A 98,873-nucleotide genomic window follows, 5' to 3' on the forward strand; every position below is an offset into this window, starting at 1 on the left:
GGTTTGCAATAATGCCTCTACTTGTTTTTCTGGAGATTGCTTTTGCGCCATGTGATATATTCTACGGCGCTATGTGCATCTATCTACTTTTTATTTTTTGCACTACCCCGATTTATTGAGCGGATACGTTAGTTTGTCGAACAAAGACTAGGGAAAAGCGGTTGATTGCTTTTTCTTGTTCAGTAATTCCGAAAAAAAGAAAAGGATTAGAAGATATTGTCTACATTGGCCGCGATATTACTGCAAGGCAGCGCCGGGAACAGCTTACAAGTGCTCAGTATGCTATCACTCGTATATTATCAGAATCCCAAAATGTAAAACAGGTAATTCCGCAAATTTTGCAGTCGATTTGCCAAAACTTGGGATGGGATTTAGGTGAGCTTTGGACACCAAGTCAATACATTGGTACTTCCGTACAGGTAAATAGCCTCAATGCAGTACTAAGGTGTGTAGAAATTTGGTCAAGTCGAATAATTTCAGCTCGGAAGTTTAAAGCAATTACCTGGCAAACTACCTATACACCCGGTGTTGGCTTACCTGGTCAAATTTGGATCAGACGTTTGCCCTTGTGGATTCAAGATATCACAGAAGATGGAGACACTCGGCGATCGCAACCTGCTGCTGAAGCGGGATTGCACGCAGCTTTTGGCTTCCCCATCTTAGACGATAGTGAAATTTTAGGATTGATGGTTTTCTTTAGCCGGGATGTACAACCAAAGGATAAAGAACTATTGCAAATGATGGGTTCTATTGGTAGTCAAATCGCCCAGTTTATCAAACGCAAACAAGCAGAAGATGCTCTTGTGGAAAGTGAAGAACGATATCGAGATTTATTTGAAAATGCTAATGACCTGATTCAATGTGTCAATTCCTATGGTCGTTTTTTGTATGTCAATCGTGCATGGCAAGAAGCTTTGGGATATAGCGAAGCTGAAATTGTAAATATGAATGTTTTTGATATTATCCATCCAGACTTTAAACAAGAGTGTTTACAAAGATTTTACCGTGTGCTGTCAGGAGAAAAGATCGGACAAGTAAAAGCCGCATTTGTTACTAAAGATGGTCAAACAATCTTTTTAGAAGGTAATATTAACTGTAAATTTGTCGAAGGTCATCCAGTTGCAACTCGCGGCATTTTTCGCAATCTCACCCAGCAAATAGCAGCAGCAGAAGCGCTGCGCCATCAGCAGGAAGAAACCGAACGTTTATTGCTGAATATTTTGCCAGCAGTAATCTCCAAACCTTTGAAAGAAGCAGCAACTAACATTGCCGAAGAGGTTACTCATGTCACAGTTTTATTTGCAGATATTGTCGGCTTTAGCGAAATTGCTGCTTCTATAAGTGCAATTCAACTGTTAAACTTACTCAAATCGATTTTCTCAACTTTTGATCGCCTCACCGAACAATATGGTTTAGAGAGAATCAAAAGCATTGACGATGTTTATATGGTAATTGGTGGTTTGCCCACACACCGTCCAGATCATGCTCAAGCGATCGCTCAAATGGCACTCCAGATGCAAACTGCGATCGCTCTATTTAATACTGAGAATAACCAAAACTTTAGCATCCGTATCGGCATCCATACTGGTTCCGTAGCTACAAGAGTAATTGAATCCAAAGAAATTACGTATAATCTCTGGGGAGACACCGTAAACATTGCTCACTGCATAGAATATCAAGGTATTGCTGGTAAAATCCAAGTTACAGAAGATACTTATAAGTTTTTGTGTAATGAATTTGTATTTGAAAAGCGGGGCGAAATTGAAGTTCAAGGCAAAGGGAAAATGACCACCTATTTGCTGATTAGACACAAGGAATGAAGGGCAGGAGGCATTGGGTTCAAGAATCAATAGTTTTTCTTCCCCTTCTCCCCCTGCTCCCCCTGCCTCCCCTACTCCCTACTCCCTACGTATTCGGAATCAACCGCCCACAGGGATAAGTCGCTGTTTGCTTTTGGGCACTGTCAGCCACTGCTGCTCGAACCTGATCAGATGGTTGGGTTTTGGCTGCTAAATAGTCTTTTTGCAGTTTATCCAAAATAGCTTCTCGCTTGTCATATACACGCTTCAGGGGACGAGACTGGCACTTGTTCAAAACGTATGCTGTCACCAATGGTAGAGCGATCGTACTATCGGTATAACAAACAATAGTGTTAGGTAACTCTTCCGGGTCAATCTTACCCCAGCTAACGGCTTCCGATGGGGTTGCTCCAGACAAACCGCCTGTATCTGGACGCGCATCGGTAAACTGTATAAAGTAATCGTGTCCTCGTTCTTCTAATCCCAATACTTCGTGAAGTTGCGGTTGAGTCTGTAGCAAAAAGTTCTTAGGACTACCGCCACCGAGAATTACAGCCGCACTTTTACCTCCTGATTCACGGGCATTATATGCGATCGCAGCCGTTTCATTTACGTCAATTGATGGATCTATCACCAGCTGCGAACCTTCCAGAGCCAAAGCCGCCACGTTCATCCCAATTGAGCTGTCTCCTGGAGAAGACGTATATATAGGCACGCCATACTCATAAGCTGTAGCAAGCAAGCAGGAATTCTGCACACCCAACTGCTTTTCTACTTCCCGAACATACTTACCCAGTAAATGGTGAAACTCAGCAGTTCCCATTCGCTTTTGAAACGCCTCTCCTTGCAGAATCTTGCGGATGAACGCATCAGTTTCTAGCAGCACATCGTAACCAAAGATAATGTCATAAATGCGAATAGTGCCTTCTTGGCGCAGTTTCACATCATCCAAAAACGGATTACCAGCAAAGAGTTCAAAACCTAAACCGTAGTGCATATCGTGGTAAAGATTTGCACCAGTGCTAATCATCCAGTCAATAAAACCGTTGCGAATTAAAGGTGCAAGCGCTGAAACCCCGAATCCTGCTGGTGTCATCGCACCGGAAAGGCTAACTCCCACCGTGACACCTTCCGTTAGCACATCACGACTCAGTAATTGGCAGATTTCTCGCAACCGCGCTGAGTTGTAAGCGGTGAAGTATTGATCAATCAAATCCACCACACTAATATCATTTGATATGGGTGTAGGTGCGATTTTTTGACCCAGCTGTTTAGACATTTTGGCACTCCCGAACAGTAAACACGCCGAATCTAATGGTATCTAGCTTTCAACCAAAGTGACAGCAATTTTACCAACTCATTTCATCAAAAAACGGTATGATGGCTGAGATTAAATCGTGTCACCTACCTCAACGCCTACAATTGAGGCAATCTGACCTTTCGAGTTTCCGAAAATATTAAATTTAATGGAAGATTTAATAGATTGATAGAGGTGTACGCTACCTAGATGGAAACGCGTCAACAGAGGACTCAACCAATGGGATATATAATTGCTACTGCAAATATGAAAGGTGGCGTTGGTAAAACCACCCTCACCGTCAATTTAGCTACCTGTTTAGCTAAAAATCATGGCAAGCGGGTGCTTGTCCTTGATTTAGACAGCCAAATTAGCGCTACACTCAGTTTGATGTCGCCTTTAGATTTTGCCAAGCGTCGGAAACAAAGTAAGACATTTAGGTATCTAATAGACGAAGTTATTAATCCAGAGCCACAAGCAAAACTCACAATTCAGGACATCATTCAATCCCAGGTTTGTAATCTTCCTGGTCTGGATTTATTACCAGGGGATATTGATTTATATGATGAATTTGTTGTTTCAGAAATGCTGCATCAGCAAGCAACTGCTTTAGGTGAACAGGACTTCGAAACAATTTGGAATCGCTTTGAAAGAGTCCTGATCAACAATATTTTAAAACCTGTACGTCAAGAATATGATTTTATCCTTTTAGATTGTGCGCCTGGATATAATCTATTGACTCGTAGCGCTTTAGCTGCCAGTGATTTTTACATACTTCCTGCTAAACCAGAACCCTTATCTGTAGTAGGTATTCAACTGCTAGAAAGACGGATTGCTCAATTAAAAGACAGCCACGGGCATGAAACCAAAATAGATATAAAAATGCTGGGAATTGTATTCAGTATGTCTAGCGCTAACCTTCTGACTGGCAGATACTATAAACAGGTGATGCACCGCGTTGTTGAAGATTTCGGTGTAGAGAAAATTTGTAAGGTACAAATACCAGTTGATGTCAATGTTGCTAAAGCTGTTGATAGTTTTATGCCAGCTGTCTTAAATGCTCCCCAATCAGCTGGTTCAAAAGCGTTCTTTCAGTTAACTCAGGAGTTGTTGCAAAAGCTATAGGTCTTCTGTGTTGAGTTAAATAAATACCTAATCCCCTTCCTAATACTAATTCACAAAAATCCTGATACATATAGATTTCTCGTAGGGGCATGGCATTGCCATGCCCTTACCAGCGTATTTGTATCATTATTAAAGTGAAATGGTATAACAAGGGAAGGAGATTAGGTAATAAGCATTAAAGTTACGTGAGTTCGATAAACCTCTCCCTCCCAGTTTCCCTTTCCGTTTCGGAAAGGGAGGAGCAACGAAAAATTCAGCTTTTTGCTCCCCTCTCCGACACAAAGAGGAGTTGGGGGAGATATCAAATAAGACTTGTCGAACTCACGTTAAATTGTATAAACACTCTTTACGGCCGTTAACCGTCAACAGTTAACGGTTATCAGTCATCAGTCATCAGCCTTCATGTAAATGTTCAAGTTAAATGCGTAACAGCTTAAACCGTTCGTAAATAACAAGATTTCCGATTTCTTGAAGTCAAAAATTTTAACATTTTAATTTTCCCCAATCAATTAGGGTTGCTATTTATTGTGTGCAAAAATAAAAATTAGTAAAAATTAAGTAAATTTTCTGACAAGTCCAGTATTTACACTGAAGCTATGTAAGGCGATATTCAGCTATTGAGTGAAAAAGTAAGTAAATTTCGCTAAGAAACAATGATTACTAACAATTCTGTACAGACAGAGACAAATCAGCACTTGGTAATACGCCTACCACGAACTCTGAGTTATCTTGAAACCTGGGGCTTCGGCTTAACGGGTCATGTTGGATGGATTGGTACTGCCCCTATTATTCATGCAGCCTTAGGCCCTAAAGCTATCTTAGTTTGGTTGTTTGGCACGATCGCTTCCTTTTTACTTAACTTGCAGATACAAAGTCTAGGTAGACATTGGCCAGATGTCGCCGGAGGAACACCAAACTATACCACAAGGCTACTAAAAAACTTTCCTGGCTTGGGCCGTTACGTAGCCTTAGGATACTTTTTTAGCTGGGCAGCAGCACCGGCACTCTATGCGATTATTCTTACAAACCTAATTAAAGTCAATCTTGAAACATTAAATATTTCTTGTCCAGAAGCTTTTTTGAAAGTTATTTTTACAGCAATTCCTTTTATTTTGGCTTTCAGTGGCACCCGTGCTTTAGCACTCCTGCATTTATTTTTTGTCTTCCCAGCTATTTTATTACTACTTCTGTTTTGTGTTCAAGGCGTAATATGGTTAGCCTTCTCAGCCACTAGTTTTCAATTTATCCCAACTAGCACACATAGCCTGAGCTTTGAAGAATGGGCAAAGTGGTTTTTTTTGGCTAGCTATTCAATTTATGCTTGTGAAACCACTTCTTCTTTTGTTGCTGATAGCCGCCACCCATATAAAACTTTGAGCTTCTTAACCGTAGCTGCTTGGCTAATTCCTGCGGTGTTTTTAGGTGGTTCTTGGGTATTAATGTGTTCGGCTCCAAATCCAACAATAGACGATGCGTTCTTAAATTTGGTAGAGGCTTCTAAACCTTTTTGGGGTGAATCTGCCTCTTTTATAGTAACACTTATTATTACTATATCCTGCCTTTTAAGTGCTGCTACGGCAGTTTCCAACTCTCCTCGGATATTATACCAACTTGCTTTAGACGGTCAACTTTCTCCTGCATTTGCATTAGTTTCTCGCCACGGTGTCCTTGGGCCAGCTATCTTAGTTACCTTTCTACTAAGTTTGCTTTGTCTCAATTTTGGAAATATACCTCAACTTGTCACGGTAGCAGGCACCTGTTATCTTCTGTCCATTATGGGACTACATCTGGGGCTATGGCTGTGTCGAGGGAAACCGCAAGTACTATGGCCTTGGTGGTCACTTGGTTTTTTCTGTGTAGAAGCAGTAGTTCTAATAGTAGGAGGTTTAGCTTGGAATTGGAGGGATTTTTTAGTAGGTTTATTATTACCCATTGTTTTGATGCTAGGAGATGTAGCGCTACGTCGCTTTAAATTAGCGTCATTAGACCCAAAATGGTGGACACAGCATTACTTGGCTAAGTTTAGTAGAAACAACCAAGATTTTGTGGTACTACAGGTAATTGTCTTAGTATCATTAATTTGTGTTATTGCCACAAGCACTTGGATTATCCGTAATTTATTAGACATAAATTCTAATAATACTCATAATTCTTTGCTAGCTATTTTATTAGTAACGCTCTCTTTTACAGGAGTTGCGATCGCTTGCTGGACAACTCTACCACAAATTGTTGCTATTGATGATGCACGTAAACAAGCAAAAAGCCTATTTATTACTACTCTCGATACCGTTCCAGATACTGTTTTAGTTTTAGATGAAAACGGTAATATATGTCAGACAAATGCCGCTGCTGAAGAGTTATTTCAAACGAATATTCAGCAATTGGTTGGGCAAAAATTGAATCAAATATTAATATGCTATCGCGGCAAACCGGAACAGTGGTCTATTAGAAGTGAGCAAACATTAAAAATAAATCAAGGTTTACGAATTGTTGAATCGACTATCTCACAGCCATTCAATTCTCAGCTACGAGAGTATGTTGTTATTGTTCGTGACATCACTAAGCGGAAGTTAGTAGAAAAAGAGTTAGTTCAGTATCGCCATCATCTTGAGCAGATGGTTTTAGAACGCACCATTGAACTTATTAGAGTGAATCAACAACTTGAAAAAGATATTATCAAGCGTCAACAAGCACAAGAGCAACTATTACACAATAGTCTTCATGACGGGCTAACCGGATTACCTAATCAACGATTCTTTCTGGAGCGAGTGCAGCAAGCAATAGAACGTACTAAACAGCAAAATAAATATTTATTTGCCGTACTCTTCTTAGACTTAGACCGCTTTAAAGTTGTTAATGATAGCCTTGGACATCTACTAGGAAACCAACTTTTAATTGAAATTTCTCATCGACTCAAATCAGTTCTGCGAGTCGGAGACATAGTTGCCCGTTTTGGCGGGGACGAGTTCACAATCTTAATTGAGGAAATTGAGGATATTAGCACCGCCATACAGCTAGCCGAGCGAATTAGAAAAATGCTAGCTTTACCATTTCAACTAAATGAGCATAGAGTATTTACTAATGCTAGTATTGGCATTGCTTTAAGTAAAACAGATTATGAACAAGCAGCGCAGATTCTACGCGATGCCGATGTGGCAATGTACTGTGCCAAATCACTTGGGAAAGCCCGCTATGAGGTTTTTGACCAAAAAATGCATGAGAGTGCATCTTTGCTCTTGGAGTTAGAAACTTCTCTGCGAAATGCGCTGCTTAAGCAAGAAGAATTTCGTCTTTATTACCAGCCAATTATTTCACTGATAACTGGCAAAATTATTGGATTTGAGGCTCTGATACGTTGGTATCATCCAAACCAAGGGCTTATTGCCCCTCAGGATTTTATTCCCCTGGCCGAAGAAACTGGAATGATTCTTAGTATTGGGCAATGGGTGCTTCATGAAGCCTGCCACCAAATGCACAAATGGCATAAACAATTTCCTAGCTCACTACCCCTGACAATTAGCGTTAATTTTTCTGGAAAACAAATCACTGAACCTGATGTGTTTAAACAAGTTAAATATATTTTGCAAGAAACTGGACTGAAGCCACGCAGTTTGAAATTGGAGATTACTGAAACCTTTTTGATGGATAATTTTGAATTAGCTACCACCGTGCTTTCCCAGTTAACAGCGCTAAATGTGGAGTTGCACATGGATGATTTTGGTACTGGCTATTCATCTTTGAGTTATCTACATCGCCTACCAATAAAAACCCTTAAGATTGACCGTTCTTTTGTCAGCAATATAGGTAGTCGAGGGGAAAATTTAGAAATTATTCGAGCTATTGTGACATTAGCTCATAATTTAAATATGTCTGTAACAGCAGAAGGCATAGAAACTGTAGAGCAATTAGCACAACTAAAGGCGTTACAATGTGATTATGGACAAGGGTATTTTTTCTTACCACCTATGGATAGTGAACAAGTAGAAATACTACTTGCTGCTAACTTGTGTTACAAAAACTTTTTAAAACAATAAAATCTTGGAATCAAATTTTTTTTAGAGAAACACGTTGTAAAATCGGGCGATTAAAATCACTTGATAGTCTACATTAGTGTAGTACTGGCTGTAGCTGAGAATTCTCTGCGTTATTCACTACCCCTTCTTCTTGCAAAAGTTCATTGATAAAAATATCAATTTTCTTCCGATTAATATTCTGCATGACTATAATATGTGCCCAATCTTCATAAACTGCTAACTGCCACTTTTTAATTAACCTTTGAGAAGGTTTCTGAAACACGACGGTATTGGAAAAACTATTTAACATACATGGATATTCTCTGATTTGAAGTTGTTGGAAAAGATATTGGGCATTATTAATACAAGTCTTTGCCTCTCTAGCTAATCCATCATAACCTCTTGTTTGTACTGCATACCAGAGAATTAAGGGGGCGTGACCGTTTCTAGACCCGAGAATTGTTGTATCTTTTGAACCAATATATTCAATTTCTGTTTCAACTTTTTCTACCCATTTCTTTTTAGTTAAAACCACACCACAAGGTAATGGAGAACCAATAAATTTACCAGAAATAGCTATACTATCTATAGATTTTTCAAAGCTAACTTGCGGAGCACCATCTAAAAATGGTAATATTAATCCTGACAGGGCAGCATCACAATGGATGTAATAATCTTTAATTTGATTACGCTCTAAAATTGCTATAACTTTGTCTAAGTTATCAATTGCACCTTTAACAGTAGTCCCAATATTTAAATTTATAATTGCTGGATAACTTCGATTTTCGCTAATTAATTGTTCAAAATGCTCATAATTAATCTCTCCATTAATTTGCGAATTAACAGCATTATGCTGGATGCGGAATAATTTGGCTGCTTTGGGTATGGAGTAATGAGAGTCTTGTGATGAGTAAAGAATCCCATTAGGGTAAATTTCTCTTGCTAAAAACATTCCATATAAATTACCTTCAGTTCCGCCAGCAGTAACATAACCCCAAAACTGATCTTCTGGAATTTTATAAAGGTGAGCAAAAAAAGATAAGACTTCTTGCTCAAACTTACGAGAATGAAGACCAAAATCTGGCTCCATATATGGATCTCCAGCATTATTTAATAAATGATTGAAAAATTTGGCTATCAAGCTGTAATCACAATTTAAATTATATGGATAGCCTGCATGAAACTGCGATCGCTGTTCTATTTGCACCAAAAAATCTGCCAACTCTTTCACAACTTTACTTGACATATCTCTGTATTTCTTAAATTTTGATTGAGTTAATGGATGTTTTAGTCTGGATTTTACGTATTAATCCATACCTTAATGTTTTATTAATAATTTTATAATCCGTCTCTACACTTAAAAAGAATACAGTGAGAATACTTATGAATCTTCAGTAAAAACACTTATTTTTTCGCTCAAAAGTATATTATCCATAGAAATTACGCACTGTACAAAATAACCATAATGTGTAGTACGCAAAATATATATTTCAGGCGGTGACGGCAAGCTGATTTTTAGCTGAATGAAAAGATCACCAAGAAGTTTTACTATGCAAAACTATCCCTCTCCGAGTCGGAGAGGGATAGGCTTGAACTTTAATTCAAGGCAGGTAGAGGTTCGTTAAACTCACGTATATTTACTAAAACTCTCCGGCTAAAGCTGCAACACACCGTTCGCAAATTAAGGGATGTTCTGCTGATTCTCCCACACGAGTAGAATAATTCCAACAGCGATCGCATTTTTCCCCGTCTGCTTTGACTACCCCAATTCCCCAGTCTTCCGTCTGCGCTGTATATTCTAATCCTTGCAACCCTTGAGCAGAATCTAATAATTCCACTTGGGAAGTCAGCAATAGATATCGCAGTTCGTCAATACCGTTACCCTTAACAGGGTTAAAGGCTTTGATAGCATCGCCTAACTGTTTGTGAGGTATATGAATCAAAGCTTTGGCTTCCAAGGAAGAACCAATCATTTTTTCAATCCTGGCTTGTTCTAACACCTTATTAACGTCGGTGCGGAGTTGTCGCAGCGCTTCCCAAAATTCTGCTAATTCAGGATTACGCCATTTTTCCTCAACCTGCACCCAACCAGCCTCAAACACCGATTTGTAAGGTGTTTTGTAGGGGAGATATTGCCAGATATCTTCGGCGGTGTGGCATAACACTGGTGCGATCGCTCGTGCTAAATTATCTAAAGCTATCTTCAGCACTGTTTGACAACTGCGACGACGGAAAGCATCCTTTGCACTGATGTATAACCTATCTTTGGCCACATCTAAATAAAAGTTGGATAAATCCACCACGCAGAAATTCTGCACAGTTTGGAAAAAGCGGAAGAATTGGAAACTCTCAAAAGCTTCGGTTACTTCCTCAAACACTTCGCTGATGCGGTGTAGCATATAACGGTCAAGTTCTGGCAATTCCTCGAAGGGAACTGTATCTTTTTCCGGGTCAAAATCATCCAAGCTACCGAGCAAGAACCGCGCCGTATTGCGAATTTTGCCTCTAACATCATTCATTTGCTTGATGATGTTTTTACCAATGCGGACATCGCCGGAGTAATCTACCGATGATACCCACAATCTCAAGACATCTGCGCCATAAGCCGGTTCTACTTTTTGATTTTTACCACCTTCAATGATTGTATTCGGGTCAATCACATTTCCTTCTGACTTACTCATCTTTCGGCCTTGTTCGTCTAAAGCGAAGCCGTGAGTTAGCACAGTTTTGTAAGGTGGAATATCATTCACAGCTACACTGGTGAGCAAGCTTGATTGAAACCAACCGCGATGTTGGTCGGAACCTTCCAAATATATATCAGCAGGGTAGTGTAACTCTGGACGCTGTTGGACTACAGATGCCCAAGATGAGCCAGAATCAAACCATACATCCATTGTGTCTGTACCTCTGCGGTAAGACCGTCCATTATTACGATAGGATTCTGGTAATAATTCTTCAACGGGTAATTCCCACCAAGCATCAGAACCTTTTTCAGCGATAATTGCTTGAGCGTGGTTGATAACTTCCTCGTTTAGCAGTGGTTCTCCCGTAGCTTCGTCGTAGAAAACGGGAATGGGTACACCCCAACTGCGCTGACGAGAGATGCACCAATCGGAACGTTCCGCCACCATTGGCGTGATGCGATTTTCACCTTGGGCTGGAATCCATTTTACCGTGGCGATCGCCTTTAGTGCTTCTTCTCTAAATCCTTCCACAGAAGCAAACCATTGTTCAGTGGCGCGGAAAATCGTTGGTTTCTTCGTCCGCCAATCATAAGGATATTTATGGGGATATGGTTCTTCTTTCAACAAAGAACCAGCCGCAGCCAGTGCATCAATTACCGCTTGATTCCCATCACCCAGCACATTCAACCCCGCAAATTCTCCCGCCTCTTGGGTAAAATTGCCATTGTCATCCACTGGTGCAAGGATAGGTAAACCGTAACGCTGACCAACAATGTAGTCTTCTTGACCATGACCGGGTGCAGTATGTACTAATCCAGTACCCGACTCAGTTGTGATGTAATCACCGCCCACAACAATCGGGCTTTCGCGGTCAAATAAAGGATGACGGTAAGTAGTATGTTCTAAGTCATTCCCCTTAAAGGTGGCTTTGACAGTTAACTCAACTCCCAAGGTTGAAGATAAACGTTCGACTAAATCAGCAGCAACAATGAGATATTTGAAATTACTTTGCGCCTCTGAGTGGGGAACTTCCACTACTGCATAGTTCAAATCTGCATTTACCGCCACCGCCAAATTCCCCGGAATTGTCCAAGGTGTAGTTGTCCAGATAGCCACACCCAAATCAGGCTGATATTCAGCCAACAGTGGTTTTACAGCTTCCGCCAAACTTGTGATTGCAAAAGCTGCATAGATACTGCGGGAAACGTGACCTTCAGGATATTCCAACTCAGCTTCAGCCAAAGCAGTTTTAGAACTTGGACTCCAGTGAACCGGCTTCAAACCGCGATAGATGTAGCCTTTTAAGAACATCTGACCAAACACGCCAATTTGAGCCGCTTCATAAGTCGGCTTTAGAGTTAGATAAGGGTTATCCCAATCACCCCAAATACCGTAACGTTTAAAATTTTGGCGCTGATTATCTACCGTAGCTAGGGCAAATTCTTCCGCTTTCTGCCGCAGTTGTAAAGATGTTAAGTTTTGCCGTTCTGCTGACTTCATGTTCTGCAAAACTTTCAACTCAATTGGCAAACCGTGACAATCCCAGCCAGGAACGTAGCGAACTTTACGCCCTTTTAAGATTTGGTAGCGATTAATAATATCTTTGAGAATTTTATTTAAGGCATGACCAATATGGAGTGAGCCATTAGCGTAGGGAGGCCCATCGTGCAGTATAAATAATTCGCCGGGGTTATTTTCAAATAGGCGATCGTAAATTTTATTTTCTTCCCAAAATTTTTGGATTTCAGGCTCACGCTTGATAGCGTTTGCCCGCATATCAAAGTTAGTCTTGGGTAGGTTTACAGTATCTTTGTAACTTCCTGATTCGGTCACAGTCTCATGCCTAAAATTAGGTGTACAGGTTTTATCAATTATAGAAGATGACCTGATAACCAAAATTCCCTATTTGAACGTGAGTTTGATAAACCTCTCCTACTTTGAATTTTAGTTCAAGTCTCTCCCTTTTTGACCGGGCTACGGTGTACACACAAGTCGAATTACCCCCTTAATCCCCCTTAAAAAGAGGGGGAAAAAAGAAATCTAGTTCCCTCCCCTTATAAAGGGGAGGGTTAGGGTGGGGTAATTCAAGGACTGGTAGTAATTCGACTTGTGCGTACACCCCTAGCTTTAACAGGCGAGAGGGACTTCTTAGAAGTTTCTAGGCAATTAGGAGACTAATCAGAAATTTTGCGGAGATTGAGAGTTAATCAACAGAAAGTAGTATACTTTTGTGGGTTCGCGTAAAGCTATCTAAAAGTTTCGTCTAAAAACCAAGAATTTTGGGGTTGCTCTAATGCTAAGTCCTGTAGTAACAGTCAGTATCTTTCAAAAACAACCCGATCCTAAAGAATTTTCAGCAGGCGAAGTCATCTTTGAAGAAGGACAGCCTGGTGAACACATGTACGGGATTCTGGAAGGAACAGTGGATATATTAGTCAATGGCAAGATTGTAGAAACCATTGATACGGGCGAAGTTTTTGGTGTTGGAGTACTTGTAGGAGTAAAAAATAGAACTTACACAGCTATCGCCAAGGTGGATACCAAACTGGGTTTCCTTGATGAAAAAAAGTTTCTCTTTGCCGTTCAGGAAACTCCCATGTTTGCCTTGAAGGTGATGAAAAGTTACTCAGAGCGTTTGAGTCGCGTGCAGCGTATGGTGTGAAGGAGGCAGGGGATGTATGGCTAGTATTGCAAGTGAGCCTCCTGCCTTCAGCATAGCTGCTTTTGTGGTGAAAGATGCAATATTATACCGGAGCTAGCAATGGTACGTAAACGATTGATTATTGAGATGGGGATGGGAATAGACCAGCATGGACAAGAACCTACAGTAGCAGCAGCTAGGGCAGTAAGGAATGCGATCGCTCACAATGCTTTACCTGGTGTTTGGGAAGTCGCAGGTTTAAGTCACCCCAATGAAATGATTATAGAGGTTCAGGTAGCAGTTCCATACCCAGAGCAAGTTAGAGAAGCAGAAGTACTAGCTGTATTACCATTTGGTAGAAAAACCCTCACCGTAGAATCTGGAGGAATGATAGTTCAAGGGCGGGCAATTCCCGAACTCAATGATAAAAATGATGAAATGTTGATTGCGATCGCTGCTGTTACAGTTCTGATCGAAGATGAGTAGCTGAGGTAATTCCTGTATAAACAAATCACTAAATTGAAAGTTATAGAGTAAATCGCGCGATCATTGAAAATTAACTGACATACAGCAATTTTCCAGTAGGACTCCATTTGTGCAGGCGCGATTTTTAATCGTTAAGTATATTTGCCGATTACTTTATCAAAAAGCCTCATTGCTTTATAAAAATACCTGTTTAATTTATCAAAATACTTAAATTGCTTTCTCAAAATGTGGTTTTACTTACTCAAACCCCAGTTTGCTTTCTCATTTTGGTGTTTTCCGCAAGCAAAAGCAGCTTTTACTTATTCAAACCCCAGTTTGCTTTCTCATTTTGGTGTTTTCCGCAAGCAAAATGAACTTTGACTTACTCAAAAGCTGTGTTTGCTTTCTCAAACCCCAGTTTGCTTTCTCATTTCAGTATTTTCCGCAAGCAAAAGCAGCTTTTACTTATTCAAACCCCAGTTTGCTTTCTCATTTTGGTTTTTTTCGTAAGCAAAATGAACTTTGACTTACTCAAACCCCAGTTTGCTTTCTTATTGTTAAATTTTTGAAGTTTCACCCTAGAAATGTTCTATCTCTAAGACTAAAAATTTGCTAATCCAAAGGTCTAAAATTATAGAAACCTGGAAAAAACTATGTCATTAGAAACAGAGACACTACAGGCAACACCACCAACTTCTACCTTTGAGACACTTGAGGAGAAGCAAAAATTTAACTGGAGACAATCTTGGTATGCTGTCTGTTTTCTCCAAGACCTGCCTACAAATCGTCCTCATAGCTTTTCGTTATACGATGAACCCTTCGTTTTGTTTAAAGACCAAAATGGACAGCTTATCTGTTTAACAGATCGTTGTCCCCACCGTGCAGCTAGGCTTTCTGATGGACAAATTATTGACGGTAAAATAGAATGCTCATACCACGGTTGGCAGTTTGGCAATAATGGTCAATGTCTGCACATTCCCCAGTTACCAACCAATGCTAAAATTCCGGTAAATGCTTGTGTATCATCCTTTAAGGTCTTGGAACTTAAAGGTATCATTTGGATGTGGCCAGGAGAAGCCGAAACGGCTATTGATGAGCTAATTCCATCTCTACCAGATTGGGACAAGCCGGAATGCTTCAACTTAGATTATATACGTGACCTACCTTACGACCAAAGCTATTTTATTGAAAACATTATTGACCCAGCTCATGTTCCAATCAGCCATGATGGCATCATGGGAAGTCGAAAAGATGCCCAAGCGCTGGAACTAGAAGTCATTGAGAGCAATATTCAGGGAATTAAGGGAAGGTGGAGGCGAACACGCACACCCAATACGCCTTGGATTTCATTAGACTTCATTGCTCCTAATTTGATTCTCTACAAATTTGGTAATGAACAGCAAGGTAAGTTTGGAGGCACAGCCTTATATTCAATTCCGCTAGGTAAGAATAGATGTCGGATTCTCATCAGAAATTATAGTAACTCGTTTCCCAAAAAAATCAAGCTGATGCCTCCTTGGTTAGATCACATCTTGATACGAAACAAAATCTTAGAAGGTGATTTGCAATTAGTAGTTGAACAAAAGGCACAAATTGAGCGTTTGGGACAAAATCTCAAAGAAGTGTATTTACCACTCAAAACATCTGATACTTTGGTCGTTGAGTATCGTAAGTGGCTAGATAAATTTGGGTCATCCTTGCCGTTTTATCAAGGTTATTCCACCTCAAAAAACGTCGGTAGTAGCGAGTCTGATCAAAAGTTGATCACGTTAGACCGATTCTCGCAACATACGCTTATTTGTAGTTCCTGCAATCGAGCTTATCAAGTTACAAATACGGTCAAACAAAGCTGTATAGGGGTAGCGATCACTCTAGCTGCTGTAGCGATACTTGCAGATGATTTTAAAATTAAAATTGCAGCAATATCGCTTTCTGTAACAGCAATTGTCATGTCCGCTATGGCTCAAACAGTCAAAACTCACTTTGAGCGTTCCTACACTCGTCACTAAAATCGAGACTTTCATAGTAAGAACTTTAGTCCTTCCTTATTTTCTAAGCACTAAAGTGCTTACTACAAACCATCTTGCACTAGTTTGAAAAAGTACTGGTACACTGTACCAGAAGTTTGTTTACCTTAAACAATTTGCTCAAACTCTTTGTGTGGTTAAGTTATGCTCAAGTTAGTCGCTCTGCGCTAAAGTAAAAATATTGGGATAAAAATCTCTGGCAGTAAGTTCAAACACCACTAATCTTTACCACTGCGGCGATAATGTCTCAAGAGCATAACGAATCACTCCAAATTCAGGAGATCACCAAACTAAAACCGAAACACTTTGCTGATTTAGTCAGATCAGCACAATTGATTTTCGACCCCACAGCAGGAGTTTCGGGAAGACACATAACAGTTGACTGGGAACAATTCGGAATTCCCCGTGATGTGGCTGACAATCTCAAATCACTTGGTCAGCAGTACCAATATGCATCTCCTCACATCCCTGTTGAAGCCATTTGGAGTAAATTAACTCCAGAAACTCGTATCTGGTTTGTTGAAAATAAAGATAGGTTGTGGCAGCTTGAAGAAGCTTTCCCAGCCCTTGACGAAGATTAAACGGCTGAATCATTCAAAGGAAATAAATTATTTGTAGGGGCACAATGATCATTGTGCCCCTATCCTCGTACCGCAAGGCAGAAGTCAAAAGTCAAAAGTCAAAAGTATTATAGGATAAGCTCTTTAAAGATTTTCAATGGTTGCTCTATTTACGCCGCAGTGTACTAGCTTGAGTACATAAGTTAAATTAATAAAAAAGCTTGTATAGATGAATCAAAGCCTAAGTGTTGCTTCCAGCCTGGAAGAACACACTCATGAAAATCCTGTTGTTACCAAACAACAGCTATTTGCGAAGCAATTAATTGTCCTTCTTTTGGAAATGCTTCTAGCATTACCTCTGGGTTTACTTCTGGCAAAGTTCCAAATTGGTAGGATTGCCTGGATATTTGGCGGGATTGCTGCTGGTACAGTGGTTCTTCAAGGGTGTCGAATTTTTTATCAATATTCCCCCCAACCTAACCGCACTGCTAGAAAAGTGGGAATGGCACTTGTAGGCTTAACTGTAGGCGCTTCAAATACTCACGGTAATCTAGGTAATATTGCTTCTGGTATTCCCATATTTATTTTTCTTACCTTGTTTCTGCTGCTAAGTGGAAGCTGTATTGGTTATATTTACTCACGCCTTAGCAAAATAAACCTATTAACAGCAATGCTAGCTACAGTTCCTGGTGGTGTAGGAATTATGGCAGCGATCGCCGCCGATTACAATAAAAATGTGAGTTTGGTTGCCCTAGTTCAGGCGATTCGCGTCACCTCTGTAGTTGTTCTAATTCCCTTCATCGCTAGGACATCAGCTGGTAATTACTATCCGCAAACACTTCCAATCAACGCTGCTTGGCTCAATTTCGATCCATCTCAACTAGAATTACTCTTGTTAGTACTGCTAATCACTGGATTAGTAGTTTATCCAGCTATATTACTTAAAATTCCGGCTGGCGATTTCTTTGGTGCATTGTTGATTGGTATCGGGTTCAATCCTTTGCTACATTGGCTACCTTTTGTAGGTGATATTAGCTTTAGTCCGCCGCCAATAATTAACTTATTGGGTCAAATGCTTCTGGGAATTACTATTGGTGAGTATTGGGGAGACAAACCCAACTTTAGAAAGCGGACTATCGTCTATGCCTTAATGTCTGTGGGCATGACCCTAATAGCGGGAGCGATCGCTGCTATACTTGCCATGCAATTAACTTCTTGGGACTGGTTAACCTGTCTGCTAGTTACAGCACCAGGAGGATCAGCAGAAATGATCTTGGTTTCTCTAACATTGAATCATAACGTTGAAATTGTCACAACTGGTCATTTAGTGCGACTAATTGCAATTAATAGTTCTCTACCTCTTTGGGTGTTTTTGTTTCGCCGTCTGGATGAGCAATTTTCCAAACCAGTTTAATTATTTAAAGGGATTGGCGATTGGGAAGGCAGGGGAGGCAGGGGAAGCAGGGGAGGCAGGGGAAGCAGGGGAGGCAGGGGAAGAAGAACTATTTATCGATCAATGACCAATGACCAATGACTAATGACCAATGACAAAGATGCAACTTGAATGCTGATTAGCTTATTCTTTTGTTATCCAAATACTAAGGATGCTTTAGATGGTTGCCCAAATCCAAGAACTTGAAGCGCAGCACTGGGTTAAAACTCGTTCTTCCCTCGACCCTAGCGAATCCACTTTCCTGATTTGGAAAGGTAAAATTTACGCTTTTATCCCCGGTGAGAAAAAACAACTCCTGTTTAAAATGCTGGGATTGAGTGTTAGCAGATGTATTCCCACAGCAGAGGATAGCTGGGATTTTACTTCTAGAGAATTAACTTACTACCTGAATCCACAAACAGATGAGGTTTTGTCCAAATGGGAAAATCCTTGGACAGGCGAGACAGTTCCGGTAATCCACGTTGCCAATAATCCAGTGCAGGGGAAATTTAAGGGAAATTTCCCCGCACAAGTAGATGGTGATAGCACAACCTTCGTTTTTGATATATTTCCTTGTTACCCCAATCCCTTAGCAGACGATCCAAAATTTGCCGAATACAGCCCAAATCCAATTTATCAGGCAGTGGAATTGTTTAAATTAACTGTGCCAACCGCAGATTTATTCAACACAGCCCTCTCCTCAGTTTCTCAACTCAAACTGAGTTGGGATAGGATTGGTCAATGGCTTCCCTGGATGAAAATGGGCGATCGCCCCGGTCAACTGATCTACAGTGCTGTTGGCAGCAAAGTTAATGGTTTAACAGAATTGCCTTCACTGCTGCAAGACGAAATTAATAACCGTATTCCTCTATATAAAAAAGCCCCAAAAGAATTGATAGATGGGGAAGACATGACTTCTTGGCTGTATTTCCAAAAACACTTTCAAGCTTACTTGGCTGGTGAAATCTTTCCGCTTTCCCAAGCAGAAGAATTTTAAACTAGCCTCTAAGCAATATCGAATTGCCGGGAGAATAATTAGCTGTACGCAATTAATTACACAATATCTGGTCTGAAATCCTTGCTTAGTAAATAATCAGTTATGTAATTAATTTTGTTGGGTTACTTACAGCAGTTTGCTTTTTAATTGAGGTACAAAACGCAGGACTCAAAATTAGATATGGAGAATTTCTGCATCCTGCGTTCTACCTCCTGCCTCCACCAAGTCTCAAGTTAGAGCTAAGGAAATTTTCGTTAATGAGTCCTCGTGCCTCGTGTTGTCATTGTCCAGGAGGGGGAGGAATAATCTCAATGCCGTACTTAGGTGAAGTGGTGAGAATTTTATCTAAGTCTTCAGGACTCAATGGTGGGGCAGATGTAATTTGACCATTCACCGCTTTTCCAACTTCGGCAATAAATTTCTCAAATCCGGCAGGTGTCACCCAAACTAACAGTTTGGCAGGTAAAGAGGTCATATTAGTAAATCGATGAAGCTGACCTTTGGGCGAATGGAGGAAGGTTCCAGCTGTTGCAACAAGGGTGCGATCGTCAAGCTGAAATTCAATCTCTCCATCTTGAATATAAAATGATTCATTTTCTCTACTGTGTCGATGAGGAGGCGTACCGCCACTAGGTGCAACGATTACCTCACAAAGCGCATAGGCTTCTCCTGTCTCTTCACCAATTGCTTTGAAGGTATACAAGTCTTGGCCAAAGTAATAAGAACGACCTTGATCTGGTTGAACAAAAAGTCCATTTTGATGAATCGTCACTGCAACTACTCTCCTTTTTTAGTTGGGTTTCGTGCTTAAACTCAGTCTACCAAGCCCTAGATTTAATTCCATCTACCTATCTCTGAAAATAGTCGCGCCAACTTTTGGGTAAAGCTTCAAGTTGAGCAGCACGATAAAGTAACTCTGGATTGTTTTCCGCACGCAGATAAAGTTGAGTGATATTTGAGAAACTTCAAATTTGCGCCATGCCGCCATCGACAAATAGCTCAATACCGTTGACAAAGCTGCTGTCATCGGAGGCAAGGAAAACAACCGCCTTAGCGATTTCGTCCGGTGTACCCACCCGCCCAAGGGGGATAGTGTCAGCCTGACTTGCGACAAATTGCTGCACCTGCTCATCACTCAGTCCCAAGTGATTGTAGGCAGGAGTAGGAACCACACCAGGACTAACGGCGTTAACCCGGATTTTGCGCTCTTTGAGGTCGAGTGTCCAATTGCGAGCAAACGAGCGCACGGCGGCTTTGGTAGCGCTGTAAACACTAAAGGCTGGGGTGCCCACGGTAGAAGCAGTCGAGGCATTCAGAATGATGGAAGCGCCCTCTGGCAACAAGGGCAGTGCCTTCTGCACAGTGAACAGCAGACCTTTGACATTAGTGTTGAACGTTTTGTCAAAGTGTTCTTCGGTGATAGCTCCAAGTGGGGCGAGTTCTCCCCCGCCAGCATTGGCGAAGATTACATCGAGGTGTCCTTGCTCTTGCTTGATTGTAGCGAACAGGCGATCGAGGTCTGCCAAATTGGAGGCATCGCTCTGAATACCCCTGACGTTTTCACCAATTTCTTCCACAGCGGCATCCAGTTCAGTTTGGCGACGACCCGTGATGAAGACGTAGGCACCTTCGGCGACAAAGCGCTTGGCAGTAGCAAGACCAATGCCGCTAGTGCCACCAGTAACAAGACTGACTTTTCCTTCTAGTTTTTTCATGATGAGTCCTATGGTTGTTGAGGGCTGAAAGAGTTAGTGTAAAGAATTGTGAGGTATCTGCGCTTGCTACCTGCTTACACGTTTGAAAACAGCATATTTAACCCTTCAGTCATCGTGGGATGAGTCAAAATTCCATCGCGCAGAACGGTATAGGGCATCTGAGCTTGCATCACCATTTGCACTGTCGAAATTACTTCACCTGCTTCATGGCACAAGAGTGAACAACCGAGAATCCGACCTGTCTCGGTATCCACGATCGCTTTCATGAGTCCATCGGTTTGACTTTGTGTTACCGCTCGCATAATATCTCTTGCATCCAGCTTCGCCACTCGAATGGCATACCCTTGTTGCTGCGCTTCGGTTTCAGTCAGACCTATATGAGCCAGTTCTGGGTCGATAAAAAGACAGGATGGAACCAAGCGACCTTGTATGCTGCGGTTGCCGCCATCAATCAGATTCGCTTTGACAATACGATAATCGTCCAGTGCCACATGGGTATATTGCGGTCCCCCATTGATATCGCCTAACGCCCAGATATTCGGTACGTTCGTCTCCAGGCGCTCGTTGACTGGAATAAATCCGCGTGCATCGGTTGCCACACCAGCAGCAGCTAGATTTAAGGTATCGGTATTTGGCACACGACCGACGGCTATTAGTAAATGCGAACCTTGAAGTTCCATTTCCTGATCGCCAACTTGAATCAGAAGTTTAGTTGCATTGTCAGAGCGATTCTCCAAAGGAGACGCTTCTGTGCGAGAGGCTCCGCCAACGCGAACGACCCTTAATACCTTAGCCTTTAGCAAGAATTCAATGCCATCTCGTTCTAAGAGTGTTTGAACGGCGATCGCAATATCTGGGTCTTGCTGTGATAGAATTTGCTCACTCTGCCCAATGACAGTGACGCGAGAGCCAAAGCGCCGGAACATTTGAGCAAACTCCAACCCAATGTAGCCACTCCCAAGCACGATCAAATGCTCCGGCAACTGTTCTAGCTCCATGATCGATTCGCTGGTCAAAAACCCAGCTTCTTTGAGTCCCTGCATCGATGGAATCAATGGTCGCGTGCCTGTATTGATAAACAATCGTTCTGCGGTGAGTAAGCGAGTCGTTTCTTCATTTGTTGCCACTTCAATTGTTTTAGGTGCCACAAAGCGAGCAGTGCCAATGATCAGATTGTCCCCCAATGCGGTGTGCAAGTTGTTAAGATTTATTGGTCGCAGGGACTGCACGACCGATCGTTTCCGCCCAATCACTGCCGCTAAATCAACCGTGGGCGCTGCCGTGTTGATGCCATAGGCAGCACTGTTTCGCACAGTATTTGCCACCTCTGCACTCGCCACCATCGTTTTGCTGGGAATGCAGGCAATATTAGGGCACGAGCCACCAATCATGTTTAAGCTGCGTTCCACCAGAGCGGTTTTGCGTCCGTCCGCGACTAGTGCAGGTGCAAGGGTTTTACCCGCTTTACCGCCACCGATAATAATGTCGTCATAATATTGGGTGTCCATTTCCATCTCCTTTGCGTTTGACGTTACTTCATTCGGCAATTGGGATTATTCCACAGCAGGAAGCTCTGCTGCTTCAATCAGGTTGGCAACCTCATTGCCGTAATCTGTTGCGTAAACAATTAAGACCTTGGTCACCTTTTACCTCACATTTTTTGAAGTTGACAGATGTTTGTGCGTCAAATCGCATTTAAGTCCCGCTACCCTAAATGCTGTTTTAAAAACGCCAACGTGCGATCGCCCCTAATTCTGCGGCTTCTTGGCGATAAGCGGAACTACCCACGCGACTTACTCCTTCATTCAATTTTTCTCAAGCCAGTGGCTAAACCTTACACTAATTAGGCAGAGATGGATTGCAGCCGTGACGTAAGAAATTGACGCATATAGTTTGCGATCGCATCCCCGTCTTCTTCCAGAGCAAAGTGCCCAGTATCGAGTAGATGAAACTCAAGGTTCTGCAAGTCGCGTTTGTAGGCATAGGCTCCTTGTTCTATAAAGCCCTGGTCGTTTTTGCCCCACACCACCAGCGTGGGTGGCTGATACTGACGAAAGTAGGCTTGCCATTGCGGATACAACAGCAAATTGGACTGGTAGTTGTAAAACAATGCCAGTTGGATATCTTGATTACCAGGGCGATCAAGGAAGAGTTGATCCATGTTCCAGGTATCTGGACTGATCGCCTCAAGATTGCGGACACCGTTGGTATATTGCCATTTCGTTGCTTCTAAGGCGACAAGGTATTTGAGCTTGTCAGTATTCTCAGCAGAAGGGTCTTGCCAGTATGCCTTGAACACGCCCCAAAAATCGCCGAGGCCTTCCTCGTAGGCATTCCCGTTTTGCACAATCAGCGCTTCCACTCGCTCTGGATATTTAGCTGCAATCCGATAGCCAATCGGAGCGCCATAATCCATCAAGTAAAGAGTGTACTTCTTGAGATCGATCGCAGTAATAAATTTCTCCACGATCTCTGCCAGGTGATCAAACGTGTAGTCAAACTCATCCACGGTTGGCATCGAACTGTTGCCGTAACCTGGATAATCCGGTGCAACAAGATGAAAGCGATCGGCAAGCGCAGACATCAGATTACGAAACATATGAGATGAGGTCGGGAAGCCGTGTAACAGCAAAATTGTTGGATTTTCGCGAGAGCCAGCTTCTCGATAAAAGATATCTAAACCATCGATTGCGATCGTGCGAAATGTAGTCATAATATTACTCCTTGTCGGTTTATAAAACCCATTTGATATCTGATTCACTGCTAGTCTTTTGAGTAATTCTGAATGCCCAAAAGCTGTACAAGCATGGCCATGCTTATCGGCTATAATCTCTGCGAATAAATCTTTTGTGAATCGATTTGTTGTCTTATGCGGAAAGTAAAGCTCTATGTGAACTCAGAATTTCGTCATCATGTTGTGCATCTGAAAATAGATTTGCAATCTGTTGGGCTTTCTAACTTGCTTTCCCTGAGCCGACATAGCCTATCCATGCTGTCAGAAGCCTTTCTCTTGTCTACGCGCGATCGAGTTAGTTTGCGTCCTGCCAAAGGCAGCAGCGCTCCGCTATCATGCGATCGCTCCGCACCATCGCCTGCTTTGTAGGTCGAGTTCTGTCATCTCTGTTTCAAATACTTCTCGAACCAGTTCAACGCAGTTGTACTGGCAATCTCAAAGCCCTCTCCCTGGAAACCGTCAAAGTGTCCGCCCTTCAAGATTGTGAGAGACTTAGGCTCCATCGCACGCGCATGGACATCGGCGGTTAAATCGGCAGGTGAAAGAAAGTCCTTTTCACCCGTAATTAGGCATAGCGGCGTGGGAAAAATCGCCTCGATGTGAGGAGCCGGTTCGTAATAAAGGCAGTGTTCAATCGATTCAAAGGAGATTCGATTCTCCCATCTTCCTTCACTTGCGCTTTTGTTCGATTCAACCCAATTGAATGCGTCAGGTGTTGCAAGGAAACTGGGTTCACCAGGCAAAGCAACCAAAGGGAGGTAACTTACTTCTTTTGTTTGATACCGTTTTATCCGGTCTTGTAAAACCATCTTCGTGAGTTCTTCCAGTTGAAGTGGGGAGGCCACTCGGCGGGAGATGAGAAACGCATTCACCACAGGCATCTGTGCTACGATCACTTTCACGCGTGGATCAAATGCAGCCAGATGCAGCGCATGACCGCCACTATAAGAAAAACCCCACACACCTATGCGCTCAGGGTCAACTTCGCTTTGTAGTTGAGTCCAGGTGATAGCATTACGAAAGTCTTCATGCTGCTCTGTAGGAAGCATTTGCCCACGCGGTTCTCCCTCACTAGCACCAAGGTAGCGATAATCGAACAGCGAAACGACAAACCCAGCTTGAGCGAATTTCTCGGCAAACTGCGGCAATCCCATTTCTTTGGTCAAGCCAATTCCATGAGCCATGACAATGGCCGGACAGCGCTCGCCAGATGTGACTTGATCCGGAGTGTAAAACGTGACGGAACACTTTAGACCTTTACTTTCAAAACTGGTTCTTCTTTGCATAACTGTTACCCTCTCTTTTTTAAAGACCAGAAACATTAATGCCTTGCAGTGACAATAGCTGCCATCAACTGCTCAATGTTCCAGCGACTGGTATATCGAATTCCATTAATAAATAAAGCTGGGGCAGCCGTTACTCCACTGTGTAATCCACTTTCTATATCTTGATTAATGCGAGCTATATGTATTTGACTGGATATATTTTGCAGAAATTGGGGAATATCAAGTCCTATATTATTGGCATACTCTACAAGATCGCCGTTTCCTAACGCTTGTTGATGGGTGAACAAAATGTCGTGCATCTGCCAAAACTGATCTTGGGTGGCTGCTGCTTGGGCTGCTTCAGCTGCACGTTGAGCATAAAAATGTATTTGCGGCTGTGGAAAGTGGCGAAATACAAAACACAAGTCATTGACCTGTTGCTGGATTGCCTTGATTAATTGGTGAGTTTCGCCACAAGTGGGACACTGGTAGTCGCCATACTGGACGAGTACCACTGAAGAACTTACCAATCCCTGAATATGATCTTGTTCTAAAATCGGCACAAGCAACCGATTATAATCACCGAGACTCATGAAAGCACCTTTAAGGAAAGGAGTGCAGCAGGTAGAGACAGATGATTGCTATGAAACCTCTTTCACGATTGGGTAGACCAATGCCGCTCTGTTATCTGTTGCATACTCTCAATTTAGAGAGTTAAATTGATTTTGTCGCTGAGAAAAACTTCAGTTGATAAGCTGACAATTTAGACAGCTAATAAGCTGATAAATTTGACAGGTATGACCTTTTTTTAATTAAAAGTTAAAAATTAAGAAGAATAATAATTTTTAATTAATCCTTCGCCTCAAAGCCCCCACCCTGACGCTCGCGGACTTGCTCTAAGCGTAGCTATGCCGCAGGCTTTACGCTACGCTATCGGGAATTAAAAATGCAAAATTAAGATTTGTTTATTCAATTTTTAATTAATAATTTTTAATTTTTAATTGGAGCAAAGCGACTTGACGCTACAAGCTAACAATACCCCGCCTTAATGCAACGATCACAGCCTGAGTGCGATCCTCCACACCCAGCTTATTCAAAATATGATTGATATGAAAATTGACAGTGCGTTCAGTAATATATAGAGCTTTGCTAATGGCTTGAGTACTCTTGCCCGTTGTAATGAGTTGAAGCACCTCTAACTCGCGATCGCTTAATTTTGGACTTGCCATGCGCTCTAAAAGTTTGGCACCGACGCGGGGTGGAATGTGTTTCTGTCCTTTGTGAACGGCGCGAATCGCAAAGAGCAATTCTTCTGGCTTGGCATCCTTGAGTAAATACCCTTTAGCTCCTGCCCGCAATCCCTGATAAATATCTTCATCACCCTCGTAAGTTGTCAATACGATAATCCGAGCAGCAGGAAATTCAGTACAGATAGCAGCAATCGCAGCGACTCCATCCATCTGGGGCATTCGCAAGTCCATCAAAGTTGCATCTGGCTGTTTTTGACGAAAGATAGCGAGTGCCTCCTGACCATTCCCAGCTTGTCCAATAACAAGGATATCTGGCGCTTCTTCCAGCATTGCAACCAAACCCTGACGTACAACGGGGTGATCGTCTACAACCAGAACACGAATAGTATTGGTTTGGCTCATGATGGTTTTTCCTGGTGATTCACGGACACCGCAATTTCTGTTCCTTGTCCAAGGGCACTGTGGATCTGAATCTGTGCCCCAATGAGATCGGCACGTTCTGCCATGCCTAATAAACCAAAGCCATTGTGACTAGAATCTCGATCAATTGCAAATCCCTGTCCATCGTCCTTGATTCGTAATATGCACTGCGTGGACTGATAGATCAGTTCAACACGAATTTCAGTTGCATTTGCATACTTAAGTGCATTTGTCAATGCTTCTTGTCCAATCCTCAGCAGATTATTCTCCACCTCAGAGGGTAGCGGATAGAGGATGCCGATGGCTTCACACATAATGGTTGTACCAGTGGATGATTCTAGCTGACTTGTCAGATGTTTGAAAGCGCTGAGTAAATCACTATTTTCTAACAAGTAGGGACGGCGTAGTGCCTCTACAGAGCGGCGTGCTTCTGAGAGTCCGGTTTGGGCTAAGTTCTGGACTTGAGCTAGGTGAACCTGAGCTTTTTCGGGGTCTACTATTACCTTGTTCGCAGCAGTTCTAGCGTGAATAATAACACCCGTGAATGACTGCGCTAGTGTATCGTGAATTTCTCGCGCCATGCGATTGCGTTCTTCCAGAATCGAGGCTTCTTCGGCACGTTTTTGATCGCTAATATCAAGAATCACACCCAACATTCGCACAGGCTGTCCGGCTGCGTTATAAATGCCTCGACCTCTGCCAACTAACCAGTGAATATTACCATTCGGGTAGATGACTCGATATTCTGCTTCAAAATCGGTATGAGTTGCAAGAGCTGCTGTAACAGCTTGCTCGACCCGATGAATATCTTCTGGGTGAACGCGATCGCGCCATGCCTGATAGCTGCTCTCTTGTTCACCGGGTACTAACCCCAGCAATCGAGCGTGGTTAGCGTTCCAATGTGTTGTATTCTCAACGATATTCCAGTTCCAACTGCCAATATGGGTGAGATCCATCGTCAGCCTGCGTTGCTCTTCACTTTGGCGCAGGGCGTTTTCAACTCGTTGACGCTCTTCAATCTCATGAGAAAGGAGCAAAGTTCGTTCAGTTACTTGTTGCTCCAACGTTTGGTGGTAATCGGCTAACAGCTTCTGGGCTTGTTTACGCTCGGTGATATCTTGAAAAGCTGCGATCGCATAAGCGACATTACCCTGTTCGTCAAAGATAGGAGTTCCCCATACCTCAACTGGAACTATTACACTGTTTTGGTGAATTTCCAGATCGTCAACTGTGGTGCATTCGCCGCTCAATGCCCGAATAGCTGGTAGTTTCTCAGTTGGATATTTTTGATCTGTTCCCGCTAGATAAAATTGATAAACTTCTGGGATTTGATCCGGTGTCACAGAAGGATCAATCCCTTTAGCCATTAGTTGAATTCCCCGTTGATTGACGTAGTAAATGCGACCAGCCGCATCCAATACTCCAATTCCTACCGGGACAGCTTCTAGAAACTGTTTCATTCTACTTTCGCTAGCGCGTAGTTTGGAGTAGAGCCTGGCATTTTCAATCGCGATCGCTGCCTGGGATGATAACAGATGTAAAATCTGCCATCGTTCTGGTGTAAAAGTTCCAGCCGCCAACTTGTTTTCTAGATACAACACGCCCACTAGCTTACCTTGATTCAGCAGAGGCAAACATAAGATTGATTGAATTTGGTTATGTTGAATATATGGCTCATGAATAAAATTACCTTCACGAGTAGCATCATTTAAAATGACACATTCATGAGTACGAATAACATAATTAATAATTGATTCAGGTAGATGATTTGCAGTTGGGATAGATTGTAGTAATTGTGCAGCATAAATATTTTCACCTTCCTTGAGTTCACCAGACGCTTCAATCATCCATTTTCCTGAGTTTTCTAGAATCAGAAAACCTGTTTTTGCGCCAGCATTTTCGATTAATATCTTCATCAAGGAACTGAGTAACCTATCCAGTTCAATTTCACTCGAAATCGCAAGGGAAGCTTTCATCACCGCCGCTAAGTCGAAAGCAATAGGCGAGTGATTAGAGGTGGTGACAGAAGTTTTATGGGTTGGCGAAGCCGCATCCGACGATTGAGGAAATAGCTGTGGATAGCGAGTTTCTAAATCTCTTACTTTCGCAGTTGCTCCCCACCGTTCATAGCAGTAGTGAGCTTCTTTCATGTAGGTTTGGGCAAACTTTTCTCTACCACGAAATAGGTAAAATTTGGCAGCTAATTCATAAGCTAATGCTTCTTCTTGAAGATAGTCATTGTTTCTAGCACCAAGAATTGCTTGTTCGTAGAACTCTTCTGCTTCAAACCACTGACCTAAAACTCGTGCTTTCTCTGCCTCGACTAAATGATATTTATGCAAATAATTCATTGGCGCATAATACGCCCATTGTTTCATTTTCTCCTGGTTAACAGCGACTTTATTGAGGATTTCTGATTGCGTTTGAGCGCTGCTTTCGAGGTATATGGCGAGTCTTGCCAGAGCATCATATAGGTAGTAAAAAGGGCCAAGAGGTGAGCCTGTTACTCGGATCACATAACGTTCTGCTATGGTTGAGTTTTCAACTGCCTGAACATACTTGGAAAATAGGTAGCACAGGAAAAGTTTATTGAAATAGACATTAAAGATTGCAGTTCCATCATTTGCTATTTTATGTTGTGGCAATCCCTTCTCTTCATTGTAGAATTTACCAACTAGACGGGTTGGATTGGTCGAGCATCCCATCAAATTTGCGATTGCCTGCTGAAATATTTGATTCCAGATTAGTGCTGTTTCCTGTTTGATTTGACGAATTGCTTCATTGTATTTCGTCATCTCGCGTTCAACCTCCACGAGTTCGCTTCCGACAGCATAGGAATTAAAGCAATAAGAATGAGCGCCATAGGCGGCAAACTCTAAATCTCCGGTTTCTAGCCCACTTTGATAGGCTTCTAGTAATGGCTGTGATGTGTCTCTCAGATGATCTTTCCAATGAATGATGAAGGTATTAACGATGATCAATGTTCTAGCTCTGAGAGAATGGGGCTTAGGTTGTGACAACTGCCTTAAAGCTAACTGTCCAAACTCGTAGCCAGTCTCGATGTCTCCAACCTGCCTACACAGAATTAATCCAAAGTTGGCATAAACAAAGGGAGACGCAAACGCATTACCATATTCGATTGACAAGCTGACTTGTTTAGATATCAGTAGCGGCATCAAAATAGGAGCAGCACTATAAGCAGCAGTCGTGATGCTAGATAGGATTCGCATTGCTGCTAACTTATCCGGCTCGTGCATTTGGGGCAAATGAATTAAGTCTTTGTAGACGCGCAGAGGTGAGTCAGCGCTGCGGGAGGCTTTCCCTCCGCAGGCGACTGCAAACCCATTACCCAAAGCCGTTCCCGCAGGGTAGGGCTTGTCGTTAGACATCGATTTCTCACTAAGAAGGCATAAGATTGCATCTAGTTCAAGCTGAATATCTGACTGGCCTGGCTGTTCGGGAAAACTAATTTCGATCTGTTGCAACACTTGCAATCCAATATTGATTGCTTCTAATAGTTGATTTTGTGCGATGTAACTTTGAATTTTGACTTCGCACGCTTTCACGCTATCAAGGATCGTTTTAGCCTGTTGCAGAATGATCGCTGCCCAGTACTCCACCTGCTCAAAATTGCCACACAAGTACGCTACTTCTGTTGTTTCTGCGTATAACTCTAAGGTCAAGTCATAATCTGTTTGCCAGCTAGATGCTGCCAGCCATTCTCTTGCTGTAGTTAAATATTTTTTTGACACGCCATAAGCGATCGCCCCTTTCGCTTTCTGACCTGCCATTAAATTTAGTTTGGCAATTTCATTGCGTTCAGATTGATTGGTGAGAAGTTCAATCCCATGATTTAAGTGATCAACAATTTCAAATACTCTGTCCGTTAATCGCTCTGGCAAAGTTTTTTCGAGGAGATTACGACCGATTTGCAGATGAATGATTTGCCTCTGTGACACATCAATCAAAGTATAGGCGGCTTGCTGCACACGATCGTGCAAGAACTTATATTCTTGAAGTAACAAGTTTTCATCTAATTCAGATATAGGTTGAATTAATCCAGCTTGGATAGCTGCCAACAAATCTAGAGAAACCGCTTTAAGGGATTGCTCACAAACGATTATTAACGTATCTAAATTAAATTCAGCACCGATACAAGCCGCTAACCGGAGAATTTGCTGTGTGTTCTCTGGTAGTTTCTTCAAATTGTGAAGCATTAACTCTACAACATTATCAGTGATGTTTTGAGCTTGAATCTGAGCAATGTTCCACTGCCAGCGGTAGTGTTGTACATCAAAAGTCAACAGATTTTCGCTATACAGCATTCTCAAAAATTCGTTGACAAAGAAAGGATTTCCCTCGGTTTTACGCAACACTAACTCTGCTAAGGAACAAACGCTGTCTACATTTTGATGTAGCGTCTGGGCAATCAACTGACTCAACGGCAAGAGCGTTAAGGGTGCCAAGATAATCTCCTGAAAGACTGCTCCTTGTTTTCGCAGTCTTTCCAAAGTCAATACCAGTGGATGCGTTGGATTTACCTCATTATCTCGATAGGCTCCAATCAAAAATAAGGATTGGATTTGCTCATCAAGCAGCATCAACTCAATTAACTTCAGCGTTGCTGAGTCTATCCACTGCAAATCATCTAAAAAAATCACAAGCGGATGGGACTTTGAACATAACACCCGCACAAACTGCCCAAAGATGCGATTAAAGCGGTTTTGAGCTTCAGTTGCTCCAACGTCTGGTACAGGCGGCTGCTTACCAATAATTAACTCAACTTCTGGGATCACATCAATGATGATTTGCCCGTTGCTTCCCAATGCTGTCAACAGGCGCGATCGCCACTGTTTCAACTGCTCATCGGGTTCACCCAACAGTTGCTTCACCAATTTTTGTAGGGCAGTTGCGATCGCGCTGTAAGGAATATTGCGCTGGAATTGATCAAATTTCCCAGAGATAAAATAGCCACGCTTTTGGGTAATTGGTTTATAGATTTCCTGCACTAACGCAGATTTACCAATTCCAGCATAGCCAGATACCAACATCATTTCAACTTGGAATTTTGGATTGCCAGTTTGTTCGCTTTGTGAAGTCGTTTCTGAATTGTTTGGTAAAGAAGCGATGCGATTGTTTTCTGGACACGCTACACGGTCAAAAGCTGCCAGTAATATTGCAACTTCCTTGTTCCGTCCATACAGTTTTTGGGAAATTTCAAACTGATCGCAAACATCTTTAAGCCCAAGTTGAATGCTAGAGATTTGACCTATTTCTTCTAATTGTTGAACACAGATTTCTAAATCCGCTTTGATTCCCCAGGCACTCTGATAGCGATCTTCTGCATTTTTCGCCATCAATTTCAGAATTATATCTGAAACTGCTTTGGGAATTTTTGTGTTTATTTCATGGGGTGAAGATGGCTGTTTGGCAATATGACAATGGACTAGTTCCAGAATATCCGTTGTTTCAAACGGCAGATGTCCGGTTAACAGTTCATAGAACGTCACACCAAGGGAGTAAAAATCGGTGCGGTAATCGAGCAAACGGTTCATCCGCCCTGTTTGCTCTGGAGATAAGTATGCAAGTGTCCCTTCTAATACATGAAGACTTTTAAAAGTTGGATTCGTGCGGTTAAGTTGAGTAGCAATCCCAAAATCAATAATTTTGACAACGCCAGTATCCAGATTAAGGACTATATTTCCAGGATTGATATCTTTATGAATGATATTGGCTGCATGGATTGTGCCTAGAATGTCGGTGAGGGCGATCGCAAGACCTAGAAAAGTGGATAAAGGCATGGGGCAGAAGATATCTGGACGCTGGTGCATCCATTTCTCTAGAGACTCTCCGCCAAAATCTTCTAAGATAATCACCAGAGTCCGTTGATAGTCTTGCTGGTTGTATGCCTTGACAACTCCTTGCACTGTCAGAGAACGGGTAATTTTATATTCCTGTCTGTAGCGAGTTAGTTCTTGAGGTGAGGGATAATCAAGCTTTAGCATTTTTACGATGATCCCTACTCCATCGTCTCTGATGCCCCGGTACACTAGAGAATTGGAACTTTCGTATATTTTGTTTTGGATAGCAATACCAGGTAGAGCGATCATAGAGCAACTCTTGAGAGGATAATCTGGCATAACCCAAACTATACAGCAATTCTTATGAAAAAATTGGGTCTAAAACCCTGTCGTTCTACGACGGCTTTTGGTAATGTGCTATAAAAACCTGTTTTCAGATGTTAGGAATTTTGAAGCTTTCAAATATCTGCATATAGGATGAAAGAAAATTGGTTCGCGAATCTAGCCTGAAGTAGAGAGTCAGGAGGCATCTTTGATTCTGGCTCCTGACTCCTCAAAACTTTAAAAGTGAAACTTAAATGGCTATTGGCTTAATAACTAGTTATTGAACAAATCTAAATCTGTGACAGCACCAAGACTGCTAGAAGATACCAATTTCGCATATTTCGCCAATACGCCTTTGGTGTAACGTGGTGCAGGAGGTTGCCAATTAGCACGACGACGAGCTAATTCTGATTCAGATATGTTCAACTGCAAGAGGCGAGCAGGTGCATCAATGGTAATACTATCGCCTTCTTCTACAAGAGCGATCGCACCACCAACTGCCGCTTCTGGAGCCACATGACCAACCACCATACCATAAGTACCACCAGAAAAGCGGCCATCGGTAATTAATCCCACCGCATCACCCAAACCAGCCCCAATAATTGCCGAAGTAGGAGCCAACATTTCTCGCATTCCAGGGCCACCCTTAGGCCCTTCGTAGCGGATGACCAAAATATCACCAGCTTGAATCTTCCCAGCCAAAATTGCATCTAAAGAGGCTTCTTCCGACTCAAACACCCGTGCAGGCCCGGTAATGACTGGTTTTTTCACGCCAGTAATTTTAGCGACTGCCCCTTCCGTTGCCAAATTACCTCTGAGGATGGCTAAATGTCCTTGGGGATACATCGGGTTATTCCAAGTCCGAATTACATCTTGATTGGCAGATGGTTCTTCGGGGATGTCTGCTAATATCTCTGCAATGGTTTGACCGCTAATGGTCAGGCTATCTCCATGTAATAAATCATGTACAAGCAGCATCTTCATGACTTGCGGAATGCCACCAGCTTTATGCAAATCTGTAGCGACATATTTACCACTTGGTTTTAAATCACACAAAACTGGAACACGGGCGCGGATAGTTTCAAAGTCATCTATGGTTAACTCTACATTAGCGGCACGGGCGATCGCTAAAAAATGCAACACTGCATTGGTTGAACCACCGACTGCCATAATCACAGAGATAGCATTCTCTATTGATTTGCGGGTGATAATTTGCCGGGGTAAGATTTGTTTCCGAATGGCTTCGACTAACGCATAAGCCGATTTTTCGGTACTGTCGGCTTTTTCGGCATCTTCGGCTGCCATTGTCGAGGAATAGGGCAAACTCATCCCCATCGCTTCAAATGCTGAGGACATGGTGTTGGCGGTGAACATTCCCCCGCAGGAACCAGCGCCAGGACAAGCGCGACTTTCGACTTCTAATAATTCCTTGTCGTCAATTTTTCCAGCACTGTATTGACCAACTGCTTCAAAAGAACTGACAACGGTTAAGTCTTTACCGTTATAGTGTCCGGGTTTAATTGTGCCACCGTAAACAAATATTGCCGGGATATTCATCCGTGCGATCGCTAGCATTGCCCCTGGCATATTTTTATCACAGCCACCAATGGCCAGCACACCATCCATACTTTGTCCAGTACAGGCGGTTTCAATGGAGTCGGCAATCACTTCCCGCGATACGAGGGAATATTTCATCCCTTCAGTTCCCATCGAAATCCCGTCGCTGATGGTAATTGTGCCAAACATTTGTGGCATTGCTCCGGCGGTTTTTATCCCAGCCTCGGCTATGAGCGCTAGTTGATTGATTCCCATGTTACAGGGAGTGATTGTACTGTAGCCATTGGCAATACCCACAATGGCTTTATTGAAATCTTCATCTTTAAAACCAACTGCACGCAGCATTGCTCGATTTGGCGATCGCTGCACCCCTTGCGTCACTACTTGGCTTCTCAAATTCTCTGACATCGTTACATCATCCTCTGGTTTCCATGTATGAGTATCATAGATAGCAACTTTTGAAATGTCCAATATATATTTATGAATAATTGAGACTTATAAAATATCAAAACTATGGAACTGCGACACCTGCGCTACTTCATTGCTGTAGCTGAGGAACTGCACTTTAGTAAAGCCGCAGAACGACTTCACATTGCTCAACCTCCCTTAAGCCAGCAAATTCAGCAGCTAGAAGCAGAATTAGGAGTAGAACTTTTTCAACGCAAAACTAAACGACAGGTGCAGCTAACGGAAGCCGGACAAGTATTTTTGCAAGAAGCTTATCAATTGTTCGCTCAACTGTCCAAGGCAATTGATCTGACTCAACGAACAGGTAGAGGTGAGAAAGGAAAACTACGAGTAGGTTTCACCAGCTTGGTAACTTACGATTTGCTGCCTGTGATTTTGCGGCGGTTTCGAGAACAGTTTCTAGAGGTGGAGTTAGTGTTGCAGGAATTAACGACAACTCAGCAAGAACAAGCGCTATTCAATCGCCGCATCCATGTAGGTTTTGCCCATCCACCTTTAGAAGATAATACTCTCAATCAAGAATGCATTCAACAAGAAGGATTAATTGTAGCTTTGCTAGAAACTCACTTCTTAGCTAAACAAAAAAATATTTCAGTGCGATCGCTCTTGAACGAAAATTTTATTATGTTCCCCCGCCATTTGGGTCCAGGACTTTATGATCAAATCTTGAGTCTTTGCCAGCAAGGAAATTTCAGCCCAAAAGTGACTCAAGAAGCAATCCAAATGCAGACAATTATCGGGCTAGTGTCAGCAGGAATGGGGATTGCGATCGTACCGTCTTGTTTGCAAAATCTTCAAAGGGCTGGTGTAGTTTATCGCGCTTTAGAAGAAAATACACCATTAGTAGAAACGGCTGTAGTGTGGCGACAAGAGGAGATGACACCTGTTTTACGGGAGTTTCTACAAATCGTGAGAAGTATCTGTGGTTAATTAATCAGTTAAAAGGCGATCGCTTTTCCTAAGAAGATTAGATGTCTTGCACGAATAGTCTAAGCATGAAAAAATACAGAGCGAGAATACCGCTTTTATAACTGCCCAGAAAGGAATTAATGTCAGTTTAAGACAGCTTCTAGCTGTGTTACTAACTTAATGTAAGGAGGTTTACAGATGACTCAGAGAACATGGCTGATTACTGGTGCTTCACGAGGTTTTGGTGCTGAGATTGCGAAAGCAGTTCTGGCAGCAGGTGACAGATTAATTGCCACCGCCCGCAATCACAACGATTTGGAACAATTCGCAACCAGTAAAGATGCATTAGTACTGAGCATGGATGTCACCGATGAGGCTCAGGTAAAAGCAGCGATCGCCACAAGTTTAGAAAAATTTGGACAAATCGATGTGTTGGTCAACAATGCTGGATTCGGCTTGCTAGGAGCTATCGAAGAGTGCAGTGCCGAAGAGGTTGAGAGCGTTTATCGCACCAATGTCTTCGGGCTACTAAATGTCACCCGTGCTGTGCTACCCAGTATGCGTCAGCACCGCTCTGGACACATCATTAATATCTCGTCGATCGGTGGCTATCGCTCCTCCCCAGGATGGGGCATCTATGGCTCAACCAAGTTTGCCGTCGAAGGCATTACCGAAGCCCTACATGGCGAGTTAGCCCCGTTGGGGATTCACGCGACGGTGGTTGAGCCGGGATACTTCCGCACAGGTTTTCTCGATAACAGTTCGCTACGTCCGAGTGCAGTGCAAATCCCTGATTATGCCCAGACGGTCGGGAAAATCCGTGACGTAGCGGCTGGACTTAACTACCAACAGCCAGGAGATCCCACTAAGCTCGCCCCAGCCATTTTTGAGATTGTTAACACAGACGAACCACCTCTGCGGTTACCTCTAGGCACAGATACACTTCAGACAATAGCCGAGAAGAACGCTTACGTCGAGCAAGAGACGGCAAAATGGCGAACTCTAGCTGAGTCTACCGATTTCAGATAAGGAGTGAAAGACTCAGCCATGAAAAGGCAGCCTAATCTTTGGTGTTTTTGATTGCATGGGAAATACTGATAGATCAGGCAGCCTGACGTTTCAATTCGATAACAAAGACAAAATAGCGTTTTCTACACAGAGTTAACCTGCAAAGAGGATCTATGAAAAAACAGACCACCGCCACCCATCGTAAATTATTAATTGGCTTTGGATTAATTGGCTTTGGCTTTATGATAGCCGCCGCGCCCGTGGCCAGTCTTGCAGCCGAGCCAAAGCAAGCAGAGATTCGCAAGATTGTGCGAGCCAATGAGAGCCAGAATAAAGAGATAGTACGCGAAGGCTTTACTAAATGGGCAAATGGCACTGGTAGTTTCTTCGATCTGCTGGCTGATGATGTGGAATGGACGATTACAGGCAGAAGTCCAATTTCCAAAACCTACACCAGCCGCAAGCAATTTTTGGAGGAAGCGATCGCGCCAATTAACGAGCGATTGAGCGTAAGAATAGTACCTAGTGTCCGGAGTATTTATGCCGAGGGCGACACAGTAATTGCCTTATGGGATGGAACAGGAAAAGCCAAAGACGGCAAACCATATACCAACACCTATTCCTGGTATATGACTATGAAAAATGGGCGTATTGTCAAGGTAGTGGCGTTTTTCGATACCATTGAACTTACCGACCTGTGGAAACGTATTCCTGTGAATGGAAACAATAACAAGTAATTTTCAACAGTTTTTGGTCGTCCCAAAAGTTGCGCTAGTCTTTCCTAAACGAATAACTGTTTGTAGCCTTTTGACTTCTTCTAATGTCAAATAGACAGTAGACCTCTTGCACAAATAGTGTAAGCATGAAAAAATACAGGTCAAAACCAAGGAACTCATGCGGTAAAGCTAATTAGGAATTTTCAGCCTTTATCTGGAGATGAAGCACAAGAGTATGCCAAAGAATTAGCTTTTGGCTAAACAAAAAATAGAAATTTAAGATTTAAAAAACGGTAGATTAATTAACAATCTATCGTTTTTTATCTAGGTTGAATGCTTTACTCAAAAGTCAAGTAAGATTTTTCATTGCTTTCATGTCAAGGTTAATTTTGAGTTTAGACTTTATAAGTTGCAAATCTAATGTACAGTCTTTCGTAAATGGTATTGAGGGAAAAACGTGAAATTTCAGAAGTTATTGTATATTTTTACTTTAGTAAAGATTGCTACTTTCGCTCTAAGTATACCTGTGTTTGCTCAAATCACACAGATTCCCTCCAATTCTTCCCAGTCGAGTTGTCGTGCAACTAAAGTAGCCACTCCAATTTTCAAAGAACCTTCAACATCATCTAATGCTGTCAGAATATTGCCAGCACAAACAAAGATTTCTTTAGCATTTATACCAACTAGTGGAGATAGATTTGTCAGAATTAAATCTCCGAATTCTGGGTTTATTCAAACTGCTGTGCTGAAATATTGTCAGACGAATAAAAACACTCAAACCCTACGGAATAAACCCACTATTGGCAGTGAATGTCGGCAAATTGTACAAACTGAAACTATACGTCGCCAACCAAGCACAAAAGGAGAATTTATTACGACACTTTATCCAAACACAATCGTGTTTGTGAACTTGGTTACAGGTAATAGAGGTAATGTAGTTAAGTCATTCAAATCTGAAAATTACATTTGGGTAGAAATCGATCTTTCTAGAAGTTTCCCTGGAGAGTTATCCGGTAATGGCTGGATAGCCAATACTGACTTAGTAAATACTCCTCGATTAAGCAGTCTGGCTTATTGTAGTTAGTAATTTATTTCGCTCGATATCTCCACTTAATACAGCATGGCGTAAATAAACAGACCATTGAAAATTTGCAAAAGATACGGAATAGTCCTGTTAATTTATGTATAATAAAGAACAATTTGCTGTACGGTAAGAAGGTAGCCTATTTTTGGATTTTAAAAAGCATGGGTGGCAAATTAATTGTATTTGAAGGGGTGGAAGGCTGTGGCAAAACCAGCCAAATGCAGCTTTGTTGTGAGTGGTTGGAAAGTCTGGGTGTTTCTGTGCTAGTAACTCGTGAACCAGGGGGAACAGAGTTAGGCTTACATCTTCGCCGCTTGTTACTAGAGAAGGCAGAGGATAAACCAGTTGCACAAGTGACAGAACTTTTATTGTATGCTGCTGACCGATCGCAACACGTTGAACAAGAACTTAAACCGCAACTGCAAGCAGGGAAATATATTTTATGCGATCGCTACACTGACTCTACCATTGCCTACCAAGGATATGGTCGGGGTTTGAACATGAGTTTAATCAATCAGCTTAATTATATTGCCACTGGTGGTTTAGAGAGTTACTTAACTATTTGGCTAGATGTCGATGTCGAAGTAGGGCTAGCCCGCAAACGGGGAGATGGGGTAGGATTAGACCGCATTGAACAAGAAACAATCGCTTTTCATCGGCGCGTTCAGCAAGGATACGCAGAGTTAGCAGCATCTTATCCCTCAAGAATTGTGCGGGTAGATGGTAACTTGAGCAAAGAAGCTGTACAACAAGTAATTCAAGGAATTTTGCGTGTACACCTGAAGGAGTTGCCATAGGCATAACCTTCAAATTTGAGGCGATATAAAATGATACTTGCCTACAAAAATATCTGGCAGTTTGACGTGTTTCAATAAGATCAAAACTGCTGCAAGTTCATGCGAAAAAACTTGAAATAATATATGTCTCACATTATTGTCGAAGACCTGAGAAAGACTTTTTTTGTGTCTGAACGCTCCTCTGGGCTTTTCGGTTCAATCCAAGGACTTGTGCAGCGAAAAACAAGAGTTGTTCATGCGTTGAAAGGAGTTTCATTCTCCCTTGATCAAGGAGAACTTGTAGGGTATATTGGCCCAAATGGAGCCGGGAAATCGACTACCATTAAAATTTTAAGTGGTATCTTAGTCCCTGAGGGTGGGAAATGCATAATTGGCGGACGAACTCCCTGGAAAGATAGAATCCGGCATGTTGGTCGTATTGGAGTAGTGTTTGGTCAGCGATCGCAACTATGGTGGGATCTACCAGTGATTGAGTCTTTCGATCTGCTGCGGGATATTTATCGCGTTCCCGATTCAGAGTATCGCCAGACGCGCCAAGAAATGATTGATTTGCTTGATCTATCAAACTTTCTCTCTACCCCTGTGAGGCAATTAAGCCTTGGTCAAAGGATGCGATGTGACTTTGCAGCCGCAATGCTTCACAGACCTGAGATCCTTTTTCTGGATGAACCTACTATTGGTCTGGATGCAGTTTCAAAGCTTGCTATCAGAAAATTTATTAAAGCGCTGAATAAAACTCATAAAGTAACCACTATTCTGACTACCCATGATATGGATGATATCGAGGCATTGTGCGATCGCATAATTATTATTGGTGGGGGTGAAATTCTTTGTGATGGAACTCTTGCAACGCTACGTTCTCAAGTTTCTTCACATCGCTACTTAAAAATAGACCTGATAAACGATGATTTCTCTTTTGAAGAAGAAGGGGTCAATCTCATCTCCAAGGAAGGTCGCACTGTAACTCTTGCCTTCGATCCCACAAAGCTTTCTGCTGCGTCCCTGATTAGCCAGATTACCTCAAAACACGAAGTAGAGGATCTTTTTGTGGAAAATCCACCTATCGAAGAGATAGTTGCTGAACTTTATGCGAATTCAGGAGGGATTTTCGGATGAAAGCTTATTGGTCAGTTTTTGTTGCGAGATTTTCACTGCTACTCCAATATCGAACTGCTGCTTTAGCTGGGATTGCAACTCAGCTATTTTGGGGTTTCGTGAAAGTTATGGTTTTAGAGGCATTCTTCACTCATGCAACCTCTACTCAACCTATGACTTTTCGTGAAGCTGTAGGATATGTATGGCTTGGACAAGCCTTTTTGATGGCGATTGTTCCTTGGTCAGGTGATAGAGAGATTCAAGACTTGATACGTTCCGGTGCGGTAGGATACGATCTTCTCCGACCCACTGACCTTTATAATTTTTGGTTTACTCGCGCTTTGGCACTTCGCACAGCGCCCCTGATACTTCGTGCGCTACCTCTTCTTTGTGTGACCAGTTTCCTTTTTCCCATTGTCGGGCTTTGGGAGCGATCGCTTTCTTTTCCACCCTCCCTTGCTGCTTTAGTTGCCTTTTTTATCTCCTTTATTGGTGCAATTTTGCTTTCGTCTGCATTGACTATGCTTTTGACTGTATCAATGATGTGGACACTTTCTGGTGAGGGAATTAATAGCATTCTCCCAACTCTAATTATTATCTTCTCTGGGATGATTGTTCCTCTGCCACTTTTTCCTGAGTGGAGCAAGCCTTTTTTGAATGCACTTCCTTTTTCTGGGCTTGTTGACCAGCCTTTTCGTCTTTTTACTGGAAATCTTTTACCAAATGCACTGTTTTATGTATTGCTTCATCAAACTTTCTGGATAGTTGTCATTGTTATCCTTGGGCGTTTTCTTGTGAACCGTGGTGTAAGAAAGCTTGTAATTCAGGGAGGATGAGTGTGAACGCTTTTTTTATCTACCTCCGATATATTTCTGTATCTTTAAAATCACAAATGCAGTACAAAGTATCCTTCTTGCTTCAAGTACTAGGGCATTTTCTCGGAACTGTTGTGGAATTTTTTGGAATATGGGCACTTTTTACTCGTTTTAATAATATTGGTACATGGACTTTGAATGAAGTTGCTCTCTTTTATGGAGTGGTTAATATTTCTTTCGCCTGTGCTGATGCCCTTGGAAGAGGATTTGATTCATTTGGACAAATAATCAAGAGTGGAGACTTCGACCGTTTACTTCTTCGTCCACGTACCACAGTACTTCAACTTCTGGGCACAGAGTTTACTTTGAAACGAATAGGACGGTTTTCACAAGGACTTATTGTTACAGGGTGGTCGCTTTCAAGTCTCCACATTCCTTTTACTTTGAAAGCATGGTGGCTTTTGGGCACATCATTTATTGGTAGCGTCGCTCTCTTTCTTGGTATCGTCATTGTGCAAGCAACGCTAACATTCTGGACTATTGAATCTCTAGAAATTATGAATATCCTCACTTATGGAGGAGTCGAAACGGCTCAATACCCTCTTTCGATTTATGGTAAATGGTTTCAGCGATTCTTCACTTTCTTTATACCACTTGCCTGCGTGAGCTATTTTCCTTTACTTGCAGTGCTTGAAAAAGAAGATACTTTTTTAGTGCCTTTGTGGTTTTGTTACGTCTCTCCAATGGCAGGCATTGTATTTCTGATAGTTGCACTTAAGCTTTGGAAATTAGGAGAGCGATATTACTGTTCTACTGGCAGTTAAGTAGGCTAGCGTAAAAAATTGATTATATCTGAAGCGAGCGCCAAAAATCGGTTCTCAATACTTTAAATATTAACCTTTCTTCTTGAAAGCTTATATTCATCACTCAAAACGTCAAATAAAAGCGATCGCTCTTATTTTAAAGGAGCGATCGCTAATTTTTAGATTACAAAATACAGCTTAAGCAGCAACAGGTTCCAACAATTCAATATCAGAAAAGATAAATTCTTGAATAGAAACTTGTCCTGCTATCTCGGTGCGAATCTCCCGACGATTTAGGATGAAATAGTCACCTACTTTTTCATACTCATCAACAAATTCGCTTCTACCGCCCTTTTGTTCCCCAGTCTTGGGATCATGGTAAACAGAGTCATAGGTATGGGACAGGTAGCCTTCCCCGGTGTCGTGACTGCTGAAGGTGTCAATTGTCACGTATGTACCGTGAATTAAACGGTGAACATGACATACTTCATTATTGCGGACTTTGTATTTATCGCCTTCAGCCTTACCACCCATTAAAAGCTCAACTGCACCAGTCTCGTCAGTTTTACCATAGGTAAACGTATTGGCGCTGTGGGTGTCTTCAAAGCTGCGGCGGACGCGGTGGATTGCTATCTCCCAGGCTTGACCATGAATTGCTTTCTGGGCTGGCTCGTCATCTACATCCAAAACTTCGGCTTTCAGATTGGCAGTGATTATAACTTTACCTGTAAACACTTTGTCATCTTGCTTAAAGGTAATATTTGCGGTATAACCAGGGAAATTCTTGTCCCAAGTGTAGCGGTTCTCATAAGCAGCCCGGAAAAGTTCCTGAGCAGAGAGTTGTGTAACTGTCATGTGCTTCTCCTAGTCGCTACTGTAATTAGCGTTTTAGTTTCCTTGGTATTAGCATAGAAGTAATTGTTGAGGCTTGGATAGTCCCCAACTGGGTACACTTATGGTTAATTCTCTCCACGCTGTGTTTCATGCGATCGCTAATGTCCAAAATGAGCAAGAATTAAGGCTAGCTCTCACGGATAAAATTGGTGAGCATTTTGGCGTGCAAAATTGGGGCATTTATCTCCTAGATGAGCAACCAACGGCTGAAATTGATGTTCAGTCCATTCCAGCAGTATGCTTAGAAAGCAATCCAGTCGGGCGCTACGTGGTTGAGCGTCACGCTCCCGCCCATGAACAGTTATTATTATCACCAAAAGACTGGAAGCATTTTTGCTCACGTTCTGATCACGAACACGTAATGACTGGGCCAATTGTTTGCGATGGTCGTCTTGTCGGAACCCTTAACTTGGCTCGTGACAAGGGAAATCCTGCTTTTAATGGCAACGATTTAGCTGATTTGAGTGCCTTATGCATCCATTTATCAGCAAAAATGGCAACTCTACGGACAAAACCAAAAATATCCAATTCCCTTTTAGTAAGTCCCCTAACAGCGCGTGAGTTACAAATTGCCGAGTTAGTGGCGCAGGGATTAACAAACGCGGAAATTGGGGAAAAACTTTGGATTACGCAAAATTCAGTTAAACAAGCTTTGAAGAGGATGTTTCGTAAGCTGAAAGTTTCAGCGCGTGCAGAAATGGTAGCAAAGCTACAAGATATACAAGTTTCTTGACACTCTGCTCAATAAACACACAGTAGGGGCGTACAGCTAGCTGTGCGCCCCTACTAAAGGACTATATTTTATCCAACTGAGAAACGCTACAATCTAATATCTGCAAGGGTAAGCGCGTTACCCAAGTATTACAATTCGGTGATTAAACACCAGCGTTTCTATTATTACTTTTTACATTGGCGAAAAGTTATTAGTACTTGCTGCCAATAAAACATTTTTACGCACTTAGCGTCCAACTTGGTTTGAGATATTTTTACCTGCCTGTGCCGCACTGTCGCCTACATCACTAGCAGTTTCTTTAGCGCCCTCTACGTATCCACCTCCAAACTCTTTAAAGGCTTCTCCTGACTGTTGCCCAATCTTCTGAAGTCTTTCACCAGGAGAATCTTCGGTTTCACGAGCATCCTTAAACCACTGCCCTACTGTTTTCGGTCTTTGAGAATCATTTTGCTCTACCTGTTCTTTGACTCTCTCTTTTAAACCTTGGTCATCGTGCCCATAAGCAACATTCGTCGTCAGCACTAGAAAACCAACTAGGACAACAGCCAAAAAACTTTTTACCTGAAGTCCTTTAAGTAGGGAATTGATTTGACCAATCGTCTTAGAAATGAGATTTATCATGCCAGTTAGCTTATTTTTTGAGTACAAATAAACATTAACTATAAAAAGTTAATTATCCTTCTAGCAAAAGACATATTTTAGTTATACAAAAGAAAGAGTTTTTAAATCTTGGGGAAGAGGTGATTTGTTAGATAGATGGCAATACGCCTTCGTAGACTTGCTTTCTCTATTCTCTAATTTTCTCAATCCACTAAAAAAAATCATTATGTTAAAAAAACTACAACAACTCCAGGCAATTATCGCTTCCAGAAACTCAGAGAATTTGGGTGATATTGCCATTCTTAAATCTGATTTCTTCGGTGCTAAAGTTTCTCCAACAGTTGCCTCCAAACTGCAACCAGTAGTGGGATATTATCCCGTAATTGATTTGAACCAATTAAGTCAATATCCTCAAGGCTCTTTTGGGCGAGAATATGCCAATCACATGCGAGCAAATCAGCTAGAACCATTAAACATCAGTCCTGAACTAGAAGACATTGCCAAACGTAATCTATTTGCTCTGCGATATTTAGTCACCCACGATATTTTTCATGTATTGCTTGATTTTGACACCACCTATGCAGGAGAAATTGGTGTACTTGCTTTCGCTGCTACACAAAACTACAGTAAATCACTCCAAATCGGTTTGTGCTTGGCTAGATTGCTCTATCCCATCTTGGCTCCCCAACAAATACAAGAAATTTTCGCTAACCTAGCAAAAGGGCGAGAATTAGGCAAGAAAGCTGATTTTCTCTTGGGCTACCGTTTTGAAGAGCATTGGGAAGAACCAATTGACGATGTGAGAAAACGGTTGGGATTACCATAAATTTCCGCAATTCATCCGAAAAAAGCATTTTTATGCTCAATAACAGCTTTTTTAGGTGTATCGCTTTCTATTGGTAAATGATCCTTGAGAATGCTTAGATTGACAAATGTAGCACTAAATACATTTTTAATGCTACATTTGGTTTTTAATACAGATAGAATCTAAAAAAACATATATCGCTGGTTAGAGGAATTGTCTATCTTAAGATATATATTTTAACGGCTAATTCCTAAACAGCTACTAATAACAATCAATAGTTACACAACTTTTAGGCTAGAGACATTATTTGTCTGGCTTAGTGGATTTATCCCATAATCCCTAGATACAGCAGTTTGCTTTTTAAGTAAGGTACAAAATGCAGGACTCAAAATCAGATATAAAGAGTTTCTACCTTCTGCCTCAAAACCCATATCTTTGTACTTGATACAAAGTAAAACTACTGTATTTTAAGGGCTTGCAAATGACAAGTTAATCCACATTTTTTCCTCAATATAATAACTGGTTAAGTGGAAAGCCAAAGGATGAAATACTGGATAAGGAAATTAGCAATCTGTATAGTATTATTGTATAATTTGTTATTATCAAGTGATTACGCAGGAGCAAACCAACTTTCAAACATTGATGTACAACAATTAAATGCACTCCCATTTATTGAAATTTTAGCGAGTGCTGACAATAATCTTGTTCAGAGTAAAAAAGAAGATTTTCGCCGATTTAGTGAAATAGTCAAAAATACAGAAAAACTAGAGGGACTATTTACACTTTATTGCAGTGAGGATTCAGGAAAAACTTACTTAGAAATTAAACCAGAGCAGCTAAATAAAGATTATTTAGCTATAGTAACATTGGAATCGGGCGTGGGGGAAAGTGGAATTTATAGTGGATTACCTCTTTCTGATTTTCTATTTTACTTCCGACGAATAAATAATAGATTACATTTTGTTGCTCGTAATGTAAAATTCCGCGCAACAAATAGACCAGAACAGCGATCGCTCGCCCGTTCATTTAGCGATTCAGTTCTTTATTCACTCGAAATAGATACTATTGATCCACGCAGTAAAAATATTCTGATCAACCTGGATGAACTGCTAATGCAGGATTTTCCCGGATTAGCTCCTTTATTAAAATACTCTTTACAGGCTGATTACCACTTGGATGCAAGCAAGTCATATTTTGGTGATGTTAACAGCTTCCCAGAAAACGTAGAAATTGATTCAATTTACGGTTTTTCATCATCAGAAGGAGCCAATTTAGTTACTTTACCTGATAGCAGGGCATTGACTCTGAAGGTACATTACAGTTTTTCTCAGCTTAGAGAAAACACTGGTTATATTCCCAGACTTGCAGATGACAGAGTGGGATATTTTATTACTGCTTTCCAAGATTTCTCTAAAAATAATGCTCACGAATCATTTGTCCGTTACATCAATCGTTGGCATCTAGAACCATCTGATCCTAACGCCCCCTTATCTCCACCCAAAAAGCCAATTGTGTTTTGGATTGAAAATGCTGTACCACTAGAGTACCGCGATGCGATTCGTGAAGGTGTTTTGATGTGGAACAAAGCATTTGAAAAAGCCGGATTTCAAAATGCTATTGAAGTGCAGCAAATGCCAGATGATGCTGATTGGCAACCGGCAGATGTGCATTACAACACTATTCGCTGGTTCAATTCTTTAGATGCAGGTTTTGCCAGAGGGCCAATGCGCGTCAACCCATTCACCGGGGAAATATTAGATGCAGACATTATTGTGGATGCCAATATGGTGCGTTCAATTCAGCAAGAATATCACGCACTGATGGGAGCAAATTCATCTTTTACAGATGGGCATTTTTCCCAAGTGGGCAAAAACCCATGCTCAGGTAATTTATCTGCAATGTTTTCAAAAGGTTTTAAAGCTTTTCCTGAACAACATTTAGCAGACAACGATCTCTGCTATAGCATGGAGTCTTCAGATCAAGCCGCGATGGGAGCGTTGGTGTTGTCAATTTTGCCAAACACTACACCCAATAGTGAAACGATAAAGGAGTATGTGCATCAATATTTGCGTTCTCTTATTGCTCACGAAGTCGGGCATACTCTCGGTTTGCGCCACAACTTTCACGGCAGCACTATGTTAACACCCGAAGAATTAAATAATACAGAAATCACTCACACCAAAGGTTTAGCGGGTTCGGTGATGGACTATCTACCCGTGAATATTGCACCACAAGGAATACAACAAGGTGACTATTTCCCAGGAGTTGTTGGGCCCTACGACGAATGGGCAATTGAGTATGGTTATAAAAGAAGCCCATCAGTAGCACTTGAGGGAATCATCCCAGAATCAGAAAAAAGTTTTTTGGAGCAGATTGCCCTGGTGTCGCCTCAACCAGAATTATCTTATGCAACTGATGAAGATATTTGGGACATCAATCCTTTGGCAAATGTTTGGGATATGAGTAGTGATGTACTACTTTATTCGCAGTGGCAAATGGATAATGCCCGTTTTATGTGGCAGCACCTTGACAAGGGTGATCTATCGAAAGGAGAAAGTTATAGTAACTTACGTATTAGATTCAATAGAGTACTCAAATATTATTTTCGGAACGCCAGCTTGCTTTCTAAATACATTGGTGGGCAATCATTTCGACGTTTCCATGCTAGTGATGATGCTTCTTGGACATTTGTACCAGTTTCAGTTTTAAAACAACGTCAAGCATTGATAAAGCTGCAAGAGTATGTATTTGCTGAGGATGCTTTCAGTTTTTCACCACAATTGTTGAATCAACTAGCACCATCGCGGTGGGAACACTGGGGTAGTTCTGTACCTAACAACCGCCTTGATTATCCAATTCACGATCGCATTCTGAGTTTCCAAAGTGCGGTACTGCGATCGCTACTAGACAGCGATCGCCTGAATCGTTTACAAGATATAGAATTAAAAACCCAGGCTGGGCAAGCACTTTCCATCCCGGAACTGTTCGATACCCTGCAAACAGGCATCTGGACAGAAGTTTTAACCCCAGGAGAACCAAAGCCAATTTCTAGCATCCGCCGTTCATTACAACGGGAATATCTAAATATTTTGCTAGAGATGATGTTGGGTACTACTGATACACCGGAAGATGGTCGAACATTGGCTTGGTATAAATTGCGCCAACTGCAAAAAGCTATTGATGTCAGGCTCAAACAACTTAGTGAAAGCCTTGATATTTACACCATAGCCCACTTAGAAGCTTCTGGCGATCGCATCACCAAAGCATTAAATGCACAGTTAATTTCTAAGTAGTCATTAGTCATTAGTCATTAGTTATTCTCTCCCTGCCTCCCCTGCCTCCCCTGCTCCCCCTGCTCCCTCATCCCCCACTCCCCAAGATATTTTTGCAATAAACCAATGACAACTTCAGGTGTTTCCAAATGAGGTAATACTCCTGCATCTGCGATCGCATAAAAATCTCGAATTGCATTTGGATTTAAATTTGCCAGTCGTCGTCCTAATTTGATGCTGGTAAATTGTGCCTTTTCTCCCCAAAAGATGACGGTGGGAATTGTTAGTTGTTTAATATATAAACTCAGATCAAAGTAAAGATCGCCCCGCAAAAATGACAAAGCGGCAAACTTGGCATTAGGCTGCTGTGCAGAAGTTAAATAAGCCTCCACCATTTCTTGAGAAACTCGTTGTGACTTGGCAAACAGAAAACTTTGTAAAAAATTTCGGACTGCAATTTCATTTTCAGCACCAAGCATGTAAATAAAATTGTCCAACAGAGGCGCATTGATCACCGAAAGCGGAAGTCTGCGTCCAGCACCCTGTCCAAAATCATCAAATCCAGACGGAGAAACCAAAAACAGTGCTTTGAATAAATTGGGTTGAACAATAGCTAGGCGAATAGCAAAAGCGGCTGTTAGAGACGAGGCTACCACCGTCACTGGTTGACGACAAGTTTCAATGATAAACTCTGCGATCGTGCTGAGATAATCCCTAATTTTATAATCTCGGACTGGATGAGCCGATTCTCCCCAGCCGATTAGATCGGGAGCTAAAATATGGTAATTAGAGGCAAAAGCTGGGTAAACTTTAGACCATTCATACGCAGATGCACCACCACCAAAGTTATGGAGAAACAGTAGTGGAGGTAAATCTTTAGTATCAGCAAATGCCCAAGGTGCATTCGTTTGAGTATAGTAAACTATCGCCCCCAAGGATGTATGGATAAGTTTATGTCCAAAGCCAGGAGGTTGAAACTGAAGCATAAAATTAAAAAGTATAGTTTAATGGCACTTTACCCGAAGGCAAAATTACGACGTATAAAGTAAAGCTTACCGATAAATCTTAAAGTAAGTAAACTTTTTGTCTCTTAAGCAGTTTTATATTTAATATGCATACAGTCAAACTAATTCATAATTCATCCTTGCTTTTTGTCAGCATCTCCTGTGATTTGAACAAGTTGATGAAGGTTATCACCACTAATATGATAAGCTGCCCCAAAACCAACTACAAAACGACCTTCGCTCGGAGTTAGCTGAAAAACCCGAAAGTCAGACAAGCCGCGCAGAACCTCGATAATTTGACCAAACCTCCCTTGAAATTGCTCAACAATTTGATTCCACTTGTCAGTTTCACGCTCTATCAAAGTTGCCGTACAATCAAAGCTCAAACGACGACGGGCAAAAATTAGATTACTCTTGGCTTCATCCTCGATAAATAAGACACTAACATGAGGATTAGCATATAAATTTTTGGTATGAGTTGAAAGACCACTGACGTAAATGTAGATATTTTTGGAATCATCCATTACAAAGGGAGCATAACTAGCATTGGGTATTGCCTGGGCGCTCACGGTGCTAATGATTACACTCTCAAATTCTTCAGTAAACTTTTCGTACTCAGCTTGAATGTTTTCAAGTTGGCTCATAAGTAAATTACCATTTGATTAGGAATGCCTAATTAAGTATCCTAGCGTGATTGAGCGAATAGGTTACAGGTGATAGGTTACAGGTATATTATCCAAGCTCTGAGTACCGGAGGATTTGGAGAAACAGACATTGGGCTAGACTTAAGAAAGTTATGAGGACGCAAATATGACTGACAAAAATCGTTCTCAATGGGACTTAGGCAGGTTTATCGAAACCCTGACTTACTTTGAGGTAATTCCTTTCCTTAACTGGGTACAGCAGTTAATCCAAGGCCGTCCTAAGGATAGTCAAAATAGACCCAATGGAGGAAGAAACGTGGGTGTAATATTAGTGGCAGGTGCAACAGGTGGTGTAGGTAAACGAGTGGTGCAGCGATCGCTCCAACAAGGTTATAAAGTTCGCGCTCTAGTTCGAGATATTGACAAAGCGCGGTCGATTCTTGGTAATGATATAGACTTAGTAGTTGCGGATATCACCCAACCAGCAACTTTAACTTCTTTAGTTATGGCTGATATCCAAGCTGTAGTTTGTTGCACAGCAGTGCGCGTGCAACCAGTTGAAGGAGACACAGCAGATAGAGCAAAATATAATCAAGGTGTTAAGTTTTACCTACCAGAAATTGTTGGCGACACCCCAGAAAATGTAGAATATCAAGGTGTTAAAAACTTAGTCCAAGCGGCTGCAAAATATTTACCCCAAGCAAACGAAAAACCAATATTTGATTTCACCAAGCCATCAGCCGAATTAAAAGATTATTGGGGGGCGCTGGATGATGTAGTCATGGGTGGTGTGAGTTCTAGTAATATCCAATTACTGGAAAATACAGCTTTGTTTGCTGGTAATGTCTCCACGGCCAACTCTGGCGGATTTGCTTCTATCAGAACTAAGAATTTTGATCCTCCCTTCAACTTATCTGATTGCGAAGGTGTGAAATTACGCGTCAAAGGTGACGGTCAGCGTTATAAAATCTTCCTGCGGACAGATACAAAATGGGATGGTATTGGCTATAGCTATTCTTTCGACACCGTAGCTAATACCTGGATAGATGTTCATATTCCCTTTGCAGATTTGATCCCTGTCTTTCGGGCAAAAATTGTCAAAGATGCGCCGCCACTTGAACAAAGTAGAATTTCTTCATTCCAACTGATGTTGAGCAAATTTGAACATGATGGTGCTTTGAATCCCAAATTTTCCCCCGGTGGTTTTGCTTTGCAGTTGGAATCAATTAAAGCTTACGGTGGGGCAACTTTACCACAATTTATCCTAGTTAGTTCAGCAGGCGTGACTCGTCCCGGACGACCTGGCATTAATTTGGATGAAGAACCGCCAGCAGTGAAATTAAATGACCAATTGGGAGGAATTTTAACTTGGAAGTTAAAGGGAGAAGATAGTTTAAGAGAAAGCGGAATTCCTTATACGATTATTAGACCTTGTGCATTAACTGAGGAAGCAGGAGGCAAAGAATTAATATTTGAGCAAGGCGATAATATTAGGGGTAAAATCAGCCGTGAGGATGTGGCAGAACTTTGCGTGCGATCGCTAAAACTAGCGATCGCTTGTAATGTCACATTTGAAGTAAAACAGGCAGATAATATTGTCAACTCTATCGATTGGCAGAAGTTATTTTCTAATTTAGTAAAGGATAAATAAGTGAAGTGACTACAGATTTATACTCTGTAGCCATCCCAACACATCTTGTCTAAATAGACTGTTATGAAAAAAATCCAAGTGCTAATATTTGCCGGGATTTTAGCAACAATTCTCTGGGGTGGGTTATTTGGAAACACTGCTTCATCCCAGCAAGTAGAGTCCCGCATCTACAACCTGGAAGCGGACTTTAATCGTGTCGAGTCACGATTAAACCAGATAGAGTCTCAACTGGGACAAAGCCGCCGACCTCCATCCCCAAGAACAACACTTACCCCACGACAGTCAAGAGGTTCCAGAGGTAATTTATCACAGCAAGATCCGATGTTTGATCGACTGGCAACTTTGGTGGTTGAATTGAAGCAACAAGTCAACAAATTAGAGGAACGAGTTTCTAAATTAGAAACTCGCTGAGTATTTTAATTGCTCTATGGAGTTTTCAAAACTTAACCTCTGCCTTAAGAAACTCATGTTTGGGTAAGAGGTTGAGGAAGAAGCTGATAGCTCCTTTTGACGATGTACTAGCCATTCAGAAAACAAGTTTGAGAGAATTTTTAAGCGCAATATCTCGTCCAATTGTGGCTCAATGAGTTCCTCAACCAAAATCAGATGCGCCCCCATCGATGTCAATATTGGTTTGACAACTTGCGGTGGAGTTGCTGCAAAGACAGCAGCAGAAATTTCTGGTTTCAAGTTTGCACGGTTTAATATCCCTCGATATCCTCCTTTTCTACGTAGTTCTGTATCTTGAATATATTGATGAGCAATTTCATGAAAACTCATTTCACCTTCACCCAATGCGTAAAATAGTTCCATAGCCAAATCAAAATCATCTAAAACTACTTCATACATAACTACTTGAGCATAATCAATCTGGTGTTCCACGAAAAAAGGTTCAACTTTATCTACAAATAGATGTTGAGCTAATTTCGAAGAAATTACTGTGAAATAAACTAATTCTTCAAACTCATCTAGAGATAAACTATGTTTTTGTAGCCATGACCAAGTAACATCAGCGCTAGTCAAATTATTCATTAAACGCAAACTATCTGCCGCTTGCTGTAGTTCTTCTGGCTCTACTTTAATCCCAATCTCTTCTGCCGTCTGTAAAATAATCTTGCGAGTAATAATACCTTCTACTACAGAAGGTATTTGGCATGAAAGCTTGATTTGCTTGATAATTTCGTCTTGAGTAACAGTTAGCATATCTGACATAGTAGAACTCCTTAGTGTTAAAAATGAAGTTGAAAATTGGCAATTTAAGAAACTAAATAGGAAGAAGTAGGTTGTTAAAATTTCCTTGTTTTTATAGTTTTAAGCCACCTTTTTGTAACTTTTTAAACGGATCTAACACAAAATCAATAATACGGCGTTGCCGAACAATTACCTCAGCAGTTGCTGTTTGACCAGGTGTTAAAGCAATACGTTTGTTTCCACTTTGAATATAAGTCTGTGGTACTGCAATTTCTAATTCAAAGTTTTCTATTTTACCTTGAGCAGTCTCTACAACTTTAGAGTCTGGCGAAATCCAGCGAAGCTTGCCTTCAGTTACTCCATAATCTTGGAAAGGATAAGCATCAAATTTCAGTTTTACAGGCATTCCTACACGGAGAAAACCACTTTCTTGACTGGGCATTTCGGCTCTAAATATCAAAGGCGCTCCTTGAGGTGCAATTTGAGTAACCATTTGCCCTGGTTGCACAACTGCTCCAGCATTATTTATAGATAACTGAAAAATTGTGCCATCAATAGGCGTGCGAAGAGTTTGCTGTTGTAGTTGAAATTGCAAAGACTGAATTTGTTTTTTGGTTTGGTCAATTTCTGATAGCACATCGACAACTTGAGATTGAAGTTCTTTAATTTGTTTCTGACTATCTAAAAGTGCAAGTTCACCCGTACGACTGATCCGTTGATTGGTGCTTTGTTGTTTAGTAATTTCGGTAGTAGCTTGCTGGATATCTGATTGAGCTTGTTCTAGAAGTCTCTGGCGTTCAAACATAGCGCCTTCTACTTCTTCTAATTTACTTTTAGAAATAGCGCCTTTTTGCCAAAGATATCGATAACGTTGTATTTCATTATTAGCTAATTTCAGGCGACCTTTTTCTAGAATATGTACTTGTTTACTAGAATTAAGCCGTTGCTGAATTTGGTCAAGTTGAGCAAGTTGTTCAGACTCTTGAGCTTGATTTTGTAATTGCTGAGTGCGTAAAGACATTGCCAGTTGATTTTTTAATAGCTGAAGCTGATTAACTCGATTTTGTTGCCCCTCAAGCTTGGCCTGGGTTTGTTGTAGTTCAGTGCGATTTATATCTGATTCCAACTCCAGTAAAATTTGTCCAGCTTTAACAGTTTCGCCTTCTTTAACCTTGATAGATATAACTTTTCCGGTAACAGGTGCATCTAATCTCAAAGTTCTACCTTGAGGTTCAAGCCGTCCTCTAGCATTACCTGTTTCGTCTACTTTAGATAGCATTGCCCAAGGTAAAACGATCGCCGCAAATATTACTAGCCAATATAGCAATCCGCGTGTCCAAACTCGTGGTAATGTATCAATTAATTCTTTAGTTAAAGAAGACCAGTCTTCACTAAGAGATGTAGAAGATTTTGGCTGAGGTTTTAAGTCCGCTTGACTACTAGGATAGTGGCCGTTCTGACTGAACTTTTCTTGTGTCGTAAATTCGCTTGTCATTGTTAATTCTCTGATTAATGAACAAAAATAATTGATTTAAATTGCTACAGTCAGTTGTTGTTGATTGAGGTAGAAGTATTTACCACGTTTAGCCATTAATTGATCGTGAGTGCCACTTTCTACCAATAAGCCTTTATCTAGCACCAAAATTCTGTCAGCATTACGTACTGTTGAAAGGCGATGTGCAATCACCACTGTTGTTCTATCTTGGAGAATTGTGTTCAGATTAGTCTGGATAATGCGTTCAGATTCAGCATCAAGACTACTGGTAGCTTCATCTAAAATCAGTAGTCGGGGATTTCCTACAAGGGCGCGAGCGATCGCTAACCGTTGTCTTTGTCCACCAGAAAGGGTTCCTCCCCCCTCACCAATCTGGGTTTCGTAGCCCATCGGTAATTCCTTAATAAATTGATGCGCTCCTGCTTGTGTAGCGGCTTCTATGATTTCTTCTAAAGAGGCTTCGGGATGACCTAAACTAATGTTTTCCCGAATCGTACTGCCAAACAGAAAGGTATCTTGGTCAACTACACCAATTTGTTGGCGGAGCGATCGCAATGACAAGGCGGTGATATCATACCCATCAATCAATATCTTCCCTTCTGTGGGCGGATACAGCCCCAATATCAGCTTAGAAATCGTTGTCTTTCCCGAACCACTGCGTCCGACAAGAGCGATCGTCTGTCCTGGTTGGACTTCAAAACTGATGTTTTCTAAGGTGTTTTTATCACTTTCTGGATGATAACGAAAAGTAACTTTGTCAAAGCGAATATAACCACGAATTGGCGGTAAAGATTGATGAGACTGGTGTTGTAAATCTTCTTCTGGTTCAGCATCAATCACATCATTAATTCGCTCAACAGCAATTAGTACTTCTTGCAAATCATTCCATAGTAAAATCAACCTTTGGAAGGGATTAATCACATTACCTAGCAACATATTGAAAGCAATCAGTTGCCCAATTGTAAGTTCATTTTGAATCACTTGCCACGCCCCAAACCACAGTAACACCGCGGTGATTACAGCTTCAATTCCAGAGCTAAATATTTGCAGTGTGTTGCCAATTACCTGCCCGGAAAAAGTCTTTTTAACTGATTTACCAAAAAGTTCTTCCCAATGCCAGCGTACTGTCTGCTCAACAGCCATAGACTTAATCGTGCGGATACCAGTCAGAGACTGAATCAAATACCCAGTTTCTTCGTTATGTGCCCCAAAAATCTCACGGGAAACACGCTGTAAGAAAGGTGTAGCAATCAACGCTAACAATACGAATGGTGGCACAATCACTAGGGTCAATAATGCCATCTTCCAACTATACCAAAACATCAACCCTACATAGACAAATACTGTTAGTAAATCGAGAAAGATAGATAGTGCTTCACCAGTTAAGAAACGTTGAATTTTGCGGTTTTCTTGTACGCGGGAAATAATATCGCCAACGTAGCGGGACTCGAAATAATTCAGAGGTAAACGGAAAGTATGGCTAATAAAACCTACAATCAAGGCTAGATCCACTCGGTTAGCTGTGTGGTCTAGAAGGTATTGCCGCAGCCCAGTTATGGCAACTCTAAAAAGGCTAAAAATTACTAAGCCTATGCCTACAGCCGTTAATGTTAGATCGCTGCGCTGTACAACTACTCGGTCTAACAATAATTGTGTAAATAGGGGTGTGATCAGACCAAAAATCTGAATGAGGATGGAAGCAATGAATACTTCCAACAATACCAGCCAGTGAGGCTTCGTTAATTCAAAAAACTGCCAGAAAGGAGTGTTAGTTTCTTTTGTCTCTCTAAGTAAGGCAGTGGGTTGGAGTAATAAAGTATAGCCAGTCCAACCTGCTTTAAATTCTGTATGAGAGAGGGTACGCTGACCAATAGCAGGATCTCCAACGATAACGCGATCGCCTTTAACTTCATAGACAACGATGTAATGTTTGCCTTCCCAATGCACAATAGCCGGGAGGCTTTGCTGGGCAAGTTTATCAAGGCTGGCTTTTACGGGTCGAGTCGAAAACCCGATGCTTTCTGCTGCTGCTGCTAAACCTCGCAGCGATGACCCATCCCGATCAACGTTGGCAATGTCTCGCAGCCGATTGACGCTAAAACGCTTACCCCAGTAAAGACCAACCATCACTAAGCAAGCGGCACCGCAATCAGATGCACTTTGTTGTTCAAAGAAGGGATAGCGCCGAGTGATACGTTGCCATAAATGACCAATTTTTACGGTTGGGCTAGGGAAGTAGGCTTTATTAATTTTTTTCTTGAACTGGTTTTTTGGCTCAACAGTAAATTGGGGAAATATAACAGGCTCAGACGCTGCTATTGGGTGGTTGTTAGCTGATGGAGCAGCATCGAGTTCAGCCAGTTGTGGTACATATTGCAGCGCAGTTTCCCAATGCGAACGGCTGAGGCTGTATAGTTGCGTTGGTTGAGTTACCTGCCAACCACGTTCTTTGGGTAACTGAGATAAGGTGTAAATATTGCCAGCAGTGAGTTTGAGTCCTGATGTGTGCAGTAGTTCGCCGCGACGCAGTATCCAAAGTTGCTGGTCTTTAAGTAAAGAAGATGGAAGTTTATTAATTTGGAGATTGTGCTGCTCTAGGAGTGGTTGTATTTGCATTACACCTTCGTAAGCAGCATTATTCAGCGCCGCATTTTGGCGACATAAAAGTAGTAAATCCCAAAGTACAGCTTGATGGTGAAGATGCTGCCCAATAGAAGGATACTTGCGGATGAGCGATCGCAAACAATTGCCCGGAATATAACCAAGTTTGAGATTTACTGAAGCCCTAGCAACGTAAGGTTGAAATTGCTCCTCTGGAAATAGCGTTAGTTGAGCAAATGATGTTCCCGCGCCTACAGAGGCGATTAAATTATCGGTGCGATCGAGCAATCTGACTTTACCTGCCAAGATTATATAAATGCCAACACTTGCGTCTGCTGTCTGCCAGAACAATTTGCCTGCACTATGCTGGAGAATTTCAATTTGTTTAATGCAGTCTGAAAGTTCTTGTTCTGAAAGAGTCTGCCCCAGAGTTTGGGCAAGCTGTTGAGTGGAAAATTCTGTTTTATTCTGAACCATGATTTGTTGAGAGTTTAACGCCAGAATTAATTACTTGTCTTAGCGAAATTCAGTGACCACCGAAAATCAGGCTCTACATTCGGTAGCAGGTTGCCTATAGTAATCCGAGAATTTCTTGTGTTATCAATTTCTTGCCCCGCAGTTTTACGTATCTGTCGAGTTGAAAGTCCCATCTCTTTGAGCAAGCGGTTAATGTGGCAAGCACTAACTTGAATTCCTATCTCTTTTGCCAGATGCTTGCTTAACCATTGTCCTGTCCAGCGCTCAAATGAATAGCCATACTCACGCGGACTATGACTTGCTAGTTCTTGCAAACGAGCCAAATATTGTTCATTCACAGCTTTGGGACGACCCATTAGGCGATCGCTCCAATGATGAGCTTGACCAGTCTGTGCCATAGTAATCCAGTGCCGTGCTGTCTCCTGAGAGCATCCTAAAGCTTCGCAGATTTGAGTCTGAGATTGACCTGCATCTGCCAACAACATAATTTCAATTCGACGGCGGTATTCTGGGCGTAAATCTGTTTCTAGACTCTTGAGCAAAAGCTTACGCTGAAACGCTGTTAAGTATATACCTTGCTTGTCCACAGCAATTCCTCCTGCTATAACTTGCAATGCCCAGATAGAAATGAATCTGGACGTTCCTTGACAACCTCTGTTACTTCTCTGAATCAAAACTCCGGGAATTCCACAACTCGTTACAAAGCTTTACAATAATCGGGTGAACTGTCAGAAGTATTGTTTTTCAGGCGATAGTGCTGTGACAGGGTAAAAACAGTACCATCTACAACAAAAACATAGCTTCAGTTTCAAATTAGATGATTCGGAGTAGTGACGCACTACTGCACTGTAGTTTTTCAGGAAAAAGTACTTTTATTTTTGAATATTAAATATTTTAATAATTAAAACATAACTCATTGAATTATGCATAAAGAATAACTTTTTAAGTATTGAAATTCTAGATTGAATCTCCGAAGATTGAAATGTGATTAAGCGATACACAGCTAATCCAATTTAAAACAACTTCTTCTAACAAGGAAAAATCAATGGCTACTATCAACATTTCTGACTTGCGTCCTACTGGTTCCGAACTTTTTTCTGACTTTTCTGACTCTGAAGGCTATATGGATGATTTAGTTGATAGTGAGATTGGCGCTATCCAGGGTGGCTCTCTAGCGCGTGTGGCTGTTAGTGTAAGCATTAGTGTAAGCGTCTTTATTACAACCTTCTTTGTTGGTGAAGGAGAAGCTAACTAAGCTGTAACAAAGCAGTTTACAGCTAATTTCATTTCAAGCAATTTCATTCAAGAGGAAAAATAATGGCTACTATCAATATTTACGATTTGCGTCCCACTGGTTCTGATCTGTTTTCTGATTCTGAGACATTTATGAATGATTTAGTTAATAGTGAACTCGGTGAAGTCTCTGGCGGTGGCATAACTCAACAAATAACGTCACGGGTACTCAGTGCCGCAGCTGCTACGGGTACGCCTGCGATTAGCTTTGTAGCTAGTGTGGTGGTTACTGGAGTTGTTGCATACACGATTCTACGCGATGATTAAGGATTTAGGTATTAAACAGCCACACTATTAGTGATTTCATTTTTTCCAAACTTACTTAATTCAATTGGAGAATTTCTCATGTCATCTATTACTATTGCTGAACTCAATGTAGCTGGACTTGACCTGTTTATGCACACAGAGAACTACCTAGATGCAGTAACTGATCGAGAGCTTGATTCTGTTAACGGTGGAATATTACCAGCAGTTCCTGCATTTTTTGCAGCTTCATCGGCACCGTGTGCAGCCATCGCACTGGAAGCCGCCAAAGGAGCTGTTGCAGGTATTGGTATAGGTATAGCTTCCGCCGTTTACACCAACAGAAAATAGTTTTTCAATAACTGTAGAAGCCTCGTTAACTAAGTCGAGATAACCTAGTTAACGAGGACTTCGGTAGGGTGGAGATCCAATTCTCTATGAAGATGCACTTAATACAGTACAGCTGCTCTAATCACACTAGGGTCGAACAATAATCATTAAGTGCCTTGTTATAGAGAACAAGAGACTGTTATTTGTGTAAGCAAGCAGAAACTCAACATCAGACATAGGGATACTTATGACACTTTTGTTAAACTCTCAAAACGTTTTTAAGTATTTAGTTGGGCAGAGTATTTGTAATCAAGAAGAACCAGATTTGAGCAAAATTGAACTAAAACTTGCCAAAAACTTTAATTTGTTATTAAGTTTCCAGAACGGTCGTAAACTCCTCGTCAAACAGGAGCGTCACAATCAAGAAGGGAAAATGGCTGGTGAGTTCCTCAATGAATGGCGGATTCAAGAGTTATTACAACGATTTCCAAAGATTAATCACATTTGTTCAATGATTTCGCAAATACTTCATTTTGATGCTGAAAATTCAATCATTGTTTTTAACTACCTCAATGACTATTGCGATTTATTTGAATTCTACACTAAAGAAAACGTTTTCCCAACAGCGATCGCAACTTCAATCGGAGCTACTCTAGCTACAATCCATCGCGCTACTTTTAACAATCAAAAATATCAGGAATTCTTCTCTCACAATTCTAAAGATATACCCGTTGCCCAGACTCCTAAATTTGCTCGTGGGCTAGAACGAATTAGCCCGGAAGTTTTTGGCCAGATGCCAGCAGATGGTCTGAAATTCTTTGCTCTCTATCAACGTTACGATAGTCTGGGAAAAGCGATCGCAGAACTCGCCACTGCTTTCGAGGCTTGTTGTCTAACACACAATGACCTAAAGCTGAACAACATCCTTTTGCACAACGATTGGGAGCAAACTATTTCTCAAGCAGAGCAATCGAGTCATAGTATTATTCGATTGATAGATTGGGAACGCGGCGCTTGGGGAGATCCTGCATCTGATTTAGGAATGCTAATTGGCAGCTACCTGCAAATCTGGTTAAGCAGCTTAGTTGTTAGTAAGTCTATTGATATTGAAGAGTCTTTACGTCTAGCTATGACTCCTCTTGAGGTAATTCAACCTTCGATTGCAGCCCTTACTAAAGCTTATCTTGGTAATTTTCCAGAAATCATAGAGCGCCGTCCTGATTTTTTAAGAAGAGTTGTGCAGTTTTCTGGCCTTGCCTTACTTCAACAAATTCAGGCAATGCTCCAATACCAAAAATCTTTTGGCAATACAGGAATCTGTATGCTTCAGGTTGCCAAAACTTTGTTGTGTCGCCCTGAACAATCAATCCTAACTGTTTTTGGAGTGGCAGAATCTGAACTCACTCACCTAAGCCGTTCTCTCGTTTAAGTATTTTTAGTTGCACCTAAACCATTATGCAATTATTAGATTCTCTTCAAAGTCAACCGCTAACTTCTACGCCAGATCAAATACTGGATTCTCTTCAAGATATTGCCAATCATGTTCAAATCCAGTCGAATTTTTGTATTAGCCATCCAGCTTACAAAACTTTTGAAATTCCTACTGAGGTAGTAGCCCGCTTTCAACGAATACCTTCGGATCTCCAGAATAAGTATCTGAGTCTACAACTGCAAAGTTTTCTCTACGGCATTTATTACAACGGCTCTATGCAAGCTTCCCTAGCAGCAGATGCAAGTTCAGATAACCTAGCACTGCATCAGAATCTAGAGAATAATACTTTTCTAGGAGTAGACGTAGAGTTTTACGATCGCCTACATAAAAGCAATACCGGAGAAGGCTACTTTGACCCAGGTTGGCAGGTGTTGCGGCAAGAATCTGATAATAGCCTCGCCGTGAGAAAGGGTGGTTTGACTTTGCATATTGAGCGCGATCGCCATTTACAACCTACCGAACAATCCGCATCTGTAGGCAACTTAGTAGCTATCCGTATGCCTCGTAATTTAGTTCAAAATGGATTTTACATGGCTGTTAGCAATGCCGGTCCAGACACTCATCCTCAGACAGTTAGAGTGTACTTTAACTTGACACCTGAAGGTGCGATCGCACTCATGGAAAGCCTGACACGGCAGCTGAATCAAATCAAAATCCCCTTCACCTTTAAAGTTCTATACAACCCTTCTGATTACGGACGCTATGACAGTGGGGTTCTCTACTTTGAGAAAAGTAATTATGAACCGATCCGGCAAGTGCTAAAAAATGTTTATGCAGAAAACCAATCGCATTTTCGCACCGAAGTACCCTTGTTCACAAAGTTACTTGCCCCTGGACTTGCTCTAGCAGAAGAACCAGATTGCAAATTTGCTGCTGTAGAGAGTTTTGGGATGAACCGTTGCCAAATTGTTGCCAATGGCTTGCTAGAAGCACGGGCTACAGGTGATGAATCGCCCCAGAGCCGGATGGCAGCTATCCATCAGCACTTTTCTCTTCTAGGGATTGATTGGCAGCATTCTTACCTAAATGCCAACTCTCTTGACATCTACACCCCTTTAGACCAATGAAACTAACCGATCTTGCATTGCCTAAAGTAGCCTCAGTCAGCGAAGTTAGTCATGTAACAAATAATTTTCCAGAGTCCGATTTACCGTTTTACCGCAAACTAGGGCGGACTGATTTAACAGTCAGTTGTCTCGGCTTAGGTGGCGGCGGTAGCATCTCTAGTGAAGATACCCTTTACGCTTTCGAGCGTGGAATTAACTACTTTTTCTACTCTAGCGATTTGCACCACTATATCTACAGTCCGATGTCTGGAGCATTGCGCCAGCTTTGTGGACGTGGCTCCTCAGTGCGAGAGAAAGTGGTGCTGGCAACCGTGACTTATATCAAAAGTCCAGAAATGGCGCTAGCTGCTCTATTAGATCAATTCGTAGAGCTAAATATTGATTATATCGATGTGTTGTTCTGGGGCTGGATTGGTTCTAACGATCAGTCAGTTTTACAGAATTGCTTGCAGCTTTCTCCTGATTTAAGAGGCAGCAATAGCGTCTATCAGCGCACCATTGAAAGAATGTTTGGCGCTTCCGAAAGACTCAAGAAGATGGGAGCCGTCCGCTATATTGGTGCTTCTTTTCATGATATTAATTTGGCGCAACAGTGCTTGCATAGCGACCTATTAGATGTGGTGATGGTCAGACATAATGTCGCGCATCGGTCTGCTCAGAGTCAGATATTTAATCAATTGAACGCGCAAGACCCATCTCGACCAGGTATTGTCACCTTCAAATCTACAGGTTCTCACTCAGGCGCACTTTGGGATGCTCCGGTTGGTTTACCTGAAAAATGCTGGCGGCCTACTGTTCCTGACTTATACCGATATTCGTTAACACAGAACTGTGTTGATGTTTGCTTAACAGGTTTGACTCGACGTGAAGAAATTGATGCAGCGATCGCTGGAGTCCAGCAGAGTAAACTCACTCCTATTGAACTTGACTACCTCAACCTTTACGGTGATTTACATCGTCAAAAGCTGAAAATTCAGGAAATTTCATCTGAGCGATTACTTTACCGAGTTTAGACAACAATGCCAACTAACACAGTGCGATCGCAAGTTAAATAACTTTAACTTAGGAGATATTTCTAATGGCAAGTATTAAGATTTCCAACTTATACCCTGCTGGTTCTGAATTGTTCAAAGATTCCGAAAGCTTTATGACCGAGTTATTTGATAACGATTTAATCAGTAGTAATGGTGGTATAGGGATAGTAAACTACAGTCCTTGGTGCTATCCCACAATCACAATATATAGCCCCAAGTGTAAACCTTCAGTTCGGTGTACCATCCATACTACTCTACCCATCCCTACTATACCCACAGTGGGCTAGACCCAACTCAGGCAGGTAAATAACAATTTTTGCACCACAATCTACTTTGAAAGGAAAAGAAAATGATCGCAGAAAGTTTAGAAAAAAACGCCAGTCTTCTTAACGGGAAAAATTCCCATACAGAACTGACTCCTGAGTTGGAGTCCACAGATAAATTTGTACTGCCAGAAATTGCCCTAGCAACAAACGAAGATATTATTGCTTACCTGCGCCGTTCTCACAAAATTGCTGAAATTGCAGTTTTAGCTGAATATGATGCATTAGTTTTGGGTATTTGTGAGCAGTTCGGCATTACTATTACTGATGAAGAACTGCAAGCAGCAGGAGATACCTTTCGTTTGGAACACAAGTTGTTAGGTGCTTCTGAAACTTTAGCATGGCTTCAAAAGCAGCGAATTTCCGTAGAAGATTGGTCTAAGGGTATCAAATTAGAACTACTTACAAAAAAGTTAAAACAATATCTGCTTGGAGATGCTGTTGATAGTCATTATTTGAGTAATCGTAACGACTATCAACGTGTTGCCCTATCTCAGATTTTAGTCAGCGATTTAACAGAGGCTAAAAAAGTAACTTATGCAATTCAAGAATTAAATGAGTCCTTTTGTGCTGTAGCAATAGAGTACTCCAAAGGTAAACAGTCTAAACAAAATGGTGGTTTTGTTGGTGTTCGCTTTTTATCAGAATTAATGCCAGAGATTGTACAAGCGATCGCTCAAGCAAAAGAAGGCGAGGTAATTGGGCCAATACATACAAAACTGGGTTATCACATTCTCAGAATTGAGAAGCGCTTCCCTGCCGAATTCAATGAAAGTCGGGAGCAAGTATTAGAATCTCTGTTTCAAGATTGGCTACAGGCAAATACTATCTCTCATTTACATGAAGGGTGATGACCGATAATCGTTAACCCTCAACAGTTAACACTTAACACTGGTTTCAACTTCCGCAAGAAGTTAAGCATGGCTGAAACCACAGCATCCGGTGACTCAATTAAGAAGCCATGACCCCCACCGTCAAGGACTACAAGTTCACTGTTGGGAATGCTTTGAGCAAGTTCCTGGGAAAACTTTAGCGGGGTGAGAATGTCTTGTTTACCAACTAGAACTAGTGTAGGACAATGAATTTTTTGAAGGCGGTCTGTTGTATCAAAGTCAAGCATGGCTCGGCTGTGATGAAGAAGTGAATGAGTCGCTGGCGGGAAAGGATATCTAATTGCAAATTCGATCAGACTTTCGATCATCCCAGGAATCGAGTAGAACGTATCTGTAAATATCCAGGGTAATACGACTTTTTCATAAAGTTTCAAGTCTACATTAGTGCAGAGTTCCCCCCAAGTCTCGATGATGCTGTTAAATAATCCATCACCCTTTGCCAACGATGAAAGTAATATCAGACTTTGTACCTTTTCAGGATGTGCTAACGCTAGTTCTTGGGCTATCTGACCACCCATTGAATGACCTACTAGATGCACCTTATTGATCGCAATGTGATCGAGCAATGCTGCAACGTCACTAGCCATCTGTTTCAGACTATAAGGGTTTTCGGGAGCAGAACTTCGCCCCATACCTCGGTTGTCTAAGCGAATAACTTGATACTGCGAAATCAACGATGGCATAATCAGCGACCAATAAGCATGATCGCAAAGGAAGCCAGCTATTAATAGCAAAGGCTCACCCGTTCCCTTAATGTCGTAGAACAAATCAATCCCGTTAATCTGAATTTTTGGCATAGTCAATAATTTTGCTAAACCTGATCTTTAACAGGGATGGACAAGGCTACACTCTTATACCAATTTTTTATAAAGCTGCATAGAATTCGATCCCCCCTAGCCCCCCTTGATAAGGGGGGAACTGGAAAAACATCTATCAAAGTCCCCCTTTTTAAGGAGGATTTAGGGGGATCAAGATATGTGCAACTTCACATTAAATTGGTATTACGTCTTAAATCTCTCATCCACCGGAATTTGATAGCCGTTGGCGAGGCGATTGGTCATGTTGGCAGTGGCTGCGATCGCCATGAGTTCCGCGAACATGGTATCATTCATGCCCTTGGCACGCGCCCCTGCTGTGTGCGAAGCAATGCAATAATCACAGCCATTGGTTGCACTCACAGCGATATAAATTAGTTCGCGCATCAGTGGATCTATCTCACCAGGACTAGTCATCACTTCCTTCACCGCTTGCCAAGTTCGTTGTAAGGTAGGGGGATGATTGGCTATAGCTTTCCAAAAGTTATTGATATAGTCATTCTGCCGCGTGGTGCGGATGTCGTCATATACTGCGCGGACTTCGTCGCTGGCTTCTTCGTATTCAATCAGCTTAGTCATGAGTTGACAATCACTCCGCTAAGTAGTAATGCTATGGGATTTATCCTCATGCTTTTGGACTTATTTATTAGATACCAAAATGTAGGATACTACGTTTTTAACTGCGAACATTAGCGGTGATAAAATTCGACCTCTTTTTCCAGAATCTTAATATCATACTTGCCAAAAAAATCGTGACCCAGTAAACCGATGCTTGCTTTTGGTGCGATCGCTACCTGAAGATTATTGGCTGTAACTCCACCTGCTGCAATAGATTTTATCTTACTGGTTGGGAATTCTACTTCCCTGCCATCGGCAATTTGGGCTTGGATTGTACCTGTAGCCTGGAGTTTAAGTGTATTCGCCATACCTTGAGTGATAATGGTTCCACTAGAACCTGTATCTACAATCATTTCAAAGGTTTTTTTATCATTGAAGGTAACGTCAATCACAGGAGTTCCACCAAAGCGGCGTTTGACTGGGACTCGAAAAACTCTGTTGTCTGAAGGTGCGGCAAATATATTATTGCTACAAAGCCTTTCCAATCCAACGGTTTTACCAGAGGAGGTTACCATGTAACATGCTCCTGGATCGTCAGCTGTTGCCCGATGAGAGAATGCTAAAAATATCAGCGTCGGCATTAGTGCAATTGCAGCTAGGTTAACGGTCGTAATCCAATGCCTCCAAGCATTCCTCATGTTAAATTTTTCTCCAATTTCGCTGATATCTTTATAATAAATAAATTCATTATAGTGGGTGCAAAAATTAGTGCTATAAACCCATTATTTTCAGAGTAAAAGCCATTTTTTAGAACTCTTTATTACAAATAATTTTCAAATAACTGACATTTTTTGTGATAATTATTGTTTATATAATATGTCTTTAATATTCACATTTTTTTGTACTTATAAGCTAATTAGTGAGTTTTTTGATTTTTATTTATGTATCTCCATAAAATAAAATTGTCAAGTCAAAGTACAGGATTTATGAAATTTTTGTTAGATAAGCATCTTGATGAAGAAAATAGCCTGATAAAATGCCTAAACCCTTGCCATTAAAGGATTTTTCTACTTTAGATGCCTTTGCCCTGATAAAATTGCATCTTACTCAATACATTTTACCTAGGATTACTGATTAATAAATTAAAGATTAGGTGAAGACATGAGAAAATTACTTATAGCAGATTAAATCTGGCAGACTAAGAAGTTAGATAAGAGAAATTTCTTAGCTTATTCAAGGTTTGCTGCTGCATATACAGCAGTTGCGATCGCATTTTGAACAGCAATATCTTTTTGTTCTAAGATGATATTTTCATCAACAGTACGGCCAGCTACTACACCGCAAACAGCAGCAGCAGCAAAATTATACACTCCTGCCATTTTAAATAGTGTGCCGCATTCCATCTCATAATTCAAGATATTCAAGCGCCGATATTCTTCTGTAATACCATGCAGCGATCGCATTAAATTTGGATTCGCAGAATCAGTGCGTTCTTGTCCTTCGTAAAAAGTATCAACTGATGCCGTGATTCCTATGTAATGTTCAACTTTTAATTCTCGCGCGGCTTCAACTAAAGCAACTGTGAGAAAAGGATCGGCTGCGGCTGGATACTCCATAGGTGCAATGTCATTTGCTGCACCTTGGCGACACAATGCTGCACTGCTAATAACAACGCTACCAACTGGTATATGCGGTTGAATTGATCCGCAAGTTCCAATGCGAATAATTTGCCGGATTCCTACTTGTACTAATTCGTTGACAACAATACTTAATGAAGGCGCACCTATACCACTAGTAGCTGATAAGATGATGCGACCATTAGGCAAATATCCTACATAGCTATTGAGTCCGCGATTTTCGGACAACAAGCGCACATCTTGTAAAGAAGTTTGGGCAATGAGACGCGATCGCTCTGGATCGCCAGATAATAGGGCAATGCTGGGAGGTGATGAACCTAAATCGTCTTGTCCAAAACCAATGTGATAAAAGTGTTTATTTGGCATAGAGTGAAAAATTAGCGATCGCCTTTGCTAGAGTCTAAATCATCTGCACCATTTTGCGAATCACTACTATCTACTTTATTTGGTAGTCTATTTAAAGCAATTGCACTGTTAGCTAATTTTTTATCCGGCATATTTAAACTATTTATATCAATTGATAATTCATTATTAACTGGTTTATATTCAGAATTTTCTCGGTTTGCACCTGCTATCTCTTCTGCTTTGCCGATAAAATCCTTTGCAAGCCGTTCGCTAAAACCAACAACGAATGCTATAACAAAAATTAAAGACCTTTGTTGATCTTGAGATGATTCCTGATTGGTAGTTGGATTTAGCTTGAATACGCTGGGATTAATAAACATTGATATTATTCCGGAGTTAATTAAGGCTAAAAACAAAACAGCAAATGCTCCTCCGATCATTGGTTTAAAAGCACCCACAAGGAATGGAGTTAATGGATCAGAATATTTCTTATTTTGAAATTCTTCAATTCTGATTAAAATACTGATAATGCTACCTAATGTTCCTGCCGAAATAGCTAGACTTAGTTGAAGGAGAAATTCATTATACTTCTGATTTACAGATTGCCTTTTGCTATATTGTGCATTTAATTCAGCAAGATTACTATTTAATGTTGTTAATTCTGTACTTTTAAATTCTGCATTTTTTTGTGATATTATACCTAATTCTTTAATTTCTTCTTTGGTTTGTTTTAACTTGTTAACATTAACATCAGGAGTAAAATTATTGTTTTCTGATTGTTCTTGTTGTTCAGCTTTATTTTGAATTGCCTCTACCCGGCTATCTGTATATTTTTGAATCTCTTTGATTTCATTTTGCAATGCTTTCTTGTTGATATTATAATTATTATTGTTGTAATAATTAATAACTTCTGAGAAAATCCAAAGTCCTGCAATAGAAGAAGAAGTAATTCCTCCATATATAAAAACGGCACTTATTAGTCCAAAAATTACTTTAGTCGTCGTTGATGGTGAACGATGAACTGATAAAAAGGGGTTGATGATAAATCCTGTTAGAGGATGTTCATATTTACAAACAATTTGTTCAACGTCAAATCTAATAGCTTGAGCAATATTTACATTTGAAGATGATTCGCGGAGAGCTTCTATTGCAAATATTAAAGCTTTAGAGAGTTCAATCAGTTCTCTTTGAATTTTATCACTATTGTCAGGTATAACTATTCTCGGTATTCTGTTCCACCAAATATTTTGTGGTGTATTTTTATTAATGAGTTTTTGAAGTCTATTAAACAATATAATTATTTGAGATATTTCTTTTCCCGCTGCTACTAATCCTTCTTGTTTGCTTGGATCAGCAAAATTATTTAAATTATTTTTATAAAAATCTTTTATCAGTGCTTGAATCAGTGTCCTGCTTTCATTCAACTTCCAATCATTATCAGTTATATTTTCATTAGAAACCATTTTGCCTCCAATTATTTTAAAATTTCATAGGTATTGAATAGGGCTACTGAATATCTGTGAATTGCTTTGAGGTAATTAACCAAGATACTCAATCACTCTGTTTTTGCTTAGTTGCTACTTATATCCACATTATTCTTAGCATGGAATATAGGATTGGGCAGTAAATAGTACACTCAAGGGTACTTTTTATGTAGACACATACTCCTACGAAGAAGCAAGCTACGTGGAGTGTCTGTCTGCGACACGCTGCACGTTTGCCTAGCATCCGCAGGGAACGTAGAGAAGTTTTTTGTTGCCAGACATAGCTGTGGTTATTTCCGGTAGAACCATCTTCATAGATGGCATTGCTACTGTTCTCGAAAGGGTTTATTCACTCTAGTAACAATTAACGTCTGTCTCTAATCAAATCTTCTATAGCTCGCTCCCAATACCACTGCTCGCTTTTCCCTGGATATTGCCTTTTAGCAACTGTAATAAGGCGTTGGCATGCATCACGATCTCCTTGCAGCATACTTATTAATTGTGATTGAGTGTAGTTATCTACATTTGTAGTAGTTTTCGCTTGAGTAAATTGTTTTTGCGGATTACGATTGTTAGTGCTTGGCTTTTGGTTTTTCATTTCTTGGAAAAGGCTTAAAATTAGGAATCCTAAACCTACGATGATGACAATCGGTGTAAGGGTTATTAAAATTTCCATTATGAGTTGGTAGAGCAACTCAATCTAGGATGCTGGATTTTCCCTGTTGATAACATCGGGGAATTCCACATCTAAGAGTCAAAATTATTAAACTAATCTTTTCATCAAATCCGATTTTTGCCTGCCAGTAAGTTAGCGATCGCACTACCAATCACATCTAATATTTAGGATAAAAAAAAGTGGCTCTGCAATCAGCAGAACCACTAAAGCTTTCGCAAACCTGTTTTAACTTAACGTACTGCCCCTTGAGCAGAAACAGTATCAATCGGCTTCATCAGGTACAGCCGCAATAACTGCCAGCCATTAGAGATGTAAAGTGGCAGTTTTTGGAAGATTTGCAGGAATTTAGGAGTGCTGGAGTTAGCGATCGCACCCAGCTTTTCATTATTACTGATACAAGTATCCAAGCGCTGATAAAACTCTGGATTTTCTACATCCAGCATCAGTGGGAACACCCTACCTGCATTTTCATTAGTCTTCTTAATTACATGGATGTCGTATTCCCGTGCATCCAATCCAAGGGTGGCATAAAAGTCCTTGCGTTGAATGTCATTGAGATACATTGTCGCAAACACCGACAACAGGAAGAACCGACTCCACAGCCGTGCTTTCCAATCATTCAATATTTGCGGCTGGGATTTCATGATCGCATCAAAGAAATCGCCGTGACGGTTTTCATCTTGACACCAGTTCTCAAAGAACCGGAAGATTGGATAAACCCGGTCTTCGGGATGTGCTTCTAAATGGCGATAAATGGTGATGTAGCGCCAATAACCGATCTTCTCAGAAAGATAAGTAGCGTAGAAGATGAATTTCGGTTTAAAGAAGGTATAACTGCGGCTCTTAGTCAAAAACCCTAAATCTAGGGACAGATTAAAGTCCGACAAAGCTTTGTTCAAAAAGCCAGCGTGACGCGCTTCATCCCGTGACATCAAGTTAAAACACTCTGCCAAGACGGGGCTTTTTCCTTTCAAGCGACGACCAAGTTCTTTATACAGCAAAAAGCCGGAAAACTCTGCCGTACATGAGCGTTCTAGAAACTCAACGAACAATCGGCGAGTTTCCCCGTCAATATGATCCCAGGATTGTTCAAACTCGGCATCCCGAACAAAGTGATGGCGGTTGTAGTCAGTGCGGAACTCTTCGAGAATGGCTTGTAACTCGTCTTCATTGACGGAAATATCCATCCGCGCCATTTCATCAAAATCGGTAGTATAAAACCGAGGTGTTAACAAGGTTTCTTTTGCCGGGACTTTAATCCCTGGCCGGATTTCTTCAAAGCCTGGTTTTTTGAGGGAATCTACCATGTCTTGATTGCTCTTTCGTCTTTATTATCTTAAGTAGACCCTTCGGCTTGGTGCAGTTCCTTATGGGGAAACCCCCAATATCGGAATGCCTCACCAGAAAGCTAAGGGTAATGTTCTGTTAAGGCGTAACAGCCGACAATAATGCAATTGTATAAAGTTTAGTCTACCAAGGTGCGGGTTAGAAATTTGTAAGCAAAAGATTAAGAGTTGCAACAATCATTCAATATTTGCGGAACCAAGAATTGCGGATTAGTAGTCAGATAAACGTAGTTTCCCGATCAGTACTGTTTCGATCAAGTGGAGTAGCACGCACTTATTTTACTCTCAAAGCATTGCTACCTCAGTAATTTTCTGTAGTTGCAACTACAATATGGAAAACCCATCTTAGACAACAAGAGCAAATCCAAAGAGTTGAAAACAAGATGAATCTTGAAAAAAATCAGCAGAAAGACCGACTTCTTGTCTCTTACATCTTGTGTGCAGTCGGATTTATGGGGGTGGGGGGATTGCACCGTTTCTACAATGGCAAGATCGGAACTGGTTTGTTCTGGCTGTTGACTGGTGGTGTATTTGGTATAGGGCAGATCGTGGATTTGTTCTTTATCCCCAACATCGTTGAGGAATACGAACACAAGCTGAGACTAAAAGCAGGTGTATCTTCCTTCGGTGTGCCGTTGAATCAAGCAGTGGTTACCTCTCAAGTTCACCCTCCAACAGGAAACCAACTGATGATTAAACTGATTGAAGCGGCGGAAAGTAAGGGTGGTATTTTAACTGTCACTCAAGGCGTTAAATTTACGGGCGCTAGCTTTGCTGAAGTAGAAGCTACTCTCAATGAGATGTACAAATCAGGTTATGTAAAAATAGATAACGACCCCAATACTGGAGCCGTTATTTACCATTTCCACGAACTTTAATTTGTCATTTTGTCATTTTGTCACTTGTCCTTTGTTCAAAACCCAATAACTAATGACTAATGACCAATGACCAATGACTAATTTATACCTAGCCACTTTTGACCACCCAAGCGCTGAACTAAGCCATATACCAACAAATCGAGTGTAATTTTACGCTCATCGATTAAGAATGACTCAAGAGTGCTAGGTTTTTTCCCTTCATTACAGGAAAATCCCTTTTTCCCTTGAATATCTTCTTCAGGGAAATACAGGTTAAACTGACGCTGACCTGTTTCTTTCCAACTGCCGATAATTTGCCAGCATTCTTGGGCAGATTCAAAGCCAGTGATTGGCACTTTCTGCTTGGCAAAAGACACCTGTAAATCTTGCACACCTTGTTGAGCGATCGCTTTTTGTAAAGCTGGTAAGTAGTCTTGCTCAATGAACTCTACAAATGGCTTATCTTCAACAGATGGGGCTTTTTCCTTTTTTGCAGCTTTAGCTGCGGCGGCTGGTTTTTCTCCTGTTGCGGCGGCTGCTGCGGGTTTTTCTCGCTTGGGTGATGCAGCAGCTGGTTTAGCAGCATTGGGGTTATCTTCGGAGTTTGCAGCTTTAGGGTCTGGCGCGTTAGCAGTAGGAAGGTCTGTAGCTTCGGGTGAGTCTGTACTAGGAGCGTGTTCTTCAGCCACACTGGGAGCTTGCTGGTCAACTGTGCTGGGAGCTACTTCTCCCGCTTGATTGTGATTGGTTGGGTCTGCCATTGCTCAGGTCAATCCTTTAATCTAGCTTTTGGAGCGATCGCTCACCTTGAGGTATCGGGTATTTTTATTTTGACATACTAGTGCAGCAGGGCAATAATAACTCTACAGTTAAAAATAACCCAAAGGCATAGGATATAAGCTTTCTCGCCTTCTCTCCCCTACCCCTTCAATTGTAGGGCGATCGCTATCTGTATAGTCTGTACCCAGTAAAAAATCTATAATCTTCCGAAAAGAAAGAGCATGTAAATTAGGATGCCTAGTACGTTACGGCGTAAATAGAGCAACCATTGAAAATCTTTAAAAAGCTTATTCCATAATATTTTTGACTTTAGACTTTTGACTTCCGCCTTGCGGTACTAGGCAGCAGCCAGAAGCTAGTTAGGCAACAAATACGAAAGTTAGCCAAAATGCGATCGTGTCCTCAGCCATATCCAACTTTAGCTAACAAAAAATGAAAATGTAAGAATGCAGCTATGTAGATCGATAATTTAGGTACGCAAAAAATCTGTTATGCAGACTAGTGAGGAAAAGTCAACAATAAAAGCCTGGGCAGGTGCGATACCTTCTCGACGAGAGGCTACGCCAACGGTGAGCTTTCCTGCGGAACGCTGCACGAATGCTAACGCAGAATCGGCAAAAGAATTTCCCGCTACCCAATTGCCAATTCTTTCTGGCAAAATTCCAAATAGCTTGCGTGGCACACTTTACCGCAATGGGCCCGCACGGCTAGAACGCGGTGGCATTCACGTGGGACACTGGTTTGATGGAGATGGAGCAATTCTGGCTGTAAATTTTACCGATGCAGTTGCAACCGGGGTTTATCGCTACGTGCAAACCTCTGGTTATCAAGAAGAAGCCGCAGCAGGTAAACTAGTCTACGGCAATTATGGCATGAATGCACCAGGCCCAATTTGGAATCAATGGCAAAAGCCCATCAAGAATGCTGCCAACACCTCGGTGCTAGCACTTCCAGATAAACTTTTGGCACTATGGGAAGGTGGTAAACCCTACGCCCTCGATTTACAAACTTTAGAAACTTCGGGTGAAGATGATTTAGGGGGGTTAACCAAAGGATTAAACTATTCTGCACATTATAAGCGTGATAAGCAAACAGGAGAAATTTTTAATTTTGGCATTAGCCCTGGATTAAATGCGATGCTTAATATTTACAAAAGCAATTCAACTGGGAGGATTATCCAACAAGCCGCATACCAATTAGATGGTGTGCCATTAGTGCATGATTTTGTTTTAGCAGGACAGTATCTTGTATTTTTCATTCCGCCAGTGCGGTTGAATATCTTACCTCTGCTAATAGGAATAAGCAACTATAGTGATTCGCTAGAGTGGCAACCTAAACTAGGAACTCAGATTTTAGTTATTGATCGGGAAACCCTATCTGTAGTGAGTCGTGGAGAAACCGAACCTTGGTTCCAATGGCATTTTGCTAACGGTTATGTAGATGCTAGCGGTTCAGTGATTGTGGATATCGCCCGTTATAAAGATTTTCAAACTAACCAGTATCTCAAGGAAGTAGCGACAGGTAAGACTCACACCGTAGCTAAAAGTACATTAACGCGAGTTCATCTGCATCCTCAAACTGGCAAAATTACGTCAATTCAACCGCTATTGAACGGACATTGTGAATTTCCCAATGTACCACAGCAAAACGTGGGGCAAGCTTCCCGTTACACATATATGTCAAAATTCCGTTCAGGAACAGATATTAGCCAAGAAATATTAAATGCGATCGCTCGTTTTGATCATAAGACCGAAACCCTCACCGAAGCAGACTTTGGAGAAAACCGTTATCCTTCAGAACCCATCCACGCCCAAAACATCCAAAACCCTGCACAAGGTTGGCTACTAACCGTTGTCTACGATGCCAATTCTCATAGTAGCGAAGTTTGGGTATTTGATAGCGATCGCCTGGATGCCGAACCCGTTTGTAAACTAGGATTACCTAGCGTCATCCCTCATAGCTTCCACGGCACTTGGAACCCAACCTAATAAACCCTCTGCGTTAAAAAAAACAACGCTACAGTAAAAACGAATAGCATTGATCAGACATATCTGGTCAATGTAAAATCAAAAATTCCCAAGAATCTTGTCCTATGCAATTACAAGAAAAACGCAACTATTCTCCCACAGAATATCTAGAACTAGAAGTCATTTCCGAGTATCGTCATGAATATATAGATGGTCAAATTATACCTATGACAGGGGGAACACCAAATCACAACCAAATAGCTGGTAATTTTTATGCAGCCCTCAATTTTGCTTTGAAGCGGCAACCTTATCGAGTATTCGTAGCTGATCAACGTCTATGGATTCCCAAAAAGCGAATTCATACATATCCTGATGTAATGGTTGTTGCAGGCTCATTAGAGTTTTCTGAGGGACGTAAAGATACAATTACTAATCCCTTAGTAATTTGTGAAGTCCTATCCAAATCTACTAGAAGCTATGATAAAGATGAAAAATTTGCGGCTTATCGTACCATCCCCAGTTTTCAGGAATATGTTCTAATTGATCAGTACAAAAATCATGTAGAACAATATTCTAAAACTGATGAGAAAAAATGGATTTTCTCTGAATATGAAGAAGATAGTAGTATCCTAATACTATCCTCTATTGAATTCCAAATCCCTTTATTAGATATTTATGCTAAAGTTGACTTTGATATTCAAGAATAACTTTATTCTAATTAGTTAACTAAGCAACAACGTAAATATCAGCATTTATCGCTTATGAGTCTATTATCATAAATCTAAAGTTTCCAAAAAATGCATTATAATTTATATAATTTTTGCTAAATATAATCATCATAAAATTTTGGTTTGTAGTCAAAACTTTAATCATGTTTACGAGACGCTACACGGTAAGCGCAGCTATGCCCAAAGAGCTTTACATAATCAACGCTTCAGTCCTGACTACAAACATTTTTACTCAGATTGATTAACCGCACATGATATTACAGTGATTTACGCGGGTTAGAATAGAAAAAAACTCTATATACATTTCGCTGATTAAGCATAATTGCCCATGACCACTTCTAAACGCCACTACCACATCACTACCTTCGGTTGTCAGATGAATAAAGCTGACTCAGAGCGCATGGCTGGCGTTTTGGAAGACATGGGCTTTGAATGGGCAGAAGATCCAAATAATGCAGATGTAATTCTCTACAATACTTGCACAATTCGCGATAATGCCGAGCAAAAGGTATATTCCTATCTTGGCAGACAAGCAAAGCGCAAGCATGAGCAGCCTGATTTAACCCTCATCGTTGCTGGTTGTGTTGCCCAGCAAGAAGGTGAAGCGCTATTGCGGCGAGTCCCAGAATTAGACTTGGTAATGGGGCCACAACATGCCAACCGCCTCAAAGATTTGTTAGAGTCAGTCTTCGACGGCAACCAAGTTGTTGCAACCGAGTCAGTTCATATTATTGAAGATATCACCCAGCCGCGACGGGATAGTAAAGTAACGGCTTGGGTAAATGTCATTTACGGCTGTAACGAACGCTGCACCTATTGCGTGGTTCCCAATGTGCGCGGTATCGAACAATCTCGCACACCGTCAGCTATCCGGGCTGAAATGGAAGAATTAGGACAGCAAGGTTACAAGGAAATTACTCTACTCGGTCAAAATATTGACGCTTACGGCAGAGACTTGCCGGGAGCAACAGCAGAAGGACGACATCTGCACAACTTCACAGATTTACTTTATTATGTACATGATGTGCCGGGGATTGAAAGGTTAAGATTTGCTACTAGCCATCCCCGTTATTTTACAGAGAGATTAATTAAGGCTTGTGCTGAGTTGCCTAAAGTCTGCAAACACTTTCACATTCCCTTTCAATCTGGGGATAATGAACTTTTGAAAGCGATGTCGCGGGGTTATACTCATGAAAAATATCGCCGCATCATTGATACCATTCGGCGGTATATGCCAGATGCTTCTATTAGTGCTGATGCGATTGTCGGTTTTCCTGGGGAGACAGAAGAACAGTTTGAAAATACCCTGAAACTGGTGGAAGATATTGGCTTTGATATGTTGAATACAGCAGCATATTCGCCGCGTCCAGGGACACCAGCCGCTTTGTGGGATAATCAACTGAGTGAAGAAATTAAAAGCGATCGCCTCCAACGGCTCAATCATTTGGGAAACTTGAAAGTAGCCGAGCGATCGCAACGTTACTTTGGACGCATTGAAGAAGTTTTAGTAGAAGACCAAAACCCCAAAGATCAAACCCAGGTGATGGGACGTACTGATGGTAATCGTCTGACATTCTTTAGTGGCGACATCAAAGAATTGCAAGGGCAATTGGTGAAGGTAAAAATTACTGAAGTTCGCCCTTTTAGCTTGACAGGTGAACCAGTTGAAGTTGCAGCAGCAATTTTTAGATAAATAAACCACTGACTGACAAACTGAGGGAGCATCTCACCTTTGCAAATATACCAGGCGATTAGAAATCGCGGCTACACAAACGAACGCGAGTGCGTCTCTAAGAGTTGTCCGCCTACGCAAACTCAAAGGAATTGAAACCCACGGAGGTGGGTTTTGTCTGTATAGCCGCGAATTCCATTCGCTAGGGCAAACGTGTTTTTACACTCATTGAGATGCTCCCCAAACTGACCTTAAATCTTTGAGCCAACTGGACTTGAGAGCCTTCTTTTGCTTCCCAAGGTATAATCACGCGAGTACGCAAATCTATTTCCCTTCAGGTCTGTTGTAGGCGTGTTACCAAAAACAACGGTAATAATCATATCTATTTTATGTGTTAATGCTTAGATTTTATGAATATTTGTTTTTTTATAACATTAAAATCCTAAGCATAAATACTAGGCAAAGGGATTACTATGATCAAAAGTTTACAAAAATCACTCCTTTCAATACCAACTATACCCGACTAAAAATGTCGGGTATGTTTGACTGGTATTTTTGCTCGTGTTAGTATCAGGCGACAGCAGACAGACAAACAGGGAAAGCTAGTTTATGACTCAGGCAATCAAAACCCAAACCCAAACTCAAAGCAGCACTGCCTACTTTCAAGCCTTAAAGTGTAAAGAATGTGGTGCGGAATATGAACTTAAAGCCAGTAATGTTTGTGAGTTATGTTTTGGCCCGTTAGAAGTCAAGTATGACTACAGCGCCCTACGTCTAACTGTTACTCGTGAAACAATTCAAGCCGGGCCCAATTCAATTTGGCGCTACCGTCCCTTTTTGCCTGTTGCAACTGACAATGTTATAGATGTGGGAACGGGTATGACTCCCTTGGTTCGTTCTCACCGCCTTGCCCGTCGCCTGGGTCTAAATAAGCTTTATATAAAAAATGATGCCGTTAATATGCCCACCCTTAGTTTTAAGGATCGGGTAGTATCAGTTGCCCTCTCCAGAGCGCGGGAGTTGGGTTTCACTACTGTTTCTTGCGCTAGCACGGGTAACTTGGCTAATTCTACAGCTGCGATCGCAGCTCATGCCGGTTTAGACTGCTGTGTATTCATCCCCGCAGATTTAGAAGCAGGTAAAATTATTGGTAGCCTGATCTACAGTCCTACCTTAATGGCCGTCAAGGGTAACTACGATCAAGTGAATCGTCTCTGCTCTGAAGTTGCTAATACACATGGCTGGGGTTTTGTCAATATTAACCTGCGTCCTTATTATTCTGAAGGTTCCAAGACACTAGGTTTTGAAGTTGCAGAACAACTAGGCTGGGAATTACCCGATCATGTTGTTGCTCCCTTAGCATCTGGTTCACTATTCACCAAAATTTATAAAGGTTTCCAAGAATTTATCGAAGTTGGTTTGGTAGAAAACAAGAGCGTTCGTTTTAGCGGCGCTCAAGCTGAAGGTTGTTCACCCATCGCCCAAGCCTTTAAAGAAGGACGCGACTTTATTAAACCAGTTAAACCGAATACAATTGCTAAATCGTTAGCGATCGGTAACCCAGCAGACGGCATTTATGCTGTAGAGCTAGCTCAGAAGACTGGTGGTAATATTGAATCAGTCAATGATGCAGAAATTATTGATGCCATCAAGCTGCTGGCAGAAACCGAAGGCATCTTCACAGAAACGGCTGGTGGTACTACCGTGGCCGTGCTGAAAAAACTGGTAGAAGCTGGCAAAATTGATCCAGATGAAACTACCGTGATTTACATCACTGGCAATGGTCTGAAAACCCAAGAAGCAATTCAAGGCTACGTTGGCGAACCCTTGACTATTGATGCCAAACTCGATAGTTTTGAACGGGCGCTAGAGCGATCGCGTACTCTGGATCGCTTGGAATGGCAACAAGTCCTCGTTTAATTATGAGTTAGGAGTTATGAGTTATGAGTTTTTTTATTCCTAACTCCTAACTCCTCACTCTTAACTCCTCACTCCTAACTTTTCACTTTGTACTTCTATGGCTGTAACAGTTTTAGTTCCTACGACTCTTCAGAATTTGACTAATAATCAAGCTACTCTAGAATCCAACGGTAGCACCATTGCTGAATTATTGGACTCTTTAGAACAAAGCTTTCCTGGGATTAAATCGCGGTTGTGCGATGACGAAGGCAAACTACGTCGGTTTGTAAATTTTTATGTCGATAGCGAAGATATTCGCTATCTAGATGGTATTAATACAGCCCTAAAAGATGGCGATGAAGTAAGTATTGTTCCTGCTGTCGCTGGTGGTTAATACTATTTATCTCGTCTTTTATTTGGCTTGCTAGTTGGAAAATCGCTTTAATGCAAGTTCTGGACGTAAAAATCCTTCTAGTTATTTTATCGAATTTAACATCTAATCAATCTGCCATAGCCTAGAGGCTATGGCAGATTGATTTTCTATTTTAGAATTCGGCTATATTAGGGTAATTTTATATCAGGTTTCAGGATATTTGCACACATTCTATGGGAAGATGCCCTATGAATAAATAATGAGTAAATTGATTCGGAATGTTGTTATGCACTAGATTTATATAGAGGTTTGGTTGACCGCCAAACCTTATTTTTATATCTATGTAAAATGCGGCATGATGTATAGGAAATTGAGTATAGGGGATTGAAAAAGAAATTTCATTGGTTTTTGTGGCCAATTGGCTATAAGTGTTTGTCAATACTTAAGTTCAATAATTTGATGTGCAAGCGCAATTAAAAAAGAAAAGTACTCCGCAGAATGCCGATGGTAACTGAGTCACTATCTGGTGTGTGACCAGGCTCCAAGATATGAATTATTCCTGGTGTAAGGCTAATGTTATCTGTTAGCTGAAAACGATAAAATGCCTCAATTTGAGTAGTCGTCCCTGGTTGTCCACCTGCACGTCCTAAACCAGTATTGATAAAATCAGGAACATTATTCCCTACAGGTAAGTTGCTACTAGTAATTTTAGGAGGTTGACCGACATAAATTCCCCCTAAATTTCCTTTAGCAAATAAATCAGGGAAATTCATAAACACCATATAATTCGTCGTTTCTACATTTCCTGCTTGCCCAGGAATATAAGATTTAGTATAGCCACCCCACGCACCTGCGCTAATGCGGGGAGAAATCTGCCAAGTTACAGTCGCACCCACGGCGTTAGTTTGCAGAGGTGCTGATCTTCCGGTGGTGGTATTAACTGTAGTTAAGCATTCATCGCCAACAAAGGTTAGTAAACAACCATTTGAAGAGTAATTATTAACGTAATACAAACTTAAATCTAGAGTATCGGTTGGTGTCAGCAGCAATTGCACACCTGTAGTGGTGGTTCCATCAAATAAACCGCTACCTTTACCAGGGTTTCCTGGTTGATAACTAGTATAAATTGCCTGTAAACTAGCGCGTTTAGCAAATTGCCAATCAATAGCTATACCGCCGTGACCATATCCCATATTTAAAATTGGGTTTCTTTGGGCAAAATAAGACAACGGCCCTGTTGCAGCACTTTCTACCCGATTGGGACCTCGGAAAGCAGTTGGCATACTTACGCCTTCTGTTCCCACCATCACTGCTAATTTATCTGTCACTAGCCAATGAAAATTGAGGTCACTTACAATCAAGTTATCTGTAGGAAATTCGTAGCCAAGTAAAACATCATTTCGAGAAACACTATTGGTAAATCTCGGCGCAGTAGTACCCTTACCATCTAAAAGACCCGTAAACAAGTAACTACGGGGAGTAATTTGGCTAGTTAAATACAGCTGCCCCAAGGATATAACATCAGTGTTTGTCCCCGCATCATCTGTATCTTTTTGTCCATCTCTAGGATTCACATCACCACGATTGCTAGTTCGTCCTTGAATGCCAACTATTAGTAATCCACTGAGTTTGGTTGTTGTTGAGAATTGATTGGCTTTGATTTCAGAGTTTCTGGCTTCTAAACTATCGACACGACCCCGCAAAGTTGCTAATTCAGGGACAAATTCTGACTGCAATTTTTGTAATATTGCTAAATCTTCTCGGGTGGCTAAATTGCTGGTGGCTGTAGTGATTAATTCGTTGACTCTATCTAAACAAGCATTCACTCCGGCGGCAAATTCATACCGACTTAACGCCCGATTACCGCGATAGTTGCTATCTGGATAGCCTGCTATACACCCATAACGTTCTACCAAAGACTGTAAAGCTTGGAATGCCCAATCGTTAGGTTGTACATCCTTGAGTTGAGAAACCGATGTAACTTGCGCCATCGAATCTTCTGGGGAGAGGAGAGGAGAATTTAAATCTATACTCTCCTGCGCCTGAGTAGTTACTGTGTCTGTATACTCTTGTGCTAGTGCTTTTTGTGCAACTCCATTTACTCCCGCAATTAGTAACCATGCGAGCATCCAGGTTTTGCTATGACTGTGGCTAATAAGTCTACCTTTCAATTTTTTACACTCTGCTCACATACTTAAGTGAAGAGTGTATTCGCCATTGTCTAAGCTTCACATGAGGAAATCTACGGATTTTGTCCAAAATTCGACTTAATCCTTCTAGGCAACTTCTGAAAGGACGAGTATAACAGGGTATTAGGTATTGGAGACTTTTAAGAGGCAGAAGGAGCAGGGGAGGATGAGGGAGAAGAACCAATACCCAATGCTCAAATGCCCAAATGCCCATTGCTCAACGCCCAAAAAGCTCTACTGGATTGATTGAAAACTAATATGGCAAATCGTTCACGCAAGCCGACACCAAAAGCCTCTAAACAAAATCAACCTCATGCAGGTATGAGGAAACGCGTTGTTAAAAAACCCCAGAAAAAGCTAAAACGGGGAAGTTGGTTGTCGTCAACGCTAGCGATACCTACGGTGGCAAGCTACGCAATTCTCTTGAGTAGTGCTAGTCTAATTATGGCTTTTGCCTGGATTAGCGTTCTCTTTATCTTCAATCCAGACCAGGTAAGCTGGCTAAATAAAATTTTACCTGCATGGGCACAAATCCCCCTTGGTAACCACGAACGCCCCCAAACCCTCAAACAAATTCAACTCGATTTGAGTAAAAAAAACCAAATAGTCGGGGAAACTCTGCCTTTGCATCAAGATGCGAAAAACTCATTTTTACTGCCAATCTTTCAAAAGCGTGCTAATTGTGAATCTGATTGTGAAAAACTTATAGAACTCAGGGTTTACCAGCGTTCAGAAGAGTTAGAGTTTAAATCTCAGTCAGAAAATTACTATTATCTAGCGACTCAACTATCTGTAACTGGGCCAGAAGAATCCTTTGTGATTTCTTCCTCACTTGATGGGACATCAGAACCCCAAGATATTAGCATTCCCTTACCTTTAACTGAAGTGCAACGCTTTGACGATGGAACACCATCACTAGGGGTTTGGTTTAATTTGCTGGGTAAACGCCAACAAGGAACTGGTGCTTACGGTCACGTTATATACTACAATCCAGAACGCACCAATTTACTACAAATGTTGTCTTGGACAAGTCCGAACGGACAATTACCTAAATGGCAGCAGGTAACTGGTGATGGTACAAAAGAGTTAGTTGTTGATCAAACTGTAGGTTTAGAACCGCACTTACAAGTTTATCAAGTCAAGCCTCTCAAATTATTCTTTAAACCAATTCAATTGGAGGCAATTACCCTCCAAACAGTAGCTCTCAATGATTCTGCATATCAAAACGCCCTATCAATTGCCCGTAGTGGACTATGGACACCAGCCTTTGAATGGTTAAAATTCATCAAGAAACAGCGCAAAGGAGTTTTGCCAGAGGCGGCGCAAGCGCAAATGGATTTGATTCGCTTGCATTCCCAACTTACTAAAACCCAAGCCCAGAAAAAATGGGCAAGTCCTAGTCAAGAAGTGCTAGCAGATTTGATTGATGGTCGTTGGGGGAAAGCTTTACAGGTATTTGAAGCGTCGCCACATAATGCCCAAGAAATTGCTACTTTACTCAAAGCTGATGAAAAACGGTTGTGGAATCGCATGGTGGCGGCGTTGCGGGTGAACCCAAATAGATTAGAGGTGCAAGCTTGGTTCGCTTTGATTTTAGCAGTTCAACGGGGGGAAGGACATACTAATTCCTGGTTGAAAGCGCAACCAAAAATTACAAAAGATGACCTTGCCTATATTCAAGGTCTATTAGCAAGACTCAATAATGAGGGTACATCGGGAATATCCTCTACTCACCCTAGTCAAATAGTCGGTACAGTCCAACCAATCACTCAAGTTACTAGCACCCAATGGCTGCAACCCAATTCTTCAACAGACTTGAAACTCACAGATAACCAAGTTTGGTATCAGGTAGAGGTGAGTGCATTTCATGATGGAAAACGCTGGCTAAATTCCCCCTTTGAGAATTTGAACCAACCCAAAACTTCCCCCGCCAAATTTTTATGGACAACTTTGGGAATCACTTCTAACCCTGAAATCCAGATTGTGGTCTGGTTACCAAATGGAGAACAACAAATTACTATAGCCGCTATCAAAGCGGTGCAACTACGGGGTAAAGTTTTGCGCCTATTAGCTGCTGGCCCAAAAATCCCAGAGAATCAAAACGATGTTCTTCAACCCAAACCTTTAGGCTTGACAAATGCAGCACTGGAATGGGTACAACCATCTCCTATCACTCTACAAAAACTGTATCGGCAAAATACCCAAGGGGTTAAGGTAATGTTATCGAGTGTGTGGAAATCTTTACAGCAATCGGGTGAAGTTCCGGCTGGTGCTATTCCTACCTTTGAGCAGATGCAAGAAAAGTTGGGTGATTGGCCCGTTCAAGTCATTGATTTAACAAATAACGTTCAACCAGAAATAATACTGACTATCTCAGCAGAGGCAATAGCATCCTTGAATCAGTCTAAACCTGGAATTCAGGGCGAAAACATAGAGCAACACCATGACCGGACTATAATTTTGTCTGATAGCAATGAAGTCATTTACACTGATTTTACAGGCAATGACTTACAAAGACTAGCTGCGATCGCCAAGCTTTCAGGGGTGCAATCCTTAGCTTTATTAGTAGAAAATGCTCATAACTACAGGTTGAGGCGCTGGTCAGAGAAAAATCAGCGCTTTGAATAGCACGCCCCTTACTCAAATTTAAATTAAAGAGGCACTGGCGACGCCGAATAGCCCGTCGTAGACATCGCTATCTCCCAGAATGAATTATTCTTTTTGGTTGGTTTCGGCTAGACGTTGGTGCTTCAGATTTTCCAACTGCTGTAACAGAGAGTCTACCTCTGCTTGTAAATGCATCAACTTAGCTTGCTGATCGTCTTGATAATAAGACTTGCTTAACTTACTGACCCAGTTAGCGTGGGACTCGCGATCGGAAACACTAGATAAACAAGTAGGCATCGCTAATTAAATCCAAAACTTAACTCACACCACTAGAAATATTATAATAATCTTCTTTTAAGCTTTATTAAATTATTGTATATTTTTCATCAATTACTCTAATGGATTTCAGGTTCAATCATAAGAGACGGTGATCATAATAGCTGTGTTCCAAAGAAAAGGGACTTCCAACTAAAAAAACATTCTATCCCTGCGGGACACTATGCGTAGCAAGATCCCCAAAGAGGTACGCATTTTGAGAGGGCTATTAGCTTTAGAAAAAATTCCGTGGCGGAATGGCAACGAAACCCAAAATTTAAAAAATGTAATGTTAGGAATGGATAAGGGCAAGTCCTTGCCAAAGGCTACTGCCAAGGAGAGACAGCGCATTGCCTATTTAACTGGTATTCTAAATAAAAATGGCAAGTGAAACACCTGCACCACAAAAAATAATATTCTTAAGTGATATTCTTTTGAAATTAAGGGGCAGGGAACTGGCACAGAAAAATTCACTTTCTTCCTCTTTCCCATCCTGCGTTTCCATGTGCCACCCTTTCTAAAATATCCAATCCTTTACATCAAGAAATTTTAAATCCCGTGACTTTGAGCCTGCCTGTTGCTAAATCTCATCGCCAACCCTGGCCCGGACTGATAGAAGCCTATCGCGAATACTTGCCTGTCAGCGAACAAACACCGATTGTAACTTTGTTGGAGGGTAACACACCCCTAATACCAGCACCAGCGATCGCAGAACGCATTGGCAGACAAGTGCGGGTTTTTGTAAAATACGACGGTCTTAATCCCACCGGCAGCTTCAAAGACAGGGGGATGACTATGGCAATTTCCAAGGCCAAGGAAGCAGGGGCAAAAGCAGTAATTTGTGCCAGCACAGGCAACACCTCAGCCGCCGCCGCAGCTTATGCAAGACGTGGGGGCATGAATGCCTTTGTACTGATTCCCGACGGTTATGTGGCGCTGGGCAAGTTAGCCCAAGCATTACTGTACGGTGCAGAAGTACTAGCAATTAAAGGGAATTTTGACCAAGCCCTAGAAATTGTCCGCGAGATGGCCGAAAGCTATCCAGTCACTTTGGTAAATTCGGTCAATCCCTACCGTCTAGAAGGGCAGAAAACAGCAGCCTTTGAAATCGTTGATGCACTGGGTGATGCACCAGACTGGCTGTGTATTCCCGTAGGCAATGCGGGAAATATCACAGCATATTGGATGGGGTTTTGTCAATATCATCAAGCCAGAAAGTGCGATCGCTTACCCCGAATGATGGGATTCCAAGCCGCAGGTGCAGCCCCCTTAGTACACGGTCAGGCAGTAGAAAATCCTGAAACCTTAGCGACAGCAATTCGGATTGGCAACCCTGCTAGCTGGGAATTAGCGATCGCAGCGCAAACCGCAAGCCAGGGGAATTTCCACGCCGTTACCGATGCAGAAATTCTCGACGCTTATCGGCTTTTGGCAGCATCAGAAGGTATCTTCTGCGAACCTGCTAGCGCCGCTTCTGTAGCCGGATTGTTGCAGGTAAAAGACCAAATTCCTACAGGGGCGACAGTGGTTTGTGTCCTCACAGGCAATGGTCTAAAAGACCCAGATACAGCCATTAAACACAATCACAGTCTATTTAAACAAGGTATCGCCGCAAAAGTGGGCGCAGTAGCCGAGGCAATGGGATTTTAAGCACTCTGAAACTAAAAGCGCTCATAATTGAGTCTGACGAGTGTCGAAATAATCCCAAATTGCAAAATGATTGTCGATAGATGAGTTTACACCAAGCCAGACACAGCAAGGCGATTTCCAAGCCAAAATCTAAAATGGTATAATTTTGGATAATTTTTAAGCAACTGGTTAATCATTTTGATTGATCTGCAAAGAAAAGGATACAAAGCAACTAAGTTTATAGGGACTATTAATTTTGAATTTTAAATTTTGAATTCGGAGCGAAGCTACGTGACTCATTCTACTGATATTGCCACCTTAGCCCGGTGGATGGCAGCTGACTTTAGTAATCAAGAACAAGCTTTTGAAAATCCGCCTTTTTATGCCCACATTCGTGTGTGTATCCGTCCTCTACCGTTGGAATTATTCTCAGGAGTAAGTTTGTTTCTCGAACAAGCTTATGATTTTATGCTCAATCAACCTTATCGGATGCGGGTAATGAAGTTGATGCCGGTAGAAAACCATATTGTTATTGAACACTACACGGTTAAAGAAGAACAAAAATTTTACGGCGCATCTCGTGAACCCGAACGTTTAAAAGGTTTATCCGTTGACCAATTGGAAAAAATGTCAGGTTGCAACATGGTTGTAGAGTGGACAGGTAATAGCTTTAAAGGCAGAGTTGAACCTGGAAAATGCTGCATTGTGGTTCGTGACGGCAAAAATACTTATTTGGATAACGAATTTGAAATTGACGCTAAAGAATTTTTCAGCCTTGATCGAGGAAGGGATTTAGACACTGATGAACATCTGTGGGGTTCTATCGCTGGGCCATTTCACTTTGTCAAATGGGGCACTTTTGCTGATGAAGTGAAGGTGTAATCAGAACTCTCTAGCGATCGCCTAAAGACTACCAGAAACATCGAGTTAACCCACTATCTCTACCTTAGAATCCTATGCTATCATGGTTTAACTAGCTTGCTATGGCTACAAAATCGTTACTAAGATACCTTAGAAACATTAAAGTAGTCCAGGAAATCTTGCTGTGGCGGCATAGCCAAGTGGTAAGGCAGAGGTCTGCAAAACCTCCACCCCCGGTTCAAATCCGGGTGCCGCCTTAAGGCTTTCAGCCTTTTAGGATAATCAAAAACAAACAAACTGGGGTAAATGATATTCAAAGTGATATTCAAAGCCCCGATTTATCCTTAAACATCCCAAGGGTTAACCCTGTTTGCCTCTATTTGGCATATCTGGCTAACCAATACTACCCCTAATGTCTTAGCGATCGCCCCAGATGCTTAGTCAGTAAGTGGTTTAATGTCATAGTCTATTGAATCTACTGTAAACCTATCAGTTTACCGAAGTTATAAATAAATATCCTAATAGGTTGACTAAATATCTGTAAGTAATGCACTTGGGATGCGGATATGAAAAAGAAGATTCAGACAAAGCAGATAGCGGTTCGGATGAAGGAATCAACTCTTCAGTGGTTGGAGAAGGAAAGCCTAAGAAGTGGTCAGAGTACATCTGAACTAGTCCGGGAAGGCATCGAGATGCTACAGAAGTCCAGAGACACCCAGGCAGTTCAAGGGCTAATCCAAGAGTATCTATTATCCTTAGATCCCTCTGAGTTTCAAGATGGGCTTCAGTGCCTTATAGACATGATTAAGGAGCGCGTCGATGGCAAATAATAAGCCCTGTGTGGTTAAGGGGCTACCGGAGGATATCAGGGAAGCTGTAGACAATCAGCTTGCCAGAGGAATCCCAGCCCCATCAATATGTAGGTGGTTGTCTAATCAGGGCTTCAAAGTGACAGCTAGGCAACTGTATAACTACAAGGATAAATCAGTACCCAAGGCTGTCCCTAGTAACCCTGAAGCCTCTATTTATTCCCCGGATGCAACAGATAGCCAAATGTTGCGATCGCTGCTAAAGACTACCCTAGATGCTGTTAGTAGCCTGAATGACCAGTTTACCCTTACAGGAGACTTAAGGACTGCCAGAGTACTCCGAGAGATGGCTGAGACTGCCTCTGGTCTTCTAAAGTTCCGACTGACCAATGAACAGCCTGATCCGCATATTGAAGTATCGGTAATCATGGGGAATCTTGAGGCAAAAATGGGGCTACCTGAGACTGATTTGAGTCAATGGCGGAATGATGGCGGAGAAAATGGCTGATTCCGCGATGATGGCGGAGATGATGGCGGAGAACCTTCGCACCAACTAAAAGCCGGAAATCAAGCTTTTAGTCCTAACCAAAAGCCCCTAGGGATGTTACCAGCATTCCTAGGAGCTATCAAATAAAACTTAAACTTTTTTGTAATCCAATATGTCCATTATAGCACACCTCGCCCCCAATGGCGAGAAAAAAGACAGCAGTTACTTTCAGGACTCCTTCGAGTCCCGGTTAGCCTGTGGTAACAGTTGGGAACATAGCCTAGCCGAGCATCTGAAGACTCAAGGGCTAGACAAGGTTTACCATCTGGATCAGCACATGACCCACAGGGCGGTTTATGGAAGCTACAAGCTTGACCCGGATAAATGGCGATCGCGGAGTCAGTCTAAGTTAGCCCAGGGACTCTATGCACAATACCAAAGGGATATCCGAGTTATCCACAGAGGTAAAGGTTATAACATCGAGGTCAAGTCCAAATCAGGCATCTTTGGAAACCATAACATACTAGTAGGTGGTATTGCAACCCGATGGGAGCGCTACAAGTTCCCTGTTCACTTTATTATCGCCATTGATCGCGCTACAGGGGAAGCCAGGGTAACTGAAGCGGATAAGCTGACCAGAGAGACAAGCTGGTTAAGGATTAAGTCTCAGGAGCTATCTTATGGTGTCCCTCGACATCTGTTTAAGCCTCTGGGTAGCTGGCTAGACTTCATTAAAAACCAATAACCAAATAAAAACCCTCTGGACATCCAGGGGGCTATTTGTTTCATCATTAGTTTTCTAGGGTTTATTGGGTGCGCTCTGTAACCATTCCAGTAGTTTCTCAGTTACCCTTGTCTGCTTGTCGATCGCTGTTTCCAGTCTGTCTATTACAACAGACATTTTTTGTTGGTTGTTATTCAAAATCTCTATGGTTTCCTTAAGTGATTTGGAGCGCTTAGGAACCTCTTGGTAGTTCCGAAGTAGCCAGTTAGGTGAATGGGTAGAAAAGTTAAACATATTAGTTATCCTTTAAGGTTTTCTTAACATTTAATCGGGCTTCTCTGATAACAGTTCTGAGAACTGTGCTGATAGATTCTCCAGTGGTTTCAGAGAGTTCTGTAACCCAGTGGTAGCTATTAATATCCAGTCTGACTGAAACTCGCGTGTTAGTGGTCATTGTCTTTCCTTTGTGTTTATCGCCTACATCTATAATGTGTCATTTATTTAATCAGATATTGACAATATACAAACAGAAACCCTAAATATTTCAAGGACTAAGAAAAATGGTTAACCTAGATTATTTGAAACAACAAGCGCGAGAAATGGCAGCAGAGGCAGCTAGGGCGCATAAGGAAGCTGAGGCAGCCCAGAAAGCTATTGATGATGCCAAGGCATTTGCTAGCAAGTCCTCCTTAAATGCGCTCAATGTTATCCAAGATGCTATTCGGATCTGGATTAAGCAAGGTACTTTGACCCGCAGGCAATCGGAAGTATACCTAAACCGCTACCGGGAACTTTGGGGACTAGAAAAAGCCCAAAATGAGTACCTAAGACTGGCTGCTAACTTGTTGAATCATCCCCATTATGGAGTTGAAACAACTACTAGCAGATTTGGTAATGGTGGTTTGATTTGGAAAGGTCAGAACTACAAAAACACTCAAGCACTTTATGAAGCTATTCAAGAGGTTTTAGGGTCAGATCCTTTTGATTCAGTTGAATGGGTAAATGAAATATTGGAGCTTGTTTTTGATGATTCAACAAAGTTAGCTGCTGATACTTTCCTACCAGACCGATTTACCTCAATAGCCAACCTAATCCGCCGGATAGTTCAGGAAGCTAAAACACCTATCAACATCCCCGATATCTCTCAGTTTACTGCTGATGATGCTGCTTTCCTTTCAGCATTCCTCGGTCGGTTCTAAACCACATTAGGAGCCTCTTGGCTCCTTCGATTAACCCTTAACTAAAACAATGCCATCAAAGTTTATTCCAATATTAGATGAAGTTTATTTAGTCGATTCGATCGCCGCTAGATATATCGGAGAGTTCGCTAGAGTCCAGGTATTTGTATCTACTGTAGATGGGGCTGTTATCCGAGTCCCTGAGTTCGAGAAATCCCGGATTACCATTAACCCCTAAGACCTCAACTATTGATCCATAAGTAAACCAATAGCCCCACTAGATATCTAGTGGGGTTTATTGTGCAGCTTAGGCTAGACTATTGGACTTATAAGCTTCCCAGTCAGCATTAATGGTATTTCTGATCAAGGCTACCAGACCATCTGTATTAGTCCCTTCAGGGGCATTAATGGTAAATGATGGGTTAAAGGAAACCGACTTAGCCCCGGTTTCAGTCTTAGGAATAACCAAGGGACTGCTAATGGTTTCCTTAGAGGCTCCCAGGATATTCAAAGGCGCGTCAGAGGGTTTACTAGACTCCAAAGGTAATGGTTTAGACTCTGTAGAACCAAACAAGCGATCGATGCCAGAACCTACAAAAGCCTGAGTATTTCTGATACCTGAGTCAACAAAGTTCCTGATACCGGGTAGAGGGTTAATGGATGATGCTATATCCCTTATTTTTTCATAGATAAAAACAAAGGCTCCCTTAATCATCTGGGCGATCTCTGAAGCTGTATTGGCTATTCCTCCAGCTATTATTTGTACTGGAGCTATTACAAGCGCTTTGAATAATATCGAGGCTACCGAACCCCAATCTATTTGGTAAATACCCTTCCATATAGATACTCCGAGTTTAGATAAACCAGCCCCGACTTGTAGCCAGTCTGTTTTACTAATGGTTCTTTCTAGACCCTTTAGGAATCCATTAGTTATCCCTGTTAACCCTCCGACCATATTGGAGAAAACAGAGTCCAGGCTGTCTATGCTTTCGCCATTAAATAACCCTGCGAAGGTTCCAGAAAGGTCTGATAGCCAATCAGTAACCCTGATAAACCCAGTCATGAAACTGTCGCTATTAATGCCTACAGAGGCTAACAATGGGGCTACTGATTCGCCAAGAGACTTAAGGGACAACATTAGACCTTGAACCGCGTCTAGTCCTGTTCTATTACCCATCTCAGGTATTTTCTTTAGAAACCCAAAGATACCAACATCAGGATTAAATAGGCTGGTCTGTACCAACTGAAACATCGAGTCAACAGTACCATCAAAGCTAGCTAAGGTTTCTGCGGTTATCGATTTCTTTCTAGCCGCATCCATGATATCAAAGCGGGTCTGCGTGGTTAGTTCCTTCCAGTCTTTACCCATGCCCTGTTTAGCGAACTCTCGCAATAGTTCCTCTTTAAGTACTGGGTTCCTGGCGAATAGTTCTATTTGGAAGACCTCTGATAAAGTACCAGAACCGCTAAGGGCTTTATTTACCGCAAAACCCCCCATGTTCATATCAGCCCCTCGGATAGCTCCCAGGACTCCATAACCCTCTGTTAGGCTTAACAAGCGCTCTTTGTATAACTTCTCATTGCCCCCGGATATCCCGGCAACTGTCGCAGATATGGAAGATGCAATGGTATTAAAATCGCTTGTCTCCCCAGGGAGTGCAGCAGCCATTTTGACTATCTCGGCCCTAGTCTCAGCTACTAGGTCTTTGGCTTTACTGAAGTTGACCCCTAAGCGCCCGGCCAAGTCTCCAGCCTCAGCCAGACCCAATGTCTGAATCTTGGCAGCATCTCGGATACTACTACCGATATTTTGGATACCTGATGTAACCATAGACAGACCTTTGGTAAGCATATCAGCCCCAAAGTTACCCATCATGGTACTGAAGATACCTCCATTAGCCCCTATAGAGCTAACTTGAGCGCCTATGCCCTCCATGTTTGCTCTGATGCGAGCGATCGCTGGACTAATCCCGTCGGTAGCGGTTAACCGGACATTGATGGTGTTCTGGCTACTCATGAGGCTTTACCCCCTTGGGTGGTTTCAAGGGCGGCTTCTAAAGCGGGTTTTAGCTGTAACCTTAAAAACTCGGATACCGATAAACCAAACTGACCTGAGTACCACTTAATAGCCTCTGATTCAGTCTCGGTCATCCTGAAGGTTGTCTTTATCACCTTCCTTTGTTCGCTGTCGATCTCTGGTCTTGCCATTATGTTTTCTAAGTATTAGTGTCAGACATCAATACTTAGTCAATAAAGGCGGTAGCTAGGGTCATTTATACCGAACATACTAAAAGCCCTGAAGGTAGCTTATTACTCTCAGGGCTTTATTATGGTTTCTAGGTGTTTTTATTTTCAGATTGCGTTTGTGTTCTCTAAATATTGAACATAAACAACCCGCTTATGATTATTAGATGGACTGAGCAATAACCAATCACTTTTAGCGGTAGCGGATGACCAACAGAAATCATCTATATGGTTAATAGAACCGTCCCAAACAATACCTAAAGATTCCATTGCAACAAGTATCTTTTTTAAGATAACTTCTCTAACAGGAATGTAAAGGTTTTTAGAGAGTTTAACTTGAGATTGTACTGTTGAGTTAGACATGATAAAATAGTTCCTAAGATTTGAATGATTTGTTTTTTGATTGCCGGGGGTAGCTGTTAACTACCTCCGGTATTTGTTTGTCGGTTTACTGTTCAGGCTGTGTTTTGTTTAGCAACCTCATAACCATATACTGATTAAGGGATATCAGTTCGCCTATTTGTTGACAGTAGTCAAAATGTTCCTTCTTTAGTGTTTCGTATTCCTCATCTGAAAACCTAACCGTTATTGCCTTTCCCATTACCTCCTCCGTTTCTATATAACCAATATAACCAGTGTAACCAGTAGTTGCATGAGTAATATTGCGGTAGTCTTAGATATTTTTGATACCACATATCAGGGGCTTTTAGTTGCGGTCAGTCGGCTTCTAGGTCAGCCAAAATAATCCCATCTACTCAAACAGGGTTAACTTATGTGCCAGTTATTAAAAATATGTGCAAGTTATTTTGCTTAGTTATGGTTATATATGCTACAACCACATCAAAGACATCATAGGTTAATCAAATGGCTACTACTTATAGAAAAACCCTACCAGTGCGCTTTGAGGATGATCAATATGTCATACTGACCCATGACCATATTCAATACATGGCTGAGACTGGTAATAAAGTATCCTTAAATACCTACATAATGATTAAGTTGGGGTTGGTAGAGCCTAGTAAGTAAAGCGATCGCGGGATACTCTCAGTCTAAACATATTCCACTAGCGGCTTTAGGCTTCCCCGTGCAACCTCAAGTATCCCAGTAAAACAAAAAGGGGTAACTAGCGCCAACTAGTTCCCCCCGGAACCTGAATATCTCAAAGACTCGAAAAAAGACAAACCGGGATAAGCCCCAAGGATTAAAATAATGAAATATTATAACTCTCATACTATTACTGGTAATCAGTCAACACCAACCCTTGATTAACTGTTGTACTGTTGTACCCTATCTTATCCCCCTGATAGCTTTGGTATGATACCAGATGCCACTAGGGTCATCTAGATACCACTAATATTTACTTTTAGGTACTTAGGGTTAACCTTGTTCCCTAGTAATCCCCCAAATATTTAATAATCCATCTTATCTCTCTCATATTAATGGTATCACACCAGATACCACAAGGGAGATACTAGATACCATAATAGGAAATCCCAGAGGTTAGTCTGGGATGGTTGAGGGATAGGAATAAGTATTTATGCTTATTTGGCTTCTAGGGTGGTTATCCGGGATTCTAGGCTGTCTAGTTTACCTATTATGGATACTTCGATCGCTGGATAATCCCCTAGCCCTTGTCTGATACAGTCCATGATTAGTTGCTGTTTAGACTTACCTGTAATAGCCTTGGCTGACTCTAGAAGGTCTTTTATGTCCTCTGGTAGTCTCAAAAGCATTGCTGGGGTTTTAGTTTTCATAGTAGCTTCTTATATATATTTATACCATTATATCACTATATAGTCATATAGTCAATATTTAGATATCTATCTATGGTACCAAATAATGGTATCTAGTATCATACCACTTACATGAGGGAGATAGGATGCATTAGAGAAGAATAGAGCAAATAAGGGAATAAAGGGTTAACCCTGATACCATTACTTTGGTATCATACCTGATACCAAACTTATGAGGGGGATAGGAAGGGGTACAGTATTCACTAGGTATTAAACCATAGATTAGATTCTATGTATTTCTGAATAAACCATCAATGGTTCTATGATAATCCCTATGTGTTATCCGGTATCTAATATTTGGTATCTGGTATCATACCATTTAAGTGAGGGGGATGAAGTAGGGTACAGTATACACTCTAGGGTTTCCAATAGAGTCTAGTCTATGGTCTGATGGATAAATAGGGAATATTGCAATGGTTATTTTTAGCTGTGGTATCTGGTATCATACTAGTTAAAAGAGAGAGATAAGATGAAAATCTATACAGAGTAAGGGTTTTAGAAGTTAGCCAGAGGTTGATACCAAAAAATGACAATGTACAAGAGAAGTGGTATCATGGTATCACACCAAATATAAGAGGGGGGTAGGATAATGGCTAACAATATTACAAACATGACTCTGCGGTTACCTGATGATCTAAACTTGCAACTACTGGCGGCTTCTAAGGCGGCTGATGTCAGTAAACATCAAATGATACTAGACCTAATCCGCGCAGGGTTAGCTGGTCAGGTTAGCCAGTCCCTAGAGGTAGCACAGCAGGTCAAGGAACAACTAGATGGCGATCGCCCCATTACAGATGTCGCCATAGATACTAAAAATGCCCTGGATATGATACAGGCACAGCTACAGATGTTACAGGGGCAATACCAAAGTCTTAAAGAGGATATTGCTAAGAAGAAAGATGAGCCTGAAGTCCAGTTTAAGGCAGGTTATGAGATTACTAAACAGTCTACCCTCAAGTATTCCATGCTACTGGCCAGCGATGGATATGAGCAAGAATGGGGTAAGGGTAATAGAAAGGATAAGTACATCTACCACACTGACCTCGGTATCATAACCAAAGTAGGTAGAACTAAAACAGGTAGAAAGTCTTTCTGGGTATTGGCTACAGATGTGGAAGATTTACAAGTTAGCCCAGATGGAGACTTTATCAGCCCATTAGGTAAATATGGATATGACCAGGAAACATGGGAAAGAGAAGCCGAGGAAGTTAAGGGTAACTCCGGTGTGTTGGCAGACCAATATAAATATCGGGCGGCTGATGATGAAGAACTGGCATCTATCGACTGGGAACTTGGTATCACTTCAGAATACCTAAATGAAACCTTTGATATCGACTTCAAAGTACTATTCAGCCGAACCTTACTAGATATCCAAATAGATGGTGTATGGACTCACTTCATTAAACAGTCTAATGATACTTGGGCTAAAACAGGTTGCTATCGCGCCATCGATTACAAGGCTAAGGTTCTAGGAGTTAAATAATGGATGATCAGGATTGGGCTACCCAGCCCAGCCCCTTTAAGGGACAATACTTACCCGATTACCAACCCATAGTTAGATGGGTAATGCCTAAGACCTCCGAGGGGTTACTGGAGACTTACTATTACAACAAAGCAGGTCAGATGGTTAGAGAAGTATTCAACCAATCCGGTAAGAAAGTAGGGGTTAACCTAATCAGAACTGATATGACTAAGGCTACTGGTTAAACTAAAACCACCCAGCGATCGCCTAATCAACATCACAGGTATTTAATAACCCCGCATTAGAGCTTTGCTGTACTGCATTTGCAAAAGCAGTGGTTCCAATAGCAGCATAACTATAGGTATCTAGTAATGAATCTAGTTCTTTTAGACCCTCTGGGGGTAATACCTTCGCTATTTCTGGGTAATCAGAACCCCTAAAACCAGAACTAGACCACCAAAATATACCAAATGGGCTTCTATCAAATGTCTGGATAACATCAAGGTCATCTGTAAATAGCATATAGTCTAGCTTGCCATCTGTACCCTTGAACTGGAACACCCAAGCACCCAAAGCCATCCCCATATTGTAGACCTTGCATTTAGTCCTATCAAAGGGTTCAGCATCCACATCATACATATCATCGGATGAACCACCTACCTGGGTTTGGATTTGGGCCTGTCCCTGTCCCTGTGACTGGTTGGGGGGCTGTTGTGCCCCTGAATACAGAATCAATAAGATTATTACTATAACTACCGCTTCTCTAGGGTTCTTCTTAATCAACTTTATGAGGTTATTTAGCATCAAATATACTAGTATCCAATATTACCTATCTAAGTCTATTCTGGTAAATAACCGAGGTCAATGATACCAATCCCTAGTTGACTAAGTGTCTACAACAGCATACAAAAAAGACAACCCTAATATGAACCTTAAAGCCAGGGCTATTATCAAAGCCTTTACCCCCAAGCAGAAGGCTACCTTCAAACTACTGACCCTCGAACAGAAGCAAAGGCTACTAATCATCCTACTTAAGCGATCGCAGGGAACCCGAAAACCAATAATGAAGCGCCATAAGAAAACCCCAGTACACCCAGTGTCATCTGTAGATGCAATAGTAAACTCCCTTGATATCCAGTGAATATAACAAAGCCCCCCGGAAGACTCTGGGGGGTTCTTTATTGGCTCCTATAGTTCTGGTAGGCTCAAAGGTACTGTATTACCTGCATAATGCTTCAGGATAATCTCAGGGCTATTACCGACTAACTTAGCTACTGTGGAGACTGTTAGACCCTCAGCCAGCATCAGGGTAATAAATGTATGCCTAGTGTTATAGGGGCATCTGTAGCGCTCGATTTTACCCTCCTCCAGTAGTCCCTGAAGTACTCCATTGTAGTTTTTGTTGCTTGTCCTGCCGCCCTTCCAGACCTGGGTAGAGAATCTGGTGTTGCTGATTATTCCCCCAGTCGGACTAGTGAATACTGATTGTTCTGGGTCAGGGTTAGGGGGCCTAATGGATGTTAGTAGTTCTCTGACTTGGCTGTTACATGGGAACTTTCGAGCCTTACCTGTCTTAGTCCCTTTCCTAATATTTAGCTGGCTATCATAGGACTCTGAGAATGTGATCTGAGTGCAATCAGAGTTAATATGTTTCCACTGTAGGGCGATCGCTTCCCCAGTCCTACAGCCAGTCCAGAATAGGAACTTAACAAAGGGCGCGTAGTGTGGCCGGGTATCCTCAAATGCTTTGATAATGGTATTCATTTCTACTTTACTGAATGGGTCTATGGCATCGGAATCATGCTTAGGTAGTTTGATGTCTTCGGACATCCCGGCGAATGGGTTATCTTTTACCAACCCTGAGACAACAGCCCATTTACAGCAAGCCGCTAGATAGGTCAGTACTCTTTTAGCTGCATTTGGGGTCAACTGGGATAACAAATGATCTCTGATAGCGATCGCCTGACCCAAGTCTTTAGTAGGCAGTGCCTTGATGTGATTTGTATACTTTCTGGCATAGTCGCGCCTATATGTAGTAGAGGCTAACTGAGGCTTCATATAAGCGCAATATTGCCCCCATAGCTCCATTAGATTAGTCTGTGGTGTATTAGGCTTAACTATGGATAACTGTGGCCTTTTGTAGTCCTCTAGTTTCTCTTTGTAGCGCTCAAGTGTCGGATCTAGTTGCCCGGTGATTATCTCTTCTTCTATCCAGTTTGCTACTGAGTCTACCCTGCGGCGATTAAGTTCAGTGGCATCTAAACCAGTACTGATGATTACCTGTTTACCCAGAGGTGTTATAGACCTTGGTAATCTCAACCTAAACTTACCTCGGAACTCTTCTACCCCTACATTACCCCTAGCTGTCCTAGCTGGCTTGGCTGTTCCCATTTGAGTATCATTAACCTCTACTGTCCCATGATGATATTCAAAATGATATTCAAAGTCAAGGGCGCATAGTGGGACTGGGGCTTATAATGGCGCATTAGCTATTCAGGGCTATTTTGTAAGAGGTCTGCAAAACCTCCACCCCCGGTTCAAATCCGGGTGCCGCCTTAATTTATGTCGATTGCCAAATTATTTGTCCGCGTTGATAGACTAATGTCCACATTGACGAATTAATGACCGCATCGACAGCGATATCAACTTCACAACTCCACTAGTTAAGCTGTTCCACATTAAACTTACATAATTTCCGGGCTGGAACTTCTGACTAGCTTGGTTATTGTCGAAAATTAGATATGGTTCAGCTTAACATTGGATGACATGTATGTTTCTGTGTAAATACACTGGCTATCATAAGTATGCAGACAATTACATTATAAAGATGGCAGACCTCTGCCTTACCTTTCAACCCGCCTCTAGCTGGGAGGGGCGTTAAAACTCTATGTTTCACACCTTTGATTTACCAACGCTTCAAGAGGAATCTTTGCTAAATCTCCCAAAATAGCCCGTCAGTCAACACTTAAAAAAGTAAATCAACCAACATAATAAAGCTTAGAAACCTTACTAAATAGGCGATTTTAAGTTTTGGCATATCAGCAGGAAAATTGACCCCGCTTCGACTTGCCAAAAAATAATTAAGGTGGGTTCCTCCTTGATCGGAGGTGATTTAGTAGCCACCACTGCGGTAAACCCGCACCTCTATTACTGGGGGCGCACCTTATTCCTGTCGGAAAGGAACAGCAGCATCAAGGTGGGCAGCTACTAGGGTCAGAAAGCAAGACTGTTTAACACCAACCAAACTAACCCAAATTTACACAGCACAGAAGCTTGTAACAAGCATGAACTGCGGCGCTGTTGAATATTCTTATTCTATTGTCAAGGTTCGGTTTTTTGTTAATTAATTTTTTTTGCGGGAATGGTAAACTGCGATCGCTAATTCTTTCGCTTTATCCTGGGGACTACCCCGAATTACCTGTTTTGACTCCTCTATAACAATTCCAGCTTTAGCAGCCTGGCTTTGAATAAGTAGAACAAGGTGAAAAAACCAAACTATGTAAAGATAAGTAAATACGTACAATGTGTCTACAAAGGTAACAGCGATATGGGCAGCCGTTTAAGGGTATTTCTGACTAGAGAGCAAGATAAAACT

91 protein-coding genes and 2 tRNA genes are annotated in these 98,873 nt (G+C 41.6%); 53 read left to right on the top strand and 40 right to left on the bottom strand.

All coding sequences use genetic code 11. From position 1 onward, the window contains the following. Positions 1-161: 161 nt before the first annotated feature. A complete protein-coding gene (locus H6G96_RS27340) occupies positions 162-1,820 on the top strand; it encodes an adenylate/guanylate cyclase domain-containing protein (RefSeq protein ID WP_347242284.1) in 1,659 nt (552 codons plus the stop codon). An 85-nt stretch (positions 1,821-1,905) separates the two neighbouring features. On the opposite strand, the gene speY is transcribed toward H6G96_RS27340, so the two are convergent. After that, positions 1,906-3,078: a deoxyhypusine synthase gene (gene speY / locus H6G96_RS27345; protein WP_190915393.1), complete on the bottom strand. Its 1,173-nt coding sequence runs from the start codon at positions 3,076-3,078 to the stop codon at positions 1,906-1,908. A gap of 258 nt (positions 3,079-3,336) precedes the next feature. Here speY and H6G96_RS27350 point away from each other — a divergent pair, with 258 nt between their 5' ends. After that, entirely contained in the window at positions 3,337-4,221 is an 885-nt protein-coding gene (locus H6G96_RS27350; RefSeq protein WP_190915395.1) for a ParA family protein, read from the top strand. A gap of 653 nt (positions 4,222-4,874) precedes the next feature. Next, positions 4,875-8,255 carry an amino acid permease gene (locus tag H6G96_RS27355; protein ID WP_190915397.1) on the top strand — a complete coding sequence of 1,127 codons (3,381 nt, stop codon included), beginning with the start codon at positions 4,875-4,877 and terminating at the stop codon, positions 8,253-8,255. A 73-nt stretch (positions 8,256-8,328) separates the two neighbouring features. Here the strand turns inward: H6G96_RS27355 and H6G96_RS27360 are convergent, their stop codons facing one another. Together H6G96_RS27360 and ileS are read right to left on the bottom strand one after the other, a co-directional pair. After that, positions 8,329-9,480, bottom strand: a complete 1,152-nt coding sequence (locus H6G96_RS27360; protein WP_190915399.1) for a histidine decarboxylase — start codon at positions 9,478-9,480, stop codon at positions 8,329-8,331. A gap of 394 nt (positions 9,481-9,874) precedes the next feature. Further along, positions 9,875-12,751 carry an isoleucine--tRNA ligase gene (gene ileS / locus H6G96_RS27365; RefSeq protein ID WP_190915401.1) on the bottom strand — a complete coding sequence of 959 codons (2,877 nt, stop codon included), beginning with the start codon at positions 12,749-12,751 and terminating at the stop codon, positions 9,875-9,877. A gap of 460 nt (positions 12,752-13,211) precedes the next feature. Here ileS and H6G96_RS27370 point away from each other — a divergent pair, with 460 nt between their 5' ends. The 6 genes from H6G96_RS27370 to H6G96_RS27395 all read left to right on the top strand — a co-directional run bounded on the left by H6G96_RS27370 (position 13,212) and on the right by H6G96_RS27395 (position 19,040). After that, complete coding sequence (locus tag H6G96_RS27370) at positions 13,212-13,580, top strand: Crp/Fnr family transcriptional regulator (protein ID WP_190915403.1); 369 nt, start codon at positions 13,212-13,214, stop codon at positions 13,578-13,580. Between the two features lie 99 nt (positions 13,581-13,679). Next, positions 13,680-14,045: a Lin0512 family protein gene (locus H6G96_RS27375; protein WP_190915405.1), complete on the top strand. Its 366-nt coding sequence runs from the start codon at positions 13,680-13,682 to the stop codon at positions 14,043-14,045. A 632-nt stretch (positions 14,046-14,677) separates the two neighbouring features. Continuing rightward, positions 14,678-16,033, top strand: coding sequence for a Rieske 2Fe-2S domain-containing protein (locus H6G96_RS27380; RefSeq protein ID WP_190915407.1), 1,356 nt, complete (start codon positions 14,678-14,680; stop codon positions 16,031-16,033). A gap of 260 nt (positions 16,034-16,293) precedes the next feature. Further along, the gene (locus H6G96_RS27385; protein ID WP_190915409.1) at positions 16,294-16,632 is read left to right on the top strand and encodes a hypothetical protein; all 339 of its coding nucleotides are present in this window, start codon (positions 16,294-16,296) and stop codon (positions 16,630-16,632) included. A gap of 208 nt (positions 16,633-16,840) precedes the next feature. Beyond that, entirely contained in the window at positions 16,841-18,025 is a 1,185-nt protein-coding gene (locus H6G96_RS27390) for an AbrB family transcriptional regulator (protein ID WP_190915412.1), read from the top strand. 199 nt (positions 18,026-18,224) lie between these two features. Then, positions 18,225-19,040: a DUF1838 domain-containing protein gene (locus H6G96_RS27395; RefSeq protein ID WP_190915414.1), complete on the top strand. Its 816-nt coding sequence runs from the start codon at positions 18,225-18,227 to the stop codon at positions 19,038-19,040. A 280-nt stretch (positions 19,041-19,320) separates the two neighbouring features. Here the strand turns inward: H6G96_RS27395 and H6G96_RS27400 are convergent, their stop codons facing one another. From H6G96_RS27400 to H6G96_RS27415, 4 genes are all read right to left on the bottom strand, one after another. Next, positions 19,321-19,812, bottom strand: a complete 492-nt coding sequence (locus H6G96_RS27400) for a cupin domain-containing protein (protein ID WP_190915416.1) — start codon at positions 19,810-19,812, stop codon at positions 19,321-19,323. A gap of 76 nt (positions 19,813-19,888) precedes the next feature. Then, positions 19,889-19,993: a 3-alpha domain-containing protein gene (locus tag H6G96_RS42475; RefSeq protein ID WP_190915558.1), complete on the bottom strand. Its 105-nt coding sequence runs from the start codon at positions 19,991-19,993 to the stop codon at positions 19,889-19,891. Between the two features lie 12 nt (positions 19,994-20,005). Beyond that, positions 20,006-20,755, bottom strand: a complete 750-nt coding sequence (locus tag H6G96_RS27410; RefSeq protein ID WP_190915418.1) for an SDR family oxidoreductase — start codon at positions 20,753-20,755, stop codon at positions 20,006-20,008. Positions 20,756-20,829: 74 nt separating this feature from the next. Then, positions 20,830-22,263, bottom strand: a complete 1,434-nt coding sequence (locus tag H6G96_RS27415) for a mercuric reductase (RefSeq protein WP_242063410.1) — start codon at positions 22,261-22,263, stop codon at positions 20,830-20,832. A 165-nt stretch (positions 22,264-22,428) separates the two neighbouring features. Between H6G96_RS27415 and H6G96_RS27420 the strand changes: the two genes are divergently transcribed. Next, the gene (locus H6G96_RS27420) at positions 22,429-22,602 is read left to right on the top strand and encodes a hypothetical protein (RefSeq protein ID WP_190915422.1); all 174 of its coding nucleotides are present in this window, start codon (positions 22,429-22,431) and stop codon (positions 22,600-22,602) included. Here H6G96_RS27420 and H6G96_RS27425 read toward each other — a convergent pair. Next, complete coding sequence (locus tag H6G96_RS27425) at positions 22,599-23,468, bottom strand: alpha/beta hydrolase (protein WP_190915424.1); 870 nt, start codon at positions 23,466-23,468, stop codon at positions 22,599-22,601. The two genes, H6G96_RS27420 and H6G96_RS27425, sit on opposite strands and share 4 nt — an antisense overlap. A 156-nt stretch (positions 23,469-23,624) precedes the next feature. Between H6G96_RS27425 and H6G96_RS27430 the strand changes: the two genes are divergently transcribed. Then, entirely contained in the window at positions 23,625-23,858 is a 234-nt protein-coding gene (locus H6G96_RS27430) for a hypothetical protein (protein ID WP_206757677.1), read from the top strand. Positions 23,859-23,869: 11 nt separating this feature from the next. Here the strand turns inward: H6G96_RS27430 and H6G96_RS27435 are convergent, their stop codons facing one another. The 5 genes from H6G96_RS27435 to ilvD all read right to left on the bottom strand — a co-directional run bounded on the left by H6G96_RS27435 (position 23,870) and on the right by ilvD (position 34,514). After that, positions 23,870-24,775 (bottom strand): alpha/beta fold hydrolase, encoded by a 906-nt coding sequence (locus H6G96_RS27435; protein WP_190915429.1) that lies wholly within the window; start codon positions 24,773-24,775, stop codon positions 23,870-23,872. Between the two features lie 35 nt (positions 24,776-24,810). Continuing rightward, the gene (locus tag H6G96_RS27440; RefSeq protein ID WP_190915431.1) at positions 24,811-25,347 is read right to left on the bottom strand and encodes a DsbA family protein; all 537 of its coding nucleotides are present in this window, start codon (positions 25,345-25,347) and stop codon (positions 24,811-24,813) included. A 429-nt stretch (positions 25,348-25,776) separates the two neighbouring features. Next, positions 25,777-26,406 (bottom strand): response regulator transcription factor, encoded by a 630-nt coding sequence (locus tag H6G96_RS27445; RefSeq protein WP_190915433.1) that lies wholly within the window; start codon positions 26,404-26,406, stop codon positions 25,777-25,779. Beyond that, positions 26,403-32,534: an AAA family ATPase gene (locus H6G96_RS27450; RefSeq protein WP_190915435.1), complete on the bottom strand. Its 6,132-nt coding sequence runs from the start codon at positions 32,532-32,534 to the stop codon at positions 26,403-26,405. Before H6G96_RS27450 ends, H6G96_RS27445 begins: the two co-directional genes overlap by 4 nt. Before the next feature lie 288 nt (positions 32,535-32,822). After that, positions 32,823-34,514 carry a dihydroxy-acid dehydratase gene (gene ilvD, locus H6G96_RS27455; RefSeq protein WP_190915561.1) on the bottom strand — a complete coding sequence of 564 codons (1,692 nt, stop codon included), beginning with the start codon at positions 34,512-34,514 and terminating at the stop codon, positions 32,823-32,825. A gap of 105 nt (positions 34,515-34,619) precedes the next feature. On the opposite strand from ilvD, the gene H6G96_RS27460 reads away from it, so the two are divergent. The 8 genes from H6G96_RS27460 to H6G96_RS27495 all read left to right on the top strand — a co-directional run bounded on the left by H6G96_RS27460 (position 34,620) and on the right by H6G96_RS27495 (position 41,822). Next, positions 34,620-35,504, top strand: coding sequence for a LysR family transcriptional regulator (locus tag H6G96_RS27460; RefSeq protein WP_190915437.1), 885 nt, complete (start codon positions 34,620-34,622; stop codon positions 35,502-35,504). Positions 35,505-35,681: 177 nt separating this feature from the next. Next, on the top strand, positions 35,682-36,512 hold the full coding sequence (locus H6G96_RS27465) for an oxidoreductase (RefSeq protein WP_190915439.1): 831 nt from the start codon (positions 35,682-35,684) through the stop codon (positions 36,510-36,512). A gap of 152 nt (positions 36,513-36,664) precedes the next feature. Further along, positions 36,665-37,228: a nuclear transport factor 2 family protein gene (locus tag H6G96_RS27470; RefSeq protein WP_190915441.1), complete on the top strand. Its 564-nt coding sequence runs from the start codon at positions 36,665-36,667 to the stop codon at positions 37,226-37,228. A 436-nt stretch (positions 37,229-37,664) separates the two neighbouring features. Continuing rightward, complete coding sequence (locus tag H6G96_RS27475) at positions 37,665-38,291, top strand: hypothetical protein (protein ID WP_190915442.1); 627 nt, start codon at positions 37,665-37,667, stop codon at positions 38,289-38,291. A gap of 161 nt (positions 38,292-38,452) precedes the next feature. Then, entirely contained in the window at positions 38,453-39,088 is a 636-nt protein-coding gene (gene tmk / locus H6G96_RS27480) for a dTMP kinase (protein ID WP_190915445.1), read from the top strand. A gap of 123 nt (positions 39,089-39,211) precedes the next feature. Further along, positions 39,212-40,204: an ATP-binding cassette domain-containing protein gene (locus tag H6G96_RS27485; RefSeq protein ID WP_190915447.1), complete on the top strand. Its 993-nt coding sequence runs from the start codon at positions 39,212-39,214 to the stop codon at positions 40,202-40,204. Further along, positions 40,201-41,019, top strand: coding sequence for an ABC-2 family transporter protein (locus tag H6G96_RS27490; RefSeq protein WP_190915449.1), 819 nt, complete (start codon positions 40,201-40,203; stop codon positions 41,017-41,019). Before H6G96_RS27485 ends, H6G96_RS27490 begins: the two co-directional genes overlap by 4 nt. Further along, positions 41,016-41,822: an ABC-2 family transporter protein gene (locus tag H6G96_RS27495; protein ID WP_199339766.1), complete on the top strand. Its 807-nt coding sequence runs from the start codon at positions 41,016-41,018 to the stop codon at positions 41,820-41,822. The genes H6G96_RS27490 and H6G96_RS27495 overlap by 4 nt, the downstream gene beginning before the upstream one ends. Positions 41,823-41,999: 177 nt before the next feature. Here H6G96_RS27495 and H6G96_RS27500 read toward each other — a convergent pair whose 3' ends face one another. Further along, on the bottom strand, positions 42,000-42,656 hold the full coding sequence (locus tag H6G96_RS27500) for a DUF3386 domain-containing protein (RefSeq protein ID WP_190915453.1): 657 nt from the start codon (positions 42,654-42,656) through the stop codon (positions 42,000-42,002). A 100-nt stretch (positions 42,657-42,756) separates the two neighbouring features. Here H6G96_RS27500 and H6G96_RS27505 point away from each other — a divergent pair, with 100 nt between their 5' ends. Then, a complete protein-coding gene (locus tag H6G96_RS27505; RefSeq protein WP_190915455.1) occupies positions 42,757-43,428 on the top strand; it encodes a LuxR C-terminal-related transcriptional regulator in 672 nt (223 codons plus the stop codon). Positions 43,429-43,653: 225 nt separating this feature from the next. Here the strand turns inward: H6G96_RS27505 and H6G96_RS27510 are convergent, their stop codons facing one another. Further along, complete coding sequence (locus tag H6G96_RS27510) at positions 43,654-44,049, bottom strand: hypothetical protein (RefSeq protein WP_190915457.1); 396 nt, start codon at positions 44,047-44,049, stop codon at positions 43,654-43,656. Positions 44,050-44,254: 205 nt separating this feature from the next. On the opposite strand from H6G96_RS27510, the gene H6G96_RS27515 reads away from it, so the two are divergent. Together H6G96_RS27515 and H6G96_RS27520 are read left to right on the top strand one after the other, a co-directional pair. After that, positions 44,255-44,854 (top strand): Coq4 family protein, encoded by a 600-nt coding sequence (locus H6G96_RS27515; RefSeq protein ID WP_190915459.1) that lies wholly within the window; start codon positions 44,255-44,257, stop codon positions 44,852-44,854. Positions 44,855-45,375: 521 nt separating this feature from the next. Then, positions 45,376-48,126, top strand: a complete 2,751-nt coding sequence (locus H6G96_RS27520; RefSeq protein WP_190915460.1) for a zinc-dependent metalloprotease — start codon at positions 45,376-45,378, stop codon at positions 48,124-48,126. A gap of 17 nt (positions 48,127-48,143) precedes the next feature. Here H6G96_RS27520 and H6G96_RS27525 read toward each other — a convergent pair whose 3' ends face one another. Together H6G96_RS27525 and H6G96_RS27530 are read right to left on the bottom strand one after the other, a co-directional pair. Next, positions 48,144-49,091 carry an alpha/beta hydrolase gene (locus H6G96_RS27525; RefSeq protein WP_242063411.1) on the bottom strand — a complete coding sequence of 316 codons (948 nt, stop codon included), beginning with the start codon at positions 49,089-49,091 and terminating at the stop codon, positions 48,144-48,146. Between the two features lie 152 nt (positions 49,092-49,243). After that, a complete protein-coding gene (locus tag H6G96_RS27530; RefSeq protein WP_190915463.1) occupies positions 49,244-49,753 on the bottom strand; it encodes a pyridoxamine 5'-phosphate oxidase family protein in 510 nt (169 codons plus the stop codon). A 166-nt stretch (positions 49,754-49,919) separates the two neighbouring features. Between H6G96_RS27530 and H6G96_RS27535 the strand changes: the two genes are divergently transcribed. Both H6G96_RS27535 and H6G96_RS27540 read left to right on the top strand, forming a co-directional pair. Continuing rightward, positions 49,920-51,404: a CIA30 family protein gene (locus H6G96_RS27535; RefSeq protein ID WP_190915465.1), complete on the top strand. Its 1,485-nt coding sequence runs from the start codon at positions 49,920-49,922 to the stop codon at positions 51,402-51,404. Positions 51,405-51,467: 63 nt separating this feature from the next. Next, the gene (locus H6G96_RS27540; protein ID WP_190915466.1) at positions 51,468-51,815 is read left to right on the top strand and encodes a hypothetical protein; all 348 of its coding nucleotides are present in this window, start codon (positions 51,468-51,470) and stop codon (positions 51,813-51,815) included. Here the strand turns inward: H6G96_RS27540 and H6G96_RS27545 are convergent. From H6G96_RS27545 to H6G96_RS27560, 4 genes are all read right to left on the bottom strand, one after another. After that, a complete protein-coding gene (locus H6G96_RS27545; protein WP_190915468.1) occupies positions 51,801-52,616 on the bottom strand; it encodes a peptidylprolyl isomerase in 816 nt (271 codons plus the stop codon). The genes H6G96_RS27540 and H6G96_RS27545 overlap by 15 nt on opposite strands. Positions 52,617-52,707: 91 nt before the next feature. Then, complete coding sequence (locus H6G96_RS27550) at positions 52,708-54,090, bottom strand: HlyD family efflux transporter periplasmic adaptor subunit (protein ID WP_190915470.1); 1,383 nt, start codon at positions 54,088-54,090, stop codon at positions 52,708-52,710. 36 nt (positions 54,091-54,126) lie between these two features. After that, a complete protein-coding gene (locus tag H6G96_RS27555) occupies positions 54,127-57,168 on the bottom strand; it encodes a peptidase domain-containing ABC transporter (RefSeq protein WP_190915472.1) in 3,042 nt (1,013 codons plus the stop codon). Positions 57,169-57,194: 26 nt separating this feature from the next. Further along, complete coding sequence (locus tag H6G96_RS27560) at positions 57,195-57,755, bottom strand: helix-turn-helix domain-containing protein (protein ID WP_347242285.1); 561 nt, start codon at positions 57,753-57,755, stop codon at positions 57,195-57,197. 458 nt (positions 57,756-58,213) lie between these two features. Between H6G96_RS27560 and H6G96_RS27565 the strand changes: the two genes are divergently transcribed. The 8 genes from H6G96_RS27565 (at position 58,214) to H6G96_RS27600 (ending at position 63,801) form a co-directional block, all read left to right on the top strand. After that, positions 58,214-58,423 carry a hypothetical protein gene (locus H6G96_RS27565; RefSeq protein ID WP_190915474.1) on the top strand — a complete coding sequence of 70 codons (210 nt, stop codon included), beginning with the start codon at positions 58,214-58,216 and terminating at the stop codon, positions 58,421-58,423. A gap of 62 nt (positions 58,424-58,485) precedes the next feature. Further along, on the top strand, positions 58,486-58,728 hold the full coding sequence (locus H6G96_RS27570; protein WP_190915476.1) for a hypothetical protein: 243 nt from the start codon (positions 58,486-58,488) through the stop codon (positions 58,726-58,728). Between the two features lie 78 nt (positions 58,729-58,806). Next, positions 58,807-59,055, top strand: coding sequence for a hypothetical protein (locus tag H6G96_RS27575; RefSeq protein WP_190915478.1), 249 nt, complete (start codon positions 58,807-58,809; stop codon positions 59,053-59,055). Positions 59,056-59,281: 226 nt separating this feature from the next. Next, positions 59,282-60,463: an aminoglycoside phosphotransferase family protein gene (locus H6G96_RS27580; RefSeq protein WP_190915480.1), complete on the top strand. Its 1,182-nt coding sequence runs from the start codon at positions 59,282-59,284 to the stop codon at positions 60,461-60,463. Between the two features lie 26 nt (positions 60,464-60,489). Then, positions 60,490-61,593: a T3SS effector HopA1 family protein gene (locus H6G96_RS27585; RefSeq protein ID WP_190915482.1), complete on the top strand. Its 1,104-nt coding sequence runs from the start codon at positions 60,490-60,492 to the stop codon at positions 61,591-61,593. Then, positions 61,590-62,606, top strand: a complete 1,017-nt coding sequence (locus H6G96_RS27590; RefSeq protein ID WP_190915484.1) for an aldo/keto reductase — start codon at positions 61,590-61,592, stop codon at positions 62,604-62,606. The genes H6G96_RS27585 and H6G96_RS27590 overlap by 4 nt, the downstream gene beginning before the upstream one ends. Positions 62,607-62,671: 65 nt before the next feature. Beyond that, positions 62,672-62,914, top strand: a complete 243-nt coding sequence (locus tag H6G96_RS27595; RefSeq protein ID WP_190915565.1) for a hypothetical protein — start codon at positions 62,672-62,674, stop codon at positions 62,912-62,914. A gap of 62 nt (positions 62,915-62,976) precedes the next feature. After that, positions 62,977-63,801: a peptidylprolyl isomerase gene (locus tag H6G96_RS27600; RefSeq protein ID WP_190915486.1), complete on the top strand. Its 825-nt coding sequence runs from the start codon at positions 62,977-62,979 to the stop codon at positions 63,799-63,801. 20 nt (positions 63,802-63,821) lie between these two features. Here H6G96_RS27600 and H6G96_RS27605 read toward each other — a convergent pair whose 3' ends face one another. The 7 genes from H6G96_RS27605 to acsF form a co-directional block, all read right to left on the bottom strand. Further along, the gene (locus H6G96_RS27605) at positions 63,822-64,640 is read right to left on the bottom strand and encodes an alpha/beta hydrolase (RefSeq protein ID WP_190915488.1); all 819 of its coding nucleotides are present in this window, start codon (positions 64,638-64,640) and stop codon (positions 63,822-63,824) included. A gap of 204 nt (positions 64,641-64,844) precedes the next feature. Continuing rightward, complete coding sequence (locus H6G96_RS27610; RefSeq protein WP_190915490.1) at positions 64,845-65,237, bottom strand: carboxymuconolactone decarboxylase family protein; 393 nt, start codon at positions 65,235-65,237, stop codon at positions 64,845-64,847. Positions 65,238-65,347: 110 nt separating this feature from the next. Continuing rightward, entirely contained in the window at positions 65,348-65,914 is a 567-nt protein-coding gene (locus tag H6G96_RS27615) for a retropepsin-like aspartic protease (protein WP_190915492.1), read from the bottom strand. Between the two features lie 531 nt (positions 65,915-66,445). After that, complete coding sequence (locus H6G96_RS27620) at positions 66,446-67,219, bottom strand: nucleoside phosphorylase (protein ID WP_190915494.1); 774 nt, start codon at positions 67,217-67,219, stop codon at positions 66,446-66,448. A gap of 11 nt (positions 67,220-67,230) precedes the next feature. Then, positions 67,231-68,661, bottom strand: coding sequence for a hypothetical protein (locus H6G96_RS27625; RefSeq protein WP_190915496.1), 1,431 nt, complete (start codon positions 68,659-68,661; stop codon positions 67,231-67,233). Between the two features lie 385 nt (positions 68,662-69,046). Beyond that, positions 69,047-69,358 (bottom strand): hypothetical protein, encoded by a 312-nt coding sequence (locus tag H6G96_RS27630; RefSeq protein ID WP_190915498.1) that lies wholly within the window; start codon positions 69,356-69,358, stop codon positions 69,047-69,049. A 230-nt stretch (positions 69,359-69,588) separates the two neighbouring features. Beyond that, a complete protein-coding gene (acsF, locus tag H6G96_RS27635; RefSeq protein WP_190731574.1) occupies positions 69,589-70,665 on the bottom strand; it encodes a magnesium-protoporphyrin IX monomethyl ester (oxidative) cyclase in 1,077 nt (358 codons plus the stop codon). A 422-nt stretch (positions 70,666-71,087) separates the two neighbouring features. Here acsF and H6G96_RS27640 point away from each other — a divergent pair, with 422 nt between their 5' ends. Continuing rightward, entirely contained in the window at positions 71,088-71,582 is a 495-nt protein-coding gene (locus H6G96_RS27640) for an NINE protein (RefSeq protein WP_190915500.1), read from the top strand. Positions 71,583-71,659: 77 nt separating this feature from the next. Here the strand turns inward: H6G96_RS27640 and H6G96_RS27645 are convergent, their stop codons facing one another. Further along, on the bottom strand, positions 71,660-72,322 hold the full coding sequence (locus H6G96_RS27645) for a DUF2996 domain-containing protein (protein ID WP_190915502.1): 663 nt from the start codon (positions 72,320-72,322) through the stop codon (positions 71,660-71,662). A 510-nt stretch (positions 72,323-72,832) separates the two neighbouring features. Between H6G96_RS27645 and H6G96_RS27650 the strand changes: the two genes are divergently transcribed. The 5 genes from H6G96_RS27650 (at position 72,833) to H6G96_RS27670 (ending at position 79,001) form a co-directional block, all read left to right on the top strand. Beyond that, positions 72,833-74,329 carry a carotenoid oxygenase family protein gene (locus H6G96_RS27650; RefSeq protein WP_190915504.1) on the top strand — a complete coding sequence of 499 codons (1,497 nt, stop codon included), beginning with the start codon at positions 72,833-72,835 and terminating at the stop codon, positions 74,327-74,329. A gap of 104 nt (positions 74,330-74,433) precedes the next feature. Beyond that, positions 74,434-75,015 carry a Uma2 family endonuclease gene (locus H6G96_RS27655; protein WP_190915506.1) on the top strand — a complete coding sequence of 194 codons (582 nt, stop codon included), beginning with the start codon at positions 74,434-74,436 and terminating at the stop codon, positions 75,013-75,015. 349 nt (positions 75,016-75,364) lie between these two features. Then, complete coding sequence (gene miaB / locus H6G96_RS27660) at positions 75,365-76,729, top strand: tRNA (N6-isopentenyl adenosine(37)-C2)-methylthiotransferase MiaB (RefSeq protein WP_190915508.1); 1,365 nt, start codon at positions 75,365-75,367, stop codon at positions 76,727-76,729. Between the two features lie 588 nt (positions 76,730-77,317). After that, positions 77,318-78,628 (top strand): threonine synthase, encoded by a 1,311-nt coding sequence (thrC, locus tag H6G96_RS27665; protein ID WP_190915510.1) that lies wholly within the window; start codon positions 77,318-77,320, stop codon positions 78,626-78,628. A 97-nt stretch (positions 78,629-78,725) separates the two neighbouring features. Then, on the top strand, positions 78,726-79,001 hold the full coding sequence (locus H6G96_RS27670) for a ubiquitin-like small modifier protein 1 (RefSeq protein WP_114083352.1): 276 nt from the start codon (positions 78,726-78,728) through the stop codon (positions 78,999-79,001). Positions 79,002-79,453: 452 nt separating this feature from the next. Here the strand turns inward: H6G96_RS27670 and H6G96_RS27675 are convergent, their stop codons facing one another. After that, complete coding sequence (locus H6G96_RS27675; protein WP_190915512.1) at positions 79,454-81,109, bottom strand: iron uptake porin; 1,656 nt, start codon at positions 81,107-81,109, stop codon at positions 79,454-79,456. 318 nt (positions 81,110-81,427) lie between these two features. Here H6G96_RS27675 and H6G96_RS27680 point away from each other — a divergent pair, with 318 nt between their 5' ends. Next, positions 81,428-83,797: a hypothetical protein gene (locus H6G96_RS27680; RefSeq protein WP_190915514.1), complete on the top strand. Its 2,370-nt coding sequence runs from the start codon at positions 81,428-81,430 to the stop codon at positions 83,795-83,797. Positions 83,798-83,881: 84 nt separating this feature from the next. Here H6G96_RS27680 and H6G96_RS27685 read toward each other — a convergent pair whose 3' ends face one another. Beyond that, positions 83,882-84,073: a hypothetical protein gene (locus H6G96_RS27685; protein ID WP_190915516.1), complete on the bottom strand. Its 192-nt coding sequence runs from the start codon at positions 84,071-84,073 to the stop codon at positions 83,882-83,884. A gap of 202 nt (positions 84,074-84,275) precedes the next feature. Between H6G96_RS27685 and H6G96_RS27690 the strand changes: the two genes are divergently transcribed. From H6G96_RS27690 to H6G96_RS27720, 7 genes are all read left to right on the top strand, one after another. Continuing rightward, positions 84,276-84,482: a hypothetical protein gene (locus H6G96_RS27690; protein WP_190915518.1), complete on the top strand. Its 207-nt coding sequence runs from the start codon at positions 84,276-84,278 to the stop codon at positions 84,480-84,482. A 167-nt stretch (positions 84,483-84,649) separates the two neighbouring features. Further along, entirely contained in the window at positions 84,650-85,741 is a 1,092-nt protein-coding gene (thrC, locus tag H6G96_RS27695; RefSeq protein WP_190915520.1) for a threonine synthase, read from the top strand. A 270-nt stretch (positions 85,742-86,011) separates the two neighbouring features. Next, on the top strand, positions 86,012-86,602 hold the full coding sequence (locus tag H6G96_RS27700; protein ID WP_190915522.1) for a CpcT/CpeT family chromophore lyase: 591 nt from the start codon (positions 86,012-86,014) through the stop codon (positions 86,600-86,602). Between the two features lie 165 nt (positions 86,603-86,767). Beyond that, positions 86,768-86,838 (top strand) — tRNA-Cys (locus H6G96_RS27705). A gap of 309 nt (positions 86,839-87,147) precedes the next feature. Next, the gene (locus H6G96_RS27710; RefSeq protein ID WP_190915524.1) at positions 87,148-87,411 is read left to right on the top strand and encodes a hypothetical protein; all 264 of its coding nucleotides are present in this window, start codon (positions 87,148-87,150) and stop codon (positions 87,409-87,411) included. Then, positions 87,401-87,898, top strand: coding sequence for a hypothetical protein (locus tag H6G96_RS27715; RefSeq protein WP_190915526.1), 498 nt, complete (start codon positions 87,401-87,403; stop codon positions 87,896-87,898). The genes H6G96_RS27710 and H6G96_RS27715 overlap by 11 nt, the downstream gene beginning before the upstream one ends. A gap of 151 nt (positions 87,899-88,049) precedes the next feature. Further along, positions 88,050-88,622, top strand: a complete 573-nt coding sequence (locus H6G96_RS27720) for a hypothetical protein (protein WP_190915527.1) — start codon at positions 88,050-88,052, stop codon at positions 88,620-88,622. A gap of 54 nt (positions 88,623-88,676) precedes the next feature. Here H6G96_RS27720 and H6G96_RS27725 read toward each other — a convergent pair whose 3' ends face one another. Beyond that, the gene (locus tag H6G96_RS27725) at positions 88,677-88,895 is read right to left on the bottom strand and encodes a hypothetical protein (protein WP_190915529.1); all 219 of its coding nucleotides are present in this window, start codon (positions 88,893-88,895) and stop codon (positions 88,677-88,679) included. A 1-nt stretch (position 88,896) separates the two neighbouring features. Continuing rightward, complete coding sequence (locus H6G96_RS27730; protein WP_190915531.1) at positions 88,897-89,055, bottom strand: hypothetical protein; 159 nt, start codon at positions 89,053-89,055, stop codon at positions 88,897-88,899. A gap of 106 nt (positions 89,056-89,161) precedes the next feature. Here H6G96_RS27730 and H6G96_RS27735 point away from each other — a divergent pair, with 106 nt between their 5' ends. Continuing rightward, complete coding sequence (locus tag H6G96_RS27735) at positions 89,162-89,800, top strand: hypothetical protein (protein WP_190915533.1); 639 nt, start codon at positions 89,162-89,164, stop codon at positions 89,798-89,800. A gap of 49 nt (positions 89,801-89,849) precedes the next feature. Continuing rightward, positions 89,850-90,017, top strand: a complete 168-nt coding sequence (locus tag H6G96_RS27740; RefSeq protein ID WP_190915535.1) for a hypothetical protein — start codon at positions 89,850-89,852, stop codon at positions 90,015-90,017. 69 nt (positions 90,018-90,086) lie between these two features. Here the strand turns inward: H6G96_RS27740 and H6G96_RS27745 are convergent, their stop codons facing one another. From H6G96_RS27745 to H6G96_RS27755, 3 genes are all read right to left on the bottom strand, one after another. Then, positions 90,087-91,796: a hypothetical protein gene (locus H6G96_RS27745; RefSeq protein ID WP_190915537.1), complete on the bottom strand. Its 1,710-nt coding sequence runs from the start codon at positions 91,794-91,796 to the stop codon at positions 90,087-90,089. Beyond that, positions 91,793-91,987 (bottom strand): hypothetical protein, encoded by a 195-nt coding sequence (locus H6G96_RS27750; protein WP_190915539.1) that lies wholly within the window; start codon positions 91,985-91,987, stop codon positions 91,793-91,795. The genes H6G96_RS27745 and H6G96_RS27750 overlap by 4 nt, the downstream gene beginning before the upstream one ends. Before the next feature lie 144 nt (positions 91,988-92,131). Continuing rightward, the gene (locus tag H6G96_RS27755; RefSeq protein WP_190915541.1) at positions 92,132-92,386 is read right to left on the bottom strand and encodes a hypothetical protein; all 255 of its coding nucleotides are present in this window, start codon (positions 92,384-92,386) and stop codon (positions 92,132-92,134) included. Between the two features lie 501 nt (positions 92,387-92,887). Between H6G96_RS27755 and H6G96_RS27760 the strand changes: the two genes are divergently transcribed. Continuing rightward, positions 92,888-93,049: a hypothetical protein gene (locus tag H6G96_RS27760; protein ID WP_190915544.1), complete on the top strand. Its 162-nt coding sequence runs from the start codon at positions 92,888-92,890 to the stop codon at positions 93,047-93,049. A gap of 515 nt (positions 93,050-93,564) precedes the next feature. On the opposite strand, the gene H6G96_RS27765 is transcribed toward H6G96_RS27760, so the two are convergent. Continuing rightward, entirely contained in the window at positions 93,565-93,777 is a 213-nt protein-coding gene (locus H6G96_RS27765) for a hypothetical protein (RefSeq protein ID WP_190915546.1), read from the bottom strand. A 628-nt stretch (positions 93,778-94,405) separates the two neighbouring features. Between H6G96_RS27765 and H6G96_RS27770 the strand changes: the two genes are divergently transcribed. Further along, positions 94,406-95,299, top strand: a complete 894-nt coding sequence (locus H6G96_RS27770) for a hypothetical protein (protein WP_190915548.1) — start codon at positions 94,406-94,408, stop codon at positions 95,297-95,299. Continuing rightward, positions 95,299-95,523 carry a hypothetical protein gene (locus tag H6G96_RS27775; protein ID WP_190915550.1) on the top strand — a complete coding sequence of 75 codons (225 nt, stop codon included), beginning with the start codon at positions 95,299-95,301 and terminating at the stop codon, positions 95,521-95,523. Before H6G96_RS27770 ends, H6G96_RS27775 begins: the two co-directional genes overlap by 1 nt. 22 nt (positions 95,524-95,545) lie before the next feature. On the opposite strand, the gene H6G96_RS27780 is transcribed toward H6G96_RS27775, so the two are convergent. Next, positions 95,546-96,013: a hypothetical protein gene (locus tag H6G96_RS27780; RefSeq protein ID WP_190915552.1), complete on the bottom strand. Its 468-nt coding sequence runs from the start codon at positions 96,011-96,013 to the stop codon at positions 95,546-95,548. 154 nt (positions 96,014-96,167) lie between these two features. On the opposite strand from H6G96_RS27780, the gene H6G96_RS27785 reads away from it, so the two are divergent. Next, positions 96,168-96,419, top strand: coding sequence for a hypothetical protein (locus H6G96_RS27785; protein WP_190915554.1), 252 nt, complete (start codon positions 96,168-96,170; stop codon positions 96,417-96,419). A gap of 47 nt (positions 96,420-96,466) precedes the next feature. On the opposite strand, the gene H6G96_RS27790 is transcribed toward H6G96_RS27785, so the two are convergent. After that, positions 96,467-97,669 carry a site-specific integrase gene (locus H6G96_RS27790; protein WP_190915556.1) on the bottom strand — a complete coding sequence of 401 codons (1,203 nt, stop codon included), beginning with the start codon at positions 97,667-97,669 and terminating at the stop codon, positions 96,467-96,469. A gap of 59 nt (positions 97,670-97,728) precedes the next feature. On the opposite strand from H6G96_RS27790, the gene H6G96_RS27795 reads away from it, so the two are divergent. Beyond that, positions 97,729-97,835: transfer RNA gene (locus tag H6G96_RS27795), tRNA-Leu, on the top strand. Between the two features lie 786 nt (positions 97,836-98,621). Here H6G96_RS27795 and H6G96_RS27800 read toward each other — a convergent pair. After that, complete coding sequence (locus H6G96_RS27800; protein WP_190915567.1) at positions 98,622-98,801, bottom strand: hypothetical protein; 180 nt, start codon at positions 98,799-98,801, stop codon at positions 98,622-98,624. Between the last annotated feature and the right edge of the window lie 72 nt (positions 98,802-98,873).

The sequence above is a fragment of the Nostoc sp. FACHB-892 genome (assembly GCF_014698795.1).
Lineage (GTDB): Bacteria > Cyanobacteriota > Cyanobacteriia > Cyanobacteriales > Nostocaceae > Nostoc.

Bases quoted from the DNA above. Each gene is read 5' to 3' on its own strand.
- H6G96_RS27550 (WP_190915470.1), bottom strand. From the start codon at position 54,090: ATGACAAGCGAATTTACGACACAAGAAAAGTTCAGTCAGAACGGCCAC.
- H6G96_RS27410 (WP_190915418.1), bottom strand. From the start codon at position 20,755: ATGAAAAAACTAGAAGGAAAAGTCAGTCTTGTTACTGGTGGCACTAGC.
- H6G96_RS27375 (WP_190915405.1), top strand. From the start codon at position 13,680: ATGGTACGTAAACGATTGATTATTGAGATGGGGATGGGAATAGACCAG.
- H6G96_RS27690 (WP_190915518.1), top strand. From the start codon at position 84,276: ATGCGTAGCAAGATCCCCAAAGAGGTACGCATTTTGAGAGGGCTATTA.
- H6G96_RS27710 (WP_190915524.1), top strand. From the start codon at position 87,148: ATGAAAAAGAAGATTCAGACAAAGCAGATAGCGGTTCGGATGAAGGAA.
- H6G96_RS27645 (WP_190915502.1), bottom strand. From the start codon at position 72,322: ATGGCAGACCCAACCAATCACAATCAAGCGGGAGAAGTAGCTCCCAGC.
- H6G96_RS27610 (WP_190915490.1), bottom strand. From the start codon at position 65,237: ATGACTAAGCTGATTGAATACGAAGAAGCCAGCGACGAAGTCCGCGCA.
- H6G96_RS27555 (WP_190915472.1), bottom strand. From the start codon at position 57,168: ATGGTTCAGAATAAAACAGAATTTTCCACTCAACAGCTTGCCCAAACT.
- H6G96_RS27580 (WP_190915480.1), top strand. From the start codon at position 59,282: ATGACACTTTTGTTAAACTCTCAAAACGTTTTTAAGTATTTAGTTGGG.
- H6G96_RS27755 (WP_190915541.1), bottom strand. From the start codon at position 92,386: ATGTCTAACTCAACAGTACAATCTCAAGTTAAACTCTCTAAAAACCTT.
- H6G96_RS27625 (WP_190915496.1), bottom strand. From the start codon at position 68,661: ATGGTTTCTAATGAAAATATAACTGATAATGATTGGAAGTTGAATGAA.
- H6G96_RS27360 (WP_190915399.1), bottom strand. From the start codon at position 9,480: ATGTCAAGTAAAGTTGTGAAAGAGTTGGCAGATTTTTTGGTGCAAATA.
- H6G96_RS27725 (WP_190915529.1), bottom strand. From the start codon at position 88,895: ATGTTTAACTTTTCTACCCATTCACCTAACTGGCTACTTCGGAACTAC.
- ilvD (WP_190915561.1), bottom strand. From the start codon at position 34,514: ATGTCAGAGAATTTGAGAAGCCAAGTAGTGACGCAAGGGGTGCAGCGA.
- H6G96_RS27510 (WP_190915457.1), bottom strand. From the start codon at position 44,049: ATGATAAATCTCATTTCTAAGACGATTGGTCAAATCAATTCCCTACTT.
- H6G96_RS27525 (WP_242063411.1), bottom strand. From the start codon at position 49,091: ATGCTTCAGTTTCAACCTCCTGGCTTTGGACATAAACTTATCCATACA.
- H6G96_RS27435 (WP_190915429.1), bottom strand. From the start codon at position 24,775: ATGCAAAGAAGAACCAGTTTTGAAAGTAAAGGTCTAAAGTGTTCCGTC.
- H6G96_RS27495 (WP_199339766.1), top strand. From the start codon at position 41,016: ATGAGTGTGAACGCTTTTTTTATCTACCTCCGATATATTTCTGTATCT.
- H6G96_RS27585 (WP_190915482.1), top strand. From the start codon at position 60,490: ATGCAATTATTAGATTCTCTTCAAAGTCAACCGCTAACTTCTACGCCA.
- acsF (WP_190731574.1), bottom strand. From the start codon at position 70,665: ATGGTAGATTCCCTCAAAAAACCAGGCTTTGAAGAAATCCGGCCAGGG.
- H6G96_RS27505 (WP_190915455.1), top strand. From the start codon at position 42,757: ATGGTTAATTCTCTCCACGCTGTGTTTCATGCGATCGCTAATGTCCAA.
- H6G96_RS27530 (WP_190915463.1), bottom strand. From the start codon at position 49,753: ATGAGCCAACTTGAAAACATTCAAGCTGAGTACGAAAAGTTTACTGAA.
- H6G96_RS27570 (WP_190915476.1), top strand. From the start codon at position 58,486: ATGGCTACTATCAATATTTACGATTTGCGTCCCACTGGTTCTGATCTG.
- H6G96_RS27460 (WP_190915437.1), top strand. From the start codon at position 34,620: ATGGAACTGCGACACCTGCGCTACTTCATTGCTGTAGCTGAGGAACTG.
- H6G96_RS27420 (WP_190915422.1), top strand. From the start codon at position 22,429: ATGTTTGTGCGTCAAATCGCATTTAAGTCCCGCTACCCTAAATGCTGT.
- H6G96_RS27590 (WP_190915484.1), top strand. From the start codon at position 61,590: ATGAAACTAACCGATCTTGCATTGCCTAAAGTAGCCTCAGTCAGCGAA.
- H6G96_RS27545 (WP_190915468.1), bottom strand. From the start codon at position 52,616: ATGTCAGATATGCTAACTGTTACTCAAGACGAAATTATCAAGCAAATC.
- H6G96_RS27350 (WP_190915395.1), top strand. From the start codon at position 3,337: ATGGGATATATAATTGCTACTGCAAATATGAAAGGTGGCGTTGGTAAA.
- H6G96_RS27380 (WP_190915407.1), top strand. From the start codon at position 14,678: ATGTCATTAGAAACAGAGACACTACAGGCAACACCACCAACTTCTACC.
- H6G96_RS27720 (WP_190915527.1), top strand. From the start codon at position 88,050: ATGTCCATTATAGCACACCTCGCCCCCAATGGCGAGAAAAAAGACAGC.
- H6G96_RS27615 (WP_190915492.1), bottom strand. From the start codon at position 65,914: ATGAGGAATGCTTGGAGGCATTGGATTACGACCGTTAACCTAGCTGCA.
- H6G96_RS27520 (WP_190915460.1), top strand. From the start codon at position 45,376: ATGAAATACTGGATAAGGAAATTAGCAATCTGTATAGTATTATTGTAT.
- H6G96_RS27715 (WP_190915526.1), top strand. From the start codon at position 87,401: ATGGCAAATAATAAGCCCTGTGTGGTTAAGGGGCTACCGGAGGATATC.
- H6G96_RS27395 (WP_190915414.1), top strand. From the start codon at position 18,225: ATGGTTGCCCAAATCCAAGAACTTGAAGCGCAGCACTGGGTTAAAACT.
- H6G96_RS27730 (WP_190915531.1), bottom strand. From the start codon at position 89,055: ATGACCACTAACACGCGAGTTTCAGTCAGACTGGATATTAATAGCTAC.
- speY (WP_190915393.1), bottom strand. From the start codon at position 3,078: ATGTCTAAACAGCTGGGTCAAAAAATCGCACCTACACCCATATCAAAT.
- tmk (WP_190915445.1), top strand. From the start codon at position 38,453: ATGGGTGGCAAATTAATTGTATTTGAAGGGGTGGAAGGCTGTGGCAAA.
- H6G96_RS27790 (WP_190915556.1), bottom strand. From the start codon at position 97,669: ATGGGAACAGCCAAGCCAGCTAGGACAGCTAGGGGTAATGTAGGGGTA.
- H6G96_RS27440 (WP_190915431.1), bottom strand. From the start codon at position 25,347: ATGAGTCTCGGTGATTATAATCGGTTGCTTGTGCCGATTTTAGAACAA.
- H6G96_RS27670 (WP_114083352.1), top strand. From the start codon at position 78,726: ATGGCTGTAACAGTTTTAGTTCCTACGACTCTTCAGAATTTGACTAAT.
- H6G96_RS27745 (WP_190915537.1), bottom strand. From the start codon at position 91,796: ATGAGTAGCCAGAACACCATCAATGTCCGGTTAACCGCTACCGACGGG.
- H6G96_RS27565 (WP_190915474.1), top strand. From the start codon at position 58,214: ATGGCTACTATCAACATTTCTGACTTGCGTCCTACTGGTTCCGAACTT.
- H6G96_RS27535 (WP_190915465.1), top strand. From the start codon at position 49,920: ATGACTGACAAAAATCGTTCTCAATGGGACTTAGGCAGGTTTATCGAA.
- H6G96_RS27450 (WP_190915435.1), bottom strand. From the start codon at position 32,534: ATGATCGCTCTACCTGGTATTGCTATCCAAAACAAAATATACGAAAGT.
- thrC (WP_190915510.1), top strand. From the start codon at position 77,318: ATGACTCAGGCAATCAAAACCCAAACCCAAACTCAAAGCAGCACTGCC.
- H6G96_RS27650 (WP_190915504.1), top strand. From the start codon at position 72,833: ATGCAGACTAGTGAGGAAAAGTCAACAATAAAAGCCTGGGCAGGTGCG.
- H6G96_RS27630 (WP_190915498.1), bottom strand. From the start codon at position 69,358: ATGGAAATTTTAATAACCCTTACACCGATTGTCATCATCGTAGGTTTA.
- H6G96_RS27390 (WP_190915412.1), top strand. From the start codon at position 16,841: ATGAATCAAAGCCTAAGTGTTGCTTCCAGCCTGGAAGAACACACTCAT.
- H6G96_RS27385 (WP_190915409.1), top strand. From the start codon at position 16,294: ATGTCTCAAGAGCATAACGAATCACTCCAAATTCAGGAGATCACCAAA.
- H6G96_RS27370 (WP_190915403.1), top strand. From the start codon at position 13,212: ATGCTAAGTCCTGTAGTAACAGTCAGTATCTTTCAAAAACAACCCGAT.
- miaB (WP_190915508.1), top strand. From the start codon at position 75,365: ATGACCACTTCTAAACGCCACTACCACATCACTACCTTCGGTTGTCAG.
- H6G96_RS27425 (WP_190915424.1), bottom strand. From the start codon at position 23,468: ATGACTACATTTCGCACGATCGCAATCGATGGTTTAGATATCTTTTAT.
- H6G96_RS27775 (WP_190915550.1), top strand. From the start codon at position 95,299: ATGGATGATCAGGATTGGGCTACCCAGCCCAGCCCCTTTAAGGGACAA.
- H6G96_RS27600 (WP_190915486.1), top strand. From the start codon at position 62,977: ATGATCGCAGAAAGTTTAGAAAAAAACGCCAGTCTTCTTAACGGGAAA.
- H6G96_RS27465 (WP_190915439.1), top strand. From the start codon at position 35,682: ATGACTCAGAGAACATGGCTGATTACTGGTGCTTCACGAGGTTTTGGT.
- H6G96_RS27750 (WP_190915539.1), bottom strand. From the start codon at position 91,987: ATGGCAAGACCAGAGATCGACAGCGAACAAAGGAAGGTGATAAAGACA.
- H6G96_RS27500 (WP_190915453.1), bottom strand. From the start codon at position 42,656: ATGACAGTTACACAACTCTCTGCTCAGGAACTTTTCCGGGCTGCTTAT.
- H6G96_RS27685 (WP_190915516.1), bottom strand. From the start codon at position 84,073: ATGCCTACTTGTTTATCTAGTGTTTCCGATCGCGAGTCCCACGCTAAC.
- H6G96_RS27490 (WP_190915449.1), top strand. From the start codon at position 40,201: ATGAAAGCTTATTGGTCAGTTTTTGTTGCGAGATTTTCACTGCTACTC.
- H6G96_RS27595 (WP_190915565.1), top strand. From the start codon at position 62,672: ATGGCAAGTATTAAGATTTCCAACTTATACCCTGCTGGTTCTGAATTG.
- H6G96_RS27655 (WP_190915506.1), top strand. From the start codon at position 74,434: ATGCAATTACAAGAAAAACGCAACTATTCTCCCACAGAATATCTAGAA.
- H6G96_RS27415 (WP_242063410.1), bottom strand. From the start codon at position 22,263: ATGGACACCCAATATTATGACGACATTATTATCGGTGGCGGTAAAGCG.
- H6G96_RS27575 (WP_190915478.1), top strand. From the start codon at position 58,807: ATGTCATCTATTACTATTGCTGAACTCAATGTAGCTGGACTTGACCTG.
- H6G96_RS27675 (WP_190915512.1), bottom strand. From the start codon at position 81,109: ATGCTCGCATGGTTACTAATTGCGGGAGTAAATGGAGTTGCACAAAAA.
- H6G96_RS27485 (WP_190915447.1), top strand. From the start codon at position 39,212: ATGTCTCACATTATTGTCGAAGACCTGAGAAAGACTTTTTTTGTGTCT.
- H6G96_RS27430 (WP_206757677.1), top strand. From the start codon at position 23,625: ATGCGGAAAGTAAAGCTCTATGTGAACTCAGAATTTCGTCATCATGTT.
- H6G96_RS27680 (WP_190915514.1), top strand. From the start codon at position 81,428: ATGGCAAATCGTTCACGCAAGCCGACACCAAAAGCCTCTAAACAAAAT.
- H6G96_RS27740 (WP_190915535.1), top strand. From the start codon at position 89,850: ATGCCATCAAAGTTTATTCCAATATTAGATGAAGTTTATTTAGTCGAT.
- H6G96_RS27735 (WP_190915533.1), top strand. From the start codon at position 89,162: ATGGTTAACCTAGATTATTTGAAACAACAAGCGCGAGAAATGGCAGCA.
- H6G96_RS27470 (WP_190915441.1), top strand. From the start codon at position 36,665: ATGAAAAAACAGACCACCGCCACCCATCGTAAATTATTAATTGGCTTT.
- H6G96_RS27445 (WP_190915433.1), bottom strand. From the start codon at position 26,406: ATGAGCCAAACCAATACTATTCGTGTTCTGGTTGTAGACGATCACCCC.
- H6G96_RS27640 (WP_190915500.1), top strand. From the start codon at position 71,088: ATGAATCTTGAAAAAAATCAGCAGAAAGACCGACTTCTTGTCTCTTAC.
- H6G96_RS27620 (WP_190915494.1), bottom strand. From the start codon at position 67,219: ATGCCAAATAAACACTTTTATCACATTGGTTTTGGACAAGACGATTTA.
- H6G96_RS27605 (WP_190915488.1), bottom strand. From the start codon at position 64,640: ATGCCAAAAATTCAGATTAACGGGATTGATTTGTTCTACGACATTAAG.
- H6G96_RS27515 (WP_190915459.1), top strand. From the start codon at position 44,255: ATGTTAAAAAAACTACAACAACTCCAGGCAATTATCGCTTCCAGAAAC.
- H6G96_RS27765 (WP_190915546.1), bottom strand. From the start codon at position 93,777: ATGAAAACTAAAACCCCAGCAATGCTTTTGAGACTACCAGAGGACATA.
- H6G96_RS27760 (WP_190915544.1), top strand. From the start codon at position 92,888: ATGGCTACTACTTATAGAAAAACCCTACCAGTGCGCTTTGAGGATGAT.
- H6G96_RS27770 (WP_190915548.1), top strand. From the start codon at position 94,406: ATGGCTAACAATATTACAAACATGACTCTGCGGTTACCTGATGATCTA.
- H6G96_RS27540 (WP_190915466.1), top strand. From the start codon at position 51,468: ATGAAAAAAATCCAAGTGCTAATATTTGCCGGGATTTTAGCAACAATT.
- H6G96_RS27355 (WP_190915397.1), top strand. From the start codon at position 4,875: ATGATTACTAACAATTCTGTACAGACAGAGACAAATCAGCACTTGGTA.